This is a genomic window from Paenibacillus sp. G34, from assembly GCF_056856875.1.
The window spans coordinates 2,191,514-2,306,856 of sequence record NZ_CM166469.1 but is presented as its reverse complement, the minus strand read 5'-3'; the positions used below and the strand labels follow the sequence as shown (position 1 = coordinate 2,306,856).

Annotated in this window: 109 protein-coding genes, 2 tRNA genes, 1 other RNA gene, 1 pseudogene and 1 riboswitch (1 of these 114 cut by a window edge); of the genes and pseudogenes, 39 read left to right on the top strand and 74 right to left on the bottom strand. The window is 45.5% G+C overall.

Annotated elements, in window-relative coordinates; all coding sequences use genetic code 11:
- On the bottom strand, positions 1–263 hold the 5' portion of the coding sequence (locus AC1VYS_RS10565) for a MarR family winged helix-turn-helix transcriptional regulator (RefSeq protein WP_482914197.1). 220 nt of this gene lie to the left of the window's left edge; the window shows 263 of its 483 coding nt (coding positions 1–263); the start codon lies at positions 261–263; its stop codon lies beyond the left edge, outside the window.
- Positions 264–552: 289 nt separating this feature from the next.
- On the opposite strand from AC1VYS_RS10565, the gene AC1VYS_RS10560 reads away from it, so the two are divergent.
- Positions 553–1,683, top strand: coding sequence for an FAD-dependent monooxygenase (locus AC1VYS_RS10560; protein ID WP_482914196.1), 1,131 nt, complete (start codon positions 553–555; stop codon positions 1,681–1,683).
- 86 nt (positions 1,684–1,769) lie between these two features.
- On the opposite strand, the gene AC1VYS_RS10555 is transcribed toward AC1VYS_RS10560, so the two are convergent.
- The 12 genes from AC1VYS_RS10555 to AC1VYS_RS10500 form a co-directional block, all read right to left on the bottom strand.
- The gene (locus tag AC1VYS_RS10555; RefSeq protein ID WP_482914195.1) at positions 1,770–2,000 is read right to left on the bottom strand and encodes a hypothetical protein; all 231 of its coding nucleotides are present in this window, start codon (positions 1,998–2,000) and stop codon (positions 1,770–1,772) included.
- Positions 2,001–2,090: 90 nt separating this feature from the next.
- Positions 2,091–4,670, bottom strand: coding sequence for a beta-mannosidase (locus AC1VYS_RS10550; RefSeq protein WP_482914194.1), 2,580 nt, complete (start codon positions 4,668–4,670; stop codon positions 2,091–2,093).
- Positions 4,671–4,690: 20 nt separating this feature from the next.
- Positions 4,691–6,292, bottom strand: a complete 1,602-nt coding sequence (locus AC1VYS_RS10545; protein ID WP_482914193.1) for a helix-turn-helix domain-containing protein — start codon at positions 6,290–6,292, stop codon at positions 4,691–4,693.
- Positions 6,289–8,124, bottom strand: coding sequence for a sensor histidine kinase (locus AC1VYS_RS10540; RefSeq protein WP_482914192.1), 1,836 nt, complete (start codon positions 8,122–8,124; stop codon positions 6,289–6,291). Before AC1VYS_RS10540 ends, AC1VYS_RS10545 begins: the two co-directional genes overlap by 4 nt.
- Positions 8,125–8,153: 29 nt before the next feature.
- Positions 8,154–9,008 (bottom strand): carbohydrate ABC transporter permease, encoded by an 855-nt coding sequence (locus AC1VYS_RS10535; protein WP_482914960.1) that lies wholly within the window; start codon positions 9,006–9,008, stop codon positions 8,154–8,156.
- Between the two features lie 36 nt (positions 9,009–9,044).
- Positions 9,045–9,926, bottom strand: a complete 882-nt coding sequence (locus tag AC1VYS_RS10530) for a carbohydrate ABC transporter permease (RefSeq protein ID WP_482914191.1) — start codon at positions 9,924–9,926, stop codon at positions 9,045–9,047.
- A gap of 142 nt (positions 9,927–10,068) precedes the next feature.
- Complete coding sequence (locus tag AC1VYS_RS10525; RefSeq protein WP_482914190.1) at positions 10,069–11,382, bottom strand: extracellular solute-binding protein; 1,314 nt, start codon at positions 11,380–11,382, stop codon at positions 10,069–10,071.
- A 288-nt stretch (positions 11,383–11,670) separates the two neighbouring features.
- On the bottom strand, positions 11,671–13,758 hold the full coding sequence (locus tag AC1VYS_RS10520) for an acyltransferase family protein (RefSeq protein WP_482914189.1): 2,088 nt from the start codon (positions 13,756–13,758) through the stop codon (positions 11,671–11,673).
- 497 nt (positions 13,759–14,255) lie between these two features.
- On the bottom strand, positions 14,256–14,972 hold the full coding sequence (locus AC1VYS_RS10515; RefSeq protein ID WP_482914188.1) for a hypothetical protein: 717 nt from the start codon (positions 14,970–14,972) through the stop codon (positions 14,256–14,258).
- A complete protein-coding gene (locus AC1VYS_RS10510) occupies positions 14,969–15,820 on the bottom strand; it encodes an ATP-binding cassette domain-containing protein (RefSeq protein WP_482914187.1) in 852 nt (283 codons plus the stop codon). The genes AC1VYS_RS10515 and AC1VYS_RS10510 overlap by 4 nt, the downstream gene beginning before the upstream one ends.
- A gap of 23 nt (positions 15,821–15,843) precedes the next feature.
- Complete coding sequence (locus tag AC1VYS_RS10505) at positions 15,844–16,020, bottom strand: hypothetical protein (protein ID WP_482914186.1); 177 nt, start codon at positions 16,018–16,020, stop codon at positions 15,844–15,846.
- A 286-nt stretch (positions 16,021–16,306) separates the two neighbouring features.
- Positions 16,307–19,060, bottom strand: coding sequence for an adenosylcobalamin-dependent ribonucleoside-diphosphate reductase (locus AC1VYS_RS10500; RefSeq protein WP_482914185.1), 2,754 nt, complete (start codon positions 19,058–19,060; stop codon positions 16,307–16,309).
- Positions 19,061–19,319: 259 nt separating this feature from the next.
- On the opposite strand from AC1VYS_RS10500, the gene AC1VYS_RS10495 reads away from it, so the two are divergent.
- From AC1VYS_RS10495 to AC1VYS_RS10485, 3 genes are all read left to right on the top strand, one after another.
- The gene (locus tag AC1VYS_RS10495) at positions 19,320–21,080 is read left to right on the top strand and encodes a DEAD/DEAH box helicase (RefSeq protein ID WP_482914184.1); all 1,761 of its coding nucleotides are present in this window, start codon (positions 19,320–19,322) and stop codon (positions 21,078–21,080) included.
- Between the two features lie 3 nt (positions 21,081–21,083).
- Entirely contained in the window at positions 21,084–22,280 is a 1,197-nt protein-coding gene (locus tag AC1VYS_RS10490) for a YqhG family protein (RefSeq protein WP_482914183.1), read from the top strand.
- A gap of 192 nt (positions 22,281–22,472) precedes the next feature.
- Positions 22,473–23,396 carry a hypothetical protein gene (locus tag AC1VYS_RS10485; protein WP_482914182.1) on the top strand — a complete coding sequence of 308 codons (924 nt, stop codon included), beginning with the start codon at positions 22,473–22,475 and terminating at the stop codon, positions 23,394–23,396.
- A 177-nt stretch (positions 23,397–23,573) separates the two neighbouring features.
- Here the strand turns inward: AC1VYS_RS10485 and AC1VYS_RS10480 are convergent, their stop codons facing one another.
- On the bottom strand, positions 23,574–23,765 hold the full coding sequence (locus tag AC1VYS_RS10480) for a YqzE family protein (RefSeq protein WP_441929723.1): 192 nt from the start codon (positions 23,763–23,765) through the stop codon (positions 23,574–23,576).
- Between the two features lie 193 nt (positions 23,766–23,958).
- Between AC1VYS_RS10480 and AC1VYS_RS10475 the strand changes: the two genes are divergently transcribed.
- Entirely contained in the window at positions 23,959–24,708 is a 750-nt protein-coding gene (locus AC1VYS_RS10475) for an N-acetylmuramoyl-L-alanine amidase family protein (RefSeq protein ID WP_482914181.1), read from the top strand.
- Here AC1VYS_RS10475 and AC1VYS_RS10470 read toward each other — a convergent pair.
- Positions 24,683–25,540 carry a divergent polysaccharide deacetylase family protein gene (locus AC1VYS_RS10470; RefSeq protein WP_482914180.1) on the bottom strand — a complete coding sequence of 286 codons (858 nt, stop codon included), beginning with the start codon at positions 25,538–25,540 and terminating at the stop codon, positions 24,683–24,685. The genes AC1VYS_RS10475 and AC1VYS_RS10470 overlap by 26 nt on opposite strands.
- A 692-nt stretch (positions 25,541–26,232) precedes the next feature.
- Here AC1VYS_RS10470 and xynC point away from each other — a divergent pair.
- Positions 26,233–27,855 (top strand): glucuronoarabinoxylan endo-1,4-beta-xylanase XynC, encoded by a 1,623-nt coding sequence (gene xynC, locus AC1VYS_RS10465; protein ID WP_482914179.1) that lies wholly within the window; start codon positions 26,233–26,235, stop codon positions 27,853–27,855.
- Between the two features lie 139 nt (positions 27,856–27,994).
- Here xynC and AC1VYS_RS10460 read toward each other — a convergent pair.
- Positions 27,995–28,079 (bottom strand) — tRNA-Leu (locus AC1VYS_RS10460).
- A 204-nt stretch (positions 28,080–28,283) separates the two neighbouring features.
- Positions 28,284–29,237, bottom strand: coding sequence for a pectate lyase (pelA, locus tag AC1VYS_RS10455; RefSeq protein ID WP_482914178.1), 954 nt, complete (start codon positions 29,235–29,237; stop codon positions 28,284–28,286).
- A gap of 384 nt (positions 29,238–29,621) precedes the next feature.
- A riboswitch (cyclic di-AMP (ydaO/yuaA leader) is annotated at positions 29,622–29,753 on the top strand.
- A gap of 5 nt (positions 29,754–29,758) precedes the next feature.
- Between pelA and AC1VYS_RS10450 the strand changes: the two genes are divergently transcribed.
- Positions 29,759–30,223, top strand: coding sequence for a C40 family peptidase (locus AC1VYS_RS10450; RefSeq protein ID WP_482914177.1), 465 nt, complete (start codon positions 29,759–29,761; stop codon positions 30,221–30,223).
- 103 nt (positions 30,224–30,326) lie between these two features.
- Here AC1VYS_RS10450 and AC1VYS_RS10445 read toward each other — a convergent pair whose 3' ends face one another.
- The 4 genes from AC1VYS_RS10445 to AC1VYS_RS10430 all read right to left on the bottom strand — a co-directional run bounded on the left by AC1VYS_RS10445 (position 30,327) and on the right by AC1VYS_RS10430 (position 32,186).
- Positions 30,327–30,656 carry a carboxymuconolactone decarboxylase family protein gene (locus AC1VYS_RS10445; RefSeq protein ID WP_090924755.1) on the bottom strand — a complete coding sequence of 110 codons (330 nt, stop codon included), beginning with the start codon at positions 30,654–30,656 and terminating at the stop codon, positions 30,327–30,329.
- A 184-nt stretch (positions 30,657–30,840) separates the two neighbouring features.
- Positions 30,841–31,059 (bottom strand): hypothetical protein, encoded by a 219-nt coding sequence (locus AC1VYS_RS10440; RefSeq protein ID WP_441929728.1) that lies wholly within the window; start codon positions 31,057–31,059, stop codon positions 30,841–30,843.
- Positions 31,060–31,176: 117 nt separating this feature from the next.
- Positions 31,177–31,506, bottom strand: a complete 330-nt coding sequence (locus tag AC1VYS_RS10435; protein ID WP_110893402.1) for a hypothetical protein — start codon at positions 31,504–31,506, stop codon at positions 31,177–31,179.
- A 98-nt stretch (positions 31,507–31,604) separates the two neighbouring features.
- Positions 31,605–32,186, bottom strand: coding sequence for a xanthine phosphoribosyltransferase (locus AC1VYS_RS10430; RefSeq protein WP_482914176.1), 582 nt, complete (start codon positions 32,184–32,186; stop codon positions 31,605–31,607).
- 204 nt (positions 32,187–32,390) lie between these two features.
- Here AC1VYS_RS10430 and AC1VYS_RS10425 point away from each other — a divergent pair, with 204 nt between their 5' ends.
- Both AC1VYS_RS10425 and catA read left to right on the top strand, forming a co-directional pair.
- A complete protein-coding gene (locus tag AC1VYS_RS10425; RefSeq protein ID WP_482914175.1) occupies positions 32,391–33,446 on the top strand; it encodes a YkvI family membrane protein in 1,056 nt (351 codons plus the stop codon).
- A 236-nt stretch (positions 33,447–33,682) separates the two neighbouring features.
- Complete coding sequence (gene catA / locus AC1VYS_RS10420) at positions 33,683–34,333, top strand: type A chloramphenicol O-acetyltransferase (RefSeq protein ID WP_482914174.1); 651 nt, start codon at positions 33,683–33,685, stop codon at positions 34,331–34,333.
- A 69-nt stretch (positions 34,334–34,402) separates the two neighbouring features.
- Here catA and AC1VYS_RS10415 read toward each other — a convergent pair whose 3' ends face one another.
- The 6 genes from AC1VYS_RS10415 to AC1VYS_RS10390 form a co-directional block, all read right to left on the bottom strand.
- Complete coding sequence (locus AC1VYS_RS10415) at positions 34,403–35,527, bottom strand: glycosyltransferase family 4 protein (protein WP_482914173.1); 1,125 nt, start codon at positions 35,525–35,527, stop codon at positions 34,403–34,405.
- Between the two features lie 369 nt (positions 35,528–35,896).
- On the bottom strand, positions 35,897–36,442 hold the full coding sequence (locus AC1VYS_RS10410) for a GNAT family N-acetyltransferase (RefSeq protein ID WP_482914172.1): 546 nt from the start codon (positions 36,440–36,442) through the stop codon (positions 35,897–35,899).
- 197 nt (positions 36,443–36,639) lie between these two features.
- Positions 36,640–37,740 (bottom strand): hypothetical protein, encoded by a 1,101-nt coding sequence (locus tag AC1VYS_RS10405; RefSeq protein ID WP_482914171.1) that lies wholly within the window; start codon positions 37,738–37,740, stop codon positions 36,640–36,642.
- Between the two features lie 129 nt (positions 37,741–37,869).
- A complete protein-coding gene (locus tag AC1VYS_RS10400; protein ID WP_482914170.1) occupies positions 37,870–38,673 on the bottom strand; it encodes a Cof-type HAD-IIB family hydrolase in 804 nt (267 codons plus the stop codon).
- A gap of 22 nt (positions 38,674–38,695) precedes the next feature.
- Positions 38,696–39,457 carry a pseudouridine synthase gene (locus AC1VYS_RS10395; protein ID WP_482914169.1) on the bottom strand — a complete coding sequence of 254 codons (762 nt, stop codon included), beginning with the start codon at positions 39,455–39,457 and terminating at the stop codon, positions 38,696–38,698.
- The gene (locus AC1VYS_RS10390; RefSeq protein WP_482914168.1) at positions 39,454–41,181 is read right to left on the bottom strand and encodes an RsmB/NOP family class I SAM-dependent RNA methyltransferase; all 1,728 of its coding nucleotides are present in this window, start codon (positions 41,179–41,181) and stop codon (positions 39,454–39,456) included. Before AC1VYS_RS10390 ends, AC1VYS_RS10395 begins: the two co-directional genes overlap by 4 nt.
- 219 nt (positions 41,182–41,400) lie before the next feature.
- Between AC1VYS_RS10390 and AC1VYS_RS10385 the strand changes: the two genes are divergently transcribed.
- Positions 41,401–41,949 (top strand): thioredoxin family protein, encoded by a 549-nt coding sequence (locus AC1VYS_RS10385; RefSeq protein WP_482914167.1) that lies wholly within the window; start codon positions 41,401–41,403, stop codon positions 41,947–41,949.
- A gap of 109 nt (positions 41,950–42,058) precedes the next feature.
- Here AC1VYS_RS10385 and AC1VYS_RS10380 read toward each other — a convergent pair whose 3' ends face one another.
- The 3 genes from AC1VYS_RS10380 to AC1VYS_RS10370 all read right to left on the bottom strand — a co-directional run bounded on the left by AC1VYS_RS10380 (position 42,059) and on the right by AC1VYS_RS10370 (position 44,614).
- Positions 42,059–42,580 (bottom strand): DUF309 domain-containing protein, encoded by a 522-nt coding sequence (locus AC1VYS_RS10380; RefSeq protein ID WP_482914166.1) that lies wholly within the window; start codon positions 42,578–42,580, stop codon positions 42,059–42,061.
- The gene (gene yjbM / locus AC1VYS_RS10375) at positions 42,567–43,382 is read right to left on the bottom strand and encodes a GTP diphosphokinase (protein ID WP_482914165.1); all 816 of its coding nucleotides are present in this window, start codon (positions 43,380–43,382) and stop codon (positions 42,567–42,569) included. Before yjbM ends, AC1VYS_RS10380 begins: the two co-directional genes overlap by 14 nt.
- A gap of 134 nt (positions 43,383–43,516) precedes the next feature.
- Positions 43,517–44,614 carry a quinone-dependent dihydroorotate dehydrogenase gene (locus tag AC1VYS_RS10370; RefSeq protein ID WP_482914959.1) on the bottom strand — a complete coding sequence of 366 codons (1,098 nt, stop codon included), beginning with the start codon at positions 44,612–44,614 and terminating at the stop codon, positions 43,517–43,519.
- Positions 44,615–44,867: 253 nt separating this feature from the next.
- Here AC1VYS_RS10370 and AC1VYS_RS10365 point away from each other — a divergent pair, with 253 nt between their 5' ends.
- Positions 44,868–45,005 carry a hypothetical protein gene (locus AC1VYS_RS10365; protein ID WP_192895092.1) on the top strand — a complete coding sequence of 46 codons (138 nt, stop codon included), beginning with the start codon at positions 44,868–44,870 and terminating at the stop codon, positions 45,003–45,005.
- A gap of 94 nt (positions 45,006–45,099) precedes the next feature.
- Here AC1VYS_RS10365 and AC1VYS_RS10360 read toward each other — a convergent pair whose 3' ends face one another.
- From AC1VYS_RS10360 to AC1VYS_RS10350, 3 genes are all read right to left on the bottom strand, one after another.
- Complete coding sequence (locus AC1VYS_RS10360) at positions 45,100–46,545, bottom strand: L,D-transpeptidase (RefSeq protein ID WP_482914164.1); 1,446 nt, start codon at positions 46,543–46,545, stop codon at positions 45,100–45,102.
- A 168-nt stretch (positions 46,546–46,713) separates the two neighbouring features.
- Complete coding sequence (locus tag AC1VYS_RS10355) at positions 46,714–46,956, bottom strand: ferredoxin (RefSeq protein ID WP_090924741.1); 243 nt, start codon at positions 46,954–46,956, stop codon at positions 46,714–46,716.
- 120 nt (positions 46,957–47,076) lie between these two features.
- Positions 47,077–48,390: a DNA polymerase IV gene (locus AC1VYS_RS10350; protein ID WP_482914163.1), complete on the bottom strand. Its 1,314-nt coding sequence runs from the start codon at positions 48,388–48,390 to the stop codon at positions 47,077–47,079.
- Between the two features lie 447 nt (positions 48,391–48,837).
- On the opposite strand from AC1VYS_RS10350, the gene cimA reads away from it, so the two are divergent.
- Positions 48,838–50,457, top strand: coding sequence for a citramalate synthase (cimA, locus tag AC1VYS_RS10345; protein WP_482914162.1), 1,620 nt, complete (start codon positions 48,838–48,840; stop codon positions 50,455–50,457).
- A 125-nt stretch (positions 50,458–50,582) separates the two neighbouring features.
- On the opposite strand, the gene AC1VYS_RS10340 is transcribed toward cimA, so the two are convergent.
- A complete protein-coding gene (locus tag AC1VYS_RS10340; protein ID WP_482914161.1) occupies positions 50,583–51,137 on the bottom strand; it encodes a TlpA disulfide reductase family protein in 555 nt (184 codons plus the stop codon).
- Between the two features lie 161 nt (positions 51,138–51,298).
- Here AC1VYS_RS10340 and AC1VYS_RS10335 point away from each other — a divergent pair, with 161 nt between their 5' ends.
- The gene (locus tag AC1VYS_RS10335) at positions 51,299–51,811 is read left to right on the top strand and encodes a M67 family metallopeptidase (protein ID WP_482914160.1); all 513 of its coding nucleotides are present in this window, start codon (positions 51,299–51,301) and stop codon (positions 51,809–51,811) included.
- Here AC1VYS_RS10335 and AC1VYS_RS10330 read toward each other — a convergent pair.
- The 3 genes from AC1VYS_RS10330 to AC1VYS_RS10320 are packed head-to-tail and all read right to left on the bottom strand — an operon-like array spanning position 51,797 to position 55,058.
- A complete protein-coding gene (locus tag AC1VYS_RS10330) occupies positions 51,797–52,534 on the bottom strand; it encodes an exonuclease domain-containing protein (RefSeq protein ID WP_482914159.1) in 738 nt (245 codons plus the stop codon). The genes AC1VYS_RS10335 and AC1VYS_RS10330 overlap by 15 nt on opposite strands.
- Positions 52,531–53,616 carry a DUF294 nucleotidyltransferase-like domain-containing protein gene (locus tag AC1VYS_RS10325; protein ID WP_482914958.1) on the bottom strand — a complete coding sequence of 362 codons (1,086 nt, stop codon included), beginning with the start codon at positions 53,614–53,616 and terminating at the stop codon, positions 52,531–52,533. Before AC1VYS_RS10325 ends, AC1VYS_RS10330 begins: the two co-directional genes overlap by 4 nt.
- Positions 53,617–53,657: 41 nt before the next feature.
- Positions 53,658–55,058: an ammonium transporter gene (locus tag AC1VYS_RS10320; protein WP_482914158.1), complete on the bottom strand. Its 1,401-nt coding sequence runs from the start codon at positions 55,056–55,058 to the stop codon at positions 53,658–53,660.
- Between the two features lie 353 nt (positions 55,059–55,411).
- Here AC1VYS_RS10320 and AC1VYS_RS10315 point away from each other — a divergent pair, with 353 nt between their 5' ends.
- On the top strand, positions 55,412–55,840 hold the full coding sequence (locus AC1VYS_RS10315) for a MerR family transcriptional regulator (protein WP_090924759.1): 429 nt from the start codon (positions 55,412–55,414) through the stop codon (positions 55,838–55,840).
- A 26-nt stretch (positions 55,841–55,866) separates the two neighbouring features.
- The gene (locus tag AC1VYS_RS10310; protein WP_090924734.1) at positions 55,867–56,547 is read left to right on the top strand and encodes a zinc metallopeptidase; all 681 of its coding nucleotides are present in this window, start codon (positions 55,867–55,869) and stop codon (positions 56,545–56,547) included.
- A gap of 51 nt (positions 56,548–56,598) precedes the next feature.
- On the opposite strand, the gene gltC is transcribed toward AC1VYS_RS10310, so the two are convergent.
- The gene (gene gltC, locus AC1VYS_RS10305) at positions 56,599–57,510 is read right to left on the bottom strand and encodes a glutamate biosynthesis transcriptional regulator GltC (RefSeq protein ID WP_482914157.1); all 912 of its coding nucleotides are present in this window, start codon (positions 57,508–57,510) and stop codon (positions 56,599–56,601) included.
- 70 nt (positions 57,511–57,580) lie between these two features.
- Positions 57,581–58,207, bottom strand: coding sequence for a rhomboid family intramembrane serine protease (locus tag AC1VYS_RS10300; protein WP_482914156.1), 627 nt, complete (start codon positions 58,205–58,207; stop codon positions 57,581–57,583).
- A 148-nt stretch (positions 58,208–58,355) separates the two neighbouring features.
- Here AC1VYS_RS10300 and tpx point away from each other — a divergent pair, with 148 nt between their 5' ends.
- On the top strand, positions 58,356–58,874 hold the full coding sequence (gene tpx / locus AC1VYS_RS10295) for a thiol peroxidase (protein WP_441925421.1): 519 nt from the start codon (positions 58,356–58,358) through the stop codon (positions 58,872–58,874).
- Between the two features lie 75 nt (positions 58,875–58,949).
- Here tpx and AC1VYS_RS10290 read toward each other — a convergent pair whose 3' ends face one another.
- The 4 genes from AC1VYS_RS10290 to cshA all read right to left on the bottom strand — a co-directional run bounded on the left by AC1VYS_RS10290 (position 58,950) and on the right by cshA (position 62,399).
- Complete coding sequence (locus AC1VYS_RS10290; RefSeq protein ID WP_434751844.1) at positions 58,950–59,342, bottom strand: DUF1499 domain-containing protein; 393 nt, start codon at positions 59,340–59,342, stop codon at positions 58,950–58,952.
- A gap of 213 nt (positions 59,343–59,555) precedes the next feature.
- Positions 59,556–59,746, bottom strand: a non-coding RNA gene (ssrS, locus tag AC1VYS_RS10285) — 6S RNA.
- A 51-nt stretch (positions 59,747–59,797) separates the two neighbouring features.
- Positions 59,798–60,616: a YesL family protein gene (locus tag AC1VYS_RS10280; RefSeq protein WP_482914155.1), complete on the bottom strand. Its 819-nt coding sequence runs from the start codon at positions 60,614–60,616 to the stop codon at positions 59,798–59,800.
- A gap of 202 nt (positions 60,617–60,818) precedes the next feature.
- Positions 60,819–62,399, bottom strand: a complete 1,581-nt coding sequence (gene cshA, locus AC1VYS_RS10275) for a degradosome RNA helicase CshA (RefSeq protein ID WP_154886576.1) — start codon at positions 62,397–62,399, stop codon at positions 60,819–60,821.
- 304 nt (positions 62,400–62,703) lie between these two features.
- Between cshA and AC1VYS_RS10270 the strand changes: the two genes are divergently transcribed.
- From AC1VYS_RS10270 to AC1VYS_RS10255, 4 genes are all read left to right on the top strand, one after another.
- The gene (locus AC1VYS_RS10270; protein ID WP_482914154.1) at positions 62,704–63,525 is read left to right on the top strand and encodes a YitT family protein; all 822 of its coding nucleotides are present in this window, start codon (positions 62,704–62,706) and stop codon (positions 63,523–63,525) included.
- A gap of 167 nt (positions 63,526–63,692) precedes the next feature.
- Complete coding sequence (locus AC1VYS_RS10265) at positions 63,693–63,887, top strand: hypothetical protein (RefSeq protein WP_090924726.1); 195 nt, start codon at positions 63,693–63,695, stop codon at positions 63,885–63,887.
- Positions 63,888–64,048: 161 nt separating this feature from the next.
- Positions 64,049–65,239, top strand: coding sequence for a putative glycoside hydrolase (locus AC1VYS_RS10260; protein ID WP_482914153.1), 1,191 nt, complete (start codon positions 64,049–64,051; stop codon positions 65,237–65,239).
- Between the two features lie 275 nt (positions 65,240–65,514).
- Positions 65,515–66,864 (top strand): MATE family efflux transporter, encoded by a 1,350-nt coding sequence (locus AC1VYS_RS10255; protein WP_482914152.1) that lies wholly within the window; start codon positions 65,515–65,517, stop codon positions 66,862–66,864.
- 165 nt (positions 66,865–67,029) lie between these two features.
- Here AC1VYS_RS10255 and pfkA read toward each other — a convergent pair whose 3' ends face one another.
- Entirely contained in the window at positions 67,030–68,001 is a 972-nt protein-coding gene (pfkA, locus tag AC1VYS_RS10250) for a 6-phosphofructokinase (protein WP_123064288.1), read from the bottom strand.
- Between the two features lie 53 nt (positions 68,002–68,054).
- A complete protein-coding gene (locus tag AC1VYS_RS10245) occupies positions 68,055–69,134 on the bottom strand; it encodes a tetraprenyl-beta-curcumene synthase family protein (protein WP_482914151.1) in 1,080 nt (359 codons plus the stop codon).
- Positions 69,135–69,314: 180 nt separating this feature from the next.
- Between AC1VYS_RS10245 and AC1VYS_RS10240 the strand changes: the two genes are divergently transcribed.
- On the top strand, positions 69,315–70,649 hold the full coding sequence (locus AC1VYS_RS10240) for a multi antimicrobial extrusion protein MatE (protein ID WP_482914150.1): 1,335 nt from the start codon (positions 69,315–69,317) through the stop codon (positions 70,647–70,649).
- Between the two features lie 77 nt (positions 70,650–70,726).
- A complete protein-coding gene (locus AC1VYS_RS10235; protein WP_482914149.1) occupies positions 70,727–71,899 on the top strand; it encodes an MFS transporter in 1,173 nt (390 codons plus the stop codon).
- A 110-nt stretch (positions 71,900–72,009) separates the two neighbouring features.
- Here AC1VYS_RS10235 and AC1VYS_RS10230 read toward each other — a convergent pair whose 3' ends face one another.
- Positions 72,010–72,207 carry a cold shock domain-containing protein gene (locus tag AC1VYS_RS10230; RefSeq protein ID WP_056700251.1) on the bottom strand — a complete coding sequence of 66 codons (198 nt, stop codon included), beginning with the start codon at positions 72,205–72,207 and terminating at the stop codon, positions 72,010–72,012.
- A gap of 163 nt (positions 72,208–72,370) precedes the next feature.
- Between AC1VYS_RS10230 and AC1VYS_RS10225 the strand changes: the two genes are divergently transcribed.
- The 5 genes from AC1VYS_RS10225 (at position 72,371) to AC1VYS_RS10205 (ending at position 76,515) form a co-directional block, all read left to right on the top strand.
- On the top strand, positions 72,371–72,604 hold the full coding sequence (locus tag AC1VYS_RS10225) for a hypothetical protein (RefSeq protein ID WP_434751855.1): 234 nt from the start codon (positions 72,371–72,373) through the stop codon (positions 72,602–72,604).
- Between the two features lie 3 nt (positions 72,605–72,607).
- On the top strand, positions 72,608–72,793 hold the full coding sequence (locus tag AC1VYS_RS10220; protein WP_090924720.1) for a hypothetical protein: 186 nt from the start codon (positions 72,608–72,610) through the stop codon (positions 72,791–72,793).
- A 267-nt stretch (positions 72,794–73,060) separates the two neighbouring features.
- Positions 73,061–74,851 (top strand): oligoendopeptidase F, encoded by a 1,791-nt coding sequence (gene pepF, locus AC1VYS_RS10215; RefSeq protein WP_482914148.1) that lies wholly within the window; start codon positions 73,061–73,063, stop codon positions 74,849–74,851.
- Positions 74,852–74,984: 133 nt separating this feature from the next.
- Positions 74,985–75,371: a LapA family protein gene (locus AC1VYS_RS10210; RefSeq protein WP_482914147.1), complete on the top strand. Its 387-nt coding sequence runs from the start codon at positions 74,985–74,987 to the stop codon at positions 75,369–75,371.
- Between the two features lie 103 nt (positions 75,372–75,474).
- Entirely contained in the window at positions 75,475–76,515 is a 1,041-nt protein-coding gene (locus tag AC1VYS_RS10205) for a M42 family metallopeptidase (RefSeq protein WP_482914146.1), read from the top strand.
- A gap of 194 nt (positions 76,516–76,709) precedes the next feature.
- Here AC1VYS_RS10205 and AC1VYS_RS10200 read toward each other — a convergent pair whose 3' ends face one another.
- The 4 genes from AC1VYS_RS10200 to AC1VYS_RS10185 all read right to left on the bottom strand — a co-directional run bounded on the left by AC1VYS_RS10200 (position 76,710) and on the right by AC1VYS_RS10185 (position 81,257).
- Positions 76,710–77,648, bottom strand: a complete 939-nt coding sequence (locus AC1VYS_RS10200) for a hypothetical protein (RefSeq protein ID WP_482914145.1) — start codon at positions 77,646–77,648, stop codon at positions 76,710–76,712.
- A 187-nt stretch (positions 77,649–77,835) separates the two neighbouring features.
- Positions 77,836–79,773: an ABC-F family ATP-binding cassette domain-containing protein gene (locus AC1VYS_RS10195; protein ID WP_482914144.1), complete on the bottom strand. Its 1,938-nt coding sequence runs from the start codon at positions 79,771–79,773 to the stop codon at positions 77,836–77,838.
- 81 nt (positions 79,774–79,854) lie between these two features.
- Positions 79,855–80,433: a TetR/AcrR family transcriptional regulator gene (locus tag AC1VYS_RS10190; RefSeq protein WP_482914143.1), complete on the bottom strand. Its 579-nt coding sequence runs from the start codon at positions 80,431–80,433 to the stop codon at positions 79,855–79,857.
- 14 nt (positions 80,434–80,447) lie between these two features.
- Positions 80,448–81,257 (bottom strand): DUF92 domain-containing protein, encoded by an 810-nt coding sequence (locus AC1VYS_RS10185; RefSeq protein ID WP_482914142.1) that lies wholly within the window; start codon positions 81,255–81,257, stop codon positions 80,448–80,450.
- A gap of 227 nt (positions 81,258–81,484) precedes the next feature.
- On the opposite strand from AC1VYS_RS10185, the gene AC1VYS_RS10180 reads away from it, so the two are divergent.
- Complete coding sequence (locus AC1VYS_RS10180) at positions 81,485–81,889, top strand: hypothetical protein (protein WP_482914141.1); 405 nt, start codon at positions 81,485–81,487, stop codon at positions 81,887–81,889.
- Positions 81,890–82,032: 143 nt separating this feature from the next.
- Here the strand turns inward: AC1VYS_RS10180 and AC1VYS_RS10175 are convergent, their stop codons facing one another.
- From AC1VYS_RS10175 to hemE, 6 genes are all read right to left on the bottom strand, one after another.
- Complete coding sequence (locus AC1VYS_RS10175; RefSeq protein ID WP_482914140.1) at positions 82,033–82,665, bottom strand: fumarylacetoacetate hydrolase family protein; 633 nt, start codon at positions 82,663–82,665, stop codon at positions 82,033–82,035.
- 73 nt (positions 82,666–82,738) lie between these two features.
- The gene (locus tag AC1VYS_RS10170) at positions 82,739–83,491 is read right to left on the bottom strand and encodes a glycerophosphodiester phosphodiesterase (RefSeq protein WP_482914139.1); all 753 of its coding nucleotides are present in this window, start codon (positions 83,489–83,491) and stop codon (positions 82,739–82,741) included.
- A 27-nt stretch (positions 83,492–83,518) separates the two neighbouring features.
- Positions 83,519–84,919 (bottom strand): CapA family protein, encoded by a 1,401-nt coding sequence (locus tag AC1VYS_RS10165; protein ID WP_482914138.1) that lies wholly within the window; start codon positions 84,917–84,919, stop codon positions 83,519–83,521.
- Between the two features lie 137 nt (positions 84,920–85,056).
- Positions 85,057–86,484 carry a protoporphyrinogen oxidase gene (gene hemY, locus AC1VYS_RS10160; RefSeq protein ID WP_482914137.1) on the bottom strand — a complete coding sequence of 476 codons (1,428 nt, stop codon included), beginning with the start codon at positions 86,482–86,484 and terminating at the stop codon, positions 85,057–85,059.
- On the bottom strand, positions 86,484–87,434 hold the full coding sequence (gene hemH / locus AC1VYS_RS10155) for a ferrochelatase (protein WP_482914136.1): 951 nt from the start codon (positions 87,432–87,434) through the stop codon (positions 86,484–86,486). Before hemH ends, hemY begins: the two co-directional genes overlap by 1 nt.
- Positions 87,427–88,491 carry a uroporphyrinogen decarboxylase gene (gene hemE, locus AC1VYS_RS10150; protein WP_482914135.1) on the bottom strand — a complete coding sequence of 355 codons (1,065 nt, stop codon included), beginning with the start codon at positions 88,489–88,491 and terminating at the stop codon, positions 87,427–87,429. The genes hemH and hemE overlap by 8 nt, the downstream gene beginning before the upstream one ends.
- A gap of 232 nt (positions 88,492–88,723) precedes the next feature.
- Between hemE and AC1VYS_RS10145 the strand changes: the two genes are divergently transcribed.
- The 3 genes from AC1VYS_RS10145 to AC1VYS_RS10135 all read left to right on the top strand — a co-directional run bounded on the left by AC1VYS_RS10145 (position 88,724) and on the right by AC1VYS_RS10135 (position 90,921).
- A complete protein-coding gene (locus AC1VYS_RS10145; RefSeq protein WP_482914957.1) occupies positions 88,724–89,938 on the top strand; it encodes an MFS transporter in 1,215 nt (404 codons plus the stop codon).
- Positions 89,939–90,041: 103 nt separating this feature from the next.
- On the top strand, positions 90,042–90,524 hold the full coding sequence (locus AC1VYS_RS10140; protein ID WP_482914134.1) for a transposase: 483 nt from the start codon (positions 90,042–90,044) through the stop codon (positions 90,522–90,524).
- The gene (locus AC1VYS_RS10135) at positions 90,505–90,921 is read left to right on the top strand and encodes a transposase (RefSeq protein WP_482914133.1); all 417 of its coding nucleotides are present in this window, start codon (positions 90,505–90,507) and stop codon (positions 90,919–90,921) included. The genes AC1VYS_RS10140 and AC1VYS_RS10135 overlap by 20 nt, the downstream gene beginning before the upstream one ends.
- Before the next feature lie 113 nt (positions 90,922–91,034).
- On the opposite strand, the gene AC1VYS_RS10130 is transcribed toward AC1VYS_RS10135, so the two are convergent.
- Entirely contained in the window at positions 91,035–92,237 is a 1,203-nt protein-coding gene (locus AC1VYS_RS10130; protein ID WP_482914132.1) for a cytochrome P450, read from the bottom strand.
- Positions 92,238–92,656: 419 nt separating this feature from the next.
- Between AC1VYS_RS10130 and AC1VYS_RS10125 the strand changes: the two genes are divergently transcribed.
- Positions 92,657–93,868, top strand: coding sequence for an asparaginase (locus AC1VYS_RS10125; RefSeq protein WP_482914131.1), 1,212 nt, complete (start codon positions 92,657–92,659; stop codon positions 93,866–93,868).
- 365 nt (positions 93,869–94,233) lie between these two features.
- Here the strand turns inward: AC1VYS_RS10125 and AC1VYS_RS10120 are convergent, their stop codons facing one another.
- Positions 94,234–94,866, bottom strand: coding sequence for an O-methyltransferase (locus AC1VYS_RS10120; protein ID WP_482914956.1), 633 nt, complete (start codon positions 94,864–94,866; stop codon positions 94,234–94,236).
- A 291-nt stretch (positions 94,867–95,157) separates the two neighbouring features.
- On the opposite strand from AC1VYS_RS10120, the gene AC1VYS_RS10115 reads away from it, so the two are divergent.
- From AC1VYS_RS10115 to AC1VYS_RS10100, 4 genes are all read left to right on the top strand, one after another.
- Positions 95,158–96,309, top strand: coding sequence for a THUMP domain-containing class I SAM-dependent RNA methyltransferase (locus AC1VYS_RS10115; protein WP_482914130.1), 1,152 nt, complete (start codon positions 95,158–95,160; stop codon positions 96,307–96,309).
- A 310-nt stretch (positions 96,310–96,619) separates the two neighbouring features.
- The gene (locus AC1VYS_RS10110) at positions 96,620–98,665 is read left to right on the top strand and encodes an LTA synthase family protein (RefSeq protein WP_482914129.1); all 2,046 of its coding nucleotides are present in this window, start codon (positions 96,620–96,622) and stop codon (positions 98,663–98,665) included.
- Positions 98,666–98,742: 77 nt separating this feature from the next.
- A complete protein-coding gene (locus AC1VYS_RS10105) occupies positions 98,743–99,174 on the top strand; it encodes a cytidine deaminase (RefSeq protein WP_482914128.1) in 432 nt (143 codons plus the stop codon).
- Positions 99,175–99,252: 78 nt separating this feature from the next.
- The gene (locus tag AC1VYS_RS10100; RefSeq protein WP_482914127.1) at positions 99,253–99,987 is read left to right on the top strand and encodes a DsbA family oxidoreductase; all 735 of its coding nucleotides are present in this window, start codon (positions 99,253–99,255) and stop codon (positions 99,985–99,987) included.
- A gap of 289 nt (positions 99,988–100,276) precedes the next feature.
- Here AC1VYS_RS10100 and AC1VYS_RS10095 read toward each other — a convergent pair whose 3' ends face one another.
- The 11 genes and pseudogenes from AC1VYS_RS10095 to AC1VYS_RS10045 all read right to left on the bottom strand — a co-directional run.
- Complete coding sequence (locus AC1VYS_RS10095; RefSeq protein ID WP_482914126.1) at positions 100,277–101,107, bottom strand: aldo/keto reductase; 831 nt, start codon at positions 101,105–101,107, stop codon at positions 100,277–100,279.
- Positions 101,108–101,239: 132 nt separating this feature from the next.
- A complete protein-coding gene (locus tag AC1VYS_RS10090; RefSeq protein WP_482914125.1) occupies positions 101,240–101,521 on the bottom strand; it encodes a hypothetical protein in 282 nt (93 codons plus the stop codon).
- Positions 101,522–101,603: 82 nt separating this feature from the next.
- Positions 101,604–101,825 carry a YuzB family protein gene (locus AC1VYS_RS10085; RefSeq protein ID WP_090920463.1) on the bottom strand — a complete coding sequence of 74 codons (222 nt, stop codon included), beginning with the start codon at positions 101,823–101,825 and terminating at the stop codon, positions 101,604–101,606.
- Between the two features lie 21 nt (positions 101,826–101,846).
- Complete coding sequence (locus AC1VYS_RS10080; RefSeq protein WP_090920458.1) at positions 101,847–102,149, bottom strand: heme biosynthesis protein HemY; 303 nt, start codon at positions 102,147–102,149, stop codon at positions 101,847–101,849.
- A gap of 307 nt (positions 102,150–102,456) precedes the next feature.
- Positions 102,457–103,698 (bottom strand): M14 family metallopeptidase, encoded by a 1,242-nt coding sequence (locus AC1VYS_RS10075; RefSeq protein ID WP_482914124.1) that lies wholly within the window; start codon positions 103,696–103,698, stop codon positions 102,457–102,459.
- Positions 103,699–103,992: 294 nt separating this feature from the next.
- Complete coding sequence (gene racE, locus AC1VYS_RS10070) at positions 103,993–104,802, bottom strand: glutamate racemase (RefSeq protein WP_482914123.1); 810 nt, start codon at positions 104,800–104,802, stop codon at positions 103,993–103,995.
- A 223-nt stretch (positions 104,803–105,025) separates the two neighbouring features.
- Positions 105,026–105,484: a YtxH domain-containing protein gene (locus tag AC1VYS_RS10065; protein WP_482914122.1), complete on the bottom strand. Its 459-nt coding sequence runs from the start codon at positions 105,482–105,484 to the stop codon at positions 105,026–105,028.
- 185 nt (positions 105,485–105,669) lie between these two features.
- Positions 105,670–106,572 carry a DUF4261 domain-containing protein gene (locus AC1VYS_RS10060; RefSeq protein WP_482914121.1) on the bottom strand — a complete coding sequence of 301 codons (903 nt, stop codon included), beginning with the start codon at positions 106,570–106,572 and terminating at the stop codon, positions 105,670–105,672.
- A 17-nt stretch (positions 106,573–106,589) separates the two neighbouring features.
- The gene (locus tag AC1VYS_RS10055) at positions 106,590–107,045 is read right to left on the bottom strand and encodes a DUF86 domain-containing protein (protein ID WP_482914120.1); all 456 of its coding nucleotides are present in this window, start codon (positions 107,043–107,045) and stop codon (positions 106,590–106,592) included.
- 174 nt (positions 107,046–107,219) lie between these two features.
- Positions 107,220–107,507 carry a Dabb family protein gene (locus AC1VYS_RS10050; protein WP_342555265.1) on the bottom strand — a complete coding sequence of 96 codons (288 nt, stop codon included), beginning with the start codon at positions 107,505–107,507 and terminating at the stop codon, positions 107,220–107,222.
- Positions 107,508–107,828: 321 nt separating this feature from the next.
- A pseudogene (locus AC1VYS_RS10045) lies at positions 107,829–108,212 on the bottom strand (phage holin family protein); the annotation flags it as partial.
- Positions 108,213–108,668: 456 nt separating this feature from the next.
- On the opposite strand from AC1VYS_RS10045, the gene AC1VYS_RS10040 reads away from it, so the two are divergent.
- Together AC1VYS_RS10040 and AC1VYS_RS10035 are read left to right on the top strand one after the other, a co-directional pair.
- Positions 108,669–109,265 (top strand): helix-turn-helix domain-containing protein, encoded by a 597-nt coding sequence (locus AC1VYS_RS10040; RefSeq protein ID WP_145329283.1) that lies wholly within the window; start codon positions 108,669–108,671, stop codon positions 109,263–109,265.
- A gap of 225 nt (positions 109,266–109,490) precedes the next feature.
- A complete protein-coding gene (locus AC1VYS_RS10035; protein WP_482914119.1) occupies positions 109,491–109,673 on the top strand; it encodes a hypothetical protein in 183 nt (60 codons plus the stop codon).
- A gap of 149 nt (positions 109,674–109,822) precedes the next feature.
- Here AC1VYS_RS10035 and AC1VYS_RS10030 read toward each other — a convergent pair.
- Positions 109,823–109,907 (bottom strand) — tRNA-Leu (locus AC1VYS_RS10030).
- Between the two features lie 232 nt (positions 109,908–110,139).
- Between AC1VYS_RS10030 and AC1VYS_RS10025 the strand changes: the two genes are divergently transcribed.
- The gene (locus AC1VYS_RS10025; protein WP_482914118.1) at positions 110,140–111,132 is read left to right on the top strand and encodes a Gfo/Idh/MocA family protein; all 993 of its coding nucleotides are present in this window, start codon (positions 110,140–110,142) and stop codon (positions 111,130–111,132) included.
- Between the two features lie 64 nt (positions 111,133–111,196).
- Here AC1VYS_RS10025 and AC1VYS_RS10020 read toward each other — a convergent pair whose 3' ends face one another.
- The 4 genes from AC1VYS_RS10020 to AC1VYS_RS10005 form a co-directional block, all read right to left on the bottom strand.
- Complete coding sequence (locus tag AC1VYS_RS10020; protein WP_482914117.1) at positions 111,197–112,822, bottom strand: sensor domain-containing diguanylate cyclase; 1,626 nt, start codon at positions 112,820–112,822, stop codon at positions 111,197–111,199.
- Between the two features lie 164 nt (positions 112,823–112,986).
- Complete coding sequence (locus tag AC1VYS_RS10015) at positions 112,987–113,721, bottom strand: spermidine synthase (RefSeq protein ID WP_482914116.1); 735 nt, start codon at positions 113,719–113,721, stop codon at positions 112,987–112,989.
- 40 nt (positions 113,722–113,761) lie between these two features.
- Positions 113,762–114,670, bottom strand: coding sequence for a LysR family transcriptional regulator (locus tag AC1VYS_RS10010; RefSeq protein WP_482914115.1), 909 nt, complete (start codon positions 114,668–114,670; stop codon positions 113,762–113,764).
- A gap of 54 nt (positions 114,671–114,724) precedes the next feature.
- A complete protein-coding gene (locus AC1VYS_RS10005; protein WP_482914114.1) occupies positions 114,725–115,159 on the bottom strand; it encodes a MerR family transcriptional regulator in 435 nt (144 codons plus the stop codon).
- Positions 115,160–115,343: the final 184 nt, after the last annotated feature.

Below are 115,343 nucleotides of genomic sequence, written 5' to 3'. Positions count from 1 at the left end.
TGAATGAGATTCTCACTTTCCAGTTGATTAAGCACAATGGTTGTTGCTCCGGATGACAGACTGAGCTGACGAGCTACATCAACGGCCATGCAGCGTTTTTCACGTAAAATCATGCCTAATATATGGATTTTCGTTGGATTCAGTTTGCAGTTCGTTTCCGACTTTTGCTTCTGATCCAATACTTTATTTTTATATCTGAAGAAGGCCTCCATCAATTGATCAACGTTTGCCAATTGCGAGTTTCGCTCCGTATTCGGGCTCATATCCGTTCCTCCTGCCTTTCATCATAACCTGCCTTATATTGTAACATATTTACACACATTTGGTTGTGAAAAAAAACGAGGTACCCTGGTGAGCAACTGGATTCATTTCTTTGTAATAATAAAAAAATTTGAATTTGGCCTATTGTATATAAGGAACACTTTGTTTATAATAACGTATATCCTTTTAAGTTACTTTTAGTTACTTAATGATTTAAATAAATCTGTTATCATAAAGTAAACAATTGTCATCCACATATCTTTACCATTATATAGCAAGGGAACCATGCACATGAAATCGATGAAACCTCAAACAAGCGATATCAGTCATACAGATGTATGTATCGTTGGGGCAGGGCCGGGAGGCGCCTTGCTTTCCTATCTACTGAACCGGAAAGGCATCTCTACATTACTCATTGAGCGACAGCCTCATCTGCATAAATCGTTCCGTGGAGAACTGCTGAATGCAGACGGAGAAGCTATTTTGAAGAAACACGGATTATATTCCCACATTCAAGAGCAGGGCTTATTGCATCTGGAGCAGATTCAATATTGGGAAGAAGGAAACATTATCCATACCATTAACCCCGATCCAAGCAAAGGGGAGTATCATGTTGGCGTGCACGTACCACAAGACCATCTTCTCGAAGCGATTACGGCCCAGACTGAAGCACTAAGCCCGTTACATCAGGTTCGCTTTAATACAGTCATGACCGGTTTGCTTCGGGACAAGAGTGGTCGTATTGCTGGCATTAACGTGCGGCAAAATGGTGTTCCTGCCTCCATCCGAGCATCCGTAGTAATTGGTGCTGACGGCAGATATTCAGCGGTACGCAAACATGCTGGCCTTGTACCCGAGATTCGCAAGCACGGCTACGATCTGTTATGGGCACGTATTCCTGCCCCATCAGGATGGGAACCTGCCGTTCGCATGGCAAGCATGGATGGTCAGCAGCTCGCGTTATTTTCACAATACGGCGGTTATGTACAGATTGGATGGAACATTCCCGAAGGAGGGTATGCCAAGCTGCGTGAACAGCCCTTTGCTCCTTTTGTAGGTAAGCTGGTAGCCGCCTTCCCTTGTCTTGCCGATTCTGTCGCTGCACATATTAAGGACTGGAGTGACTTCGTATTGCTGTCCGTTGAGAGCAGTTATAGCTCCAAGTGGACAGATGACAATGTCGTGCTTATTGGGGATGCTGCTCACACGATGACGCCAACAGGAGCGTTTGGTCTGAACGCTGCGTTAGAGGATGCCGATATTCTCTCTGAACTGCTCTTGCAGTTGGCAGAGGACGAGTTCAAATCTACCGAGGTGTTGCAGCAGTTGCAAGCCATTCGTGGCTCCAAAGTACAGCAACAGTTGTCACGCCAAGTGGAGATGGAATCCTCTTTTCAGCAGCGTTATGAATCCTTCCGGTAATTAGAGATCAGGCTGCCAGTATAGATTTAAACCAAAAGTAAAGAAGCCATGTTAGTCCCTTACGGGCTATCATGGCTTCTAACTTATCAACGAGGTTTATCTTGCTCTGCCGGCTTATCAGGAACAGCATGATCGGGATGTCGCTCACCATACTTCGTGTTGGGCGACAGGTTGCTCTGATCATATACGGCTTTTTCCAGACTATCGATTCGACGAAACAACTTTTTACCCTTACGGATAACATAAACGATGAAAATAACCATCAGAATCATAATCAATAGAAATATGAAGATTCCGGGAAAAAACACAAAAGACATTCTGTGTACATCCTCCTCTCATGTTACATATTTCAATGTTGTCGGAATGTACAATCGTATACTACTCTACGTAGAATGCTTACACCGGTTTCAAATCTCAATACCATTCATCGCACTTACCGTCAGCTCGGTGAGTGGCAAACTTTTAATCTCTGGATGCCGAAGGGTTACGGTTCGACTCTCCCCTGGAAGCAGATCAAAATAGTTATCACTGAATCGAATTCGTCCTAGAGGCAGTTCCAGCTTCACCATACGTGCAATCGCACCACTCGCAGTAACGGTAACCGATTGTTCCTCTTCGTTCACATGAACGCTGAGCTGGCACTGTGGCAGCGCGATATCCTTAGGGTCACGCAAAAAGTAACGATTCATGGGCGCATTAAATCCTTCGGCCTGCAGCTCTACCATCACTTCTTCCGCCTGTTTTATGCCGAGTACTTCGGCCTCCTCCAATGTTTCGATCTGCATCGAAGATTGAGCAGGCGCATTCACTTCATATGTGGTGGAATGCAGCCGCTCTCCATGAAGGTCATAAACATGCAGCCGAAGTTGTCCCGCCACTTCATCCTGTGTATCGTTAACGATCCATAAGGCTAGCGGTTGTCCAGGCTCATGCTCCAGCGACAGTAGCACAGGGTAAAAGAACGTTTTTGCATAATAAAAGGAGGCCTTAGGCAGCAGTTCATAATCAATCATCGACCAGCTTGTACCTGGCCAACTGTCATTTAGTTGCCATACCAGAGCACCGCTGTTACGATCATTGATTCGTCTAAAATGTTCAATACCATAGCGCAGTCCCTCTGCCTGCGTCAACATGGAAAAATTCATGTATTCCTCTATATTCTGAGGAATGCCCGTGTACCCTTCCATCAATAGAATGCCTTTCTGATGATTGGTATCCTTGTTGCGATAGGCCATTTCGGGACTACCCCAGTAAAACTGACCAGCAGGCATATTTTTCTCCAGCGTGTACCGATTAGCCGAAGCATGCATGCCAAATTCACTGCTGAACAACGCATGGTCCTTTTTATAATTTCTAAACGTGACTCCTTCAATGCTGTAATCCAGCACCGGTACTTCTCCTTGTTTCCTCGGATATACAGAACCGTGCCACACCTGCCAGTTATGTCGATCTCCGGTATCCGGATCATTCGCGTCCTGTCCATGGTTTCCGCCATAAGGTGAAGAAGGCCAATATGGACGAGACGGGTCAAGCCGCTCCAAAACCTCAGGGATTAACTCATGGTAGATATGTTCCCCATAGAATGGACTTGTGATATCACCGCTCGCCGTCTTCATGTCGAACAACCAATCGATTTCGTTGTTACCACACCAGATCGCTAGCGAAGCACGGTTACGTAAACGAAGGACGTTATTCTCAACCTCCTGCTGTACATTGTGCATGAAATCACGATTGAAATCCGGGAATAGCGCATTGGCAAATGCAAAATCCTGCCATACGAGCACCCCTTGCCGATCACACTCATCATAAAAGACATCTTTTTCATAGATGCCCCCTGCCCACACCCGTAACATATTCATATGTGCTTCTACAGACAACTCTACAAGTTCATGGTATCGCGAGCTCGGAATTGTTCCAATCAGCTGATCTGCAGGTATCCAATTTGCTCCCTTGGCGTATATTTTGACTCCGTTCAGTATAAAAGCAAAGCGCCCCTCTCCCTGCTCATTATGCAGCGCCAGTTCAATCGTCCTTATGCCATAAGGTTGGTCATAACGATCCACAGCTATGCCATCCGCATACAACGTAACTTCCAGGTTGTACAGATAGGGTTCACCCAGATCATGAGTCCACCATAAACGGGGGTGAAGCACGTCTAACTCCGTCTCTGCTTTACCCTCAGTCACAGACAATGAGGCAGAACTTGCCACAACATCTCCATTGTTGTTCAGAAGGCGAATATCACAAGTGGTAACAATAGGCTCTGTCCGTTTATGCCTGCTGCGGAAAGAAAGAACCGATTGTACATTTGCCGTGACTTGGACTCGGGCCTGTTTCTCACTCACAGACTTCGTTCGGGCGTACACATTCTGCAGCTTGGCAACCGTGTAGCGCTCCAAGCGTACAGCTCCCCAAATGCCCACTGTTACGATGCGCGGCCCCCAGTCCCAGCCAAAATTCATTGCTGCTTTACGCAGCCAAGGGCGTTCTTTCGTATACGAAGACCAGTCAAACATCTCCTTATCACGATGATGAAGATGAAGTGGATCAAATCGCACCGCAATGGCATTCCAGCCGCTTCGCACCAGACGGGTCACGTCCAATGTGTGAATCATTAGCATATTAGCTGTTTCTCCAACCTCATGTCCATTGACATACACCGTAGCAAACGTGTCCAAACCCTCAAACACTAATTCAATACGCTCCTCGGGTGATGCATCTGAATCCAGATTAAAGGTAGTGCGATACCACCATTCTTTCTGCTCAATCCAGCGACTCTTGGCATCGTTATGTCCAAAATAAGGCGCATCAATGATACCACGTTCTGCAAGTGCTCCATGCACATCCCCAGGCACCGTTGCCCCGATCCAGAATCGGTCATCCAGCGCTGCAGCAGCGACATCCATTGCTCGCTTTTCTCCAACTTCGTAATGTTGTATCTTCCACTGTCCTGATAGATCCTGACTTGAACGATAAACGTTTACCATTGTACCCTTGCTCCTCCCGTCTAGCTGCCTGAAGATTTGATTATAAGTGCCTGCTCCCGGTATTCACTCGGTGTTTTGCCTGTATGCTTTTTGAACAGCCTGCTAAAATATTTCACGTCCTCATAACCGCTAATTGCTGCGATTTCACTGACTTTCGCCGGCGACACAACAAGCATATCCATGGCCCGTCTGATCCGCATGTCCGTCACAAAGTCGCCAAAGGTCACGCCCATTTCTTTTTTAAACAATTCACTGAGATGTCCGGGATGCAAATGTACTTGCCCCGCTACCTGCTGCAAACTGACATCCTGTGTAAGTGAAGTTTCAATATAACCGATCGCTTTTTGCACATGGGCAGCCTGACCTTGTCCCATACGGCTGTGATATGCTTGCATCAGATCATACAGATGATGAAACAGTTCATCCCCTATCTCTGTATATGTCTTATCCGGTTCAGGGGTCCAAGGTTCAAGTCGGGCTGGTTGTTCTCTTCCAATCGCCTGTAGTGTCCGCGCAAGCCAGCGGTGTCCCGCGATAACTGCCGAGTTCAGACAGGCTGCATAGGATGCTGGAGTGACGTCAGGCTCAGCAATCAGTGTCGTCATCAGATCACGTATCCATGTGGTGAGAGTGACCGGATCATTGTCCAGTAGCAACGTACCGAGAGTTGTCTCCTCTTCGTGTGTCAGAACCGTTTTGCCGCCTTTCCTGCCGCTGATTTCTTCATAGCGCCATACTTTGGCATCTACCAGACCACGGTGGCGAAAAGCTGTCAGCGCCGTTTGATAGCTATGGTTCAGTCCGGTGGCGTGATCAACAGGCTCACCCATCGCTGCCCGAAGCGAACATTTTAACCATTGTTCCACCCGTCTTAACCCATCCTCCAGTCTGTATCCGCTTACGCCCATGTCGGAAGCATAAGGCAGGATGCAGACAATATGTTGCTTCTCAATCTGAGCAATCGCTCCGGCTAGAACGTCTTCCAACATATTTTGAACAGCGAACCGGAGCAACGCATCCGAAGAGCGCCCCCAGCCCTCGGCATCAATCAAAACAACTTGTCTGCTCATAGACAAATCGCTATCCCTACCTTGATGCATGGGTTGATTGGGCAACTCTGTTTCCTCACCAAACATCAGAAAGGCTGGACAATTCACCGAATCGGTATTGCCTTCAATTACCCACCCGGCAAACTGTCTTTCCCGGTTCTCACGCAACCATTGTCCTTCGCGCGACTTTTCTGCCCACCGCTCGGTAATTCTTGACTTGGCTTGCAACACCGTTTTGATGATCTCTTCCGGTTTACTCGTTTTCAGCAAATAGTCCGTGACCCCATTGCGAATAGCCTGCTGAGCGTAAGAGAAGTCATCGTAACCCGATAAAATAATGACCTCAAGCTCTGGGAGCAAGTGTAATGCCTCTTCCGCTAGCTCTAGTCCCGACTTACCATTCATCCGGATATCGGTCATCAGAATATGCGGGCGCCCCTCGGCTAGGCGTGTCAAAGCCTCTTCTGCAGAAGCAGCAGGATGAAGGAGTTCAATACCAAGTTCATGCCAGGCAATCACACTTGCGAGCCCGGTGCGAATAATAACTTCGTCGTCAACGATTAATAATCTCATGGCGATTCCTCCAGGATTGGAATGGAGAACGAAATCCGGGTACCCCCGCCCTCTCTGCTGTCCACTTCAAGCAACGCATCCGTTCCATAATGGAGCAGCAGTCTTTCGTTCACATTACGGAGACCATACCCTCCATCGGACAACGTATGCTGCAATTGCAGTTTCTCCCCTTTTTGATTCTCTTGTGGATGATTGCCGGATAAAGGCATGTTTCCCTCATCCGTGGGAATAAGATTTGCCCTCAATCGCTCCAGCTGATCCGGAGCCATTCCTGCACCATCGTCCAGCACCAGAATATTCATTCGCTGAGCCACCGCATCCTTCTGAATCATAATCGTGATGGTCCCTTGTCTTCCTGCCTGCTGAATCCCGTGAATCATTGCATTCTCCACTAATGGTTGTAACAGAAGCTTCAGCATCATTTGCCTCTCCAATGCAGGGTCAACAATATAATGCAACACGAACTGATCTGGAAAACGAATCGACTGTACCCTCACATAATGACGGATATGTGCAATTTCTTGAGAAACCGGGCAGTAATCCTCTCCTTTATTCAAACTGATTCGTAAAAAATCACTTAGTCCCTCTACCATATCTGCGATCCGGTTTTCTTTGGACATCAGTGCAATCCAGTGAATGGAGGAAAGCGTGTTATAGAGAAAATGAGGATTAATCTGTGCCTGAAGCACACGCAGATCGGCTTCTTTTTTTCGAGCTTCACCGCGGATAGTCTCTTTCTTCAGCATCTCGATATGCGCACCAAGCAGATTGTAACTTTCGCCCAACTTGCCAATCTCATCATCACTCTCTGACCGAAATAAGGGCAGTGGACGCTTCGGGTCAATTCGAGAAAGATGTCTGGTTAATAAGAGCAACGGCCTCGTAACCCTACGAATCGTAAACCAGATCAGGCCGCCACTGATTAATGCTGACAACGCAACTGCAATCGCTGTCAAAATTAAAATATAACTATTCTCCGACTGGTATTGTTCATAAGGAACCGTTCCAACAAGCGTCCAGCCCGTCAATTCCTCAGGGTAATAGAGAACTGTACGTTTTAATTCATTTTCGCCATACGTAGTCGTTCCGCTATACCCCTTCTGAATGCGTGTAATGAGTCCTGGTTCGAGATCAGACACATGAAGCCCGAGCCGGGATTTATCCATGGAGGATAGTACCTCTCCTGTGCTGCCGATCAATTCCAGTCTGCCTTCTCCTCTGCCCAGTCCAAGTGCCGGCCATCCTTTAGAGATCATCTTTTCATTTAAGCTGATGGTGAGCCAGCCGATCGGACGATAATCGTGAATACTACGGATGGGCCGAATCAAAGTAATAACATTCTGAATCCCTGCATAATTGCGGACAGGGTACACCCCCGTCCACCTTTTATCTGCATTTCCACTGGGAAGCGTAGGGTAAAACAGATTCGTCCCTTGCACCTCATACCAAGTGGCTGTTGATAACGCAGCGTCAAAACGTCCAGGATAAATGGCAATGTTCGCAATGTATTTTTTGGATGCAGCCAGATTCGTCATTCTACCCAAAATGTCCAAGCGATCCCGTTCATGGTCCTCATCACCGCTTAAATACTGCTGAATATCCCGTTCTCCAATGAGGAAAATGGATAAATTCTCAGCATCCTGGAGCATGTAACGAAGATTCGCCTCCACTTGTTTCAACGTATCCATCCCCGACAGTTTCGTTTTTTCCTCTGTAATGCGTGAAGAGAACAGGAAAGCAAATAGGCCGAGCGCCAGTAGCGGCACAATCATTGAAGCTGTAACAACCACGGACAGCTTACGCTGTAGTGAAGATGTAAGCCAGCGAACCAACTTTGTTCCTCCTTTGGATACGCTTTCGCTTACCCTTTGACTGCACCTGCTGTCATGCCCTTCATGACCTGTTCCTGAAAAATCAGATATACAATAATTGTAGGAATCACAGATAGAGTCATGGCAGCAAGCGTTAGACCATAATCGGTCTGATATCCATCTGCAAAGTTCGCAATGGCAAGCGGTAACGTTTTCAATCCGGTTTTATTAATAAATACAAGGGCAAAAGAAAAATCATTCCACGCATGCAGGAAACTCAAAATGGTCACGGTGGAGAGTGCAGGCAGCGACATTGGAAGCATAATTCGGGTGAAAAGCCCCCACAGCCCCGTTCCATCCATAAACGCCGCTTCCTCAATATCACGCGGAATGCTGACCAGATACGCTGTAAGTACAAAGATCGCTGTAGGTAATGCAAACGCAGTATACGGCAGAATCAATGCCCAGTACGTATTCAGTAATGACATCTGTTTCATCAAAATAAATAATGGAACAAGTGTACTATGGATCGGAATGAGCATACCTACAACGAAAAACGTCATGATGAGCCCTTTCCAACGAAACTGAAATCGTGCCAGAATGAATGAAGCCAGCGCAGCTATAAACAGCGTTAGGATCAGCGAGCCAATCGATACCGTCAGTGAATTACCGAAGGCTGTTCCGAGCTTCGAACTTTCCCATGCATTGGTAAAATTGGCCACATTCCAGTGTGCCGGTAGGCCAAAAGGTCTGCTGTAGAAATCCTCATTTGTTTTGAACGCACTAATCACAAGCCAATAAAACGGATACAATGTTAAAATACCATAGACCGTCAGCAGCGTCCAAACGATTCCGCTGCGTATCCGGCGAACAGGATGTCCTGAGCGGCCTCGCCTTGTTGTCATAGACACAGGTGTAACTTGCATGAACATGCCTCCTTTCTATCGGTTTTCTTTGCGTTTCCGGCTAGTCACCCACTGGCTTGTTCCAATGAGCAGCAAGGAAATCAAAACAATCGTTGTAGAGATCGCACTACCGAAACCGTAGCGGTACGTTGTAAACGTCGAGTTATACATGTACGTAGCAAGCAGTTCCGTTGCGTGGGCCGGTCCGCCCTTGGTCATAATGTAGACGAGATCAAAGGACTTCAGACTGCCTGAAATACATAAGATAATTGCAACTTGTACCGTGCCCCAAATCATCGGCAGAGAGATCGACACCAGTTTGCGGACCCCCGAAGCTCCATCGATTTTGGCCGCGTCATGGATTTCACCCGGGATGTTCTGCAAAGCGGAGATGAAAATAATCAGATACAATCCAACAAAGCTCCAGAGCAAGGGTGGCACAAGAGAAAATATCGCAATCTTGGCATCGGACAGCCATTGCAGTTTCCAGCTCTCCAGCCCTAGTGCATCCAGCAGGAAATTCAAGATACCGATCTGCGGATGATAAATGTACTGCCAGATCATCCCGATAACCACAGTTGACAGTACCATCGGCAGAAATACGGCCGAGCGCAGAAAGCGCTGAAGCGGATTGCTTTTGTGCAGCATAACTGCCAGCATAAGTGCTAATGGAATCTGACCAAACACCGAAGCCAGCACAAAAATGACATTATTTTTTAAAGCACGCCAAAAGATCGCGTCATTCCAGATTTCCACATAGTTGCTCAGGCCAATATACGTCGATGCCCCAATGCCAGACCAGTTGAAAAAGCCGTAATATGCTGACCACACAACCGGTACAAACACAAACAATGCATAAATGATGACAGCCGGAGCAAGCCCCAGCATAATGAAACGCCGACTTTGCAATGCGTTCAATCGGTTCACTTCCCCTCGTTATTGCCATTCTCTTCTGTCCGTCATCGGACTTTAACCACAATCTAAAAACCCCTCCCCTGCCGGGAAGGGGAATGAACTGTGCTTTCGTTAATCAAATCAGTAGTCAAAAGCAGAAAGCAACCTATTGATTCATTGCATTCGCTTGCGCTGCTTGAATTCTGCCTGCAATATCCTCCGCTTTGCCGCCCATAAGCAGCTCCTGCAATCCGTTATTAATGACCTCAACCGTAGCCGATCCCAGCTTGGAATCATATACCGGTGTGATTTTCACTTCCTGCATCAGGTCATACAATTCCACGAATAACGGATGTGCTTTGGATTTATCCAGATCAATTTTGTAGCTCACCAGTGTGCTGCTATCCAGCGTAGCTTTCTGACCGTCCGGACCAGCCAGTGCATAGAAAAGTTCCATTGCGGCTTCTTTTTGTGCACCATTCAACTTTTTACTGACACCAAGACCCGTACCAACGACGCCTGATGTTGTTCTTGGTTCACCCTTGCCGCCTTCCACAGGGGGCAGAATCGTAATATGTGTATTGTTTAGCACCTCTTCCGGTGCATTGTTAACGAGGTTTGCGAGCGCCCACCCGCCGTTCATGACCATCGCTGTTTTCCCTTGAAAATAAAGCTGCATCATCTGGGTTTCATCAATACTGTTGAATCCGTCCTGGAAAGCCTTGATGTTGCCAAGCTCCTGCATCTTCTTCAACGCTTCAATAAATTGCGGATCCGTGAAGCTTGCCCCATCCTGGGATACCGCTTTCAAAAACCAGTCTGTACCCGTCACCCGATCAGCCAGCGTACTGAAAATAGTGGACTGGGCAACCCAGCTCGTTTTATTACCAAGAGCCATCGGAATAATTCCTTTTTCGTTAAACGAAGCAACCGCCTGCTCCAATTCAGCCCACGTTTCAGGAATCTTTACGTTATGTTCTTTGAAGAGCGCCTCGTTGTAATAAATAAAAGAGCTTGGTGCCAGATTCATCGGAACGGAATAAATATTTCCATCTACTGTGTATCCATCCAGCGCATTCGGAATAAAATGTTCTTTCCATTCCGGCTTCGCATCAAGTTCGGCATTGATTGGTTGCAGCAAATCTCCTTTTACGAACTCCTTCGTCATCGCATCTGGCCACATAACGAATAGATCCGGCATCTCGTTGGCTGCCGCCACCGTGCGCAGTCTTGTTTTGAGACCGTCCGTTGGCAAACCTTCATCCACCACTTCAATCTCTGGATGTGCCGTACGGAAATCCTCGATAATCTTCCGCATCGCCACCGCTTTGGCGTCCTGTCCGGTCCAGTTATGCCAGATGGTCACGGAGACTTTGTCTTTTCCACTGCCTGATTCGGATGAATCACCGCTTGTGCACCCTGCCAGAATAACTGCAAATAAACTTAATGCCAGCATGCCTGAAAACCACTTTTTCCACATCGTTATACTCCCCCTTGAGCATTGGATACCTGTATTGTAAATGGTAACGCTACCATAGCGTAAGGTGACGATCCACGGATGCAGGGGTGAATAATATCGGTTCCCGCCCGGATATCAAAAAAATCTCTCCCAAAACAACGTCATGAAGTCAACATAACTTCAATCGCATTGCTGTCAGGGAGAGACTTTAAAGATGGATTCATACTCTATTGGATAAACCCATAACGTCACATTAAAAATTAAAATACAAAGATAAGTTCAAATTATAGATTCAGTTTATCAACTTGTTTATCGAAGACTGTTTTTCACCAGAGCTGCAAAAGCTTCAGAACCTTCAGCGGTCAGATGCACTCCGTCTTTTTCAAAATATTCGTCATGGCCTTCACTCGCCTGATTCCAGTCAATCAGAGAAACATTACTGTAACTGGAGGCTGCCTCCGTCAGAGCCTTATTGACCGTTCGTTCCCAAGGACGCGGCACACGTACTGTGACAAGGTATACCCGGTTTTTATCCTTCAGGCCATCCAGCACAGCTTTTAAATTTTTGGAGTTAAATGCACCATTCGTTCCAAGCTCTAGCACCACCTGGCTGCCCATTTGCTTGTTACGCTTCAGATCCTTCAGCACATCCCCGGCTTGCCACATCTGACGACCAACATGGCCATCGACATACACACCGGATATACTCTGCTCCAGATAAGGCTTGGCATCCAAAATAACCGAGTCTCCAATAACCGTGTATTGGATTTTTCCGTTCTTTACGACGGGTGCTGGTGAAGTGTTTTCTTCACCTGAATCGGTTGCATCCTTGGTGCCATCATCAGATTTTGAACCCGATGGATCTTTTTCTTCGTTGCCAGAAGTGGACGAAATGGAATCAGGTTGATTCTCGGACGCCTTGTCCTGATCCCCGTCTACATGGGAGGATTCTCCCGGTTTAGTTGGTTTCGACCCTTCTGCTGATCCGGCTTTAGCTTCGTTATTTCCATTCGTTTTTGCATCAGACCCTGATTCAGGACCAGACTGAGATGCTTGATTCTTTTTCCCGGAATCCGAAGGTTTTGTTGTAGTCGGTACAACATCCTGCCCCTTTTCTTCAGCAGACTTCTCTCCGTTCAACACGGTAGACATCGATACCGAATGAGAATCTGAATTGGCCGCTGCGGGCATCACCATCTGTGACACGGTATAACATAATAACAGCAACGTCATCAGAAGACCTGTCCGTTTCCACCAGACATGCCGGGGAACGAGGGATATGCGCCCTTTTCCCCACAATTTAGACAAGGATGCGCGAAATCCATTATACCGAATCGGGTTTTCAATATATTTTAGTGACATGGACGCAAATACAACGGTTGCCGCTACCTGTAGTAGCATACGCACAGGATGTGAACCGCCCGTATCTACAGCAGGACTGGTCAGAACTATGATGGGATAATGCCATAGATACATTCCATACGAACGCTCACCAATCCAGCGCAATGGTTTTGCCCCAATGAGGCGTGCCAAGAAAGACGAAGGATGCGCGAGGACAGCCACCAATATTGTCGCGGCAGCCGCTTGCAGCACCATCCCGCCCTGATACAGGAACGCGTCGTATTCACTGGTATTCAGCATCATATAGATCAACACCGCTAGGGCAGCAACTCCTACTGCATCCAATACAAGCTTGTTTACCCCAGGCAGTGTTCCAGACAACTTGCGACTCGGCCAGACTACAGCTAGCGCTGCTCCCGCAAGCAATGCAAATGCCCGGGTATCTGTCCCATAATATACACGGCTTGGATCCAAATCCGGGTTATACATGATAGCCATTGCACCAGCTGACAGTTCAGCTGCGACAATGATGAACACGACGAGCCATCCTTTTCTTTTGAACAACACAATCGTTGCGATCAACAGAAGAGGCCAGATCAGATAGAACTGTTCCTCGACAGCCAGTGACCAGAAATGTCCAAAAGGGGATGGAGGGCCGAAACTTTCAAAATACGAAACATGGTGAAAAATATACCACCAATTACTTATGTACGTAACACCGGATAAAATATCCCCTCGCAGTGAAGCAAGCCGGGACGAGTCTGTGCACAACAGCCAGAGCATCACAACCGCCGTCATCGTTAGCATGCCAGGCAATAGGCGCCTAAATCGCCTTAACCAGAAATCTCCTAAAGCAATTCGACCATGTTCCCGCCACTGAGATAACAAAATATCTGTAATCAGGTAGCCCGACAGAACAAAAAATATACCTACACCGAGCAACCCGCCCGGAATAAAATCTAAATTTAAATGATAAGCAATGACGCCAAGTACCGCGATGGCTCGCAAGCCATCCAGTCCGTTCATATGCCTCTTTCGTTTCACTGATTGTGACATGTGCGCCCCTCCTTGTTACTTCGAGTCCACATCCATCGAGATCGGGGCATCCTGAAACGTTCGGTCATTCTGGTTGTTATTAACATACGTATTGCACCTTCCATCTTTCATTTACAACATAAAGAAGACGAATTGCCTATAGATTTAGTTGTATCAAATGTGAATATAAACTATATTTTTTCGTGAGTTCACGATTACGATTAGCATTATACGCCTGAAACCAGCTTTATAATTTTCAAGAATAATTACAAACTCATTAAGCTGGTGTAACCTTTCCTACCAGCACAACCAGCTGTAAAATCATACTCTATAATTAATGTTTAATATAGTGCTTTTCATCGACTGGACATAATTACCTGAGTCTTTCAAATAGAAAAAAGCTGCCGACTTGCTCAGCAGCCACTATCCATTATAAACCTATCTCCGAGCGGATTGAAAGTTTTGCTCATAATTGCTTCTTCCTTCCTAGGACTCTAGAGGTAGGATGGATGGAAATATCAATGCATTGAATCCAGCTTGCGTCTATGAATCATGGAAAGAAATATAACGGTTGTAATCGCACCATATACGATCGGTGCAATGGTCACCAGTAGCTTCTTGAGTAGCGTTTGTGCGTCATAATTAACTAACACATTTATTGTACTATTTAGAGGAGGCAACAGCACAATCATTGATTTGAATCCGTCTGGCAACACATTTTCTATACCTTGTACAGAAAGTGTAATAACAATAAGCACACTCAACATCAAGAAGGACATTACGCGGGAACGAATAAACTTAGAACTAAACCAACAGGCTAAAGTAACTCCCAGCCAAGATGAAACCAAATGATAGATCAGGGCCATGCCTAACTCTTCAACACTTGGATTTCGATCAAACTTTTGAAAAATGGCTGGAAAAGAAACGGCATACAGAGCTAGTGGAATGGTAAAAAGCCAGCAATACAACAATTTCGCAAGATAAAGTTTTATTAAACTGCCACTATGCGATACCGTCACCGATTCCTGATTTGTCGTTTCCATATCAATCAACGTATAACAAAGGCCAGCAGAAATAATAAAAAGAAATGTTGTTGAAAAGGCATAACTAGCCATTACTGGATTAGGAACGACACTATATACGAAAATAATCCCCATAAAAAATACAAAAGCAGCTGGACCATAACGATAAGAACGCATGAAACAGGTATGTAAATATGACAGTAATGGGATCATGAGCCAAGCTCCTTTCTTGTTAAGCTTACAATCTCTCCGCCTTTATTTATAAATTTTGGTAAAAAGCTGCTATAATCTTTATACATAAAAGTCATGACCATATAACCATTCTCGCTTCTTTTATATGTAATATCGGGGAAAAGTTCAAGAAGATGATTAACAACACTCACCTCTATGCTGCCTTCAAGTTCAAAATATACGAGCTTCAGTTCGGAAGACGTATTTATACTCTCCTTGCTTAGTCTTCCTTGATGAATCCAGTATGTGTTGCTTTCCAATTGACTTGCTAATAATGGATCGTGCACGGCTGCCAAAATCGCTGTACCTTCATCCTTAATTTTTTTCAGAGAATGTAGCAAATGCCCTGTTGATTCTTCATCCAATCCTGAGAAAGGCTCATCTAATACTAGGAGGTCTGGCCTTTTCATCATAGCTTGCATTACATTTGTTTTTTGCAGCATACCTTTCGAGAAATGACTCATCTTCAAATGATCACTTTGTTCAAGACGAAAAAAATCATGCAACTCCCTGATGCGGTCTTTCAGTTCTTTACCAGTCATACCCGATATTCTCCCCATGTGTGTCAAATACTCCGTTGAAGTCATCCTTAGTTTAGATAATCGATCAGGCGTATATCCAATCACTAGATTTGTATGATTAAGTAACCTTTGTCCCGAACTTAAGGGGATTAATCCACTCACCATTCGGAGCAATGTACTTTTCCCGGATCCATTATTTCCTCTTAAAATAATACAATCTCCTTGACTAATCGTAAGCGAAATATCTGTTAAAATGTCTCGCCTACCATATTTCTTGGAAGCTTCTTTTAATGTTAACAGTGCCTTCATTGTTACTTTCTCACCATCCCTCACTAACGATCTCGTTTTCTTTCTAATGTAATCCATGAATAGTAGAGCACCCAGAATAGAGGTGGAAATATAGCTACTGCAATATATCGATGGTGATATGGGAGCGTAAAAATGGTAACTACGGAGATTGGTACGATTATAGCAAACAAAAACAAGTACTTTTTCCAATGTTGATTCATGATAGATGCTACCTCCTTCATTCGTCCAGAACCTGTTGACGAACATGAACTTGAACGGAACGTATTCCTCATTTGTCTAGATTTGTAAGCATGACGTCCTTATTTTAACATATTTAAGAGTAAAGGGATTTCTAATGATTAAATATTTCAGAAAAATGTAGATTTGATGCACAGAAAAAACGAAGTGCCAGTAAGTCAGCACTTCGTCTGTAAAACTTTTAAAGTTGCAGGTCCCTGTTCAGGTGCATTAGCGCAATACTTTGTTTCGGATTTGTTCTGGAACGGTTTAATTACACTTACTGTATCCGCAGTTGCTGCATGTTTTGCAGCCTTCCACATTGATCAGCGACGCCGAGCCGCATGAAGGACATAAGTCGATAGATTGCATGAAAGTCTTATGTCCCTCACCTCCCGCGTTGTTGATATTAGGGGTAGGTTTCTGCATGTTAAGCAGATCTCCCTTTATATTGTTGGTATTGTTAGTGCTGTTCGGACTATTAGCACTGTTCGACTTCTTCACTGGAATGTCCTCGGTTTTCTTTTCACTCTGCGCTTCGATCGCTTCATCCTTATATTCGTGCTCATTCATCTGAACATGGCTTTCCAGCGCTTTCGCGACGGCATCAGCTATGGATTCCACACGGTTAGCTCCAAACCCAATGGCACCTGAACCTCCGATGCCTTTCAAATGTTTGATAAGCAGCTCCACCTTATGACCATGATCGCCATAACGAAGGAATAGTGAGCATACTCTTCCCAGTGCTTCAGCCATGGCAAAAACATCCGAACCTGCCTTGCCTACGTTGAGGAAAATTTCGCCAGGCGTTCCATCCAAATCATTAATCGTAATATAGGCCATGCCGAACGGCGTATGCATCTTATACGTTGCACCACGCAATACTTGTGGGCGGCGTTTATACTGCTTATCCACTACATCTGTGATCTGTTTTAGGGCTGGCAAGCTGGTCTCCCGCTCTGTATACGCCGAACTTGCTACCGAAACGGACTCAGCTGCCAGGCTGTTGAATTCCTCTTTATCCGCATTCTGCTCCTCAATAGCTGAGGTGTCTTCTTTCTTCGAAGTAGAAAGTACTTGAACATCTCTACTGCCGTCCCGATAGATCGTTATCCCTTTACAACCCAGATCAAAGGCTAGCTCATACAGCTCTGCCGTATCCTGCACCGTAAAATCAGCCGGACAGTTTGCCGTTTTCGAGATCGAACTGTCCACCCACTTCTGAATGGCAGCTTGCACGCGAATATGATTTTCGGCCGAAAGATCCATCGCCGTCACAAAATATTCCGGGAGAGATTCACCAGGATGTTGCTCCAGCCACTCCTCGGCAATCGGCACAAACTGTTCATCATACCCCAAACGGCTCTGGCGAAAATACTTAAAAGCAAAATACGGCTCAATGCCAGTCGATGTGCCCACCATCGTTCCGGTACTTCCCGTAGGCGCCTGAGTAATCAGCGTCACGTTACGAATTCCTTTTTCACGAATCGCTTCTCCAACCTCCGGGTACGCCTCCGTCATCTGTCTCATAAATCCGCTCTGCAAGTAAGGTTCTGCCTCAAACGCCGGGAACGCACCTTTCTCTGCGGCAATCTCCGCTGAAGCCAGATAGGCTTCCTTTGCCATAAATCCATACAGTTTATCGAGAAAATCTAGCGATTCAAGACTGCCATAACGGATACGAAGTTTGATCATCAGCTCCGCAAGTCCCATGGTGCCTAGCCCCACCCGGCGTTCACGCTGCTGATTTAATCGATTTTCTTCAAAATGATACGGCGTTGCGTCAATCACATTATCCAGGAATCTGGCCGAAATGCGCGTCGTTTCCGCCAGCTCTTCCCACGCCACATCGTGGTTTGTTTCATCATAAAATTTGGACAAATTGATCGCCGACAAATTACATACTCCCCAGCCTGGAAGGCCCTGTTCCCCACAAGGATTAGTACAAATGATCGGATTAAAATACCAGCTGTTCGACATCTGGTTGTAATACTCCATAAATACAACACCGGGTTCGGCTGATTTCCAGGCGGATTCAATAATCGTATGCCATATTTCCCGTGCCTTCACTGTCCGGTATGGAATAACGTTATGGCCTGCATCTTTCCATTTGGTCAGATCCCCATCCCACTGCGAATCATAGTCCGGGTCACTCGTATCGGGAAAAACAAGCTCCCAATCACCGTCCTGCTTCACAGCCTCCATGAACGCATTGCTTACGCAGACAGACAGATTGGCATTGGTCACTTGCCCCATCGTTTGTTTAACCGTAATAAAATCCAGCACGTCCGGGTGCCAATCGTTCATCATTAGCATCAGCGCGCCACGTCGGCTACCGCCTTGTTCAATAAGCCCCGTCGTATAACTGAACAAACCGCCCCAGGATACCGATCCGCTGGACGAGCCGTTCACACCTTTCACCACAGCCCGCCGCGGACGAAGGGAAGACAGATTAATACCTACGCCACCGCCACGAGCCATAATTTCGGTCATTTCAGTCAGCGTCTTCATAATGCCGCCTCGGCTGTCTTGCGGAGAAGGAATGACATAACAGTTAAACAGCGTCAACTCATCACTGGCCCCTGCGCCAGCGGCAATACGTCCCCCGGGAACCAGTTTCCAGTCATCCAGCACCAAGCGAAATTTCTTCTCCCAAACCGCCTGTTGTTCAGCTGTCGATTCAACAGATGCCATCGCTCGGGCAAGACGATCCCACATCTCTTCCGGTGTTTTCTCTATCGTAAGTGTCAACTTCTCCACATCAGTCTCTATGATGATATCGCTACGTGTCCGCACTTTAATCTGTCGTCCCTGCCGCTCTATAATCTCTCCAACTTCCTTCACTGGAAACTTGGGATCATCTTTCGTTAATACAAGTACAACATCTCCGATTTTTGCATGTTTTGAATCGGCGTCCTTCCATGCGTAGCGGTCCAGAAATATTTTCTCGCTGAGCCCTTCCAGCTTCTGTTTGTTCTCATGATGCTTCACTTCTTGGTTCGTTTCTGTATTGTTGGATGCCATCTCTGCAATCAACCTCCCCGAATAAACCGTTCATTTCAATATAAAATGCTGTTCTTAAGAATAAATTATGCCCAAATACTACATGTAGTGATTTATAACCAAATTATTACACTATATATTGATTTTATATGTGATTTAGTTCATAGATTCTTTGAAACAGGTTATGAACTTGCCTTCCTTCGTCCATACTATTACCTACGAATAACACGTCGTCTTTATTTTGAATGATTTATTTACACAAGAACGGAGAGGTCGCATCATGAACCGGAAACATCCGCATCATCTGAATCAATCTGTATCTGAATTACCTGTACCGCTTGAGTTTGATCACAGCTGGTTGGATCAGCTTGAATCTCGTTTGGACAAAGGCGGGCCTTGGGGAGATTACCGACTCTTTCAACTGGGTATTCAGGCGGAAGAAACCAATCTCATTCCAAATTTTGACGAAATCCAGTGTCTGAAACATTTACAGGATCTGACCCCGCTTCCTCACCAGATGGATACGGCGCGCAAAGTATTATTCGAAATGTCAGGCCGAGCCATTCTCGCCGACGAAGTAGGTCTGGGCAAAACGATTGAAGCCGGCCTGATTTTGAAAGAATATATGGTTCGTGGTCTGGTATCGAAAGTGTTAATTCTTGTCCCCGCTTCTCTGGTATTGCAATGGGTACGTGAACTCAATTCCAAATTTGGCATCCCAGCAGTTGCACAGAAAAAGGTTTATTCCTGGCAAAATGACGTTGTTGTTGCTTCTATGGACACTGCCAAGAGAGACCCGCACAAAGATATGTTACTAAGTATGGACTATGACATGATCATCATTGATGAAGCACATAAACTCAAAAATAAAAAAACAACCAATTATCAATTCATGCTGCAATTACGCAAAAAATACTGCCTGCTACTCACTGCTACACCTGTGCAGAACGACATGAGTGAGCTCTTCAATCTCATTAACCTGCTGAAGCCCGGTCAACTGGGTCGTCAAGGTGATTTCGCAGCCAACTTTGTTGTGGATAAACGTGTTCCCAAAAATCAGGCACAACTCAAAGACGAGCTATCCAAAGTCATGATCCGTAACAGGCGTGGCGAAGGCCCCGTGCAATTTACGAAGCGCAACGTCTCTAACGTGGATCTGCAACTTTCCCCTGAAGAGCAAGCGCTATATGACGGGGTAACCTCGTTTGTCAAAGATCAATACCAGGAAGCAGGCGGTAACCTTAGCAGCATGCTTTCGCTCGTCACGTTGCAACGGGAAGTCTGTAGCAGTCGGGACGCCGTGTTTGTGACACTCGTGAATCTGTCGAAAAAGTTGCCACTGGATTCCCCACTGCGGGATAAAATCTGGGAACTGGTGGCTCATATCAAGGCAATTAAAGAAAATACAAAAGCCGAAAAAACGATGGAATTGATACGAGATATGAATGAAAAAGTCATTATTTTCACGGAATACCGAGCGACGCAGGAATATCTGCTGAATTATTTTCGTAACAACGGCCTGACGGCTGTCCCCTATCGTGGCGGGATGAACCGCGGCAAAAAAGACTGGATGATGGATCTCTTCCGCGGGCGTGTACAAGCAATGATTGCAACGGAAGCTGGCGGTGAGGGCATCAACCTGCAATTCTGTCACCACATGATCAACTTTGATTTGCCATGGAACCCGATGCGGGTAGAACAGAGGATTGGTAGGGTACACCGACTCGGTCAGCAGAATGACGTTAACATTTTCAACTTGTCTACCAAAGGTACGATTGAGGAACATATCCTGAATCTGTTGCATGAAAAAATTAATATGTTCGAGATGGTCATCGGTGGACTGGATGTCATTCTTGAACGGCTGGAAAAAAAGGAATCGATCGAAAAGAGTCTGTACAAAATTATGCTGGAATCGCAGAACGAAGAAGATATTCGCCGTAAAATGGACACCCTCGGACAGTCGCTGAACACAATTCAGCGCGAAGTTGCTGACGAGGTGCCTTTAATCACCAAACTTGATCTTCACAAAGGAGGCCACTGATCCATGACGATGTCACCGCATGAGATTCAGGCTTACGTCCTGACCTATCTGGAAGCTCTGGATTGTCAGATCATGGAACGATCACCTGTCCATGTAACCGTTAAACTGTCACCTGAAGCTGACAAGGCACTAACGAATCGTCCATATTACTGGGGATTTGTCGAACGTGTCGGCGTGGAGCCAGAGACAATGTCATTTACATTTGTTTTTGACCCGGAGGCTTATCAGCAAATGTTGGAAGCCGCAGAAGCAAGGACTAAAGCTGCCCAGCCTGCTGAAGTGTCTCCTGAAGCAACCCCTGACACGCCCAAAGATACGATTCTCGGACGTTACTTTGGCATTACACCTTCGATGCCGCAGCTGGGCCCTGGGCGCATCCTTCGGGAAGATATCGTATATGGAAGTCGCAGACTGCAACAGATTTTTGAGGCAGCTCGTGAAGGTGGTGCCTTTGTTAACTTGTTTGAACAGGCCGCAAAACGCCAGATAAGAGCCGCAGTTCCGGCCGTGTATGAACCTTGGCTCGGGGTTTGTTTTAAAGTAGAGTTTGCCTGTGATCTGAAACGGGAGGAATTACACTTCCTTGGTATTTCATTACGTTCGGGTGAAATTATCGAGAAGTTTGGCAGTAAGTTGAGTCGGCGGGACCTTAGTCCAAGACTGGCGGAAAATATGCACGCCCAAGCACCCAAAATTTCGCTCGCTGATGCAGGAGCCGCACTCGAATCACATCTCACCCAACACTTAAGCAGACTTGATTATAGCTGGGCGGAAAAAGCCAAGGAACGTCTGCAACTCGAACTTGATGTGGTAGATGCTTACTATGAAGCTGTGCTACGTGAAGATATGCCTGAGGTGGCTGAAGTAGACACCGTTCGTGTTAAATCAAAGCTTTCATCAAAGGATTCAAATGTCCAGACGTCAGCTGAGGTTCTGGCCGTCCCCGCTCCATCAGTCCATAATCGGGTTCGCGGCCTATTATTGGAGCCAACAACGGATGACATAGAACTGGCTGCCGAACCAGCTTTTATAGAGGCGCCAGATCAGGACGAACCCGAACAAGAAAAAGCCAAACAGGCAGTCATGGATCGTGAAGCGATGAAATTGCAATATGAGACAAGGCGAACCGAGATGATCTGGCAGTATGATCCCAAGGTGAAAGTCACCGCCATCAGCAGCGGCATGTTTCATTTAAGATAGACGAAGACACTACTTTTCCTGCAAATGCTGGCAAAAGTAGTGTTTATTCATGACTGGCAAACCGACAGGTTGCAGCACCCTTTGCATCGTCTCTCCTCTATAATTAAAGTCAGGAAGAAGGTGTTTATGTTGAAAAAATGTTCCACGACAGAACGAGAAAGCTATGGGAAGCCTATATATGTCTTCCTATGTATGATCATTGGCTTCGCCCTTTTCCCGTTCTGGCCGACAACTCATGCAGCTGTACCCAACAGCAGTTTGGCACCGGCCGCTGTAGAGCAATATGCACAACAACAGGCCAATGCACTTGGCACATCTGATCCGGAATGGCTCGCAGCCAAGTTTGATTATTATCCGTTAGGGCCAGGTACCCATGGCTGGTTTGTGCACGCCAGTCTTCAGGATAAACCTATTGGATATATGATTATATCCATAACCTCACAAGGAGAACTCATCCTTAGCGAGTATGGCCAGGGTGAACAAGATCTGTATAATAACGAGCTACTGGGACAAGCTCTAGAGCGACATGATTTGAGTTTGAGCACAATACAAGCCTCAGGCGGGAAGCTCACACGTCGTTATGCTTCTCCCCTTTTGGCATATTGGAAAGTGGAACGTATACATGATTCGGCCTTATACATCGATGCATCCAACGGAGATTTATTGCCTGATGCTGTCTTAAAGCGGATCGAAGCCAACTTTGAAAGGCAAACGCAATCTTTCAACCTGACGGAACTGGAAAAGAAACAGGTTATACCTGCCGTCACAACATGGATAACTAGTCCACTTCAAGTACAGCCGGCTTTTGATCCTTCACAACAACTGACCTGGCTGACATCAGAACCGCTGCAGCTCTCTCAGGTCCAGCAACAGATTCAGCGCATTCCTACAACAGGTCATACCGATTCTCTCATCTTCTCAGCAGGAGAACGCAATCTATTCTACGGGGGCCCATTGCCGGTAAGCGGGTACCAAATGTGGCATACGGAAGAAACAGCAAAAGTTGTTCTTTACGTAGGACTTGGGGGTTTTAACTCTACACAACGGTTTGTTCCCATAAATAAACTGTTGAATGACGGACATTTTTACGCTCTCAACATTCGCAGCTCCTTTTAAACCTCAGATACATCATAAAAAGACGCATTCCTTTTTAAGGACTGCGTCTTTTGAGTTGGTTATGGCGAATGTCAAATACTACAGTTGAAAAACTAAATCTTTTTTCGGCAGGTATTGTGTCATTCTCGTTAGGTATGCTAGCACTTCTTAGTGAATTAAAGGTGTTAAAACAACCGTTCACTCCGAATCTTTTTTTCTTTTTGCCACCCACAGAGATACTGCAAACGGTATCATGCCAAACCATTTCATCGACCACGGCTCTTTTCTTCTGCTCTGTGCTCTCCGTTCTTTCCGCTCATCCTTCGGAGTGTCGATATAATGCACCACACGCTGTGTAATATATTTAACAAGCTCATCACTTTTAGCCATGATACAGCCTCCCTTTTCTTCCGCACATTCGTGAATTAATGTTATTTCTATTGTGCGCAGGATGTGATTGAACTAAACATTTTTTGTGCAAGCAACGTATGAAATGATGTGAATTGCACAGTCTAATGCCAAAGGTATCCATCATGTCTCACTTTTAACTCGGATACCTATTTTGTTAAGGAGTGTGTTTTCCATGTATAAGCTGCTGTTGACTGTTTCTGCTGCCCTGCTGATCAGTGTTTATTCTCTTCCCGGCCTCTCCTTCGCTTCCACGCTGATTCGCCATGATCCAGTTGCCAATCAGCCATCCAGCATGCCAATTACCGATGGGGATGCTTATCGCTCAAGCCATCATGCTTTTGCAGCACCCATTATTCTGCTGGATGTTGGGCATGGCGGTATTGACGGCGGCACAACCGAAGCAGGTATCTTAGAGAAAGATATCAATTTAGCGATTAGTCAAAAGATCTATCTGCTGCTTCGCAGCAAAGGTTACGCGGTCATCATTAACCGTCTTGGGGACTACGCGCTCAGTGATGAGAACCGCTGGTTGAATACCCGTTCACGTCATATTAGAGATCTCGCACAGCGCAAAAGTCTTAGTGAAGAAGTAAGCACGGATATTGTCGTTAGTATTCATGCCAACTGGAGCCCGCGTTCGGCTACTCATGGCCCTGTAGTGCTTCATCAGAAAGAGGGTCGTAGCTATTTGCTGGCACAATCGATTCAAGATGCCATGAACCGCTTATGCGGAACGCATCGTGACGTCGTATGGGGCAAGACATTTTACATCTTGAACTACGTGAAACAGCCGGCAGTGATTGTGGAGACCGGTTTTTTGAGCAATGCAGCCGACCGGGCCAGAATTAGTAATCCCGCAGAACAAAAACGGATAGCCCAGTCGATTGCCGAAGGTATTATTTATTATCTGTCGGTAGCGTAGGTGCGGCCTGCCAGTGCCATACATCTCGTACCATCTCTCCGATGCCTACGAATTGAACCTGGTTTTGCAAGCGGGAGACTGAATCCCGAATCACGGCAGAGGTGTTCATGCCTGTATGCCCCACGTGTCCAATGACGACGCAGCTTTTCTTGTCAACCGCATGCTTCGCAGCCAGATCAAGCTGTTTGCGAATGTGAGCCTTCGTATTTTGGTCATCCAGAAAAATGTCATTTCCCACCGGGGGCAAATGTTTGGCTACGGCAAGCTCACCAACGACGGAGCGAAAGTTCGTACGGCTGTCAACGAAGAATAAACCCCGCTCAAGACATACATCCAGCACAATAGACATGATACGTTTATCAGAAGTGATCTTGGAACCCATATGATTGTTCATGCCAATGGCATAGGGAACATCATCAATAGCCTTTTCCACTCGTTCACGAACCTGCTCATCCGTCAGATTGGATGTGATTGCCCCTGGTCCGAGCCACTCAGGCTTTCCCTTCTTGGGTTCCATCGGCATGTGCACAATCACATCCATCCCTTTTTCATGCGCAGCAATTGCATCTTGTTTCGTTGTTTGCAAAAAGGGCATCACGGCCACAGTCAGCTTCACAGGCATATCCAGAATCTCCTTCGTACCCTTCATGTCATTACCGACATCATCAATGATAATGGCCAATCGATTGAGCTGAGAAGCAGATGATGAAGTTGTCTCCGGTGATTTGGCAGAGACTTCAGTTCCGCCTGATCCAATGACTACACTTAAGACATACAAACAGATCCAAAATTGAAACCTCCGTGCACCCTGTTTCCTTTTATTTCGCATCATCCCCTGCAACCCCCTCTAACGTATTGTTCTCATTGTTTGATATCATGGGCACTTATATGTAATCCCCCTTTCCCAATTCATTCTAGGACAATCGGAACACAAAAAAAGCCTGCATTAAAGCAAGCTTTGCATTCTGTATTGGAACCATTAACGTTTCAGTAAAATGATCCATTTTCCTGTGATTGGAGGTTTCAATCTCTTATTCACGATGAAATGCCTGAGCTAAACGCTCCATACAGTCGATTCGAATCAACTGACTGCTCTCTGCCTCGGGAGCAATTATGCAAATCCGATGATCCAGCATCAGATGCATCAGCAGTTGAAAACCCTGCTCAGACCCTTTTCGATCTCTTGTAAAAGGGCATCTGCTACTGCCATTTCCCTATGAAAATAGCAATGATGTCATAAAAATATAAAAAAATACAAAGAACTGCAATATATCAGGTATTTTTTAAAGGAATAATATAGTAGAATTTACAAAACAAAGATTTTTGTCCAAGTTCTCCGTTAAACATCTCTATATTGAGAGGAAGTGATGCCCACCCTTTTCGAAGCTATACCGAGGAATTTATATTTCTTGTCCAAGCTTACGCTAGTCAATTATATCGAGGAGAGTGAGCACATTGAAGTTAAATCTCAAATTTAAAAAATCAGTCAACATTATGTTAGCCTGCTTAACAGCACTACCATTGATGTTAACCCCAACGAACGTATCCGCAGCAAGTGACGCTAACATTAACTTAGCATCAGAGAAACAAGTCATCCGTGGCTTTGGCGGCATCAACCATCCAGCTTGGATCGGTGACTTAACTGCAGCACAACGTGAAACCGCTTTCGGGAATGATCAGAACCAACTGGGATTCTCCGTGCTCCGCATCTGGGTTGACCCGGATCGGAATAACTGGTCTCGGGAATTGGCTACAGCCAAACGTGCAATTGAAAAGGGAGCTATCGTGTTTGCATCCCCTTGGAATCCTCCAAGCAGCATGGTTGAAACGTTTAATCGAAACGGTGATCCCAATGCAAAACGATTACGGTATGACAAATACGCTGCTTACGCGCAACATCTGAATGATTTTGTAACTTATATGAAAAATAACGGCGTGAACTTATATGCCATTTCCGTTCAAAACGAGCCGGATTATGCTCATGAATGGACTTGGTGGACACCGCAAGAGATTCTGCGTTTCATGAAAGAAAATGCAGGCAGCATTCAAGGAACCAAAGTCATGGCTCCAGAATCCTTCCAATACCTGAAAAACATATCTGACCCTATTCTGAATGATCCGCAAGCTCTTGCTAACATGGACATTCTGGGAGCACATTTGTACGGAACACAGTTCAGCAATTTTGCCTATCCTCTGTTCAAACAAAAAGGAGCCGGCAAAGAGCTCTGGATGACTGAGGTATATTATCCGAACAGTGATAACAATTCCGCTGACCGCTGGCCAGAATCGCTCGATATCTCCTACCACATGCACAATGCAATGGTGGAAGGCGATTTCCAAGCCTATGTATGGTGGTATATCCGTAGATCTTATGGACCAATGAAAGAAGACGGTACGATCAGTAAGCGTGGTTACAATATGGCTCATTTCTCCAAATTTGTTCGCCCAGGCTATGTCAGAGTTGATGCTTCCAAAAACCCGGATACAAACACTTTCGTGTCTGCTTACAAAGGAGATAACAAGGTCGTCGTCGTAGCGATTAACCGCAGTACTTCGGCAAAAAGCCAACGCTTTGTGTTGCAAAATGGCAATGCATCCACTGTATCTTCATATGTAACAGACAGCAGTCGTAATCTCGCAAGTCTTGCACCAATTAACGTTACCAATGGCGCATTCACAGCTCAACTTCCAGCACAGAGTGTAACCACATTTGTTGCTAATATTACTGGTGGCAACGGTGGCGGCAATGTAGGCACTGGCACCACATATGAGGCCGAAACAGGAACAACACTTACGGATGCAGTCATTGAAACAGCTTATCCGGGCTTCACCGGTTCTGGTTATGTTAACTTCAACGCTTATACAGGCTCCGCAATTCAATGGAATGATATTAATAACGCAATCACAGGCACCAAAAATGTAAAGTTTCGTTACGCTTTGGAAAGTGGTACGCGGACTCTAGATATTTATGTTAATGGCACAAAAGTACTCAGTAATGAACCCTTTACTCAAACAGGAAGCTGGTCAACTTGGGGTGAAAAAACAATTCAAGTGCCTATGAATTCAGGTACGAATACACTCCGGATCGTAACAACAGGCACAGAGGGACCGAACATTGATAACATTACAGTAACTGCAGCATCATAAGTTATTTGGTTGTTGCAGAAAACCTAATTTTCTTTGTTCGTCTGAGCCCAGTACTGTAATTAAAGATTGTTGATTGTCCTTGTAGCATAAGATAGAAAAGACCCCTTAGGCAGAAGCCTAAGGGGTCTTTTCTATCTTATGCGGTCGAGAGGACTCGAACCTCCACGGGGGGTTAGCCCACACGGACCTGAACCGTGCGCGTCTGCCAATTCCGCCACGACCGCATATATTGTGTCTTTCCAATTATTATCGGCGACAAGAAATAATATACCACGCGCAGTTTAACATGTCAACATACACATCTATTCATCACCGAATAAGTGCGAATCCGATATGTATCCGATTCGCACTTATCAGGCTTGCTTCAGATTAAGCTTATATTTCAGTTAGCAGTGGGCTTACTTAGAAGGTCCAGTTAAATGAATGTTCTACAGCTTGGACGGCCAGTTGCCGTACCATGCATAACCGCCTCTTCTTTCCTTTTCAATGTCGCTTAGCTTATATTTCACAACGCCATCACGTCCCACAAAGATCGGTTTGTCCGTACCGAGTTCATAGAAACGGGCCCAGATCGGTGATGCACTGGAATCAGCAATGATTCGGCTATCCCCATTCGCTCTCTCATACCGATATCCTGTAATTTTTACTTTGTTAAACCAGGCTTCGGCACCTTTGATGGATGCAGTGATTCTTGAATTAGCTGGTCTCGTTTTCAGAAACTTCACAATGTTTACGCTCTCACCTGCCGTTAATGAAGGCACTTCATAGATTCTGCCCCCGGCTGGTCTTAATGAACTGGAATCATGCTGTTGTCCCCAAGCCGTTAACTTCCCACCCGATACCACCTGGGTATTTAGGATGGCATCCACTCCTTTGGAAACGGCATTTTTACTGCGATTTGCTAGAGAACTGTCGATAAAGGAAAAGTTCCCCTTACGTCCTGCGACTTCATCGAGCAAGTACAATACATTAATCATTGCATCATCATTATAGGTTATATGTTTATGATAGCCGGAGCTTTGATAGACTTGCGGCCAACCACCATTAGAGTACTGCATATTAAGCAAAAAGTTGATGCCTTTGATCGCTGCAGCCGAATATCGCGGGTCATTTGTTTTTTTGAACTCACTTGCTAGTCTTCTGATTTCCGAGTATGTAGCTTTGTTATCGATCGTCGATTTGGCCCATTCACCTGACGTCTGACTGTAATCTTTTCTCCAGCCTCCATCCGGTCGCTGATTTTTTAAAATATCGGATAGACTCGCTGTTGTACCGGAAGCATCAGCTGCCGATACAGTTGGTACAGGAAGGACAGCCATTCCTGCTACGGAGAATACCATAGAACACGCCAGTACAAATGTTACTAATCTTTTTGCCTTCACAAGACAACACACTCCCCAATTCACAAATTTGATTACTCAACCAAACAAATCCCAATGAAAACAATTTAAATACAAATTTTGTATGTATTAAATGTATGATATGCAATAAATAAACTTTTGTCAATATATGCAACAACACGCAAAAATTCTCTTTAATTTAACATATAGGAATAACTCTTTTAGCTCTTGACAAACTTGTTTATTATCCAGTTCTCTCTCTGATGAAACATTAATGACTTTTTTGTAATCTTTAGACCCCTCTTTTAAACATTATTATGACGAAAAATGATAATTCCGCTAACATTGAGGCTAAATGAAGTGTTTTAAACCGGTTTGACAATTACGCATTTATGCAATATAGTTTCAAATAGTTACAAAAACTTAATTATTCATTTGCCGAGTTTCAGGATTGAAAACGGGGGAACCATTTTGGGTGAATTATTCTTATACATAGGAAATATAGGGAACCTTCTACCGAACCCTTAGCTAACTCCGTAGGCATCGAAGGGAGAACATTGATTTTGAAAAAACTGATTATTTCCATTTTTGGAGCTGCAGTACTATTTACATCCGGGGCAACAAGCACAGAGGCAAGCACAATTAATACGGTGGTTAACAATATGACAGGCATCCCGTATAAATGGGGCGGCACAACCATGGCTGGCTTCGATTGTTCCGGGTTTATGAGATATCTTTTTAACAAATACAGCATTGAATTGCCACGAACGTCGCAGCAACAAGCAAAAGCCGGCACACCTGTCTCCAAAGCAAGCATTCGTACAGGAGATTTGGTCTTCTTCAACACAACCGGCAAAGGCATCTCCCATACAGGAGTATACATTGGTGGAGGTCAATTCGCGCATGCTTCAAGCAGTAAAGGTGTCAGCATCACCAAGTTGTCCAACCCTTATTTCAATGATCGTTATGTAACAGCAAGACGGGTGACAGGACAATTTATGTATAATAAAATGTTAGGTAAAATCTAAGCAGACATCTAAGTAGTCCATTCCCCTTCGACATATGCATTAACCATAAAAAGGAGGTCCCTCTCTAATCGGGGACCTCCTTTTCGATGTGAAAATTCAGATTCTAATGCAACGCCTTCTGAACACGCATGGCTCCCTGTGACAAGGCATGTCCGCCTCCTACTGCTCCAGCGACAGCCACGGTCTCCATAATCTCCTGATCAGTTGCACCTTTGGACCGAGCTTCCTCAACATGATAAAACGTGCAAACTTCGTTATTAGCGAACAATCCAATACCTAATGCAATTAACTGCTTCGTTTTGGCATCAAGCACACCAGGCTGGAAGCATTCTCCTGTAAACTCATGATATGATTTCACCACATCCGGGAGAACATCGCTCAATGCGCCAATCTGATCCTTATAAGCATGAACTTTATCATTCATCAATGTCATAGCTTTAAGCACACCCTCTCGGCTGTAAATACAGCGATTTTTTCCACTCACTGTATTTATCTTCTCTCGCATGAGTCACAAATATGCCAAGTCTCGATGGTAAATCCAAACATTTGGTTTGAAGAATACGCTTTGGTGAATCCTTTGAAAAATGAATACGCCTTTGAATAAGCACTCATGCTATTTATTCACTGAGGGCACTTTGACGCGGCTCACTGAACAGCTGATAACGGTATGACCGATCCAGCTTCACCACACGGCGATTCTGCCTGCGAATCAGCACTTGTTCGTCATCCCAAGCTACCACGATGCCCGTTACATCGTTAGACTCAAGCTCATCGCGCACTACTCTTACCTTTTCCCCTGATAATCGCAGGGCATCCAACTCTGTATCACTAATCATATTTAGACTCCTATATTCAAATTTCTTACAAAAAGAGACCTAAATGAAAGATCATTTAGGTCTCACGTGACTGTATTGGACTGTCATGTCATTCGAAAAAAATGTCCCGACTGAGAGTTACCGCTGCGCGTGCTCTTTGCTGTCGTTCTTCTCGAACCAAAAATCAAGCACTTTGGCGGACATCACACGTTCTTCAAGGTACTCCACTTGGTGCGGTGTAAATTGTTCTTTCCAAGAGAAGGACAACTCTTCACACAAGCCTACTATCGTCAGTAATTCTGACCAGGCAACATAGCGTTTGTACCAGAAAAATTGAGGATGTTCAATCATATAGGGATAAAGGTCATCGAATTCCGTATGTTTACAATCCAGGGCACGTTCAAAATGAACTTTCGATTCCGCCAGCTTATCAATAAAAAATTGGTCTGTTGCCGGTTGGTTCCCCATGGTGTTGCCTCCTCTCCCTAACATAACCCCATTATAAAGGAAATCGGCGTCCATGCAAAGTCATAGTTCAAAATTTAGGCCCTATTTCCTTCAAAATGTCATATTTCATTATCGTCGAATTGCACGGTGCCATGGTTCAGTGAACGAATGCGGACAAGAGCCTCCACTGGAATCCCTTGCTCCCGGATCGTGCGGGCACCAGCCTGGAAGCACTTCTCGACCACCACGCCAAATCCCACAAGTTCTGCGCCGGAACGCTCAATAATTTTGATGACACCGCGCGCAGCGTCTCCGTTCGCAATAATATCATCAATGAACAAAATGCGGTCATTCTCATGAATGAATTCGCGAGATACCATGATATCCGTTACGATCCCTTTCGTAAAGGATGGTACACGTTCGCAGTAGGCATCAGGATCGGCCAGAAGCGTTTTTTTGCGGCGGGCAAATACCAGAGGCACCCCGAGTTCGTGTGCTGCGGCAAAAGCAACCGGAATCCCTGAGGATTCAACCGTAATCACCCGCGTCACTCCACTCTCGCGAAAACGTGAAGCAAATTCCCGTCCCATCTCCATCGTTAATGCAGGATCAATCTGATGGTTCAGTAGACCATCCAGCTTCAATACCTGATCGGAAATGACGACACCTTCTTGTAAAATTCGTTGTTTTAATACGTCCATGATTTGACCTCCCAAGCCTATCCTATGAGGTTTAAAGTATCATATATCCAGCTACAAGTTCAAGCGAAATCAACCACAAGTCCATAGAACCCGAAAATTCAGACTCGTTAGCCGATCCTGCAGTCATGACTTTCATCGGTCAAGCATAACTTGTACTATGGTACCCGCATGTCCAACAATCCCGGGACCTGAAAGGGGAAACACATGAAACAGGTATTCCGGGTGCTGCAGATTGCTTTCACATACATCGGAACTGTTGTCGGGGCCGGCTTTGCTACAGGACAGGAAATATTGCAGTTTTTTACCCAGTATGGCAAGTGGGCCACAATCACCATTGCTTTGTCCACCATGCTCTTTGTCTGGCTCGGAACCAAAATGATGCTTATTGCTCATGATACCCGTTCGCGTTCCTATGAGGATCTTAACAAACATCTGTTTGGCCATAAAGCTGGCAAATGGATCACATGGGTCACTCTTATTGTTCTGATCGGTGTAAACAGCGTCATGCTCGCCGGAGCAGGTTCTGTTTTTATGGAACATCTGGGTTTACATTACCAAACAGGTTTGATCATCACTTTGATCGGTACCTATCTTCTTCTGGGACGCGGAATGCAGGCCATTCTGCAAATGAACAGTATTGTGGTGCCCATGATGCTTCTGTTGTCCCTGCTTATGATTTTCAGTACACTCCATCATCCCGGTGTTTTTCGTTTTGTCACACTGACAACAGACAGCAATCCGTTTCAGGTATGGATTTCCCCATTACTTTACACCGCATTTAACCTTGCGCTCGCTCAAGCGGTACTTGTACCTGTAGGCAATCAGATTCGTCATCGTAATACATTAAAATGGGGCGGAATTCTAGGCGGGATTGGCGTAGGTTTTATGCTGATGGCAGCCCATTTTGCCATGTCGGCCCAGATGCCAGGCATCATACAGTTTGAAATCCCGATGGGAAGTATCGCTTTTCAACTAGGATGGATAGTACAGTCTGTATATGTCACACTCATTTTCATGGAAATATTCACAACGTTCGTTGCCGACATCTACGGCATGACTTTGCAGCTTCGACAACATGTCGATGTTCATCCCCGGTTAATTACACTGATTATCATGATGTTGTGTTACTCGTTCAGCCAGTTTGGCTTCAGCTCCCTTCTTTCCGTTCTTTATCCCATTTTCGGATGTATGGCACTCTTTTGGGCGGTTAAACTCTTAATCAATCGCTGGGGCACATTTCGGGGGCGGAATAACATATAATAGACTCCTCATAACTAGGGGTAACGCATATTAGGCCATGCCTGAAATGCGCTGCTCTTAGTCATTCAATTAACGTTTCGTTTTAGGACGCGTCTTGAAACCTATTAAGTGGGGTTGTTGTGTTACAATATCATATGAATATTAATTTAATGAAGGACTGGTCCTTATGAAAAAAGCAGACAAGTTAGCCTCCTAAATTCAATTGGTTTTATACAACAATTTAGGAGGCACATCTAATGAATTTTAATAAGATTGATTTTAACCATTGGAACAGAACAGAGATTTTCCATCACTATATGAATCAAAATACGTCTTTTAGTCTAACGAGCGAAATCGATGTCAGCATCTTATATCAGCTCACTAAACAAAAAGAATACAGATTCTATCCTGCGTTTATCTTCTTAGTCACGACTGTGATCCATTCTCACCGTGCGTTTAGAACGGGTTACAATGATGATGGAGATTTAGGTTATTGGGATACGTTGGAACCACTTTATACCATTTTTGATCAAGGGACTGAATCTTTCTCTGCCATTTGGACTAGCGTCACCAAAGATTTCAACGCGTTCCATCATGCTTATATTTCCGATGTCGAAACGTATAAAAGTTTAGGGAAGTTGTTTCCCAAAGTACCTATACCTGAAAATATATTTTCTCTTTCTATGATCCCATGGACATCATTTACTGGATTTAATTTAAATATAAATAACAATAGTCACTACCTTCTGCCCATTATTACAGCAGGGGGATTCATCCATAAAGACAACTCCATTTATTTGCCATTAACTCTACAAGTTCATCACTCTGTTTGTGATGGTTACCATGCAGCATTGTTTATGAACTCTGTGCAAGAATTAGCAAGTAATCCGGAGGATTGGCTGTTGTAAAAATTCATTAAATACACAAAAGCCGCTGTATCATTACAGCGGCTTGTTCATACGTTCGCTTTCCCAGTTTTATGGCTGGAATTGCAAATACATTTTTTTCAAATCATTCACCGATCTTCCCAGCGAGTACATGGTTTTGGCTTTTTCACAAGCAGAACGGGCCAGCTCGTAGCGATATGCCGGGTCCAGCATGACCTTTTCCAACGCATCGGCCAAGGCAGGTGGATCTTCAGGCGGCACAAGCAGTCCGTTCACTCCATCCTCGATCTGTTCAGGTATCCCCCCCACATCCGTACCTACAAGAGCCAGGCAGCTTAGCGCCGCTTCAGCGAATACTGAACCAAAGGCTTCTGCACGTGATGGCAGTACAAACACATCAAAGAACGGCATAAACTCTTCAGGATGCAGTGTATATCCATAAAAAATCGTCTCATTATAGATTCCCAGGCGCTGCGCTAGCTCTTCAAGATCAGGACGAATCGGACCATCTCCAATAATGTGGAGCACGTAATCATGTCCTCTATCCTTCAGTTCGGCACAGGCTTTAAACAAAATATCCAGTCCTTTGGCCGGGACAAGACGGCAAACCGTAACCAATTGGGGTACCGCATTATCATGAGGGATCGGCTTGAAGCGTTTCTCATCAAAACCATTCGGTATAATTCCAATGCGGCTTGGATGTTTCACATATGGGCTCAAATATTGGCGAAATGAATCTGATACCGTTAACAGACGTTCTGCACGATGCTCAAGCTCTCCATAGATGGCCTGCAGGAATTGATGCTCCAGCCCATTCGGCTCGATACGACCATTCAGGATAAGCTCTCTTTCGTAACTGGAGTGAATCGTCTGAATAAGGGGAATCTCAGGAAACACAGATTTCATGGCAAGCCCTGCAATAGGATGATGAGCATGAATCAGATCATAGGACTTCTGAATACGAAGCCTGGTCCACCATAGATAGTCACGATACGTTTGAATGTACTTTTGCACTACAGGACTATCCTGATAGATGGTCCAGTCAAATGTTTCAAATTGCACTTCCTCTCGCCCTTTGTTACGAATCCGCTTAGGCAATGAGAACAGATCCATTTCCCACCTCGGACTTGCGAACCTCTCCTGCATATAAGGAATCATAGAGGATACACCTCCGGGCTGCTCCGGAGGAAAGAATAGAGCCTGTAGTAATTTCAACGTTATTATCCCCCTTTCCACTTCATTTCTCTTTTCCATATTCGTTTATGATATATTAGAACATACGTTCAGTAAACCGGCTCTTAAGCCTCCAACTCCGTTCTTCGCACGAAAAGTGTATTTTCATGCATTTTATTGCATAACATTAATGTTTATTATGACATAGAAAAGCATGAACATCCACCGTTTTAACTACTAAAATGTTGATTCGTATATACAACATATTCTGTCTTCTTTCCGTACAGAAGCTTATATTTACAGTTTTGTTCTCGACTACGGAATAAGTCGTTCAGACAAATACAGCCGGATAAGCTTGATAGCTTCCGGCTTTTTTTATCATTTTCTCAACAGTTTGTCACGGAACCCCTCTTACAACTCAATCATTTTCTCATAAATGCTGAATCCATCATGCCCCCCTGCATAACGGAATCCATTTCCTGCATAAAAAGAATTTAACGTTACGTTGTCAGCGCCGCAATCAAGTCGTATGAGCGATTTTTCTTTAAATTGTATGCCGCTGGTCGACCATTGTAATATGGACTTTCCCAGACCCGTTCGTGCATATTTTCTCCGAATCGCGAGCCGATGCAGATAGAGTGCTTCATCTTCCGCATGGGCCTGATCTCCCCATAACTTGATATCCCACGGACTTGGCTTCTGCATGAGAATGACCATTCCTGCGATCTCTGCCTCTTTTTTGAACACAAAAACATCGCCTCGCTGTATTGCAGAAGGTGTATCATGGGAATCTTGCCCTTGAAGCAATGCATTCCATTGGGAAGAATTTTGACTTTTCAGCCAAGATGCTGTCTCCACAAGCACTGAGAGTACCTCTTCCGTGTCCTCTGGCTGTGCTTGAACAGCTTGAAACCCATCATTAATATATTGGTTGCGAATTGTAAATGAGTGCGTCATTATGCCCCTCCTATATGCTCCAGTTTCGACCGCTCGCTTCCCTTGGTTTGGACTACGTCCAAATCCAAAAGTCCTCCCATTCGATACCATCGCAATTGCATTAATTAAAAGAACTAGTCGTAATAATAACGGGAAAATTTTTTTTCGTCAAAATCAATTAAAAAATGTTCAAAAAAAGGATAAAAGGCTTTCGCCTCTTACCCTTCCAATCTGGCTTCATCTATAATCTGATTACGGTACAGCATGGTGAGATGCAAGGAGTCAAATTCGATCTCTTTGTTCAGCTCCCGCATCAGCACTTCCACCAATGTTTTCCGCTGTGCACTGGTACCAGGCACATCATAATCCATATAACCTGTCAGATCTGAATGTGACGTATCAATGGTTGCCGTACCGACCGGGAGACCTCCGCGTTCCTGCACGAATAGATCATAAATTCTGAACTCCCGATCTCTGTTCTTAAGCATGACATAACCTGCTTCTTCCACTTCTTCCGGCTCGATCAAATCGTCGATGGACTCGAGGGGTTGCTCAGCCTCTTCATCTTCGTCCTCTTCTTCATCAAACTCCTCGGAAAAATCACGGTGCACCCACTCGAGCGTCTGCAATTCGTTCCCCTGATGCCACATCCGGATCGTGATCGTATCGATGACCTCCTCATCCAGTTCCCGTACAAGCAGCTCTGCCGCAGCTTCCTGCACAGTTTCATCAGGTTCGTCATACCAGTGAATCTCTCCTTGTGCATCAGCTCCATACTGTTTCAGCGTAGCTTCTGCCATCTCTTCTCCTTCGACATCATTGAACACATAGCTCGATAGGTTACGCCCGGCACTGACCATCTCCATTTCCAGAAGATGTTCCCGGTCTTCGTATGTAAAAGAATCATCCCGAGATGTAGGAATCATATTCACCTCGTCAGGTAATACATCGTCATAACGGCTCTCGTCATACGCTAGAACTTCTTCTGATGCTGTTGTTCCGCCAGAAGACCATATCACTTCCTCATTAATGTCCGCTGGCTGCAGGACGGAATGCAACGTGCCACAGCTCACCAACACTTCATAGTAGGATGCCGCCACCGCATCCCCAAGTGCGCGGATATAAGCATGGACCTTATCTATAATGAGCTGTTCCAAAACCTCTTCTATAAATTCCTGTTCCAGTTGCAAGCTGCCTAACAGACGCTCACCTTCCCTGTATATCAGTAAAAGTGAGCCCACATATCGGCCATCCACCATAATATCCTGCACTTCGCCACTGGTTGTTCGCAGGTCTCTCATTAAATCGATCTGTATCATTGCCAGTCCTCCTCATTACTAACGTATTCTCCTAGGATGTCCCCAGAGACAGTAGTTTATGAGGCACTGTGCAATTTTCGCAGGCCCAGTGAGCCCTTTTTTATAGATCAGCTAACAGTCCAGAAGAAGTTATACCGACAGAATATACTTATGGATGGCGTGCGCAACGCCTTCATCATTGTTGGACAAGGTCACTTCATCAGAGGCTGCTTTCACCTCTTCAGGAGAATTATCCATCGCAATCCCTTTACCGGCAAAAGTGAGCATCGTAATATCATTGAAATAATTACCGATGGCCATAATCTCAGAAGACGCAATGCCTTTGGAATCAGCCAGCCTTTTGAGCGCCGTTCCTTTTGAAGCTTCGGGATGCATCAAATCAATGAAAAAGTCACCGCTGCGTGTCATGTAATAAGGCAAATTCCAGGACGTCCATTCGCGCTGGACAGCGTCCATCTGCTCGATCGGGCCAAACGCTGTAAATTTAGCGAGAGGTTCAGTCATATCTGCCCAACGGGGGAGCTTAAGCGGCTCAGCCAGGAAATTATAATACATCTGCCTTACCTGTAATTCCAAACCTTCGGGTTGATCCACATATAGACCAAAGGCGGTATTGATGTCAAAATGTACATCATTTTCACGGCAGTACGTCATAATAGGTTCCAGTCCCTGGGTGTCCAAAGCAAATTGATGAATGACTTCCCGGTTATCTACCTGTGCAGTAACAGCACCGTTATGCGTAATGACATACCCATCCAGTCCCATCTGTTTCATAAAAGGAATCGTGTTAGCCGGACCGCGGCCTGAACAGAGCACAATCTCCGCCCCTTGGCGTGAGGCCTGAATCAACGTTTCTTGTGTCCATTCGGTCAGCTCATGATGATCATTCAATAAAGTTCCGTCAACATCCAGTGCAATCAATTTGTACGTCATATGCTCCTCATCCCATCTGTGTTTAATTGGTTGCTTTGTTATTTCGCAAACAAGTCAGCTCTTCTTCAGTTAATTCGCGGTAACTCCCGATCGCCAGATCGGAAGCCAGCTTCAATTCTCCCATGGCCACACGTTTCAGGTAGATGACACGTTTGTCCACTGCCTGGAACATACGTTTAACCTGATGAAACTTCCCTTCATGGATAATTAGCGAAATAAGCGATACGATGCCTTCATCTGTTTCTTCATATCCCAGCACAGTCAGCTCCGCCGGCATGGTCTCATACCCGTCATCAAGTTGAACGCCAGCTGCAAAACGCTGCACATCCTCTTCATCCACTTTCCCGAGCACCCGTGCCTCGTATGTTTTGGGTACATGTTTTCGAGGGGATAACAGATCATGGGCAAGAGGGCCATCATTTGTCAAAATAAGAAGTCCCTCCGTATCTTTGTCCAGCCTCCCTACCGGGAATGGTTGAAAAACACGATCTTCTTTGCGTAACAGATCCAGCACCGTTTTATCCCGAGCATCTTCCGTCGCAGATACAACACCCGGCGGTTTGTGAAGCATCAGATAGATCATTTCCCGGTATACAATCCGCTCGCCATCCGCTTCAATGATGTTTATTGCCGGATCAACCTGAATGCCGCTGTCCTTTACCACTTTGCCATCCACATGAATACGTCCCTGCTTCACCAATTTTTTAAGCTCGCTGCGTGTACCTATACCCATATGACTCAATATTTTGTCTAAGCGCTGCGTTTGTTTACCTTTTCCACTCATACCGATGTCCACCTCCAGCCTGCAGGGTATTCATTCTTCAATACACCGTCTAACCATTTGCCCCAACCCGCAGCATATCCATCCACACATACAAGCACGTAACCCTTGGTTACTGTTGCTTCCTGAACATTGACCCTTTCCTGCTCGATGTTCAGCGTTTCCCCTTTCAAGTACCTCACTGCTTCTCCATCAACAGAAGAAAGATTTACACTTCGACGCGCCTCCGATGCACGCAAAGCGCATGCAAGCGGATGGGAAGGCACGAATCGTCCATTTTTAACCGTTCCCATAAACCATCCGGGGCGAATCACTTTCAGTCCCTGCAAACGAGCGGCACCTACCGCCGACTGATATACACGATCCCCGTAACATACCGTTTCACCTTCAAGCGGCAGCTCCAAATTTTCATGTACAAACTGAGTGTAGACCGCTAATGGATCAACGGAGCTGGAATCCGCACCTCGTCCTTGCCCTCGCTCAGACTTGCGACCACCAGCCTCTTTCCCTTTCTTGCCTGGTTTCGCAGTGTGTTTACCGCCTCGTGTACTTTTGTCGTTGCTTTCTCTGGATTCAACCCGTAACAAACGTTCCTTTTTACGATCGGCTTTGGTCATAGGAAGCGAAGCCGATCGTAAAAAGGAACGATCCTCACTTGGGTCATGCAACAATTCGGACTCATGTACACGTTGTCCGACATCCTGTCTTTCTTCATACAGCTCTTTACCTGACTTTCCATTGAACTCATCAATAAGTTCTTCTGAACGTCTCCTGCCACTCTCAATGTGTTTTAACACAGCAACATAATGTCCTTCTCCTTCTAACATGTGAGGCCATAATCGGGCGGTGCCGCGCGTCTGATCCAGTACTTCTTCTGTCTCAGCTGCCTGCTCTGGTAGCATCTCGCGCACCCAATCCGGGCGTCCTGGTCCAAATCCAGCGCTGTCAGGAATATCAACAACTGAGAAGTCATGATTCATTTTCAGAAACTCGGCAATCATCGCTTCGTTTTCTTCCGGTGCAAAAGTACAAGTCGAATAAACAATCGTACCTCCCGGTGCAAGTAACCGCGCTGCCGTATCCAGAATATCACGTTGCATCAGCACACATCTCTCCACTGAATGATGTTCCCAGGATTTCACCATGTCTTCATCCTTGCGAAACATACCTTCCCCTGAGCAGGGCGCATCAATCAATACTTTATCAAAATAATGAGGAAACGCAGCCGCGATGTGTTCGGGTGACTCATTCAGTACAACGGCATTCCTTATGCCGTATAATTCTACGTTTTTTGCCAATGCTTTCGTTCGCTCCGCATGAATATCATTCGTGACCAGTACTCCATTACCTTGCAGCTTGGCAGCAATCTGCGTGGATTTACCTCCAGGAGCAGCACACAAATCAAGGACGTGATCTCCAGGCTTTACATTCAACAGCTCCACGGGAGCCATTGCACTCGGTTCCTGAATATAATAGAGACCCGCGTGGTAATAAGGATGCAGGCCAGGCTTCACCCCATGAGGCACGTAAAAACCCGTTTCGCACCATGGAATAGGTCTTAAGTCAAACGGAGCAATCTCTTTAAATTGGTCCATTGATATTTTAAGCGTGTTTACGCGGAGCCCGGCATGCGGGGATTGTTCATACGATTTCATAAAAGATTCAAATTCATCGCCAAGCAAACGTTGCATTCGCTCTGCAAAGCCCAAAGGCAGCTGTACGGCCATAGTTCCACTCATCCTATCCTGTTAAAATGACATATTGCTCTATGTTATCATATCCTGATTTTGCTTGCCTATCCTATCATGTGTATTCCACTACAGCGTGTAATGTAGTATAATGCTAATAGATTGTTTTATCAGCAAAAATCCGGTTGTTTATGCATATTATCCCAGCCTGCATTTTTGTTGCAATTTTATCTCGATATGAATAATGGGGGATGAACAATGAATTCCAAGAAGAAAAAGAAAAGCGCCACAATCCTTATCTTCCTCGGCATACTAGTCGTCATGATTGCTGCGCTGGTCCTCGTGAACCAACAATCCAAGAAACAGATGGATACTGTAGAGAACGCTTATGGCATTGCAGCTTCCAAGCTTAATCCCGCAACAAGAGAGTTGCTCAAAGATCCCAACTATCAACAAATCATTCTGCCGGCTGATCTGAAAGCTAGAATCGATAACAAGGATAGCTTTTTTGTTTATTTCTTTGCTTCAGACTGCTCACACTGCCGTGCAACGACACCGCAATTAATGCCGCTCGTGGACAGTGAAGGAATCAAGCTTCCACAATTTAATCTACGTGAGTTTGAAGAGGGTTGGACCGATTACAATATTGAATTCACACCTACACTCGTCTATTATCAAGATGGCGTTGAGAAAGACCGCATGGTCGGTGGCCTGAAAGAGAACGGAAGCGACAACGGTTATTCGCTGGATGACTACAAGCAATTTTTCGAAAAGTATAAAGGAAATGCTGCCCCAAGTAAAAGCTAACTTGAATGAACTCTAGGGAAAACTAAATTCAATAAATAAAAACACCCCGACAATTCCTTCACCGGAATTGTCGGGGTGTCTTGTTATACAAGACATAGGATATATAATCCTAATTATTTGCATGATGATTAGCGTTCTCGTTGTGCTCGTTTAACTCCGCTTGCTGTAGCGCCTTCATTTTCTCTTCGTAAATTCGTCCTCGGGTTGGACTTCGCCGCTGCGGAACATTAGGTTTCAGCTCTAGCGACCTGGTCTGTATCTGCTTCACAAGCGCCTTATCCTCAATAAGGATAGACAGATCACGATACTCAAGTGTTTCAGGTTTGTTTTCCTGTAACTCTCTCACAAGGTTACGAACGTCTGCCTTCAGAGCTCCAAGCTGGATACCGAGACTAATGTCTGGATATGCTTCCAGCAACTCTAGTGAACTCTGCAGCATCATTCGTCCACCGCGAAGATTACCGTTTCTGTAATGATACAGCCCTACCGCGATTTGCAAAAGACCTTTGTATAGTGGATCGTGATTACGTTCCAGCCACAGCTCCTCAAGCACTTCATGACATTCGAAATAGTCCTGATCCCGATTGAAATAAATCAGATAATCAATGTAGAGCGGTTCATAACTGCTCATCTGGATTTTCGCCCTTTCTGGCGTTGTTCAGAAGTTCCTTCACATCATCCAGCAGCACTTTGAGCCCATCCATATCATTCCGTTCCCAGCAGTCATTAAATCTTCTTTGTGCTTCAATCGCTTCATGAACCAGATGATAGAAATACAATTGTTGAATGATGCTCAGCGTTCTTGATACGATATTGGAGTCATCCTCGAATGCCTTCTGCGCTTCAAGAATTTGTAAACGAATCGCTGACATCTCGTTATCCAGAACAAAAGCAGCTTCTGCCGTTTTCTTCAGTCTTGCTCGCATATCTTCTGGCAGACTTTCCCGGTATTTATAGCTCAAAGAGTGTTCAATCGTTGCCCAAAAATTCATGGCAAGCGTCCGAATCTGAATTTCGGCAAGTACTTTTTTCTGCCCCAAGGCTGTTTGTACAGGATACTCAATGATCATATGAAAACTGCGATAACCGCTTTCTTTGAAGTTGGTTATATAATCTTTTTCAATCAATACCGTTAAGTCTTTCCGAGCCCTGATGTATTCAGCCACCCGCCGAATATCATCCACGAACTGGCACATAATTCGAATCCCAGCTATATCCTCTATCCCTGTCTCCACATCATCCAGTGCTACATTCAGACGTCTTGATTTTTCCAGAATGCTGGAGATTTTCTTGACACGGCCAGTAACGAATTCAATCGGGGCATATTCTTCCCGCTTTTTCAATTCTGCCCGCATCGTCTTGAATTTGACCTTCAATTCCTCTACCGCTTGTTCATAAGGAAGTAAAAATGTACCCCAGTCTCTACCGTCCATGGTTAAGCCTCCTGTCTCTATAGCATCCCCTGTTCTTATCCATTATACATGATGTTTGCCGGGGGGAAGAGTCCCGATCCATGTTCTACTCTTCCTCGCTTCTATAATTCGTGTTCTGGGGTTTCCATAGCTTCTTAACGGTGGTCTGCACCAACCGCCTCTGATATATGATGATAACCGTCCTTACGGAGCAATTCGCGTAATCCGGCGTGAATCCGGCGATTCACTTCTGGCCCTTCATAGATCAACGCAGTATAGATTTCCACCAGACTTGCCCCGGCTTTAATTTTTTCATAAGCATCCTCACTTGTAAAAATACCACCTGAGCCGATGATCGGAAGCTTGCCTTCGGTCTGTCTGTACACCTGACGAATGATTTCCGTTGAACGTTCACGGAGCGGCTTGCCACTGAGCCCGCCCGTTTCCTTCGCATGCTGATGCGAGAGACCTTCACGGCTAATCGTTGTATTTGTAGCAATAATACCCGACACCCCACTCGCTGCAATAGTACTGACCATATATTCAAGTTCCTGATCATTCACGTCAGGCGCTATTTTGACAAGCACAGATTTGGCTGTTCCGCCAGCTTTGGCCTGTTGACGATTCATCTCTTCCATGACCGCAGCGAGCAATTCTTTCAATTCATTCCCATGTTGCAGATTACGCAAATCCGGTGTATTTGGTGAACTAATATTAACCACAAACAGATCTGCATAAGTATATAACGCCTGTATGCATTTTGCATAATCCAGATGAGCTTCCTCATTCGGAGTAACTTTGTTTTTACCGATATTCACCGCTACAGGGATACGCCGTTCCTGAAGACGTGCAAGCTCGCCTGCCATCGCTTCTGCACCCAGATTGTTGAAACCCATCCGGTTCACCAGCGCCTCATCTGGCGGCAAACGGAACAGACGCGGCTGATCATTGCCAGACTGAGCGAGCGGCGTCACCGTTCCCACTTCCATAAAACCGAACCCGATCGAGGAAAATCCAGTTACGGCCTGTCCGTTTTTATCCAAACCTGCTGCTAGACCAACCGGTGTAGGAAAATGACAACCAAACATGTCCACAGCCAGATCCGGGGTTTCACGCACGCCGTACATGACACGCAGTCCAGACGGAACTGGACGAACGCTGCCTACACCACTAAGGCCACCAATAATCAGATGATGGGCCTGTTCAGGGTCCATTTTGAACAATAAAGGTTTAGCAAGACTTTTGTATAACAAATCATTCACTCCGTTCTGGTTCGGTACGCCATATGGCCAATCCCCGTCTCTTATATGTAAAAAACTCTACTCACAAGTCTAGCCTTTTCTTCCTCAAAAAGAAAGTCATTTGCGCATAGACAAACAAAATTCAAATCAGATGATCTATACATAAGAAATCAACCCACCTACTGGAAATAGCGGGCTGAATTCTTTACAATGAAAGCATGGTTACTCAATACCAGTTCGATACCTAATAAGGAGGAAAAAAGTCATGGCTCAGAAACGTAAACCACCTGCATTGCAGCAAAAAAAAGAAGAGGTTAATCGCAAAGCCATCATATGGACAGCAGCCAGCGTTGGAGGTTTGATCGTTATCATTGGTGCTCTGATTATTATTGCCAATATGTAGATGATTCAGAAGGCTGTGACCGAACCTACATATGGAGATCGCTGAACAAAGCGGATGCTTACGGATAAAACGAACATACGAAATATAAGCAAGATCAGTTTAACCAGTGATACGTTTTGTTTGGATTGTTCTGCTGTGGAACAAGTTTGTACTTATACCGCTGTTCGGTCTTTGGCACAGACGTAAGCTCTGGCAGCAAATTTTTACCAATCTGCACCGGGGTTCCCTGCGGAGCAAGAGCAAACAGCTCCTCCACATCCGCTTTGCTCATTCTTACACATCCAAGGGACTCGTCAAGTCCGATGCTATCTGGCTCATTAGTCCCGTGGATGGCATAATTCGTATTTGAAAGTTGCATGCCTCGACTTCCAAACTCTCCATTCGAGTGACCATTCGGATTAACAACTTTATCCGTAATGACATATGAACCCTCAGGTGTTCGCTCCCCGCCAAGCCCTACTTCATACATCCGAACAATCGTGCTCCCGCTTATGAGTGCCAGCCTGTGGTTACTCTTATCAATAACAATCTCGAGCGGTTTCTCTAAGAAGGGCTGTCCACCCAATGTATCAGCAAACGGAGCCTTTTTCCCGTTGGATAGTTCAGCAGCCTGTGATTTCCCGATTGCGGTAGCCGCCCCCTCTCCAGCTTGAGCCTTGGCTTGAGACATCGCTAACAGTTCAGGAAACATCTCGCTCATTTCATTTGAAGTTTCTCCCAAAATATTGTTTGGAAACGGCTGGGCCAGGGCGGTGACACTCTTTGGCCATGCTTTGTGTTGCTTATGATATGAGATAATTGCACTGGATAACGCCGCAGCTGTCTCCTGTTTGGTTGTCCAAGAGAGCGCCATTCGTTTGATCTTGGAGGATACTTCGGGAGGTTTGCAGTTACATTGTTTTGCATCATAACTCTGGGCCGTAAGCTTGCCTTTTTGATTCGTTTGCATAATATATTTTACAGGCATATCCCGTTTCCAGATGGACCACGTCTTAGTTCTCTGCATGCCGAGTACAGCCGTTGTTTTAACCCCGGCTCCTGATCCGGACCAGGCAGCAGCAAGTGCTGTTCCTCCATCATTTCCATTGCCAAATCCAGCAGCAGTGAACACATTATTCTGTTCCACAGATGCCTGACTTGCTCCTTGCTGCTCTTTAGCAGGCATTGCAGCCGGCATGTCATCCTCTGATTCCAGAGCCGCAGACAGAGCGTCCGCTGCCCCACGATGGGCACCAGGAGCATCCGCAGGTGGCAAACCCGCTAACAAGAGAAACATTAGCAGCGTCAGCCACATTTTACGTCTGCGTCTTTTTTTCTCTTTTTGTTCAGACATCTCTACCAATTTATCCTGGTAATCCATCCATATATCAGCAGGAGCTTTACTACGTTCAAAAGCTTCATACACTTCGCCCGCTTGCTGGAAACAATAATTCGCCTTCGCTTCCTGTCCTTCGCCCAGATATTCTTTGCCTAGCAAATACCAGGCCATTTTATTATCTGGATGTTTCTTGACATATGACCTTAGATCCGTGTTTTGCATCTAATCCTCCACTATTCCGCCTTGTGCTTATAGAGTATATATCGGCAGCCAGAGGCAAAATATGCATAGGACTTCAGTACTTGGTACTAATCATATAAACATATAAAAAAGCACACCTTCTGTCACTGGGACAAAACATGTGCCTTAATGTACAATATGAAGAAAAAATTAACCTTCTTTATTAAAAGGCTCGTCCGCTACTTTAATGGAATCTGTAGGGCAACCATCGCATGCATCCTGCATATCATCGAACAAATCATCAGGGATGGCCTTGATTCCTTTGTTAGCATCACCATCAAAAATGACTTCTGCCAGACCTTCATCATCATAATCATAGATATCTGGAGCTGTTGCTCCGCAAGCGCCACATGCGATGCATGTATCTTTTTCAACCCAAGTATACTTACTCATTATACAATCTCTCCTCCTAGGATTCTCCACGAACCGTGTTTTTATCTAAAAACATATTAAACCAAAGTTAGAATAATTACAAATCAAATTGCAACAACCACAACTTTATATTATCCCTGTTTAGTCGAAACTTTGCAAGTTATCTTTTTGCAATGAAGTCCCTCTTACTTTGTGGTTGCGAAGCAATGCGGAAGGGTCATCCCCCAGCATACCTGCGGTCACCACCGCATTCTCACCAAATTTGTCACGAAGCTGATCCATAATTCGAATTAAACTTTCCTTTTTTGGCTTTTCTTCATATTCAAACAAGTCCATCTGCACAGCCGACTCTTCTCGCGGAATCAATGTCTGCAACGTGATACCAAGCATTCGTACTGGCTTTCCATTTCCCCAGTGTTTTGCAAAAAGCTTACAGGCCTCACGATAGATGACCGCCGCATCCTCTGTAGGTATATCCATCATGCGCGACCTCGTGATCGTTTTCATGTCAGGGGTACGAATTGTGATCTGGATGCCTTGACTGAGCATTTCGTGTTTGCGTAATCTTCGGGCGACCTGATCACTGATGTTGAGAAACACTCGGTGGATATCCCCTATTTCAGAAACGTCGGCTGGCAGTGTCGTTGTATGCCCAATCGATTTATTCGCTTCGCGCTCCGCAAGGACAGGCGAGTGATGAATGCCATTAGCCGAATTTTTGAGCCATGTACCATTCACACCAAACAGGTCTATCAGCATTTTTTCATCCGATCTAGCCAATTGACCGATCGTATCAATCCCCAGCTTTTTAAGCTTCTCGGCCGTCTTCTTCCCAATGCCAAACATCTCGTTGCACGGCCTGTGCCATAAAATACGCGGAACGTCCCTCATCCGCAAAATCGAGATGCCGTTCGGTTTTTTCAGATCCGAAGCCATCTTCGCAAGCAGTTTGTTCGGCGCAATCCCAATGGAACAGGGCAGGCCAAGTTCCTCCATGATTCTCTGCTGAATCTGTTCAGCGATTTCAATAGGTGTACCGAATTGTTTGGAACCCGTAATATCCAGATAACACTCATCAATTGAGGTTGCTTCCAGCAGCGGCGTATAACTATAGGCAATTTGCATAAAAGCTCTGGAGTATTGACGATACAGATGAAAGTCAGGACGAATCACAATAAGGTCTGGACATTTTTTCATCGCCTGATGTACAACCATCCCCGTTGAAATCCCCCTGCTTCGGGCTGTGTAAGAACAAGTGACGATAACACCTTTGCGGAGTTCACTACTGCCAGCGACGGCAGTTGCTTTTCCTCTATATAACTCCGGTTCCTCTGCTTCGTGTACAGAACAATAGAAGGCGTTCATGTCCACATGCAGAATCACTCTGCCAGCTGATGGATAATAATTACTTACATCAATTGGAGGATTGTTGTCTGAAGACTTCACGCCCCCCACCCTTTCTAACCCTCCCGGCTGGGGAGTTCACTTTATTTTCGTTCAGACCTATTGTTGTTCTTGATTACGGCCCGGACAACCAGACCAATAATGATGAGCGGCACAACCGCAATTATTACATTCTCCCATACTATAGTCACCGTTATCCCCTCTCTTCCATTAAACCAAATTATAACATAGATGCCTGTTTCGTATCCCCGAACGCTTTTTCACATTTAAATGGGCAAATGTTTACGTTAACCTGCGAATTCAATGTAGCATTTGGCTATAATGATGCTATAATAATTAATTATACAAATTCACGCGTTTGGGACAAATCCATCAAACCAGTTTAACACAGTGTAGCGTTGCTACACCGAAGGATTTATCCATTAACATTTTTATCTGCTTTTCAACCCTATGATCAAAACTTATAAAAAAAGCGCTTTACCTTAAAGGAGGATCTTCATGTCAAAGGCCATTTCCATCTTCGATACGACTTTACGTGACGGCACACAAGGAGAGGGTGTCAGCTTGTCGGCAGATGACAAACTCAAAATTGCCAAAAAGCTGGACGACCTAGGTGCTCATTATATTGAAGGCGGAATTCCCGGCAGCAACACCAAGGACATTGAGTTTTTCAAAAGAGTCAAGGAGCTGAAGCTGAACGCCAAGGTCGTTGCATTCGGAAGCACACGCCGCAAGGGCAGCATTGCCAGCGAAGATGCTAACCTGAAGCGTATGATTGAATCCGGGGCACAAGCCGCAACACTGGTCGGAAAATCATGGGACTTTCATGTGCATACCGCTTTGCAAACAACGCTCGAAGAAAATCTATCCATGATCTATGATTCCATCGCATTCTTGAAGCAAAGCGGAATGGAAGTGATTTTTGATGCCGAGCACTTTTTCGACGGGTTCAAAAATAACCCCGAGTACGCACAAGCCGTCTTGACCAAAGCTCACGAAGCCGGAGCGGACTGGCTGGTGATGTGCGATACCAACGGCGGAACGATGCCGCACGAAGTTCACGAGATCGTGTCCAGTCTGCACCGGACGCTGCCTCATGCTCATCTTGGTATTCACACTCATAATGACTGTGAGCTGGCTGTTGCAAATACCCTCAGCGCTGTACAAGCTGGAGCTCGTCAGGTTCAGGGCACAATGAACGGTTATGGCGAGCGCTGTGGTAACGCTAATCTTGCTTCTATCATCCCTAATTTGCAGTTGAAGCTTGGTTACGAGTGTGTGTCAGATGACTCCATGAAACAACTCACGAATGTCGCCCGCTACATCAGTGAGATTGCTAACGTGAATATGCCCATCAACCAACCTTATGTGGGTAATGCCGCCTTTGCTCACAAAGGCGGGATCCACGTATCAGCCATTTTGCGTGATTCACGGACATATGAACATATCGTGCCAGAACTGGTCGGCAACAAGCAACGTGTGCTTGTCTCTGAACTGGCCGGACAGAGCAATATCGTATCTAAAGCACAGGAACTCGGTTTAGAATTTGATCCAAGCAGTGCGAATTCACGGCAAATCATTGAAAAAATCAAAGATTTGGAGCATCAAGGTTACCAATTCGAAGGTGCTGATGCCTCACTGGAATTATTGATTCGTGAAGCGAATGGCGATATGAAAGAACTGTTCACATTCGAATCTTTCAAAATGCTCGTGGAGAAAACGGCTGGTAAATCCGTTGTATCCGAAGCTTTTGTCAAACTCAATGTCGCTGGAACAAGTGTGTACACCGCTGCAGAAGGCAACGGTCCAGTCAACGCGCTCGATAACGCGCTTCGGAAAGCACTTGTGCAGTACTTTCCTTCTCTTGCTCATATGCACTTGTCTGACTACAAAGTTCGTGTATTGGATGAGAAGGATGCCACCGCCGCCAAAGTTCGTGTATTGATCGAATCCAAAAATACAGAGAACACCTGGAATACGGTTGGTGTATCCGAGAACGTCATCGAAGCGAGCTGGGAAGCGCTTGTACACAGTTTCAGGTATGCACTGCTTCAGGAAAATATCCTGAACGAGCCGGACCCAATCTCGATTCCGACTCCGGGGCTAATCAATCATTAAGATTTTAAATCCAGCCTAAACACAAACCAACTTCTTATTTCCCGGAAAATAAAGAAAGCTTCTGCAGCCATTACTGATGGCAGCAGAAGCTTTTTTAATTGCTGAACACGTGAGCACATAGGCTTTTAGTTTTCAATCAACTTTTTAATTTTTTTCTCCAGCTCTTTTTCTGGCAATATGCCAAGAACGATCTCTTGAATGACTCCACGAGAATCAATCAGAACATTCGTTGGAAATGCAACGCCATTATATTGAGCATACACTGTCCCTTTTTCATCAAGTGGAATCGGGAATGTAAGCTTGTACTCGTCTACAAAAGCTTTGGCATCCTTCAGTTTATCATATGAAGTAACATTTACACCGTACAGATCCAGCTTGTCCTTGTATTTTTCCGCGAAATGGTTTAGTTCTGGCGCTTCTTGTTTACATGGGTCACACCATGATGCCCAAAAACTTACAAAAGTCGCTTTTTCTTTCGCCCCACCCACGCTATAAGTTTTACCATCCAGCCCCGTCAGAGAGAACGGCGGTGCCAGCAAACCTGCCTTCGGCCCTGTTTCCGTCGGCAGAGGTTGCTCCTGTTTAAAAACAGCTGCTATGCCACTATCCTTATTCTGAGCTAACGCTATACCAACAAGCAGAACAACTCCAAGCAGTATGTATATGTTACGTTTCATCATCCGCCACCCTCTTGTCCAGTCAAAGTATCCAAATAGTGTCACAACGATCCTTTATGATATTGTACCCTTTTCCCTTAAAATTTTACAATCCAGATGGAACAAAATAAAATAAAAAGGACTCCTGCATAAGCAGGAGCCAAAAGAGAGAGGGGTGAATACAAATGGCAGCACTTCACGGGCAGCAAAATACCTTAATCCTTCCCCGCTCGGTGGAACAGGAAATGTCCAGGCACATGCATCTTTCGCTGCCGCAGGAAGCCTGCGGGGTTGTGCTGGGTGAATCCGCAGCGGGCGGCATACGAATCAGTCGGTTTCAGCCCATTCGTAACGTAGCGCCTGACCCGCTGCATCACTTCTCGCTGGATCAAACGGAATGGATTCAAAGTTTTTACTCGGAAGGTACCATCGTTGGCATCTTTCACTCCCACCCGCGTACAATACCGATTCCTTCGCAAGAGGATCTGCAAGCCCTTCCGAACTTCGCAGGTGTGGTTCAGACTTATCTGATTGGCGCACCTGATCTTTCGGCCTCAACTTCAGTCTCAAGCGTGGCGACGTCAAGCATGCTCCTGAATGCTTACCAGATTATATCGAATGAAGAACAGCGACGACGAGGAGCATCGTCTCCTATACCCTCTTATAGCCTGGTACCAATAATGTTACGCATGACTTAATTGGGTGTAGAGGTCTCCCAATGTCTCAATGTTTTTTCGTTGCATGTCCTCGAGATAACAAGACCATAACCGCGCCGTCATTTTAGCATCTTCAAGCGCATGGTGTCGCCCGAAGATGGGAATACCTCTGGATTCCAGTAATTCATCCAGCCCGTATCCGGGTCTTGTGGGTTCAAGCCAACGGGCGAGCATCATCGTGTCAATCAAACGATGGGTCAGCCTGACTTTGGAGGTTCGCCATAACGCTGCATTAAGGAAAGCACGGTCATGCGCACTCGCATGAGCAACAAGTACATTCCCACCAACAAAGGACATGAAATCATGCAGTCCCTTCAGCAGTGTTGGCGCCTCTTCTGTCATCTGCTGCGTAATCCCCGTAAGCTCAGTAATATGCTTCGGTACCGCCGTCTTTGACTGTACCACAGTGTAAAACTGCTCCTCCTCCAGTACAACACCGCCGCGAATGCGCACGGCACCAAAGGAGAGAATCTCATCTCCATGCTGGGGTGAGAAGCCCGTTGTTTCCAGATCAAACACCACTGCATCCAGTTCTTTTAAAGGTGTATGCAACACTTCTGGTCTACGCTGCTCCCTCATCATGGAACGGATGAACGCCATATGTTGCGCCGTAGGGGCTCCCATAATGGAAGCGATGGCGGAAGGAACCCCTCCCTGACGCAGCGAATTCCAAAATCCTGTACTGCCCCTTGCCGGCTCTCTCATGGACGTCTCCTTTCTGCAAAACGCAACTGTCTTTGCAAAGCACGATGCACTCGCTTAACGAGTCCCAGTGTCTCTCTCAGATCATAATGAATCTGCTTTTGTTTCATTTGTCTTTCATCCAAAAAACCACTGCTCTGCTGCAAATCCTCCCGGATAACAACGGGTGTGTTTCGGCGCAGTTTCAGAGCAGACGTAAATGCACGCTGGCACGTATCCGTTAACTGAAAAGGAAGCGCCTCAAGCGAAGTCAGTCTCTCCATACGTTTTAACGTCGATGATTCCTGTATCCCATGCTGTAAAGCCAAAAACCTGGCACTGTTGACCAGCGGAATATACACACCGTATTTAACATCAAAACCGCCTGCGTGTTCACCAAATCGCTCTGTAACCACGCGGCCCAGTATATTTAGTGTCGCCTTATGTTTCACTGTATTACGCAGCACGGCATCCGAGAGTTCAGGCACTCGGCGAAACTGTTCATAAAAACTCGCAAGCCAAGCATCTGCCAGACTTACCTCACCCGCAATAAAACGCATATCGGAAGCAATAATCAGGTTACGTACAGGCTCCCAGTTCAGGTCAGAACTCCATTCCAAGAGTTGCTCCTTCCAGGATGCCAGTGTTTTACGCCAGAGCGGCTCCGAGCACATCACCTTGCCCTCACATTTGGCATAACCCAACTGTGCCAATAGATCGGCAATACGTATTCCCAGTTCCATAAAATATTCTTCTTTTCCTGCATGCGGAGTATCGCTGATAATCATGCCATTATCCTGATCACTCCATAATGTCGCTTCTTCCCTGCCGGAGCTTCCAAATACGATAAAGGCATAGGGGACGGGAGGCTGGCCGAAGCCCTCCTCTACCATCCCCTGAATGCATAACTCTACCGCTTTCCGTGCAATGCGGTCATGCAGTTCATTTACCGTCTCGTACCATTCGACCAGCGACAAGGAAGTGGACAATGATTCCTGGAGCTCTCTCTGTAAAATGACGCGAGCCTGGCGCAGTTCATGTGCAGAAGCGGCACCATCGATCCCTTGATAAGACCAGGAAAGATTCGTTGTTGAGATAGGTTCCATCATATCCAGCCTCCTTGAAGCAATTTCAATTATCATTTACCTCAGGAGCTGAACGTACCGCCCGATTTGGAATCAGCATGTTTCATTTGCTCAGGATAGCCGTACGTACCATGTTCGCTGAGATCCAGACCCATGGTTTCTTCTTCTTCAGTAACGCGAATACCCATTACAGCTTTCATACCGCCGAGAATAATGAAGGACATCACGAGTACGAAGGCAAATGCGCCAGCAAGACCTAACAATTGAACACCTAGTTGGTGGAATCCACCTCCATAGAACAGACCCGCTTGACCTACACCTACTTTTTCAGCAAGTTCAGGTGTTGCGAACAAACCGGTGGAGATGGCTCCCCACATACCAGCAATACCATGTACAGAGAACGCATAGATCGGATCGTCAATACCTTTGCGGTCAAAAAATTGAGCCGTGAAGAAGGTAATGATACCTGCGATTGCACCAATGACCAGTGCAGCCCAAGGTTCTACGAAAGCACAAGCACCAGTAATCGCTACGAGTGCAGCAAGCACCCCGTTCAACATGCTAGGAATATCTGATTTCCCAAGGACTGCCCAGGAGATCAACAGTGCAGCAACACCACCGGCAGCCGCAGCTACGTTTGTAGTGAGTGCCACATAACCGAAGAATCCTTCACCCATTGCAGACAATGTGCTACCTGGGTTGAAACCGAACCAACCGATCCAGAGGATAATAACCCCGAGTACGGAATACACTTGGTTGTGACCTGGAATGATGTTAGGTTTTCCATCTTTGTTGTATTTTCCGATACGTGGTTTTAGCAAAATAGTAGCTACCAGAGCCGCAGTTGCACCGGTCAAGTGAACGACTGTTGAACCCGCGAAATCCTGCATGCCCAGCTCTGCAAGCCAGCCGCCGCCCCATACCCAGTGAGCAACAACCGGATACATAATAATGGTATACAGTGTACCAAACACGATATATACGCTCATCTTTGCACGTTCTGCCATACCCCCGCAGGCAATAGCCAGCGAGACAGCCGCAAATGCAAGGTGGAATACAAATTTAATCGTTAGTGGAACATCGGAGAAAGCAAGTGATTCAAAGGAAGCTGCCATGTTATCTCCACTCATAAAGAAACCGGTTGTTCCGAAGAATCCGTTACCGTTACCAAAGCCTAGGCCAAAACCAAGTCCCCAGAACGCAATAACTGAAATACCCAATGTCAGGATCGTCTTACCCGCAATATGTCCTGCATTTTTCATTCGTGTCGAACCTGCTTCAAGGAGCGCAAACCCACCTTGCATAAAGAACACCAACACTACAGCCAGAAACGTAAAGGCCGAGTTCAGACCGCTTTGAAGTTCAAGATTACTCGGGCCCTCCGCTGCCGCTGCAAATGCACTCATTGGGAAAGCCAGTAAAGTAAGCATTGCTAACATTGAAACCAACCATTTCTTTCTCATGTACCCCACTCCCTCTTATGTTATGTTTATTAACATATCGTGAAACTCTTAATGTCATTATAAGCAGAAGTAAGGAAAGTTGACAAGAGTATTTTCATCATTTTCAAAAATATTTTATGGGAATAAAGTCTTACGTCTTTTTCTTGCACTTAAGTACATAATCACTTGCTTTAAGCACATAGATATAGAAATAAAGCAAGCTATTGATCAAAGCATAACGTTTGACTGTATGGTTCATGATCATGTATCATACTTATTAGTAAGAAAAATTAGGCGTGTTCCATGTGAAGCGCATGAGGAAACCACATTTCCCTACATTTGAACTTGCAAGCGAGGTGAATATCATTGGGGATATGAAACTTTTTCGAATTGGCGAACTCGCCAAAACGGCTGGTGTAAGCGAACGGACAATTGACTATTACACGAAGCTCGGGTTAATCGCTCCCGAAGAACGAACACAGAAAAATTATCGTCTCTATAGTCATGAAACCTTAACCAGACTTGAACGTATTGTACAGATGAAACAAGAGAAGTATAGTCTCGAAGAGATTAAACAATCTCTTGAAAAGTGGCGTCTGGTCAGCACAGAAGAACAAGTAGCCAGCAAACTGACAACACTTGAACTCCATGTGCAGCAACTTGAGCGAGAAGTCAATGAACTTAAACCACTGCTTGGAGAGATGAAACCTGTACAAGCTCGTAAGATGATGGCAGGCCTACTTACCAAAAGCGCCGGTACGATGGAAGCATTGAAAATCTTGCTTGAAAACACCATGATGTAGCTTATTATGAAAGCGGAGGAATGGATATGAGTTTTAATAACGGTATGTTCGTATTGATCATCATCGCATTTTTGCTCTCGTTATGGGCGCAATTTCGCGTTAAAGGCACCTTTAGACGCTGGTCAGAAGTACCCAATCAGAACGGAATGACCGGTTATGATGCAGCCCGTCATATGCTTGATGCCAATGGCCTGCACGATGTACCGATCGAACCGGTTCGCGGTTCACTTTCTGACCACTACGATCCGATCAACCGGGTTGTACGTTTGTCAGAACCTGTATATTATGAAAAGTCCATCTCGGCCTTATCTGTTGCTTGTCACGAAGTAGGTCACGCCATTCAACATAAGGAAAGTTACCCTATGCTAGCATTGCGTCACCGCATCTTTCCAATTGTAAACTTTGCATCTGGACTTGCACCATTCCTGTTGATCGCAGGTTTCCTCTTTAACGCGATGAACCTGGTGGGAATCGGGATTATCTTCTTCTCCGTTACTGTAGCATTTCAATTGATTACATTGCCGGTCGAGTTTAACGCCAGCAATCGAGCTCGTGAGATTATGGTATCTGAAGGTTATATCCGTAACGAAGAAGAAAAAGGCGTAGCCAAAGTGTTGAATGCCGCAGCTTTGACTTATGTTGCCGCTGCATTGATCTCTTTACTTGAACTGATTCGTTACATCGGGATCTTTAACAGCCGGGATTAATGGTTTCAGCCACTCATGAAAAGTTAAATAAACAAAAACAATACCCCACCGTTATCCGGATGGGGTATTGTTTTGTTGTAAACCGAAGTATTGAAGTAAAAACGAACGGAAAGACTGCGCAACAAGTGGCAATTTGTCGTCTGCACGGTGAATCAATCCAATCGTTCGGGTTACTTTCGGATGGGAAATCGCCACATGTGCAGGTTGTAGGGGATTCGTCTGGAACAAAGCCATTTCCGGCAGCAGACTAACACCCATACCTGCAGCTACCAAACCACGAATCGTATCCGTTTCCTCGCCCTCAAAAGCAATTTTCGGTGTAAATCCAGCTTCTAGGCAGGCATGCCATACTATTGGCCGCAAAGAATATCCTTTGCTAAACAAGACAAACTTTTCATCCTTCAACTGCTCCAATGCAATCGTCTCTTCTCCCGCTAGCGGATGATTAGGTGGCAAGATGGCATGCAATTCCTCAGTCAGTACAATATCACCTGCAACCTGATCATGCTTTTCCGGAAATGGTGAAATGAAAGCAAGGTCCACTTCCGCTGACAACACATCCCGGATCAATGTCGGGTACATCCCCTGCTTGAATCTGAATTTCACATTCGGATACTTCTGACGAAAAGCCGCCACTACAGATGGAATAAGATGAATCCCCAGACTATGCGGGAAGCCAATCCGAATCTCCCCGTGCTCCGGGTCAAGAAACTCATGCACTTCACCCACAGCCTTGTCGAGATCCTTCAAAATACCTTCAACTCGTTTGCAAAAAAGCTGCCCTACCGCAGTTAACTGCAGATTACGCCCTTTTTGCATAAAAAGATCTACACCAAGCTCTTCTTCTAGCTGATGAATCTGTCTACTGACCGCAGATTGTGCCACGTGCAACTCCTCTGCTGCCTGTGTAACATGTTCCTTCTGTGCTACTTTTAGAAAATAATGTAACTGTCTTAATTCCACTTGCCTGATCGCTCCAATCTGTTATACCCTGCAATATCGTTGACCGCATTCCATCTTGAGAACGTTCCGACTATTTCTTGAAGATACGAGGTTTCCACAAGCGAATGATCAAACCATAAATAAAGAACCCTCCGAGTAAACCACCCAAATGCGCCATCCAGCTGACGTTTGCAACCGCAAAGGAAAAAATGATACCGAATAGCAACAACGTATACAACGTTTTGCGCGATGTCTCATCCATGATGTTCCGTTGGAACAGAGCTATGTAGAGAAACGCACCATAGACGGCATAGATTGCACCAGACGCCCCTAACAAAATGGTAAGCTGACCAATCGATTTGTACCATGCAATGGCTAGAATATTCCCTACTACACCTCCGCCCAGATACAATACACCATATCTCACAGACCCAAGCAATCGCTCTAAAGGAGGAGCAAATACAATGAGCGCAAAACTGTTGAACAACAGATGATCAAAACCTCCATGAAGGAACATGGCTGTTACATAACGCCACCACTCATTCAAGTACGCACCGTCATTAATCAATGCTCCAAAATGAAATAAAGTCGGAACACTTCTCGCCCCGCCGTTAACCGTTAACACGATGAACATAACAACATTTGCAATTAAAAGAATCGACGTCAAAGGGAAATACTTCAAATAATCTTTCCAATTTTCATAACGGATAAATATCATAGATTTTCACTTTCACTCCACCCTGTTAAAATCAGACCATCTCTTGAATCCATCACAATAATATATGCCCAGATTGGACAATGTCTTTCATAAAAGATTATAATGGATTTTGGCACGGATCACCAATTTATAAGGAGGAACATTATTTATGACACAAGAACGTAAAGGCGCAGCCACATTCAAAGGCAACCCTATCACATTGATCGGACCCGAATTGAAAGTGGGCGATCAAGCACCTGACTTCACTGTGAGCAAAAACTTGATTGAAGATGCATCACTGAAAGACTTCGCAGGCAAGATCAAATTAATCAGCGTTGTTCCTTCCCTGGACACTGGCGTATGTGATGCACAGACTCGCCGCTTCAACGTTGAAGCTGCCGATCTTGGAGAGAACGTTGTTGTTCTTACCGTTAGCGTAGACCTTCCATTCGCACAAGAACGTTGGTGCGGTGCGGCGGGCGTTGATCGTGTAGTTACCCTTTCCGATTACAAAACACGCTCTTTCGGCGAGAACTATGGTGTTCTAATCAAAGAATTCCAACTCGACATGCGTTCTATTTTTGTTGTGGATGCCGAAGACAAAATTACATATGTGGAGTATCTGCCTGAAATGACGGACTCCCCTAACTTCGAGCAAGCCATCGCCGCTGTAAAAGCTTTGCTGTAAAACAACTTTCATATGTGCAGAATAAAAGCGAGGAAGGTCAGCCTTCTCTCGCTTTTTATTATTTCATCATTTATTTCACTCATTCGCCTTATACTTGCTAAGCTTTTTATCCAGTACAGAGAACAAGTGCATAATCGTACGATAGTTTGAACCCAGATCCCCCATTGAACCGCGGGAAGCAGAGTACATATCCACCGCACTCCGAACAGGACTTACGGAAATAATGGATACCGTAATATCCATCGTGCGCCCAAATGTTGTGCGTTTCTCCAGTATAATTTCACCTACCGAGTGCACTTCATGGAGCACTTTATATCCCGGAATTTTTTTGAGTGTCGAAGAAACTTCTTCCCAAGCTTTCTCTTTAGATAAATTGTAATACCTTGTTTTTAATTTGGGATCCTTGGCTCGATCGCTGGTCCCCTCCATACTTCGGATGATACCGACGAGCGTTCTCTTTAAGGTCAAGACCCTTCCTCCTTTGAGTGTAACCGTTCCATTATGTATTCTAGTGTAACATTGTTCAAGTAGTAACAAAAGGGTAAGCATCATATTTAACAAAAATACAGAGATAAACAATAACCCGAATCCGATTTTTTATCAGATCCATCCATAAACCAACATAAAAACACCCCGGCTTCCTCGTAACAAGGAAAGTCAGGGTGCTGTACATGGTAAAATTAGAAACCCGCCTATGCCGTCCGGCTACATTGTCTTATGAACCTGCTTGGCAGGTGGGTGACTGCAAAAATGCGTTTGAAGTCCCCATGTCGTATAGACAGGGCTTTTCAGCAACACTTTGTATTAATCTCCCGAAGACATCATCATTGGTTCAAAACAACGAATAACCGAAACGTACATCGCAGGATGTACAATTATTATATCCCTAACTGTGTAAAAAGTAAATGCCATACAGACATGTTTTATTTTTGCTGTGTTAAATCTTTATTATCAGAAGGCTCAGAAGTTTGCGGTTCGCTCTCTTCAGCTGATTTCTCAGCCAGCGCAGCAGCCTCTTCTTCTTCTTTCTGTAATTGAATCTTTTGCATTTGCTCCTGCATTTTGTTATAGGTAGCATAGAAGTTAAAGAACGCAAACCAAGCCACGATGCTCATAATGAAAAAGATAAATAACACCGGATAACGCAATCCGAAATAGAACAACAACCCGCTTCCCAGTAATGTGGAGAACACACGGAAAGGTCTAATCAGCGTTAACAGAACTGCATTTTTGATAATAAGGCCGATCGACATATGGTAATGTACAACCATAGAAAAGAAGTTAAACAGGGATACAAACAACAACAGCAACAACACGAGCATAATTATGCCAACCAGTTGCATATTACGGAACTGCGTCATATAAACCGTATAGTCCAGATACATGATCGCGAACAGTAGTGTGTAAAAAATACCCCCGATTAAACTTTGTTTGTAGTTTTCCTTGTAACCTGTAAAGAATGTACGAAAGATCGGCACATCCGTATCTCCCATATTCCATTTACGAACAACCGTGAACAAAGCCGAGGTTGCCGGAAACAGTGTAAGCGGTGCCACAATGGCTATAGCCCAGTTCATTTGTAATGATTCGTTCGCGAGATTCTGCTGCATGACGAGCAGTTTCATAACCATGAAAAACAAGAACGGTGACGAACAGATCGCCCACAAGAGATTGCTTGCGGCCAGTCTTGTGATCCATTCTGTCAGCCGGTAAAGCCCGCCCATAGCTCCTTTAAATTCCAAACATTTCTCCTCCTCCACACCTTGCGTCTAACCTAAATTCTAATATTAATATACCTTATTATATATAGGAAAAGCCAGCACTTCCCGAAAGAAGATGCTTGCTGACATCCTTGAACGCTCTAATAAATGGAAAGTTTATGAACTTTTGCAAAGTAAAAAAAGATGGAGCAGCTTCCTGCCCCATCCTCATTAAATGTTACACTTATTCGAAAGAGTTGTCTCTAGCCGGACGACGTCCTTCATTGTTGCTTGGACGCGGTTTGCGATCACGGTTGTAGCCGCCTTCTCTGCTTCCACTTCCACCACTGCTGTTGCGGTCACGATTGTAACCGCCACGTCCGCCACCACTGCTGTTGCGATCACGGTTGTAACCACCACCGCCGCCACTGCTACGGTTACCGCTGTAACCTGATGGCTTGCGTCCGCCAGAACGAACATCTGGTCTGCGACGTTTAGCACGGATTGGATCTTCAGGAGTCAGATCAACCTGAGCATCTTTTTTGTCGCCTGTCAGGAGTTTCAAAGCTGCGGACAACAATTGTACGGAATCATATTGCTCCAGCATTTGAATGGCAATACCTTTGTATTCGTTCAGCTCACCGGATTGTACAATCTCCAGGAGACGTTCAGCCGTTACACGTTGTTTTCCTTCAACCGCTTCTGCCATCGTAGGCAACGGTTTACGCGGAATGCGGTGACGTGTTACACGCTCGATGAAGTGCAAGTGATCAATCTCACGCGGAGTTACGAAAGACCATGCTGCACCCTCTTTACCCGCACGACCTGTACGGCCGATACGGTGAACATAACTTTCCGGATCTTGCGGAAGGTCAAAGTTCACAACGTGTGTTACGCCGGATACATCGAGACCACGAGCAGCTACGTCTGTTGCAACGAGTACATCAATGCTACCGTCACGGAACTTACGCATTACAGTATCACGTTGATTTTGAGACAAGTCGCCATGCAAACCATCAGCGGAATATCCACGTTTTTGCAAAGCTTCAGCCAATTCGTCTACACGACGTTTAGTACGTCCGAATACAATTGCCAATTCTGGTGATTCCATATCCAGCAAACGGCTAAGAGCTTCGAATTTTTGACGCTCAGGAACTTCGATATAAGCCTGATCAATCAATGGAGCACTAACTTGTTTAGGAATAACAGAAACGTGTTCTGGATTAGTCAAGAATTGTTGAGCCAATTTTTGAATGTTAGGAGGCATTGTTGCAGAGAACAGCATCGTTTGACGGTCATCTGGAACTTGTTTCAGGATCGATTGAATATCCTCCATGAAACCCATGTCGAGCATTTCATCTGCTTCGTCCAACACGACAGTTTGTACATCATCAAGTTTGATTGTTTTGCGGTTGATATGGTCAAGGAGACGTCCTGGTGTACCGATGATAATTTGTGGTTTTCTTTTCAATGCACGAATCTGGCGTACGATATCTTGTCCGCCGTAGATTGGCAGGGAGCGCAGACCTTTGAAGCGAGTAAGTTTTTCGATCTCTTCAGCGACTTGAATAGCAAGTTCACGTGTAGGTGCCATAATGAGGGCGCGGATTTTATCATCCGTTTTGGAGATTTTGCTGATCAACGGAATACCGAATGCTGCGGTTTTACCCGTACCAGTTTGAGCTTGACCGATCAAATCTCTTCCTTCAAGTGCAAAAGGGATTGATTTGGATTGAATCGGCGTTGCTTCTTCAAACCCGAGCTCAGTGATGGCTTGCAGCACCAGTGGTTCAAGATTGAAATCAGTGAAATTTAAATTTGTCAAAATTATTCATACTCCTTTTATATGGTGGACATGGTGGACAATCCACTTTGTTGTCTGTATTCTTAAGTAGCGTTAATATTTATAGGGTATCCCAACGGGACGAATTATTTTCATGAACGAACATAATTCCATGAATGGGTCCCCAAGATAAGACTAAAACTACAATCATGTGTTTGAAACATTTCAAATTTTAGCTTTCGATTTGGGAAAAGTTTCCTACTCAAGAATATCCACAAATCATTATATCATAAAACTATTCAAGATTACCAGCAATCTGGTTTTAAATAAAAATGAGGTGATTAAATTGCCCAAAATAATTTGGCACTCTTTGGTGATCATTTTGGGTGCTGCAGCGATTGCTTGCGGCTTTAACTGGTTTTTGCTTCCCCATCAGCTTCTGAGCGGTGGAGTATCCGGTATTTCCATGCTTTTAGGTTATTTTACCAATCTGAATCTTAGTATAATGTATTTTGTTCTTAACATCCCCCTGCTCGTTGCAGGTTGGTTTATTCTTGGACGACGTTTCATTATATTGAGCATTGTATCGGTAGCAGCCACTTCTTGGTTTATTGGACTGCTGCCTGTTTCTGCTGTGGCAACCGATCCTTTGTTAAGTTGTGTGTTTGGCGGTGTGCTGGTTGGAATCGGCACAGGGGTGTCTTTTAGAGTCGGTGGCTCTACTGGAGGCCTCGATATTGTCGGTTCCATTTTCACTAGAAATCGTGATTTCCCTATCGGCACTGTCATGGCTGGCATGAACGGAGCGATCATTTTGTTAGCCGGTTATTTGAATAACAACTGGAATATTGCTCTTGCCTCCATGGTATCGATCTATGTTACAGGTAAAGTGCTGGATCTCATTCATATCAGTCACGTGAAGGTTACCTTGTACATCATCACAAACGAAACCGAAGCCATGTTGAAAAAACTGCTGAGCAGACCCCGTGGAGTTACAAAAATCAAAACCCAAGGGGCATACACGGACATCGAAAAGGATATGTTAATGACTGTGACAACCCGTTACGAATTAGTTGAGATCAAACGGATTATCAAAGAAACTGATCCAAAGGCTTTTGTTAACATCGTGGAAACGGTAGGCGTTATGGGCTCATTCCGCCGAAGCTAGACATCCGCCCGTTAACAATTCATAAGTTTGTGGTATAATAATGGTGCACCGCTCTTAAATATGTTGTAAGCAGGTTCTAACCTTTACTTTTCACAAAGCCATATGCTTTCCCGATTCGCGCCGAATGACTTACCATTTTGGAATTCGAGTAGGAAAGGGTGATTATTGTGGATACGGAAACGGTAAAACTGTTTGAAATTGTCAACAAATGGTGCCCGGAAATGCTCCCTTTCTTGAAACCGAATGAACTCGACTCTTTGATTGTTCTCCGGGATGGGCTGGGCATCCTGGAACAGGGAGATGCAATGGAAATCATTCAGTACAGTATTTGTGAGCATCAGAATGATGTATATATCCAATAATTTTTTAGTCCGTTTACGCCGCTTCTTGACGAGGAATTTCCTCAGTCAGGGAGCGGTTTTCACTTTCCCACTTGTTTCATAAAAGGATTAATATGGTTAAAAGCACGGAGGCTTTGCTGTATAATTCAATTATGGAATGTACATAAAGGGAGTGGAAAAGGATGAATATACTATGGGCCTTGTTCGCAATGGCCTTGGGAAATTTCGGAGGAACGTCGGTAACTACGGATCTGGGTCATAGCAGTAATAGTCAACTACCCTCGTTAAGCAGTAGTTTTAACACTGCCATTATTCAATCACAAAAAGAACAAGTCGTCATCGACGCTAACAACCCTCCTGCGAAGGTAGACCCTCAACCCGATGCCCCTATTGTTAAAGGCATATATGTCACCGCATACAGTGCAGGTGGTGCTCGGATGGCACAATTGCTCGAACTGACAGATCAAACTGAACTGAATGCTATGGTTATTGATGTCAAAGATGATCTCGGATACATTACCTACCCCACGAAGAACACAGCAGTGAACAAAATGGGCGAAGCCAAGTCCTTCATTCGGGATATCGATGCCTTGATGAAACGATTAGAAAAACACAAGATCTATCCCATTGCGCGTATCGTTGTATTCAAAGACACCATTCTGGCTAAAAAGAACCCCGAGCTTTCCTTCCGCAATCAAGACGGCTCTGTATGGGCCAACGGGAAAGGAGACAGTTTCGTGAATCCCTACAGCAAGGAAGTCTGGGATTACAACATTGAAATTGCCAAAGAAGCTGCCAAGCTTGGTTTCAAGGAAATTCAATTTGATTACGTTCGATTTCCTGAGGGATTCGAGACACGTGCAGATAAACTGAAGTACTCGCAAACCGATCAATCACGCGTTGACGTTGTCGCAGAGTTCGTGCAATACGCACGGAAAGAGCTCGCACCACTTGGTGTCCGAGTTTCGGTAGATATTTTTGGTTATGCTGCCTCTGTGCCGGCAGCCGCAGGTATTGGTCAGGATTTTGTGAAAATATCGGAAAACGTGGATGTCATCTCGCCTATGGTCTATCCAAGTCATTATTCTACTGGCTGGTATGGCGTGAAAGATCCTGATAAAGACCCCTACACGACGATTAAAGGTTCCATGAAGGATACACACAAGAAGCTTGACCCTACGAAAGAACTCAAACCAGTTATTCGTCCATGGATTCAAGACTTCACGGCAAGCTGGCTGGGTAGCGGACATTATATCAAATATGGCAAAAAACAGGTAGAAGATCAGATCAGGGCGATGAAGGAAATGAATGTGGATGAATATCTGCTGTGGAATGCCTCCAATCGTTACACACCTGGTGTACAATACAAATAAATTGAACTTATAAATTCAAATATTCATTTGACCTCATTGATCATCCTCAGATCGCAAACGCTCTTTGTCTCAACCTCGTTCCATTTGTAGTGGGAACGGGGTTTTAATGTTTTATTGTCATCGTTTTACTGTCATCGGTATCATCATAAGATCCATTTCGAACCCCAACCCACCTGCTACACTATCCAAATTCGTAAAAATCCTCTACAATTAATAGCTGTCTGATGTGACATCAGCATGATAACTATATAGATCGCGAGGCATTTTTAGTGAATATGAATACATCGAGTTTCCCACAAAAAATCAGACAGTTCCTGATTATATTTTTGCCCATCTTTACTACTCAGATCGCACTTTCGGCCATGTCATTTTTCGATACCAACATGTCCGGCAAATTCTCGCCCGCCGATCTCGCAGGAGTGGCAATAGGCACAAGTCTGTGGATGCCTGTGCAGACCGGGCTTAGCGGGATTCTAATGGGCATAACTCCTGTTGTTTCTCATCTGCTTGGCTCAAGGCGGAATGATCAGATCGGTCATAGCGTGATTCAGGCACTCTACCTCGGAATAGCCGTAGGTCTCATTGTGCTAGGAGCAGGTTCTCTTCTGCTGAGTCCTATTTTAAGTGGGATGCCTCTGGAGCCGCATGTTGCAAATGTAGCGTTTTATTTCCTATGCGCGCTTGCCTTTGGTATCATGCCACTGTTCGGGTACACTGTGCTACGTAGTTTCATGGACGCACTTGGACAGACACGTGTCACCATGCTTATCACGCTGGTGTCCCTACCCGTTAATATTTTGCTGAACTATCTGCTCATCTTTGGGCGGGGGGGTTTTCCTCAATTAGGCGGAGTTGGTGCAGGTGTAGCCACAGCTTGTACATATTGGCTTATTTTTCTGATCAGCCTGTTTTTCGCCCATCGCATGGAGCCGTTTGCTCAATATGGTGTTTTCCGGCAATGGTCACGCATCTCTCTGAGCAAATGGAAAGAGCTCCTGGTCATCGGAGTTCCCATTGGATTCGCCACCTTTTTTGAAACGTCCATCTTTGCCGCAGTCACGCTGCTAATGAGCCGATTCGATACGGTCACCATAGCTGCTCATCAGGCAGCATTAAACTTTGCCTCCACGCTCTATATGTTGCCTGTGAGCATCTGTATGGCCCTTACCATTCTGGTTGGCTTTGAAAATGGTGCAGGCCGACTGAAAGACGCCAAACAGTATAGTCTGCTTGGCATTGGAGGAGCAATCGGGCTATCTTTGGTTACAGCGATCATTTTGGTGGTTTTTGGAGAGTCGATCGCAAGAATCTACTCGAATGAACAGGAAGTAATTACACTAACCCAACATTTCCTGATCTATGCGATCTTCTTCCAAATCTCGGATGCCATCGCAACTCCGACACAGGGAGCACTACGGGGGTATAAAGATGTCAATCCGGCGTTAATCATTACCTTTGTCGCTTATTGGATTATCGGTCTGCCCGTTGGTTATTTCACCGCAACTTACACTTCACTTGGGGCATTTGGATACTGGATTGGTCTTATTGCAGGACTCGCAGTGGGGGCAACTGCGCTGTTGTGGAGACTGTTCCGGGTGCAAAAACAAGCTTCCCTTCGCGCATAAGCAAGAAGCGTACTCCCCGCAAGCTTCTCTTCGCGTAAATGAAGGAGAATACTCCATTAACAAGGATTAGAAAAAAGGCTAAAAAGTAATTACCGGCTAACCTGATAATACAAAAAAGAGCACGGCTCCGAATCATACGGACTGTGCTCTTTTTTTTGGAAGAATTTATTGAGACAAGCGTTGTGCAAGCTCATACGTTTCCATATCGAAAGCTTTTTTGGTGTTCACCACTTTATCAATATCGGTCAGAACGAGCTCACCTTTGACAAGTCCGCAGCCTTTATCCGTTTCACCCGCAATCAAACTACGCACTGCGAAATCACCAAGACGGCTTGCAAGGTTACGGTCAAACGGTGTTGGCGTACCACCGCGCTGAATGTGTCCGAGAACGGTAACACGCGGCTCATACGTCGGGCAGCGCTCCATCAGTTCTTTGGCCACGTCTTCGCCTTTACCTACGCCTTCAGCTACGATGATAATACTGTGGCGTTTGCCGTGTGCGAAGTTTGCTTTCATACGTTCAGCCACCTCGTCCATGTCGAAGGGTACTTCTGGTACCAGAATGGTTTCTGCTCCCGAAGCAAGTCCGGCATGCAGCGCAATGTCTCCACAGTGGCGGCCCATAACCTCAACGATGGAAGAACGTTCATGGGAAGACATCGTGTCACGCAATTTGTTTACCGCGTCAACCACGACGCTAACGGATGTATCAAATCCGATCGTGTAATCCGTGAACGAGATGTCATTATCAATTGTACCTGGCAAGCCCATTGTGTTAATACCAAGCTTGCTCAGTTTGTTTGCACCATGATATGAACCATCTCCGCCGATAACAATAAGTCCATCAATACCGCGTGCGCGTAAAATGTCTGCCCCTTTTTGCTGGCCTTCAGCGGTATAAAACTCTTTACAACGTGCAGATTGCAGAACGGTTCCCCCACGCTGGATAATATCCCCTACACTGCGCAAATCCATCGGGAAGATGTCGTTGTTCAAGAGTCCTTGGTATCCACGTTGAATACCGAACACTTCCAACCCGTGAAATAGTCCGCTGCGAACAACCGCACGAACAGCCGCGTTCATCCCCTGTGAATCACCACCGCTCGTTAGCACTGCGATTTTTTTTACTGCTGTCATGATGTTTCTTCCTCCTCTAGTTTCACTTCAGGCTCCGCAATAATACACCTGACTTACATATGCTTTCGTATCCAGCGACTGAAAATGAAGAAAAACACACGTGTAATCGGGCTTTTCTTCATCAGACGTTTGGACACAACACGAACTTCCTGTTGTTCGCTGACTTTGGGATCAGACAGGTAAATGGCTATCAGTCCTTCAATAATCATCCGGTGAAAAGCACTTCCCGGAATCCTCTGCACATCACTACGAGCCATCTCCACAATAAAAGCAATTCGGTCAAGCATCATCTCAACGTTCTCATAGTAGTTACAGAAGTTGAGATCCCCTTCAACACGATCCTCATCCTGATCAATTAAATAATCGAGCATGATGTGTAGTGCACATACGTGCGGAAAATAGGCCGTGTGGATTGAAACCGCCTGCTCTTCGGTCAACTGATCGTCACTCGCAGCGAGGAACAGCATAAATACACCCAGAGTAGAGCCAGTAGCAGCGGCAAATTCGTTCCAGCGAAACTGAGGCGTGCGGTGGCGATGCTCCGACCACCATTCGAGCAAGGCCGTTTCTCTCAGTTCCGGTTTGATGTGCTTATATACCTGCAGGTCCGTGTATAGGCCTGCCAGATCCTGTATTTGTGGCTTGGCTGACGCATATCCCGGTAGCTGACGAGTCAGCTTCTGACATGTTGTCACCAGATTCCGCAAGTATCCACCGTCATCTTGCTCCTCACGGAGCGCATAATAATTGACAGGTGTCGCCTCGGGATCTACCGCATCAAGCATGGATTGATGGAGCAGACGAAAGTCATCCGGGTCCATCGAGGTGCTGCGGTCACACAGATTGTCCAAATAATCACTTATGGTTTGGTATGAAACGATTAACGGAATGAGAATGTGTCTGTTCGGCATATCGGCCAAAGCATAGACGGTTCCACCTTCACAGTGAAATTGTTTATCCTTCAGACTGGCAAGTGCTTGTGTACGCAATTCCTCATTTGGAATTGTCTCCGCCTGAGCACGCCATCCATCTAATGCCTTGCGCGTTTCCGGAATGGTGTATTTGTACACCCCTCTCATCAATGCCAGCGGTCCTCGCGGGTACTGATGACGTTTTCGATTTGATTGGCTCAAAATAAATGTGCCTCCACTTTGGTTGAATACGTATTAGAGCGATTTTAACCATTCCTATTATAATATGATCCCCTTAATTGTACAAATGATCTGCCGCATAAACCGCGTAAAAAATCGCATCCCCGTCCAAAACTTTATGATATACTATGCATATTTCTATCCATCAAAGGAGTCGTTGACATGTCGTCAGGTGAACCACTTTCGTGGAGACGGTTATTTTCTTTTTTTGTGCCACTTGGCATCTCCGCCTCTCTAGTTACGATATCACACGTAATCATTAACAGCACACTCGCACGTTCTGCTCATCCGGAGACTGTTATTGCAAGTTATGCCATTGCCGGAAGTTTGCTGACCCTCACGGAGCGCCCCTCCACTTTACTGCGCCAAACCTGTTCTGCGTTGGTGCGTGATCGCCTCTCTTTTCAGGCCCTTACGTTTGTAACGAAAATATTTCTGGCCTGCGTGTTACTGATTGGGTTTCTAATCGTTTACTCCCCCGTCGGTACCGGGGTGTTCAAATATTTATTTGGTGTAAGCCCAGAGTTGCTAGGCAAAGTGATTGATGTTTACGAGATTCTGATGTATGTCAGTATTTTTTCTGTCATCCGTAATATCTACCAAGGCATTATCATCACGAACAACCGAACCAAATGGCTCACGATCGGCATGATATTTCGATTAGCAGGTATGTACGGATTATCTCTGTATTTCATCTACACAGACTCCGTTAACAGTGGACGTGTAGGCGCTATCATATTTGCTGCAGGTATGATGATTGAAGCTCTTGTCAGCTACTTGGAGGGCAGAAGCATTATGCGGAAAATGCCTGCTAAGCTTGAGGATCATCCCGTTGAGAGCAAAGGAGATGTGTATCGTTTTTACAAACCCTTGCTTTTATCCAGTTTTGTAGCACTTTTTATAGGTCCTGTGATCAACATTGTGCTTGGTAAAACAACTGGAATTGCGCTGGCTATCTCTTCGTTTGCTGTAGCGAGCAGTCTGATGCAGCTCATGTTGAGTTTTTTCACCTATATTCATCAGATCGTGCTGAATTTCTATCTGATCGATGCGAAGCTCGTCAAGAAATTCGCGCTTGTTACTGGTTTTATTCCGTTTGCTTTGACGGTCTCCATTGCGTATACGCCACTAGGACCATGGGTTTTCGAAAATATTATGAGCGTTCAGGGCCAGTTGTTGGAGCAAAGTCTCTGGACACTTCGCGCTTTTGTGCTCTTCCCGCTAATCTCTCCTTTTCTGGACTTCAGCAATGGTTTGATTCTGCTGCGCGGACAGACCAAAACGATGTTTCGTTCACAAAGCGCCAATGCCATCTGCACCATCATAGTGTTGCTCATTCTCGTCAGCATTTTCCCAGCATGGAACGGCATGATCGGGGCTGCTGCCCAATCCCTTGGTTTACTTGCAGAACTGGTTATTGTCTGGCTGGTCATCCGGCGCACGCAAAAAGAACCAACGATGTCTGTCCCACCATCTGGGAGGTCTTCATCCATGTAAGACTAATGGCATTTAGAAAATTAACGAACAAAAACAATTAAATATTGAATTGTAATTCAAGATTGGAGCTTCTCATCATGAAATCAAGCCTTACGTCCCGACCAGATCAGAACTGGCTTCGGGCACTGATGTTTACCATCTTTGGGTCCACCGCACTTGTGGTATCCTACTTTCAGCTCTACTTCAGCCATCTCGGCTTCAGCCCGGCCGAGATTGGTTATTTGTATGGCATTGGTCCACTCATTTCTGTATTCTCTAACATGTTCTGGAGCATGGCGAGCGACAAGTACAAGACCGTACGGAAAGTAATGATTCTATTGCTTGGCGGTCAATTAATCACTGGTGTACTCTTGGCCAATGCATCAAGTTTTGGCGAAGTGTTTGTGCTGGTAACCTTATTTTACTTTTTCTATTATCCGGTCTACCCGCTTTCGGATACGATGGCGATCACTACAGCAAGCAAATATGGTCGTAATTTCACGTCCATTCGGGTCTTTGGCTCAATCGGATACGCCTTTTTCGCACTTAGCATCGGATATGTGCTTGGATCTTTTGGTGCCGAATGGACGATGTGGATCTGTATCAGCCTAGCAACTGTAACCTTACTGATTAGCTTTCAATTACGTGATCAACCCTCCGGCGGCGGCAGCAAAATGGAGTTATCCGGTTTGTGGGCTATCTTGAAACGCAGAGATGTTCTTGCTTTTTTCGGTTGTGTGTTCCTGCTCGCTATGGGACATCGGATGAACGAAGCCTTTTTGACAATAACGCTCAAAGACTTGGGTGCAAGTGAGGGATTGATCGGCTGGGCCTTACTCATCTCCTCTGTCAGTGAGATTCCGATATTTTTGTTATTGAGCAAGTACGGCAACAAATATAAAGAGCTTCCACTCCTCACCTTGGCTGCCTTAATGTATACGGTTCGATTACTGCTCATGTCCGTTTCACACACACCTGCTGCCGTGGTTCTTATTCAGACCATGCACAGCGTTACCTTCGGTATCTTCTATGTCACTGCCGTTCGTTATGTCACCCGGCTTGTCCCTGATGACTATCGGGCAACGGGCATGGCTCTCTTTACCATTGTATGGTCGAGTGCTTCCGGACTGTTAAGCGGAACCTTGGGGGGCTTGCTTCTGGAGCTTACCGGACGTCACACGTTTTATCTCACGGCGATGGCCTTTGCCTTGGCTGCCTTGATTGGTTTTGGCACTCAATTTATTCGTACTTTCACCAGCCGTTCATCGTGAGTTTTGTAAAATCAAAAAAAGCACAGCCTCCGAATGGGGACTGTGCTTGTGTTTGTTATGTTCAGCTATAATCGATCATTTATAAGAAGTCCGAATGTAACGGAAAAATCTTACAATTTAGTTACGTTAGCTGCTTGAGGACCACGGTTTCCATCAGTGATTTCGAATTCTACCGCTTGACCTTCTTCCAAAGTTTTGAAGCCGTCGCCTTGGATTGCGGAGAAATGTACGAATACGTCCTCGCCGCCTTCAACTGAAATAAAGCCATAGCCTTTTTCTGCGTTAAACCATTTAACTGTACCTTTCAAATGAACAACCTCCTAAAAATATCGCCATCTATGGCGAATACCTTCATTATACTGTATGGGCTTCCATTTTGCAATTTATCTTTTCCAAAAACGATGAAAAAATTTGCTTTGCATCGTAGGGTACGGTATCATTTTACCAAAACCGTTAGTTTGGAGACTACCTATGATAAAAAAACACGAAATATACAAAACAGACAAGTGGAATATGATGACTGTAGAAGTCCAAGGCAAATATCTAGTTCTGCGGGAAATTTCCGAAGAGTGGGGCGAAGAATGCCATACCTTCCTCAGCCGTCCGGCATTGATGCATTGGGCTGAGCGTCGTTTTCCAAAGGAGGATTTCGAAAATCGCGAAGATGAATGGCGTGCGCTAATGGCAGCCTTCAAGGGAGTTTAATCGATGCAGCTGGATTCAGGCAATGTCGTTATCTTCATCATTCTTGCCTTTGCACTCGGGTTCGCTCTGATCCTGGGACGTAATTCCGTGCCGGATCGTCTAAGAAGAGGAATGGCACTAATCGCTACGCTGCTCGTTTGCTTTGCCTTTTTCCTCATCGTATATTACCTCGTTAACATGGGAGCCTGATTCAAGATACTGAATGTGATCACACGCAGTTCAAGGCGCTCAAATATTTCAGCTGTGCCCAGGTCATACTATACGAAGTTATTTGGATTTAATTTTTCCAAGTTATTCGTGTGGTAAGGAGGAAGGCTGTTGAAATATCAGAAATCGTTATCTGTTCTTCTGGTTCTTAGTCTGATTCCTTCATCTCCTGATGCATATGCACAGGAGACGAAGGCGGCTATGCCGGTATTTTCAGCACATGAAGCACATAATCAAAGGAGGATTCCCATGAGTAAACTATTAAAACGTTCCGAAGTACCAGCCGAGCATACTTGGAAACTAGAAGATTTATTTGCCGATCAGAAGGCTTGGGATCAGGAATATGAAGAAGTATCTTCTATGATGAAAAAAGCCTCCGAATTCCAAGGCAAATTAAATCAGCCGGACGTCCTTAAAGCCAGCTTCGAATTCGAAGACGAAATCGGGCTCAAGCTTGAACGGCTTTTCGTATATGCTCGCATGCATCAAGATGAAGACACAGCTAACCCTACATATCAAAGTCTCTCCCAAAAAGCTCAGAAGCTCGGTGTACGGGTAGGCGAAGCTCTTTCCTTTGTTACACCCGAGATTCTTTCTTTACCGGATTCAGAGCTTGACGCTCTCATTAAAAATGAGAAATTATCCGCATACACCTTTACCCTAGAAGAGATGAAACGGGAAAAGGCTCATGTGTTAAGTCAGACTGAAGAAGCACTGCTTGCACAGGTCGGTAACCTGTCTCAGGCTCCCCAAACCATTTTCAGCATGTTGAACAATGCAGATCTTAAGTTTCCACGTATTAAGGATGAGAACGGCAATGAAGTTGAATTGACTCATGGAAGCTACATCCAGTTTCTGGAGAATCCAAACCGTGAAGTGCGGGAACGTGCTTTCAAAGCAGTATATGAAACTTATGCAAAACAGAAAAATACGATTGCCGCAGCACTGAATGCCAACGTAACCAAAAATATGTTTTATGCCAACGTGCGGAAATACCCTTCAGTAATGGAAATGAACCTGTATGGTGATAACATCCCAACGGATGTTTATAACAACTTGGTAGACACGATCCATGAAAGCCTTCCCCTCTTGCACCGTTATATGGATCTACGTAAAAAGTTGCTTGGTGTAGACCAGCTTCACATGTACGATCTGTTCGCTCCACTTGTGGATGAATACAAGATGGACATTACCTATGAGGAAGCCAAAAAGACTGTGAAGGAAGGTCTGGCACCGCTCGGCAAAGAATATGCAGACGCTCTTCAAACTGGATATGATAACCGCTGGATTGATGTATACGAAAATGAGAACAAACGCTCAGGCGCTTATGCTTGGGGTGCTTATGGCACTCACCCATATGTACTGCTCAACCATAAGGACAATCTGAACAGCATGTTCACATTGGCACATGAGATGGGTCATGCGTTACATTCGCATTATTCAGATACCACCCTTCCGTATCGTGATGCACAGTATACGATCTTCCTTGCAGAAGTCGCTTCCACGACAAACGAAGCTCTGCTCATGGATTATATGTTGAATAAATCCACTGATCCGAAGGAAAAACTGTATTTACTTACGTATTATGCAGATCAGTTCCGGACTACGGTATTCCGTCAAACCATGTTCGCTGAGTTCGAGAAAATTATTCATGAACGTGCAGAACAGGGTGAAGCACTCACACCACAGCTTCTATCCGAAATATACTATGATCTGAATGTAAAGTATCATGGTAACGATATGGTCGTTGACAAAGATATCGAGATGGAATGGGCACGTATCCCCCACTTCTATAACAGCTTCTATGTTTATAAATATGCTACCGGATTCTCGGCAGCGACCAGCTTCTCCAAACAAATCCTGGAAGAAGGTCAACCTGCAGTGGATCGTTATCTCGGTTTCCTGAAGAGTGGCGGCAGTGACTACTCCATCAATATTTTGAAAAAAGCAGGTGTCGATATGTCGACACCGCAGCCTATCCATGAAGCGATGAGTGTTTTCAAGGAATTGATCGAACAAATGGAACAGTTAACCAAATAAGGTTGCAATCCCCTGTAATCTATATCCCTTGCCCAGACGGGCAAGGGATTTTATAATCAAACAAGATACAGTTCGGTTGAAAAAGGGTAATGCATTCTAGTTCGCAATTGGTCCACAACAAGGAGGCAACATCATGAAAATGCAATGGGCGCTAATAGCAGGTCTTGTTTTTGCACTGCTGACAGGTATTTTCGCAGTCATCAATGTAGATTCTGTTCAGGTTAACCTTTTGTTCAATACGGTTCGAGTTCCATTGATTTTGCTGATTCTAGGCTGTACGTTAATTGGGGGTATTATTGTAGGTTCTTACGGAATTTACCGTCAATATCGATTGCAACGGGAGAACAAGCGGCTGCACCTTCGTGTAGCTGAACTGGAAGCTTCTGCAGCCAGCGCTCCTGCATCTGTTTCGTACGATAATCTGGATTCCATAAGTCCAAACGATTCTGAATATGATCAACAGCTACACAACGATGCAATCCAAGCTCAGCACAAAGGAAACAATACAGGTACGTTGTAGCATCAGAGACAGCCTGCTGGCGGATCGGAATGGACATACATTCTCCCCAGACAGGCTGTATTCTGTTGGACCAGCGCCTGCATGATTAAGGAGGATTATAATAATGAGTTTTACCATTGATGAATCTTACGTTCTTTCTTTTTTAAAAAAATTGCTTGATACACCCAGTCCCAGCGGATACACCTATCACATTATGGAGATGATTCGCAATGAAGCTCAATCCCTAAACATCTCCTGTGAACTGAACAACAAAGGTGGAGCTATGCTCACGTTGCCTGGTAAAGATTCTTCCAAAACCGTTGCTCTAAGTGCGCATGTAGACACCCTTGGTGCCATGGTGCGATCTATCACTTCTTACGGCACTCTAAAACTGACCTCTGTAGGCGGTTTTACGATGCATAGTATCGAGAACGAGTATTGCTCCATTCACACAAGAGACGGCAAAGTGTACACGGGAACCATCCTCTCTTTACATCCATCTGTGCACGTATATCCGGATGCACGTACGTTCGAGCGCTCAGAAAATCATATGGAAGTCCGGATTGATGAAGTTGTATCTTCCAAAGAGGATGTTTTAAATCTGGGCATTAACGTAGGTGACTTCATCTCCTTTGATGCACGGGCTGTCATCACACCAAGCGGTTACATCAAATCTCGCCATCTGGATGATAAAGCCAGTGTGGCTGCCCTGTTTGGTATCCTTGAATCTGCACATCGTGAAGGCTGGAAACCGGTACATAATGTTTCTCTGCTGATATCCAACTATGAAGAGGTTGGGCACGGAGCTGCCTATATCCCAGCTGAAATCAGTGAAATGATCGCTGTAGATATGGGCGCTATGGGTGATGACCTGAGCTGCAAAGAGACCGATGTGTCTATTTGTGCTAAAGACTCTTCAGGTCCTTATGACTACAATATGACAAGCCGTCTTGTCGAGCTAGCCAAACAGGACGGCATGGATTACGTGGTGGACATTTACCCTCAATACGGGTCAGATGGCAGTGCTGCTCTGCGTGGCGGCAACAACATTCGAGCTGCTCTAATCGGCCCCGGAGTTCACGCTTCGCACTCCATGGAACGCACGCACAAAAACGCGGTGATGAATACAGCCCGGTTACTCGCCGCATACATTACCACGAAGTAAATAAAAAATAACGTCGCTTCGTTTTTCAATTCACTTTAATTTAATCAATCTACTAAATGGATGTAACGAAAAAAGGACACGCCCTCTCTGCACATGATCAATACGTGTGAGAGAGGAATGTGTCCTTTATTATCCCAACTGGCAACAATGCGAAATACGGCACATAAAAATACGTTCATTAGTTGAGAGTTCAGTCACGCATGTTCAACATAATCGCGATACTTACGCCCCTGAACGTCAAGTCGGGATTCGTGATCCTTAATTTCACTCCGTAATACCTGTAATGTCTGACTCACCATGCTTAGCCCGTGTTTAACCTGTTTTTCGGCGCTGCGAATTTTGTCCTGAATCATCCAATCCACAAAGAAATTATCAAAGAAATAGTCTGCAAAAGACAGCAAACCACCCAGATTCAAATCCGCATTAACCGCCATCTCCACATCTTCCAACTCTTTCTGAAAACGTCGAAGACGCTTGCCTGCATCCATAATAGCTACTTGCGCATCATCCATACGGCTACGCTTGATATGCGTAGAGAGTACACCTCCACCCATCATGTCATAGATGCCCCAATTCCCCGCTGATTCCAAGGCTTTCTCAGCACGTTCAAGCGCATATACCAGATACTCACCTTCTCTGAGAGCTTCATTAAGCTCCTGTAGCTCACTCGCCAGATGCTCCTGTTCTTCTGCTAATTGTTGCAATTCTTCGTCCTGTTTAAGCAAACTTTGTTCTTTCTTTCCCCATAAAACCTGGTAGTCACTCTCCCAGAACTGATATTGAGATTGTCTGCGAAGTTCCTGCTCGACTTGTATCCGCTGCTCTTGTATATCCTGCAACATTCGGCATGCTGTATCATATGCTGCCTTGCTCTCCAGCAATTCCAGTTCCTCTTTCTCCAGACGTTCCGTCTTCTTACCGATCAGATCATAGAAAAATGAGGCTAAACTCGTACTGTTCAGCCGATCAACATCTCTTTGTTCCTTCTGAAGAGCTATGGTACACTGCTCCACTTTCATCCCCCACTGTTTCTCCTCATCTTGAAGCTTGTGAAGACGATTCGTCCATTTTTCATAGATTCTTCCTTTTTCCTTCAGCACAGCAAGTTGTTCATTGATTTCCTTATTAATCAACTCAATACTCCTCCCTTCTATGGAATTCTTTACTAAATAAAACGTAATGAACAGAGATAACGTTTCATATTTATCCGCCTTACCTGAATCATTATTTATATTTCAACAAAAAATGCCTTTCTCCCAAGCGACATTCGGCCGCTTTATGAGAGAAAGGCAATCATATGTTTTGCACGCAAAATACAGGTCAGGATTTGTTCTGCTCAATCTGTTCTGCCAGCTCATTCAGTACAGTCCAACGTTCCATCAACTCATCCAGTTGGCGCTCTGCCTCGGCTTGCTCCGCCATTAATTCCTGTAGACGGGCTGAATCACTGAATGCTTCTTCCATCTCCTTATTAATCCGAGCAAGATTTGCTTCAGCTTTCTCGATGTTTTCGTCGATCTGATCATATTCACGCTGTTCTTTGAAACTGAATTTCAGTTTAGGTTTTGCCTGCGCTGATGCGGGAGCCGATGCTTCTGGACTTTTTTCGATGACCTGTTTCTTGGCTAATCCAGCACCACTTTCTTGACTTCCAGGGGCATTTTTTAGCATCCATTCTGCATATTCACTATAGTCACCAACGTGTACTCGGATCGCTCCGTTCCCTTCAAACGCCAGCACTTTGTCCACTGTGCGGTCAAGGAAGTAGCGATCATGGGATACAACGAATACAACGCCCGGAAACTCATCCAGATAATCTTCAAGCACAGCAAGCGTTTGAATATCCAAGTCATTGGTCGGCTCATCCAGCAACAGAACATTCGGTGCTGCCATCAAAATTCGAAGCAAATACAATCGGCGCTTCTCTCCGCCAGATAGCCGGGCGATCGGTGTCCATTGCGCTGCAGGACTGAACAAAAAGCGTTCGAGCATCTGGGAAGCAGTAATCAGTGAACCATCCGCTGTTTTCACATTCTCGGCCACTTCCTTGATATATTCGATCACTCGCAGCGTTTCATCCATTTCCTGATGCTCTTGAGTGAAGTAACCCAGGTTCACGGTTGGGCCCAGCACAACTTCTCCAGCATCCGGCTGCAGTCGGCCTGAAATCATCTGTAGCAAAGTTGACTTACCACTACCGTTCGGACCTACAATGCCCACCCGGTCGCCAGGGACTGCAATATAACTGAGATCATTGATCAGCATGCGATCATCAACAGATTTGGAGAGATGTTCAATCTCCAATATCTTTTTCCCTAAACGTGTAGAGCCAACAGACACTTCCAGTGAACCAGAACGTTGAATCCCCTGCTGATCTTTAAGTTGTTCAAAGCGATCAATTCTCGCCTTTTGTTTGGTCGTCCGCGCTTTGGCTCCCCGGCGAATCCATGCAAGCTCGGTACGCAACAGATTTTTCCGCTTTTGCTCCGATGCAGACTCCCGTTCTTCCCGTTCAGCCTTCAGCTCCAGAAACCGTGTATAATTCGCTTCATAACGGAATAAACGCCCATGATCAAGCTCGAGCATGACATTGGCCACACGATCGAGGAAGTAGCGATCATGCGTAATCATCAGCAGCGCGCCGCGACGCTTCTGCAAATACTGCTCCAGCCAAACAACGGAATCATTGTCGATATGGTTCGTCGGCTCATCAAGAATAAGCAGTTCACAAGGATGAATTAACGCGGAAGCAAGCGCAACCCTTTTTCGCTGTCCACCCGACAAAGTGCCCATATGCGCATCAAATTGCTGTATGCCCAGCTTGGACAGAATGCTCTTCGCTTCGCTTTCCATCTGCCAGAGCTGTAACTGCTCCATCTGTTGATTCAGACGCATCAAACGATCATTCAGAGCGCTATCCGACGGGTTCAATTCAAGCAACTCCATCGTTTCCGTGTACTCACGCACCGTTTTCATCTCGGCACTATCACCTTCAAACACCTGCTGCAATACCGTATTGTTCGGGTTGAAATCCGGATTCTGTGCCAGAAACTGCACGCGTACGTCATTACCGATGGAGATCTGTCCCTCGTCAGCAGGCTCCAGACCTGCGATAACTCGCAAAAACGTGGATTTCCCCGTACCGTTCACACCAACGACACCGATTTTATCCTGATCTGCCATACCAAATGAAGCATCTTTGAACAGTATTTTTTCACCATAACTTTTTGCAACTTGTTCTACCGTCATTATATTCATTGCCCGTTACCCACACTTCTCTATAATTTGAAATGCTCTATCCTGAACTCATTTTTAAACTACTATACGATTCCTATCTCCTTATACCCGCAAAAAGGAACGGCATCCGTCCAAAAACAACGCCGCTGCAAAAGCGATTCGTTTGTTCAGATCTTGCTCATTAAATTCCGGATTCAACATGATATCCATCTTCAGTCGGTCCAGAATCCCGATATAGGCTTCAGCCAGCAACACAGGCTCAGGTACGCCTGCACTCTCAAGAACATTGCATACCATGCTCATATACTCGTTCATAAAAGCCTTCATAAATTTCATTAGATCCGGGTCATTATTCGGTGCCATAAAAAATAATTTTGTATGATTGCGCCGTTCATAATAATACGTCAGATGTGTTTTGGCGATAGCGCCCAGCTTGTCACCTGTGTTCTCATGTGCTTGTAATGCATATTCCAGACGGCTGATAAAACTGTTACAATCCCGTTTGGATACAGCGACAAACAATTGTTCCTTGCTTTTAAAATATAAATAAATCGTGCCTTTGGCAATACCAGCCTCATCGGCAATATCGGACATCTTGGTTTCGTAGAATCCTTTCGACCCGAAAATGCCGTAGGCAGCATCCAAGATAGCCTCCGATTTGTCTCCCTGCACCGTATTCAACCTACATTCCCTCCCTATGAAGCCAAAATACTGCCTAACCCGATGGCTATGCATGCACCAATCACAGAACTCAGCACATTGACCAGATCATTACTCATCCACGACCAGCCGCGAGCGTTTATCGTTGGCTGACCACAATGCTCATGAACTTCAACCTCACGTCCGCATACCGTACAGCGATACATCTTTTGTACGGTTGCACCCAGATACGAATCCGCGAACGCTCCAGCCAAACCTCCAATCAGCCCAACCAACACCCAGCCAAACCACCCTGTATGATCTATACCACTTATTGATGCAAAAATAAAAGCTCCTGCACCAATGACAACACCGCCCACAGCAGCAGCGAAACTACCCAATAATGAAACCCCGCCCGATGCTCCAGATGTTAACGTCTTCCAAGTAAGTACAGAACGAGGCGGCTTGCGGCTAAGACTTCCGATCTCTGTTGCCCATGTGTCTGAAGTGACCGTCGCCATGACCCCGATAAAAGCATACATCCACGCCGGATGAGGAATGAACCAATTCGCCAGACATAACAGCATGCCTATGCCGCCATTTGCCATCACTTGTCCGGCGTCCCGATTACCTGTCTTGGCATAAGACTTCTCCATCTCCTGCTTTCGGTCTTTGCGAAATCTGGAAAGCAGTGTTGACGTGATGAAAAACAACAGCAGTGTTCCGAACCAGAACAGATTGCCTGCCCCGTAATATATGGTACCCATCAGAATTGCTGCAAGGCATCCAGACAGGGTTAGCGATTTTTTAGCATAAGCAGCCCCTACTACCAGTGAAGCGCAAACAGCTCCAATAATCCAATCCATAAGTTCTCCTGCATGTGATACTTGTACCGTCCACATGACGTTTATTTTTTTGAAAGTTAATTATACCACGGTTTGAGGCCAATGCCGAAACCGAACTTAGCCCCGAACAAAACCTTATTTATTTTTAAGTTTCGCTTCAGGTTCCCGAGTTACAATAAGTTTAGCTCAAGCAACGAGAACAACTGCGATTTATTTCGTATACAACGATAGAAACGAGGAGCATAACGATGAATATGAAAAGAGTTTTTATACTAGGTACAATGATTGTTACGATGTCTTTCGCCGGATCTGCATGGAGCAAATCAACCATCTACCCGATTCCCGAACCCAAATGGTCTATTGTTGACCTGGATAACAGCAGTGAGAATGAAGACGATGAACTTCTTAATGCTCTGAACCAGGCTTCCGAAGAGGAACTGGCGGAGAAACTGTATCAGGGACATTCGCTGCGAACGATTGCAGAGAGTAGCGGCGGTAATTACGCCAAAGCTATTGCCATTCAGATCAAACAGTTACAGACTCAGCTGGATGAACGTCTTGCTAACGGAAGCATCAGCTCTGAGCAACATGCACTTCAGTCCATGGAAATTGCAGAGTTGATCACAGAGAGTGCTGACAGAGCATATATCTAGTCCATCTTTCGCTTCAATCTAATATTATACAAGGCAGCGAAACGCAAAAAAGAGCGCAATTACGCACGCCCCCCTTGCTAACATGAATCTATGTTGATTTGTGCTGTATTGCCATTCATCTTGCGGATCACTTTGCTGATCGTTTACTCCGCTGCCTTGATTGTACACGCTCCCAGAGCTTCGCCATCCCATGCCAGTTCAAGCACATCTCCTGCCATAGCAGCCCCTACACCTTCTGGTGTACCCGTGAAAATAATATCTCCTGGTCCCAGCCCATAATGATGCCCTACATAATCCACAATATCCTGTAGACTAAAGATCATGTTGATGATATTTCCACGCTGAACCTGAACACCGTTCTTCGTCAGAGTGAAATCTTTCTCTTGCAGTGCCGCCGCTCCCGGGAATGTCTGAAAGGCTGTAATTGGTGCGGAGTTTTTAAACCCTTTTGCTGCCGTCCACGGGTGCCCTTTTTTCTTAATCACCGTCTGCACATCACGCAACGTAAAATCAATACCGAACGCATAGGCATCCACCAGTTCATCGACACGTACTCCCGGCTTGTAATCCTGACCTATACGAATCACCAGTTCGGCCTCATAATGAACTTCACCCTTCGAGGCTGGCAGTTCAAGCCATTCTCCATTCAGAGCCACAACAGCATGAGAAGGTTTCATAAAAATCATCGGCTCATCTGGAACAGCATTACCAAGCTCTTCGGCATGAAGTTTATAGTTTCGTCCTACACAATACACATTACGAATATTAGTTAACATAGAGCTGTAACCACCTTTGCTGGATTGAATGCTACATTTGTTAGTTCAACTACAGTTTAGATTATGGCTTAGATTAAGGCCTGAAAAAACGGCTGCTCGTTTCCTGAAACGCGTCTTCCCAGACATCAGGCCGATTGGTACATATCATCACATCTGGATCGATGGCTGCTAATTTTTTCATACTTGCCTTGTCATCTACCGTCCACGCCATCACTCGAATACCTGCAGCTTTCATTTCGGTCATCAGCGCTTTGTCTACATTGGTGTATCCCAGTGAGAGGAAAGTACAATGCATTTGTTTCAGCACTACAAGCAGATCCCCTGGTTTCGCATCGATAATGAGACCGGTTTGCAATTCAGGTGCAAGCTTTTTAACTTCAACCAATGCAGCTGGTTCAAAAGATGTGATAACGACATCATGCTGCATATGCCTTTTTCTAATTTCGTATATCACTGCTGCAGGCAAACCTGGGTACATGTCTCCTTGTGTCTTCAATTCGATGTTTAATCGAACTTTGCCGACAGAACGATCCAAGACTTCGCTCAGCGAGGGGATACGCTCACCAGTGTAGTTCTTGCCCTTCCATGATCCTGCATCCAGTTGTTTCAACGCAGACCAATCCATATCCTTCACGGGGCCCTTGCCATTTGTCGTACGCTCCAATGTGAAATCATGGATCACTACAGGTATGCCGTCACGGGATAACTGTACATCCAGTTCCATCCATTGAACTTCCGGTCTTTCCATCGCCATATTAAAAGCCGCCATCGTATTCTCCGGCGCTATGGAAGAAAACCCACGATGTGCCACGCACAGATTATTCATCATCATCTCTCCTCAGCAGTACGCTTCTTAGTTAGGTATAGCAACTCCATCCGCGTTAACCCTAATTCCTGGTGACATCTTAGCCATCTGCTGGAGCAGAAGCCTATTGGCATCGTCAAGCATCGGCACAGCCTGCCCCAGAGCGGCCTCATACGGTATTACTTTCATACTGCATGCAGCTTCTCGGCTACAGCGTGCTTGAAAGACAGCTGTTTTCCACGTTTCTTCGTTCGTCGACTTAGTGAAAATAAAATTCCCGGTACTATATGCGATCCATTTGCCTTTGTAGTACTCAAGCCCCTGCAGAACATGAGGATGACCACCGATAATCAAATCGGCACCAGCATCGACAAACTCATGTGCAAGCCTCGTCTGATCCGCATTCGGGGTACCCACACGCTCTTCTCCCCAATGGGCTACAACAATAACCAGATCCGCTTTCTTCCGGGCCGTCTTGATGGCTTCAACCGCTCTTGTAGAGTCATACGCCTCTGCAACTCCAGCCCGATTCCCATCCGCTTTCCAGCTTGTAACGGGAACAACCCGGCTGAAACCAAGCAAGGCAATCTTCATGCCTTTGCGCTCGAAATAGGCAGGCTCATAGGCATCTGCCTCATTCATGCCCGCGCCAGCATGCGCGATTCCATAATCATTGAGATATGTCAACGTATCAACCAAACCCTCCACGCCCTGATCCAGAATATGATTGTTAGCCAAATTAACGGCATCAAATCCTGCTGCAGCCATCGCTTGTAGAGATTTGGGCGAAGATTTATACACATACGTTTTATCCGTAGCACCCGTACCTCCATGGGTGACCGGGGTCTCCAGATTACCGATGGTTAAATCGTCTCTCTTAAACATGGAGCCAAGCTTTGCAAATGGATAGTCGTATCCGTTCTTTTCCAGCAATTCCGCAACTTTTCCGGAAAATTGAATATCTCCGACAAAATGAATGGTGACACCCTTGGACGAATCAGATGTTGAAGGTTTCCCCTTGTCATTACCCGTCTCACCCGAGGTCCCTTTATCCGTGGTTGCAGGATTTGTTCCCGTTGCAGGCTTCTCACCACCAGCTCCAGATGTTTCACTTGTACCCGATCCAGAACTATCTCCAGTATTGTCCGGATCTGCCTCAGGCTTCTCATCAACCGCGGAAGAATCTTCATCAGGGGTATTAACAGATTCAGTATCTGACTGATTCAGTGCGCCCCCACCCTCGTCTTTCGATCCGGAAGGCGGCTCCTGCTGCGCTATCTCTGAATTCGCAGGCTGAGATGGTTGCTCTTCACGTGTGTTCAGCATGTAATATAAGCCGACAAGAGCAATTGCTGCAATTAATATTACATTTACGATCCTGATTTTTGTATTACGGGTTCGTCTTGCTTTTTTCTTTTCTGAGCTTCGCTGTGATCTTGGGGGATACATAAGCAACTCCTCTTCTTAACAAAAGATCCATATGAATACCATTATATCAAGCATATTCTGGATGTACATCCTATAAAAAAAGCCGCCCCTTCTGTAGATACTGCTACATCGGGACGGCGGATATAAAGTTCACGCGCTCACTTCGCTGAAGTAAGCTGTGTAGCTGCCTGTACAGACATTTCTTTGGCTTGTCGGATACAGTCCGGCAAGCCCACGCCCTCATAACCGGCCCCGGCAATGAAAACACCTGGAAGTTTGTCTCCAAGCTCCTTACGAAGGTTAGCCAGATGCTCAAGATGGCCCACAGGGTACTGCGGCATCGATTTACGTAATCTTGTGATCTCCGAAAAAATCGGAGTGGCCTCAATGCCCATCGTTTCTCTAAGATCTTTCATTACAAGCTCGGTAAGTGCTTCGTCAGGAAGCTCCACATTCTGTTCATCTCCGGAACGGCCAACATAACAACGAAGCAGGACTTTGTCATCGGGACTGGTATGCAGCCATTTGGTCGATGTCCATGTGCAGGCCGTAATATTACGTCCCTCTTTTCGCGGTACAAGGAATCCTGATCCATCGAAGACATGCTCCACTTCTTTTTTCTCAAAGGCAAGAACAACGTTAGCGACAGATACATAATTGATCGCATCCAGGGCTGATGTATCCACATGGGGCTTGAGCAACTCAGAAGCCACATAGGTTGGCACGGTGATGATCACGTCATCTGCCTCTAAAAATTGTCCGTTATCAAGTTCAACGCGATATCCGGCGTCCTCGCCATCCAGACGTTGCAAAGATTGGGCAGCTGTATTCAGACGCTGATCGACATCATGCAATTCGTGAACAAGCGCATGCACCAGACTTTGCAATCCTTGACGGAAGTTCAGAAACGCACTCCGTTTGGTGCCTGTATGGGTCTCGGTCGGTTTGCGTCCTGTCATCATGCCTCGAATTAAGCTGCCATAATCTCGCTCCACCTCTCCGAACTGCGGGAAGGTCGCTTGTAGGCTAAGCTTTCGCATATCTCCTGCATATATACCCGCCAGAAGTGGCTCAGTCAGGTTTTCCAGCACTTCCGGGCCAAGCCTGCGCTCAATCATGTAACCGAGAGATTCATCCTCTGTTGTGCGTTTGGGTGGAATAATAAAGTCCATTAGCGCCCGCAATTTTCCTGCAGGAGACACAAGTCCGCTTCTAAGGAACGGTCTCAGTTCTGTTGGAATACCAAGCACCAGACCCGCTGGCATCGGATGAAGCTTTCCACGCTGCATAATATATGTTTTCTTGGACTCCGGATTCTGGCTGACGAGTTCATGATCCATCTCCAGTTCCTTCGCCAGATCAATCATTGCTGTTTTGCGAGCCAGGAAAGAGTCAGGACCTTTCTCGATTACAAATCCGTCCCGATGCAACGTTTCGATCATACCACCCATAGACGAACTCTTCTCAAGCAAGGTAATCGCAGGTTCAAAACCAGCTTCCCTGTAATGCTTGCGGATATAAAATGCCGCGCTGAGGCCCGTTAGGCCCCCGCCGACAATAACAATACGTCTTTTCTTGTCATCCATTAGTTATCAGACCCTTGCTGCCATTGGCTAATAATAGAGTCACTCAATGTCTCCATATACAGAGGATCACTGTTAAGCGAGTCAATGCGCATCAAACGCATGTCCATTTCTTTCGCAATCGCTTTAGCTTCAATGTCGAGATCATACAACACTTCCAGATGATCCGAGACGAAGCCGATTGGAGCCACAAGCACATCCTCTACTTGTTCACGCGATAGTTCTTGCAGTGTGTCGAGGATGTCCGGGCCGAGCCACGGCTCGGCAGTTCTTCCGGCACTTTGCCAAGTAAACTGCCAGTTTGTAATCCCAACACGAGAAGCGATGGCTTCGGAAGTTTCCAGTAATTGATTCGGATATGGGTCACCCATATCAACAATTCGTGCCGGAAGACTGTGGGCACTGAACAGCACCTTCACATCTCCGCGTTTCGCTCCTGCTTCCTCGAATGCATCAAGCTTAGCACTTACCCGCGTAGAAAGAGCCTGAATGAGCTTCGGATGCAAATGATAACTTTCGATAAAGGACATCTGGATACCAAGCTCTTCAGCTTTTTCCCGTGCACGTTTGATGTAACTGCCCACACTCATCGTGGAGAAATGCGGCGCAAGGACAATACCAATGGCATTCTTAATACCATCTTTCGCCATCTGTTCCACACCATCCTCAATAAAAGGATAAGCATGTTTTAGTCCTTGATAACAGCGGAATTCAACCTCGCCGCGACGCTCATCCTTTTGCAACGTCTCCTGAAGGTTTTTCACCTGGTTATCCGTGTTCTCACGTAGCGGGAAAACACCGCCAACAATCGCCTCATACCGATCTGTCAGCTCTTTCAATTGTTCCGGCTCAGGCGAACGTCCTCTGCGAATATGCGTATAATACGCTTCAACACTTTCCATATTTTCAGGTGTGCCATAAGACATCACCAGTACGCCTACTGTATTAGTCATTGCTTACCGTCACTCCCGTCTTCAAAGCTGCTGCTGAATATTCATGAATATATGCCGTTAGTTCTTTTAATTTATCAAGAGAGGCTTCAGGGAACAAGCCATGTCCCAGATTGAAAATATAACCCGGATCTTTAATCCCTTCATCAATGATGACTTTCGCCTGTTCTTTGATTAATTCCATTGGCGCAGTCAGGATATACGGATCGAGGTTGCCCTGCACAGCGAATTTGCCACCCAGGCGTCTGCGTCCTTCTGAAATGGAAACTCTCCAGTCCAGCCCGATGACATTCGCCTGCAAATCCTGCAGGGTTGGCAACAACTCACCAGAGGCCACACCAGGGAAATAGATTTTCGGTACATTCAAATCGGATAATTCGGTAAAGATACGAGTAATCGTTGGTAGCACATACGTTTTGAAATCTTTGGGAGAGAGTGCCCCTACCCAGCTATCAAACAACTGAAATGCCTTACCGCCATTCGCGATATGAGCACGAATATATGTAATGACCATATCACCAAGCTTCTGCATCAGTTTGTGCCACACTTCAGGCTCACTGTACATCATTGTTTTCGTTCTGATATACCCTTTCGAAGGCTGACCTTCGATCAGATAACTTGCGATAGTAAACGGAGCCCCTGCGAATGTAATCAGCGGAACGTCCAGTTCCTTGTCCAGAATACGGATTGTTTCCAGAATGTGAGACAGGTCACCTTCCACATCAATGGGACGCAATCGATCAACATCGGCAGCAGAACGAATAGGATTATCGATCACCGGACCAATATTTTTTACAATGTCAAAATCAATCCCGAGTGAAGCAACCGGATTCATAATATCGGAATACAAAATAGCCGCATCCACACCCAGTTTACGTACAGGCATGAGTGTAACTTCAGCCGCCAGCTCAGGTTGCTGACATATTTCAAGCAAGGAGTACTTTTCTTTAATTTTGCGATATTCGGGATCGTAACGTCCAGCCTGACGCATGTACCACACTGGCACACGGTCTACCTGCTGTTTGAAACTGGCCCGAATCAGACGATCGTTATAGCTCATGTAAGAAGCCTCCAATTGTTTTTGGACTCATAACTACCATTATGCCCTTTTTAAACAGCCGTAACAACCATATGCGGATGTGTTCCAAGTGACAATACTATGACATTCGTTACACCCTAAACTATTCCATTCGTTAAGCCCCTCCCTATATGCCATTTGTGATATAATGAAAGAATCGGTTTTTTTGAGAGTTACAGAAAAATCTTTGAAAGGAAGTGAAAGCACATTGAAAATGTGGAAAGTCAATCTCATTGTGCTTTGGTTTGGACAATTCCTGGTCAATGCAGGCATGACCATGATTACACCTTTTTTATCGCTATTTCTTGCCAGAGATCTTGGCGTTGTAGGCGAGCATGAAATTGGTATTTGGGCCGGGTTTATTTTTGCAGCCAATTTCCTCACCTCTTTTTTGTTTCAACCGCTCTGGGGCAAGTTGTCAGATAAATACGGACGAAAAATCATGTTGCTTCGCTCCGGATTCGGGATGGCGGTTGTCATTGCTTTGATGGGTTTCGTACAGAATCCTTGGCAACTTCTTCTCTTGCGTTTGCTTAACGGAACGATCTCCGGATTCAATCCGGCGGCTGTTGCCCTGATCTCAAGCACAACACCGAAGGATCGCATGGGGTTTGCCATGGGCATTAGTCAGTCTGGTCAGGTTGCAGGTACCATTCTGGGTCCACTTATTGGCGGATTGCTTGCAGATGCTGTGGGCTTCCGTCCTATATTCTATATTACAGGCGGATTAATCTTCGCAGCGTCCATGCTGGCCATGTTCCTGGTATGGGAGAAATTCGACCGCCAAGAAGCCGCAAAGTTACCTGATCAATCCGTATTATCCGGTTTGAAAGAGCTCACTAAATCGCCACAGCTACCGGCACTATTCGCTGTGACATTCCTGCTTCAATTTGCGATGATCAGTCCGATGTCGCTGTTGCCTATTTATGTGGAGAAACTGCATGGAACTCAAGTGAATGTCGCATTCTGGGCTGGCATGGTCGGTGCTGTCACGGGTCTATCCAACATGGCAATGTCACCGGTGCTTGGAAAACTCAGTGATCGGATCGGTTCGCACCGGGTGCTCACCTTTTCGCTGATCGGGACCGGAATTATGCTTATCCCTCAAGCTTTTGTTCAAACGGTATGGCAACTCATCCTTGTCCGTTTTGTGATGGGTATATTTATGGGCGGGCTGCTCCCGAGCGTAAATGCACTGATTCGCGGGTACTCACCTGACAACATGATCAGCAGGGCATTCAGCTTTAACACAAGTACACTGGCGCTAGGCAACATGCTTGGTGCAATTATCGGTGGATTTATGGCCGGATTCATCGGCATCGAGGGACTGTTTATCGTATCTGGTGGCCTATTATTGCTCAATATGGTATGGGTTCGATTCAAATTGTACAAAAGACCTGTCCGTATCGAAGAATCGAAAACGACTTAAATTTTCTATCAGAAATAAGAAGCAAAAGCTGATATGCTCCCATCATAGTAGACAGTAGAAAAAAACAAAACTTTCTACGTCTACTATGATGGGAGTTTTTTTAATGTCTAAACGAAGCCAGGTGTCCCTTGAAGCGAAACTACGTGCAGTGAAGCAGTGCCTTGGGTTGGGGTCTAGTCCAAACCAGGAAACCAAGCAATTAGGATGTAGTGCGTATACGATCAGGCAATGGATATGGAAATATAAAGAAGAGGGCTTGTCCGGATTAGTGGAATCAAGAACAAAGCATGCGTACTCCAACGAGCTTAAACAAGCTGCCGTGCAGGATGTATTATCTGGACGTTCCTCCATAGAAAAGGCAATCCAAACCTATCATATTTCAAGCCGAAGCGTTTTATCGAGATGGATTTCCAAGTATACTGGGGAGATCGTATGGAAAAACACCCTTCAAGGTAAAGGACGATCTCACATGAAAAAAGGACGTAAAACCACATTCGAGGAACGAATTGAAATTGTAAAATATATCCTCTCACATGAACTGGACTATCAGAAAGCGACTGAGAAGTATGTTAAGTGCCATTATTGATCTATACGATAACTCCATTGTTTCATGGGTACTGGGTTATTCCAACAACAATAAACTCGTGATGGATACGCTGGAAAAAGCATACGTCAAGCATCCAGGTGTGTCCCCAATGATCCAAAGCGACAGAGGCTTTCAGTACACGTCTCATGAGTATAAAAGGCTCCAGTTGAAGTACGGATTTACAAAGAGCATGTCTCGTGTAAGTCGCTGTTTGGATAACCAGCCCATTGAACGATTTTGGGGCACTTACAAGTCAGAAAGTTATTATCTTACGAAGGCTGACACCTATGAAGCTTTGTACTGCGCAGTTCGTCGTTATATGCGTTACTACAACAACTACCGTTACACAGAGTGTCTGGACGGTCTATCTCCGAACGAATACCGAAGAGCAGCATAACAAAGATACCTCAGCACGTCATCCGAGCTAAGGTATCAAACGAATCATTTTTGTTTTTTTAAGTGTCTACTTGACGGGGAGCAGTTCAGACTGGCCTGAGAGCGGCTTTTCTATTACACTCGTCGTTCGTTGAATTGAATCGGATATTCTTTCACACCAAATACAAAAGCGCTTTGAATCGGCTCCAAGGCCGTTTCAGGGACTAACTGGATCTGCTCCATACGCTGGAGCAGCGTATGCAAAGCAACTCTCGCTTCCAAACGTGCCAGCGGCGCACCCAAGCAGAAATGAATTCCGAATCCAAATCCCATATGTCGGTTCGGCTTACGATCGGATACGAATTGATCTGCCTGTTCAAACTGGGCACCGTCACGATTGGCAGCCCCCACCCAGGATATAACCTGTTGACCTGCCTTGATCGCCTTGCCTCCTAGTTCTGTATCTTCCCTCGCAACACGTCCAATGGCTACAATCGGCGGATAATAACGCAGTGTCTCTTCTACGGCACTGGCCACCTTGTCCGGTTGCTCACGCAACTCCTCCTGCAGTTCGGGTTGTTCAGAGAGAATGCGCACAGCATTTGCAATCAAATTGGTAGTTGTCTCATTCCCTGCAGCCAGCAGGAGAATGCAAAAATTGACCACTTCTTCCTCCGTCAACTTCTCTCCCTCAATCTCCGCATCTAGTAGCAAAGAGATAAGATCGTCCTGAGGCTTTAGACGACGCTGTTCCATAATGTCTGTGAAATAGGCGTACAATTCCTGGATATTCTTCAGCTTTTCTTTCTCCAACTCTTGAAAAGCCTCTTCACTATCATCACGCGCACCTTTTACAAGCACATCAGACCACTCTTTGAATTCACGCCGATCCGAAGCCGGAACACCAATCAGTTCAGCGATAACGATGACAGGTAGTGGCGTTGCAAGATCATCAATCAGGTTCATCCTTCCACTAGGCAAGTGCGGAGCTAGCAAATCATCCGTGATTTCCTGAATACGTGGTGCAAGAGCCTCTATCGCCTTTGGCGTAAACGCCTGATTGACCAAATCGCGAAGTTGCTTGTGCTTTGGTGGATCTGTCGTTAACATGCTGGTACCGGCACGGTTACGTTCAGAAGAGAACAGCTTCGGATTTTTTAACACATACTGCACATCTTCGTACCGAAACACATCCCAGCATTCACGATGCTCATCATATCGGACTGGAGTGTTCTCACGAAGTTCTGCATACACCTGAAAGGGAGATAGTTGTCGCTCCTTGTTGTGCAGTTCCCGAATAGGAATGTAATTGGCATATTTTCGGGGTGCTTGTTTCATCGTGTTTCCTCCAATCAATAATATATATTTATTTACATATAAGGTTCATATCCATTATAACCACAACTGGATAACGATTCCAACTATTTCAGCATAAATAAGCCTCTCGTCCCAACGTATGCTACCAACTACCCTTGTTGTGTCGAAAGATAGTTATGTTAATTAAAGTAACATTAAAACCCCTTCCCTCTTCCACTTTCCTCTTCACCCTATCTTTCGATTAAGAATTTATAAAATTTAAATTCAGCTATTTTCTCTATTAAATATCTATTTATCTATCAAAAACATTGATTGTAAGCGTTATTCCTATGCAATATAACATTTGTTATATTACCTAACATTAAATAATATTATATCAATCTACTTACATAAAAAAAGAGAATACCTCACACAAAAATCACTTGAAGGAGTGTGTCAGCATGAAAAAATCATCTAACCTTCGCCCTTGGGCCGTATGGAGTACCGCCGCATTTACCGCATTAACTCTATCCCTGTCCCCGATCGGAACTTATGCCGCTCAAGCTGCTACGGTAGAGGTAAAAGGCACTGTCGGCACGGTTCAGAGCATCCCAGCCACGCCTACACGCAATACCACCATCCCCGCAGTGCCTGATGCTTCCAAACAATCCCCACTTCCTAATGTGCTTGTGATCGGAACAGGCGGAACGATTGCAGGACAATCCGAGGACGCAACCAGCTTCCAAAATTACAAGGCAGGCACATTGCTCATTGCTGACATGGTCAAAGATTTGCCAGACAAACAGAAAATTGCGGATGTGAGCACACTGCAATTCGGCAATTCCGGTTCCGGCTCCTATTCGATGGCTGATTTGTACGACTTGTCACAAACGGTAGATAAAGCATTAGCTCAATATGACAGCGTAGTGGTTACTACAGGCACAGACACGATGGAGGAAATAGCCTACTTCCTTGATATGACGGTTCAAAGCGATAAACCCGTTGTCATCACAGGTTCGATGCGACCTTGGACGGTAATTGGCTCTGATGCCCAAGCGAATCTGTACAATGCAATTAAGCTGGCCGGCAGCGGCCGAACCAAATCATTTGGCACCGTATTGATGCTCAACGATACTATTCAGCTTGCACGCGGGGTAACCAAAACTAATGATTATCGGACAGACACTTTTGAAACACCAATGCTTGGTGCTGTTGGTTATATTGATGAAGCGAACATCCGAATTTACCGCGCTCCGGCACGTGCTATGAAACCCGAAGGCACCACAAAACCCGCATTCGACCTTAGCAAAATTACCAAAGCCGATCTAGCCAAAGTGGAGATCGCTCTCTCTTATCAAGAAGCAGGCGGGGGAGCGATTGAAGGCTTTGTGAAAAGTGGAGTGAAAGGCATTGTCACCTCGGGTACAGGGGCAGGTGGAATCTCAAGAGCAATGGGTCAAGCCCGTACGAAAGCTATTGAAGATGGCGTTATTTTCGTCACGACAACCCGAACAGGTTCAGGTAGCGTGTATGGAGGCGGTAAAGGTATTATCGCAGGAGATAATCTCAGTCCACAACAAGCACGAATTCTGTTGATGCTCGGACTTTCCTTCAGTGACGATTTTGATACGATTAAAAAGTGGTTTGAAACATACGGTACACCAGAGGTATAAGTGATCGGACAATTATTGCCAGATGTTCGCCAAAAGGCCAAAGCAGAGATTCATCCTGCTTTGGCCTTTTTTCCCATCCTACCAGACTTTATAATGAATAATAGACAACAGTGGGAAAGGAACGTTAACACACATGGACTACTATTTTCTCGAATCTCAGTATACCCGCAGCCGTTTTCTTAGTGGTGGCATCACGTTTACTCCTACATTTTAGTTAAATAATGCTTAAAAAGATAAAAAACTAAAAAAACGAGTACCGCAATGAGTAGAATATATATTGGCAGTATTAAAAGTGGAACACGCCCTATCAAATACATAAGGGCATAAAATCGTGTCCCACCGAAGTTCTATTAATATGGTGATCTTTATTTCACCCAAGCCAGTGCCAAGCCGTCATAGTCGGGCAGCATGGTTGTGACAAGACGTGGGTCATTTGCCATCTGCTCGTTGAAACGACGCACAGCAAGCACGGCCGGGCCTTGTTTGTCCGGATTAAGCGTGCGACCGCGTAGGAAACAGTTGTCCCCTACAATGACTGCACCCGGACGCGCAAGGCGAATCGCATAATCGAGATAGACCGGATAGTTTTCCTTATCTGCGTCAATAAAGAAGAAATCAAAGGTACGTCCTTCCTGTGCCAATTGGTCCAGACTGTCTGCTGCAGGTCCGATCCGGTATTCGACTTTCTCTCCGAATCCACCTTCTTCCAAATGTCCACGAGCCATAGCCGCATATTCTTCTTTCAACTCAAGTGAAGTCAGACTCCCCCCTTCGCTCAGCCCACGAGCCAGACAGATGCCGCTGTACCCGCCCAGCACACCGATTTCGAGCACAGCTTCAGCTTTCGAGGTTTTCGCCAGAAAGGTCAGCAGGCGCCCATACGCTGCAGCCACCGAAACCTCTGGCATACCATTCGCTCGAATGGCCTCTTTTACTTTTAACAAAAGATCATCTTCTTGAAATAATTGATTTACATATTCGTCAGGGGTCAGAATCACCACGAAGTTCCTCCTTGCAAACTTGGACTATTTTCCATACAGATGCCCTTGAAAAGCTTTCCGCTAAATGCCTTGGATAGCTTTTCATATGGATGCCAATGTTTTATAATGAATGTTTGTTATCCAACACAGACTATTTGAACGTTGTATCACCTGCATTGAAGTTTTTGCGGTTAAGCCGCATTACTCATTGTAAGTTTTTTCACGGAAAGCGGCAAGGCCGCACCGTTACTATATTTGCCGCGAGAGGGTACACCCTCTGCGGCTCGAAATGGAGTTGAATGAATTCATATGGCTCGATTGCAATTAATTGCAACCTCTGCAATGGGACTTGAGGCTGTTGTTGCCCGGGAACTGAAACTACTGGGATATGAGGATGCCAGAGTCGATAATGGCCGCGTATTTTTCACAGGAGATTATATTGATATTTGCCGCTGTAACCTGTGGCTCAGAAGTTCGGATCGTGTACTGGTCAACATGGGAGAATTCCCTGCGACTACATTTGATGAATTGTTTGAGGGCACCAAAGCCCTACCATGGGAAGAATGGATTCCGGCAGACGGCGAATTCCCGGTGGAAGGACGATCACAGAAATCACAGCTAAGCAGTGTGCCCGCTTCACAAGGTATTGTCAAAAAAGCGATTGTTGAAAAGCTGAAGCTGACGCATCAAACGGAATGGTTCCCGGAAAATGGGGCACGTTACGTGGTTGAAGTTATTCTGCTGAATGACCGCGCCCTTATTACGCTGGACACAACAGGACCTGGACTCCACAAACGTGGATACCGCAAACTTGTAACAGAAGCGCCACTGAAGGAAACCCTGGCAGCCGCTCTGATTCAGCTGAGTCGCTGGAATGTCACTCGTCCATTTTACGATCCTTGCTGCGGTTCTGGCACCATGCTGATCGAAGCTGCAATGATCGGATGGAACATTGCACCAGGGCTTCGCCGCACGTTTAACTCTGAGAATTGGGATGTGATTCCTGCTGAACTGTGGGAACAAGCGCGTGAGGAAGCGTTCGATGCTGTGCGTGACGATGTGCCTCTGCAGATTTCAGGCAGTGACATTGATCCCGAGGCAATTGAAGTTGCGCAAGCGGCGATCAAAAGTGCGGGTTTTGCCAAAGATATCGAAGTCAGCGTACTGCCAGCTCACCGGGCCAGACCTCAAGGGGAGTATGGAGTTATAATTACCAACCCGCCTTATGGCGAACGTCTGAGTGAAGAAAAAGAAGTACAGAAGTTGCTTCGTTCTCTCGGCCGTAGTTATCTGGAGATGCCGACCTGGTCGTTTTTTGCAATCACCTCCACCAAAACATTCGAAGAATATTTCGGGCACAAAGCGGACAAGCGCCGCAAGCTGTTCAACGGGCGGATTGAAACCCAGTATTATCAGTACTTAGGGCCATTGCCACCGCGTAACAAGACACCACAAGTTTAAAGATATTTTTTGGATAGCAACGCTCTTACCTTATGGTAGAGCGTTGCTTTTGCGTTTTTTTGCGTTTTTTGTATTTTCACATTTTTTTGTTTGCTTGATACCACTAATGTAACCAACGTCTATTTGTCTCTTGGCACGCTCAGACGTATACGACAGACCGATATGACAAGCATGGTTGAAATGCCAAGCGGTCACGCTATAATATATGAAGCCCTGTTTTACATTCCGTTAACAAAAAAAACAAATAAAGATATGTAATGTAATCAAATCTCTGGCATGGATTGCTACTCAATAACAAGGGGGAAACACCATGATTGTTACACCGCCTATGCGAAGTTCTAAAACGCGCGGGCTCTTACTTCATCCACTGACGCTATATGTTATTTTCACCATACTCATCCTGCTTAAACTGATGCTGTTGCATCATAACCTGCACGCGTATAACATTACCATGGGACTGCTCGACAAAGTAATCGCCGTCGGCTCGTTGCTGCTTCTCTCCTTCTGGGTCTGGTGGTTACCACGCAAAGGCATGATTGCAGCACTTTCTATTCTTCACCTGCTTCTTACTGCGCTCATCTACGCCGATATGGTCTATTACCGTTACTTTCAGGACTTCCTGACTGTCCCGGTATTGTTACAGGCACGACAAGTCGATGCACTTGGTGATAGCATTGCCACTTTAATCTATGCTCGCGATTTTTGGTTTTTTGCCGATTTGCTCATCGTGCTTCCATTTGCAGTCTTAATGTTGTTCGGCAGGCGTTATCGCTCAGGTGAAAAAACCGGCATGTACACGAGCAGTTATAACGAAAGTTACGGAGGGTATTCCTCCACTTCCTTTACTTCCTTGACTACTCGTAAAAAAGGTCTTCGCCGGCGCTTGTTAGCAGGCTTTACAGCTCTCGTGCTTGGACTCGGACTTGGCGCTGGCCCGATCTATTATTACAGCAAAACCTGGGCTAAAGGGCTGTTTGATAATAACTGGTGGAATGTGTCCATGTACAATGTAACCGGGTTGCTTGCTTTTCACGGCTATGATGTGTATTCCTACGTCAAAGATAATATCGGTTCGGGCCCCGAAGCCGATCCAGCTGATATCAAGCAAGTCAAGACGTTTTTTGAAGAACGAAAACAATTAAACGCAGGACAGCACGATCAGGCCTTGTATGGAAAATATAAAGACAGCAACGTCATAATTGTGCAAGGCGAAGCCTTTATGAATTTTATGATCGGACAAAGCATTGGCGGACAGGAAATTACACCCCATTTTAATGAACTGATGAATGAAAGCCAGTATTACAGTCACTTTTATCACCAGACCGGGCAAGGCAGAACATCCGATGCTGATTTTGGCGCGAACATTTCTTTACATCCTCTTCCTGTAGGATCGGCGTTTGTGCGTTATGCGGATCATGCTTATGACTCACTGCCTTCCATTCTGAAGGATCAAGGTTATAGCACCAACGTATTTCACGCCTACGAGAGCGGCTTCTGGAACCGGTATACGATGTATCAGAATATGAAGTATGACAAGTTCTACAGCAAAAATGATTTTGTGGAAGATGACCCCTTGGGCTGGTCTTTGTCTGATGTTTCTTTTTTTCGGCAATCCGTAGAGAAAATGAGCAGTGAGGTCAAGGAGCCATTTTATTCATTCCTCATCACACTTAGCAGCCACCACCCATATTCCTCCATTCCTAAAGATAAACAGCAGCTGGATGTGGGTGAATTCCAGGGCACAATGTTCGGAAACTACCTGCAATCGGTTCATTATGTGGATGCCGCACTCGGCGGTATGGTGGAGGATCTCAAAAATCGGGGTTTATGGGAAAATACGATTTTTATGTTCTACGGGGACCATGACAGCTCCATTAAGGATAAAGATCAATATGAGAAGTTTGTGAAACGTACCCTGAACGACCTCGATATGGCACAGATTATGAACGAAGTACCACTACTGGTTCATTTGCCAGACGGTGCTGAAGCAGGTACATTGGAAAAACCTTCGGGGCAACTGGACATCACACCATCCGTGCTGCATTTGCTCGGGATATCGGATGAATCCTATTATCACATGGGAAACAATGTGTATGATGGCTCAGAACGTTTAGTGGCGCTGCGTAACGGCACTTTCACGAATGGCAAGGTGTTCTATATCCCGTCGGATGATTACATCTACGCAAATGGAACTTGTTATGATCTGTCTACTCATGAAAAGACCGACATCAATGCCTGCAAATCCGGTTTTGAGACAGCATCCAAGCGTCTGCACGTTTCCGATACGCTAATTACCTATGATTTGATTCGTCAATTCCGCGAGGAGAATGTAGCCAATGTGGCCAAGAAACCATAGACGCCTTAGTTAAAACAAACCATCTCAATTTCAATTAAGTCAGACTATAATTTCTTACAAAAGGGGAACAACATCTCATGTCATCTAGCACCCATTCACACGATATAGAACAAAAACTTTTTGATGCAGCCGTCAAGTTTGTTAAACAGCGTTATCCTCAAGGATGGGGCGGGGCAGGCGCCGTATACACGGACGCCGGCTCTCTCCTCATTAGCGTGGCTCCTGAGGTGATTAATGATGCTGTACATCTATGCATGGAAACCGGAGCTTATCTGGAAGCTCATAAATTAAATGAACGTGTAACCCACTCTCTCTGCATTGCGCGGAATGATGAGCACTCGGCATTCCAAGTGCTAACGCCATGCGGGATCTGCCAGGAACGTCTCTTTTACTGGGGAGAAAACGTTAAAGCGGCTGTATACGATCCGTCTGGACAGCTTATTTTCAAAACATTAAATGAGATTCAACCCAACCATTGGTCAAAGGCTTATCAAAATAAAGTCGATTAACTTGCGAATTTTAGAAAGTGTCTTTATAATTGTAACTATAAAAGTTTCAATTGTGAATTTAATGGAGGTTTTAAAACAATGAATATTGAAATATGGTCAGATTTCATGTGCCCTTTCTGTTATATTGGTAAACGCCGTCTTGAAAATGTACTCGAGAAATTCCCTCATCGAGATGAAGTGAAATTGCAGTTCAAAAGCTTTGAGCTTGATCCTAACGCAGAAGTGAACAGCGGAAAAACGAATGTAGACTATCTGACATCCAAGTACAACATCAGTGAGGAACAAGCTCGCGGGATGAATGCACAAATGAATGCCAATGCTCGTACAGCAGGGCTCGAATATAATATTGATGCCATGATTCCAACTAACTCCTTTGCCGCTCACCGTCTGACCCACTGGGCAGATACTCAAGGTAAAGCACTTGATTTGAGCGAGCGGTTGTTCCAAGCTATTTTCATCGAAGGAAAACATACCGGTGACCATCAAGTGCTGGCCGATCTCGCTCAGGAAGTCGGCCTGGATCGTGAAGCTGCGATTTCTGTTCTGTCGAGCGACCAATTTACGGAGGATGTACGCGCCGATCAGGCAGAAGGTGCACAGCTCGGCATTCGTGGTGTCCCATTCTTCGTGCTGGATCGTAAATTTGCCGTTTCGGGTGCACAACCTGACGATGTATTCCTGGATGCGCTGCAGAAAGCATGGGATGAACGCTCCCCGTTCACCATTGTGGAATCTGATGATTCCGCAGCAGACGGTAACGGTGTATGCACAGAGGAAGGCTGCGAGGTTCCGCAAAACAAACCTTCTAACTAACACAAAAAAGCAGCAGATCGTGGCTAAGCTCGTGATCTTGCTGCTTTTTTATGTTTACAGCTCTCGCACTCCGAAGATCATTCTCCTAGTATCTCTTCAATGAAACGTTTCTGCGGAAGGATGAAATCGATTCTGTAGAAGCGCAGCGTTCGCCTTTGTTTTCAAATTTCAAACCGTTAAAAACTTCAATCAAGGAAATTTGAAAACAACAGCGATCGAAAGAACGATTCATCCTTGGAGCCCACAACAAACGTTCAATCAACTAGTTACTATGAAATCAGCTTCGCCCTTAATCCCAGAATAGCTGATCCGGATGTGGTCCTGTCCGTTTATCCGCATCCAATGCATCAATCTGTCTGAGCTCGTCCGGTGTCAGTTCAAAATCAAAAATATCCGCATTCTCTCGAATTCGTTCAGGCGTAACCGATTTGGGAATCGTTACAATCTGATTCTGGATATCCCACCGCAGAATGATCTGAGCCGGCGTTTTGCCGTACTTCTGAGCCAGTCCCTTAAGAGTTGAATCCTGATTCAGCTTACCCTTCATAATTGGACTCCATGCCTCAAGCTGAATGCCCTGAGCTCCGCAGAAATCCTGCAGTTCCTGCTGGATCAATCCCGGATGTAGTTCCACCTGATTCACCGCAGGCACTGTACCACCTTCATCTATAAGATCACGCAGATGATGCACCTGAAAATTACTTACACCAATCGCGCGTACACTTCCTTCGCTATAGAGACGCTCAAACGCTCTCCACGTCTCTTTATACTGATCACGGCCTGGCCAGTGAATCAAATATAAATCAATAACATTTAGACCAAGCTTCTTCTGGCTGGCTTCAAAAGCTCGAAGTGTCGAATCATAACCTTGATCATCGTTCCAGAGCTTGGTTGTTACAAACAACTCGTTACGGGCTACGCCGCTGCTCGCAATGGCTTGTCCTACTTCTTCCTCATTGCCATAGATCGATGCGGTATCAATGCTCCGATACCCTACTTCCAGAGCGGTCTCTACCGCCTGTTGCACTTCTTTCCCCTTCGCCTTATAAGTCCCGATTCCAAGCCATGGCATTGTCACTCCGTTGTTCAGAATTGTGCAATCTGTAATATGTTTAGTCATCCTGTACCTCCCGTATTGATTTTTGCCTGCTCTCGGTCTATTAACCTTCTGACAGAATTTTAAGCGCTGGAAAAAAAACCAAAAAACCTGCAGACCATCATGGCCTGCAGGTTACGGCGTAACAGGAACAGTTTACTTCTTCCCTTGCCTGTGCTGATTCTGGAGCGATTGCAACCTTTCCTTCTCCTCAATGAACATTTCCTGTGCTAACTCGAAGCCCTGTCCACCCAGAGACAACTCAGCTTGCTTCATCGCCTGCTCGGTATGAGCCAGCCGCTGCTCTGCCTGCACAATGGTCTGTACATTCGGATGGGACATAGCCTGGGAAACAGCATAATGAAGCTTGTTCACCGCATTTTGCGCCTGAGATACGGTAGTACCCGCTTGCAAACTGGAATCATAACGCTTCGGCATGAGTTGTTGCCTCCTCGGAATCATATTCCTGTTACCCCATTAGCATGGATTGAACGAGCCGAGCTTATTCTTATTATGAAATTTACTTGATGAACTTGGAAACCTTCGTCAGCACTTCCTCTTCTGTAGGAGCACTGATGTATCGGCCGTTGATAAAAACAAAAGCACGCTTCGCACATGGGCCGCAATAAGATTTACAACCGATCTTGATTTCTGTGCCAGGAGCCATCTTCTCGAGCTTAGGCACAATGGATTTCAATCGGATATGGTTACATTTTTCACATACGCGGATATCGTTAGCCATGAGTTCCCCTTCTTCGCTCCCTTAGTGGTCGCCGTGGTTGCCTTTGGATGGATTCGTGATCACAAATCCTTCTTGTGGCAAGTAGAGGTAATCAATTTTTACGCCATCGAGCATGGGTTGTCCATTTTCCAAAATAACGTCAATGCCCTTGTCTGTAGACACTACAGTGTCATTATCTCCTGGCGTATCCAAGTCAAGGCCGTAATGCGCATGGTCTCCGTGTGCATGTGTAATCACAACACGCAATAGTTTACCTTCGTTCTCCGGCTTGTCCAGTTCAAGCTTCAACACTTTCGCTGCGTTACGAGTAATTTTGCAGTTCATTCAATTCATCTCCTATATTATCATTGCTGGTTGTTTCAACAATTTCAGCATTCATTTTTAAACTCCAGCATCTATTGTAAAGAAAGTTACAGCTAATCGCAATAACATTGATGCGAAAACGACATGAAGTCATATTTTCGACACGACCTCAGTGCAACCTCAGGATGTTAGCTTCTCCATCAGCACAGGATATTTACGTTCAGCTCGGCTGAAAAACCAATTTATTATTAAGCTTCGATTAAAAAGATAAAAAACGAGCGCAGCTTCAGCGCCCGTTCCAATTATAGGTCTGAACAATGGTTTCGTCTCATGCCTGCTGACCCGTGGGACCTGCTTCACGCTCTCCATGGGATAACAATTCTGCAAGTAGCATGCCCACTTCCACGCAAATGTCATCGAATTGCTCCACAGGAAGTGGATTCACTCCCAAGCCCACCTCTACAGTAAAGCCCGGCCTGCCAAACGTTTGAATAAACCAGTCCTTATAACCAGCATCGCTTCCACCAAGCTTTACCGCTTTATACCCGGATGCTTTGGCAAGCTTGCGCGACAGCGGTGCACTCTCTCTGGGTTCCAGATCCCGGTAATTCCAATAGATTTCTTGACCTTGGCTGTGCAGGGATACAACTGCGGCAAAAGCATGTTCCTGCGTCCAATGTGCAAGCGCCTGAGCCTCAGGTTCCGTCAGTGGAGCCTTTCCCGCATAATCCCGCGGTCCGGGCGAAAGAACGCTTCTGCGCGCAACCTCTTCGTCCCAGTGCGCCGGAAACTGGTCGTTGAGATCCACACCTCTAATGTTCGCCTTCCAATGTGTAAAGTGTGGACGTCCGCCATTCCATGCAAGTAATTCAGAAGCATGCACATGATGATTCACTACACCTTCCTGAACTAGTTCTACTCCGTCCGGGTTCACCATAGGCACCGCCCATAAGGTTGTCTCCTGCATCCAGCGCTGTGGATCGTAGGCATGCCAAAGCGAGTCCGAGGAATACGCCTCAGCGTACTCTTCGATAAACCTCATTAGAACTGGCGTGGTTAACCATTCGTTGGCGTGAACCGATGCGTTAACATGGATATGGCGGGGGCCTTGACCGATTCGTACATAGGGCAGTTTTTTCCCCATCACACTTGAACCGATCTCTCCCGTCTCCACGCAGGAATAACGCGCTTCCATTCGCTTTATATCTCTGATCAATTCACGATATCCATATTCACCCTCAATGTTCACGATGGTTTTCCCACCAGCCTGAGGAATATTTATACAGCAGCCACCCCAATCCTTCACCTTGGCGAGTTCGGGATTCCTCTCACGAAGCTGATTTTCTGATACTCCAAAACGCTCTGCCGTTTCCGGCACCGTTTCTCCCGGCGGCACCGCATATCTGCGTCCAGTCCCGGGCATCACGCGCAGCATCTGACCCGAAAGCAGATACGGCTGTGCTGCAGCTTCGGGATTTAGCGCACACAACAACGCCTGGGTCATTCGAAATGCCGAAGCAATCCTTGGCAGCGTATCTCCTGTTTTCACGATAATCCATTGCAGTTCCATGTTGTTCTCCCTTCTACAGGATCTGATTCACCCAGCCTGGTTCTCGCCTAGATGTGTCTGTCTTATCGTATGCGAGCCCGGTTGTCCGTCATGTGACATCATTCGCAGCAGAATTTTTTGTTTAGCTGCATGAGCAGAACACAGTTGCACTTTCCACGGGAAAATATAAAAACCCGAACCTGTACAGGTTCGGGCATCAAAGCATATTAGCACATATGAATGCAGCTTACTCTCTTTTTAACATTCCGAAATCCGATGATTACAAAAGCATTCCCAAAGTTATAACGAACGCTATTACGACAACTGCGTTACTTGCCAAACGACCGGAGTCTTCGAGATTTGTTCTCCCAGCCACTGCTTCGTAATATTCTGGAACATCCGAGGATCACCCGTACAGAAAAACTGATGCACAGGCGTTTCATCCCCGCTTGCAAGCTTGCGTTTATCGTATAAAATGGTACTGATTTCCCTCGCCGTTTCATCGGCTGAACTGATCAACTTGACTTCCTGCCCCATGACGTCCTGGATGGTATCCATCAGAAACGGATAATGAGTACAACCCAGTATCAGGCAGTCTATGGGCTGTTCTTTAATGCCCCCGAGTGCTTGATCCACCGTATCTGTTGTATGTTCGGAGCGGAATTCCGCCTTCTCCACCAGTGGTACCAGTGCAGGACAAGCCAGGCTGACCACATCCACGTATGGAGACAACTGCTTGAGCGCTGACGTATAAGCCCCACTTCCAATCGTGCCCACAGTCCCGATCACACCGATTCGCCCCGTGCGTGTCGCCATGATAGCTGCCCGTGCTCCAGGATGGATAACCCCAATAACAGGAACATTCACCTTGGCCCGTATATATTCCAGTGCGGCTGCTGTCGCCGTGTTGCAGGCGATAACGATCACTTTCGGATTAAACTGGATCAAAAAATCAACGATTTGCTCCGTAAATTGTTTCACTTGTTCGGACGAACGGGGTCCGTACGGTGTCCGGGCAGTGTCCCCAAAATAAATGATCTTTTCCCGCGGGAGCTGACGCATCACTTCCTTCGCAACGGTCAATCCCCCCACACCGGAGTCTAATATAGCAATAGCTTGCTGCACGAACACACCGCTTCCTTCTTCATTAAATTCTTCTGATAACCATATATCAAAAAGCTTTCTACCTACCCTATGAAATTTCCGGCAAAAAGGTACCTACATCTTACCCGATTTCATCATCGTGTTCAAATTTATAATCAAGAATTCTGTTCGCAGATAAGGTGTAGACACACAACAAAGCAGGCTTTCCACCGGATCGGGGAAAGCCTGCTGGCACCACAACTGCTTAGTTTTCGTCTTTGGACTCATCGGCAGAAAGCTTTGCAATGTTTTCCGTGCTTTGCTCTGTAGGAACCAATTTCAGGCCTTGATTTTGAGCGGAATCCTGCGTTTGATCCTGAATCTTGATCTCAGACTGAACTTGACCCTGTACCTCTTCAGCTGTATCTTTATCCGCAATCGCAGCAGAAATCCGGATTTCTTTGCCATCCGAAGAGCAGTGCCAGGACTGAATATCCTTAATGACCACATCCGCTGTTTCCTTCACTTTGGATACGATCTGTGAGCTTTGCTCTCCCACTTTCACAGCTAATTCCTGACCTTTGTCTGTGACTTGACGAGCACCTTCCGAGATATCTTGACGCAATTCACGTCCTGATTTTGGCGCAAGCAACAATGCCGTAACCGAACCAACAACTGAACCGATTAAAGCACCCCACAACAAGCTTTTGTTCGAATCTTTCATGATCCATCTCTCCCTCTCATTGGATTACACATCGGTTTATGAATCAGCGATAGAGCCTGCTCATCTGGGCCAATGCCTACTCTGTTGATGCATTATAAGCATGATGGGCTTGACCTGACACTCCAGATTAAAAAAAAACGGGGAATAACGTCGCTCTGGGTTAAGATGCCCATCGTAATCCTCTTTTACCGAACCGTCTGCGGTATGGGCACAGCGTGCTCTTCTCCCGGATTCAGATCTACGACATATCGCCCTGGTGCAATTAATGCAAACTGATGCTCACAGCGCCAGCGCTGTCCACCGGACGAGCCCAAGGTCTGACCATCCTGTAGCACATCCCCCTGATCAAATATGTAATACGCAGCTCCCAGCAGTGTCTGAGCCACCGTGTCAGGGTCAAGCCCAGTAAAGTGACATTGCACATCAGGCACGCCAAGCGCGGACAAACCTACGGTATCCATGACCAGTTCCCGGTTTTGCTCCGTTCCTCCCGCATGATACATTCGCACATTCATTGCTGCGTAGAGATGCTCTTCGCGTTCTTGGGATTGCATATAAGCTTCAGGTTCAACCACTTTGTCACTGCCGTACCAGTACATCGCATCACAATTCAGCGTCTCCAACACAGCCAGCACCGTTTTCTGGAACAGATCCAGACGTTGCTTACGAGGCATCGCCGCCGTAAACATATCATGAATCCGAATGGAATACCGAGCAGAATCTATAGCTTGTCCTGCTTCTGGCCAGTGCCAAGCTTGCTGCAAAGCACCTGCAAAACGTGTACGCTCTACAATCTCATGTACGGGTAGGAAACAAGTCTGAGCGGGAATACTGCCTTCCTGGAAGGCAACTTTATGTTCCATATGGTAGAACACCAGCATCTCCTGCGCTCCCTTTTCATTCTCCCCTTGCTTTACATCAAGTCTTCCTTGCCCTGTCCGTTTGATGAGCGCTTCCTGTAAAACATGGCGACTCACTTCTGGCTGTTCATTAAACAGGAACTCCACCATATACACCGGGTGAAAACCTGAAGACATCTCATCGCTTTCACGCTTTCCTTGATCTGTCTCTTTGGAATCATTCTCCATACCGCTTCCCTCATTCCTTACACTGTTCCCTGACCTTCATTTCCCTGAAAAGGGCCAAGTTCTTTTTCCACATAAGTGCTTACCTGGCCGGAGAACTGTTCCAGCATATCCGGCAAGGCTACACTTAGTGGATGCAACACCGTTCGCTGCCAGCTGTAATAATCTTGCACAAGCGGTTTACGCAACGTGACGAGTTGACGCAAAATCCCGTACGTAGATTCGTCAAATACGTTCTCTTCATAATTAATCTGAATAATATCATCGTAACTGCTTGCATCTCTCATAATGAAACCGTCAATGAGATAACTCCCTACATCAGTTACAATCTCAATTGCAAGATGCAGGCAGCGTTCCTGCACCATCCCCATCACCAGACCGCCATCCCAAGCCTGTACAACCTGCCTGAGCCCTTCAGCCACTTCAGGTATTGCGTCAAGCCGGCGAGCAATCTGCTCCCTGTTCACATAATACATTCATTCACTTCCCGTTCAGTGAGTTATCGATTTCGTTTTCCTCTGCGCTTAAGCCAGAAGATCATGACAGGGCAAGCGATCAGAAACACAACAAAAATATATAAAAATTCCATAACGTCTCTTAAATCGCTCATGAAGATTCCCCTTCAAATACAGAATAGAATCAGTAAAACCTTAGATCACATAGTCAACAGCAATGGATTGTTCTCTGACTTCGTTCATATACTTAATGACGTCCTGGTGGAGCGGGTGAACCTGATAGGCCTGGAGATCTTCCAACGAAGCAAACTCCGCCGTCAGCGAAATGTCGAACGATCTGTCCGAACGCAGTACATCGATGCCGACCTCAAGTGAGATGAGAACATCAATCTTCCCTTCCAGATTACGCAGAACTTGGGCAGCAGCCTCAATACTTTCTGCGGAACGGTCTTTCATTTTGAACAGGACAATATGCTTAATCATCTGGGTAAACACCTCGTTTGATTTAATGAATTGAGCTATTAGCTATGTTTCGTGTATCCAAAATATATCATATCACCGTCTATTACGAAAGGATGCTTGTATGCGTTTCCTGAACAGTGGTAATGAACGGGACTAACTCTTGGTTTCCTTCGTTGATTCCGACTGCCGTTCAGAAGACAGTGCCTCATGTCCTGCTCTCTCTTCCTCGCCTTTCGTAGTCTGGACATGTTCTTTCGGTTGAACATCCTCTTTCACGGGATCAGGGCTAGCGGAAGTCTGCTGGGGCATGTTCCATTCCCGGTCAGGCAAACTGCTCTGTTCCTCCTGTTTCTTGAGCACCGCGATAGCCTGTCTCAGCTTGCCCGGCAACGGCAGCCCTATTTTGGCATAATTCTCCGTTATGGAGATCAATTCATTCACCAAGTAAAAATAAATAGCCCCTCCCTTGATAATATCGGTTCCCATAATCAGATCAATGCGGTGAGCAAGCAGAACAACGGTCAACATTAGCCCTTTACGCGCAAGTCCCCAAAAGCCAATATTGCTGTTTAATCCCGTTCCTGTTCTCACAGCCGCTGCCAGACCTGTAACATAATCAATAGCCATAGCGATCGCAAGCAGACTGAGCAGTTGATCCCATCCGCCAAAAGCGAACGTCACAACCGCACCCGAAATAGCAGTAACCGAACTAACCGCTGGGCTCACGTTCCTCACCTCTCCCTGTAATTTCTTGATTGGAGTACTCTACAATATATGTGAGAATGAGAGATTGTGATCTTACATTTGCCTTGCTGAACTTGCGGATTTAATATTTCAGATTTGTGCACTTTTACGTTTAAACACGATGGGCAAACTCACAATTATTTTTGGAATTAAGGGAAAGAAACTGCATGAAATCAGCAAAAATCACACAAAAGTTCTTAAGACCTAATTATGGGCAATTAGAACCAATTAATTTGTAATCATGTACAATTCATTCCATCTTTTTTAGTGAATCATTGTAATCTAGGAATATACTAGGATGTGAACGTCGACAGGTCTAGTTCATAATTCCCTCTTTCGTGTAGAATGACGCACAAGCGGTTTTCAAACCAGTAAATGCGGCACTTGAAAGTACCCCTTTATTTATTGTAGTATTTGGTTAAAAAAATCGGAGGAAATATGCCTAATCAACCAGAACAACATTCCATCCAGGCGTGGTCTCTGATCAACCGTAAATATTTGGGAAAAGGTGTCCGTGTCAAACGGTTCCGTAAACCGACACGCTGTCAAATCCGCAATCGCGTTCTTCTTGCCGTGCTGATGGCCAACGATATTAAATTGTCTCAGCTCGCTGAAGACCTCTCGATATCCTCACGTAGTGTAAGCGCGTGGGTGTATGAAGGGCGAATACCCGGCAGTACCAATCTGGACAAGACTTGTCAGTTGCTTGGCTACCCGCGTCATATTCTTTTTAATGAAGAGGTCGTGCGTAACAGTCCTGTAATCTGTCAACCTGAGCCTTCCCGCTTCATGAAGCGGACGGTAACCCGCTCTCCGGTAAGTAACCGTATTTTGACCGGCTTGTGTATGGTCCATGATTTGTCGGTGACAGATGTCAGTCACTGGATCGGGGTTCACCCCGGCACTTTCCGCAAATGGCTGCATCAGGGAACGCTGCCTTCTGCCGCGTTTCAGGAACAAGCGGAACAATTTTTCCGCATCCCGAAGACTATTCTGTTCGCAGATGTCATTCTTAAAGATCGTCGTAATCACTAAAACAGCGAACAGCCAGAAGGCTCTGTGCTCCCGTTTGGGGGCCAGAGCCTCTTTTAGTTCAATACGCCGTAATGATGCATAATTTACCTGCAAATGCTACAAAATGAAACTGTGTAGGTACAGGTTACGGCTACTTGTATTGATCAATGATACATACGCCAATCTACCATTAGAATAAAAATGGAACTGTTTCATACTCCTCACTATGTAAAGAAGGTGAACGAAATGAAGTCATCCAAACATCTGGGGATCGCTCTCGGCTTTCTCGCAGGAACCACCTTTGGTAGCGGCATCGCTTTTCTGCTTCGCTTTGAACCCGTTCAGTTGATGTTTTGCGTTGCCATATGCGGTTTAATTGGCATAATATCCGGTTTGCTGACCATCACCATATGGCACAGTCGTGTTTAGGAGCGTTATTTGCTTTATAGCTCATGCTCTATACCGCAGGTAAATGAACCTAACCCTTCTTCCCTATCCTCTCGCTTAACAACAAAAGAGAATGAAAAAAGGCTTGTACATTGCCATATCGGACAACGTACAAGCCTTTTTTCATTAGATGCGGTCGAGAGGACTCGAACCTCCACGGGGGGTTAGCCCACACGGACCTGAACCGTGCGCGTCTGCCAATTCCGCCACGACCGCATAATATGTATCTTCTCATTATCAATGAAAAGCATATCCGGTGAAGCAATTCCTTGTTTTACCGTAATTCAGAGTATACATGCTCCAATTTTATAAAGCAACAACTTTTTTCAGTCTGCCTTAAACGGACATTTGTCCTTTTTTCACAGATCTAAACCATCTATGTTAATTAGTACAACTGTTCACAATGATAATGAATAACGATAAATAGTCTTATGAAGGGGATTTTCATGTGCAAAATTCGAAACTATGCTTTATTGGAGCTGGATTCCACGCCTCCACGAATATTTACCCTGCAGCGATCGAAGCAGGTGCAAGCATTCAGGCTGTAGCTACACGGAATCTGGAACGTTCTCAGGCGGCTCTGCTTCGCTTCGGCAGTTCAGGTCGAGGCTATGACCATGCCCGCCAGATGCTGGAGCAGGAAACCTGTGACGGAGTTGTAGTGGTTGCCCAGCCTGCGGATCAAACCAAACTTGTTCTGGATTGCATTGAGGCCGGTCACAACGTCTACGTGGACAAACCACTCGGCTGGAATACAGAAGAAGCCGCAGAGGTAGCCGAAGCTGCAGAGCAAGCTGGCGTTGTGGTCATGGTCGGTTTTATGAAACGTTATGCACCGATCTATCAGAAACTCAAGACACTCATTGATGAGAGAACGCTCGGTAAAGTGCGCTCGTTCCAGATCAAATTTGCCGTAGACAGTACGCCCTTCTGCGAAAATGAAGAACAGTTTATGAAGCTGGCTGCCATACATATGGTGGATCTCATGCGTTATTTGTTTGGCGAAGCCACGCAAGTAACAGGAACTACGGTAAGAAACGGAAAACACATTAACCAGAGTATTTCCTTGATTTTTGATGAAACTGTCATCGGCAATGCCTATTTTACAGGAATGAGCGCCTGGTCACGTGAAAGCGAAAGTGTGCTGGTTACTTTTGAGCACGGATTTGCACTAGCTGATGAGATCAGCACACTTACAATACATGAATCTCATCAAGGAGATCAACTTCCATGGAAGTCTCTAGAAGAACATGATTCGGTATACACGCCTTCTGGCACCCCGATGTCTGGTGCCTATAGGGATCTTTATCTACGAGGCTTTGTGGGTGAGATGAGACACTTTATGTCCTGTTGTCAGACGGGAGCTGTTCCACTCTCAAGCGCACGCGATAATGTTCGCACGATGGCTTTATGTGACCGAATTCTGTCATCTTTCATATAGAAACAGAAACAGACCCTGTTCATAAGGGTCTGTTCGTATTCTTCTGTTCACCTGTTTTTCTGCGCTACTCTTCTGCTTTTTCCACCGTCTGAATGACGACGGTTCGATTGCGCCCTTCTTCTTTGGCCAGATACAACGCATTGTCCGCGAGATGAAACAACTCAGACTCGGACCTAGCGTGCATTGGAAACTCTGCGATGCCTGCCGAGATCGTAACCGAACGGTCAACAGCCAGCACACTCTCTTCAACGGAAATCCGAATCCGTTCCGCTGTCTCATATGCCATTTTAGAATCGTAATCCCTCAGCAGTACAACAAACTCTTCCCCGCCAAACCGGAAACAAACGTCCTCAGGCCTTACAGACAGCTGAATCAGCCTCGCAATCTGTTTTAGAACCTCGTCTCCGGTCGAATGTCCATAGGTATCATTAATTAATTTAAAGCGGTCGATATCAAGAACAATGATCGCAAACGGAATTTCAGCATGAATCCATTCCCGGATCACTTCTTCAAAGGTTCTGCGGTTATTCAATCCCGTTAATACGTCGGTTCTCGCATCGTATACTAACTGATCCGTTTTGTTTCTGAAACTTGTCATTGCACCGATGACAGTCCGGGTAAGCAGGTCTGCTTCCCTGTTCCAATGTGGTTTCACAACAGGTAACTCCACTCGCCCTTTGTCCACTTGCTGTACGAGATCTGCCAAGAATACAAACGGTTGCACAAGCTTGCGAGCAACTCTTAGCACAATAAGAGTTAATACTATAAAAGGTACCGCTATGTATAGCAGCAACAGCCCGATCTGGCGATTTAACTGATCATATACGACTTGGGTTGGGGATACGATGACCACACCCCAGTTAGTTGCTGGTACTTTATGATATCCTGCAAGCGTATTAACCCCATCCAGATTCGTATATTGCTCTTGTCCTGTCTGGTTTTTCATCAGTTTCTGAACCACTGTGTTTTCACTTATATCTCTTCCGATCCGGTTGACATTGGGATGAAAAAGCAAAGTCCCCTTATGGTCAACAATAAAAAAGTACGTTCCATTGCTGGTCTTCAGTTGACTTCCAAACGACAAATCGAGTATATTATTTTCCTGCAAATATATACTTCCGCTAATCATGCCTTTGAATTTCCCCTCTGGATCAACAATCGGTTCACTGAGAAAAACAATTCTGCGCTTCGTTCGCGGAGTCAAATAGGCATCCGATATGTATGAGGTTCTTGATTTAATCGCAGCTTTGGCCGCTTCGGAGCTCACGTGTTTACCAACACTGACCTGAGAATAGGGGGACATCGACAGTACAAGCCCCGTCTGATCGGCCAGAACTACAGCGTTAAAATAATCGCTACTGTTGTGGATCAAATCCAGTGTAGTATTCAGTTTCTCCTTGTCATTGTAATCGACATCTTTAAAATGCGCTGCACCGTACTTTAAACTTTTTTGCATCGATTCAAATAGTGAGTTTAGCGTTTGGCTCATCTGTACCGCACTTTCATAGTTAACGGTAAGAGTATTGTTAATAAGAGTTTGTTTCTGGGTGGTATACGAAGTAATCACCATAATTGTAAGTGTCATCAGGACAGAGATCGTAACGAACCCACCAAGTAATGCAGTAAGACTGACCTTTTTGAATTTCTTGACTTTTCTGCGTAATCTGGAATATCTTTTATTTGCAATCATGTTTGCTTCCCCCGGATTTTCATAAAAAGGCATACCTCTACCATCATATCTTAAAGTTGTTAAGAAACAATGAAGAAATGATGTATCTTATCATTTATTTATTGGATTGACGAATTTATGACAAAATAATGCCTCCGGGAAACGCGAGAGTCCTTTTCACCTATTTATCCTTCAATGATATAACCCTCTTGCAGGTTTTGCTCTACAAAACCCGCCATATACCGTATCTGAACATCAATCGGGCGATGACTGCCCATCAATATACGATTCTGGATGACATTCGGCTCCGCCGGGAGCGCAAAGGCGCGTGTGTAAGGAAATTCTGTTCCTAAGGTTGTATAGAGCGCATTCACAAGTTGGTCGTTCCCTGAACGTCCAAACACATTAAGCAGTACAGCACCTTCTGCATCAAGCTTATCTTTTACCATGCTGAAAAAAGAACGGTTTGTGAACTGCTCTGGGGTGCCTGTAGCCGTAAATGCATCAACAACGATATAATCATATGTTCCAGTCTGTTCCCGTTCCAACAGTTCCCGACCCTCACCAATCAGTACCGGCGACCCTTTATATCCAAAAAAGTGCTGGCTGATTTCCACAACCTCAGCGTCCAACTCCGCTACCTTAACTTGTCGATCGAAGAGGTAGGAAGGAATGGTCCCTATGCCCTGACCCACCACGAATACACGATTGAAGTGCGGATCATTTCGTTCCATCAGATGTAACATAGCTTGCGGATACTCTAATACGATTCGGGAAGGTTGTTCGAGATCGATTGCACCTTGAACCGCATCATTCGAAAACTCTAAGACACGGAAGTGCCCTTTTTCCCCATAAAATCTCTTCGTCTCATATACAGTCAACTCATGCTGTTCACTTTTATTCCGGTATAGAACTCTCAAATTTGTGCCCCTTTCACGTAAATACGTTGAAACTGTGAAATCAGTGCTGTAAGCCAATGGCCTCGTGTAGTGCCTGTACATAAGCAACGCCAAGATTGGAAAGTGACGTGCTTTTATGACAGATCCATCCCACATTAATCGTTTCTTCACATTCAAGCGGAACCGGAATAATCTCGTTACCATTTAGATCTGCGCTGAGCACCCCAGTAGAAATCGTATATCCGTTTAGACCAATAAGCAGATTAAACAAAGTGGCTCGGTCATTCACCTGAATGCTTTTAGGATGTGATAATGTACTTAGAATTTCTTCGGAAAAATGAAAAGAATTATACTCTCCTTGATCAAAGGACAAGTATGGATAATCTTGAAGCTGCTCAATGGCCACAGACTCCTGTTTGGCGAGCGGATTGTTTACACTGATGAAGATATGCGGTTTCGCTGTAAACAGGCTTGTAAACACAAGACCCGCGTCCTTCAACAATTTGTTGATGACTTTGGCGTTGAACTCGTTCAGATAAAGAATGCCGATTTCACTGCGAAGACTTTTCACATCCTGAATGATCTCATACGTTTTGGTCTCGCGCAGGGCCAGTTCATATTCATCCTGACCATACTGCTGAACAAGCCGTACGAATGCATTCACTGCAAATGCGTAATGCTGAGTAGATAACGAAAAATGCTGCGGAGACGGCTTGGCATTCAGATAGCGATTCTCCAACAGTTCAGCCTGCTCCACGACCTGACGTGCATAACTTAGGAACTCTACTCCTTCTTTGGAGAGGGTAATACCTTTATTTGTCCGTTCAAAAATAGTAATGCGAAGCGTCTTCTCCAAATCACGAATCGCGTTGGACAAGCTGGGCTGAGAGATAAATAGACGTTTGGCAGCTTCGTTCATCGAACCGTGCGTGGCAACCTCTATTACGTATTTAAGCTGTTGTAATGTCATGACGTATCCCCTTTTTTCTCATCCATGGTAAACGGCAGCACAGGTCACGTTCCCTCATGAAAATGTATTCTTTTTGGTTAATCCCGTCAGCAAATGCTCCCCTGTAATCGGAAAATTCTCAGGAAACATGCTACGCTTTTCGAGCTTCTCCTGAATAAAATTCACAACCTGTTGCATGGAGGCAATCTGTTCCTCTACCTTTTTCTGATAATTAATCAGCATCTCCCGTTCCTCCGGGAAATCGTTCAAATCCGATTCCAGTGACATTCGCAGAAATGGCTTCATCTCCTCCAGTGACATACCTGTTTTCTTCATACATGTAATCAGACTCATTGTCTGAATATCCTGCTCGGAATAGACCCGATGGCTACTGGCTTTACGCTCCGCGCGGGGAAGCAAACCAATCTTCTCATAATAACGAATGGTATCTTTGGATAATCCCGACCGTTCTGAGGTCTCGTGAATGGAGAACATGGTTTGAACACTCATCCTTATCCCTCCCGTATACATAACTCTTTCTATCATATAACTTGGAGCTGGCTCCAAGTCAAGCCAAAATTCTCCCTCTTGACTTGGAGGCAGCTCCAAGTTGTAGAATGACCTCTCCTACAGATTAATCGGCGAATCTACTGATCTATTCAGGCATCACGATTAATTCTGACATAACATGAAA

Coding starts and splice junctions, on each gene's coding strand:
- AC1VYS_RS10005 (WP_482914114.1), bottom strand. CDS start 115,159: ATGAGTGTTCAAACCATGTTCTCCATTCACGAGACCTCAGAACGGTCG.
- AC1VYS_RS10165 (WP_482914138.1), bottom strand. CDS start 84,919: ATGTATCCCCCAAGATCACAGCGAAGCTCAGAAAAGAAAAAAGCAAGA.
- AC1VYS_RS10010 (WP_482914115.1), bottom strand. CDS start 114,670: ATGACATTACAACAGCTTAAATACGTAATAGAGGTTGCCACGCACGGT.
- AC1VYS_RS10100 (WP_482914127.1), top strand. CDS start 99,253: ATGAATATTGAAATATGGTCAGATTTCATGTGCCCTTTCTGTTATATT.
- AC1VYS_RS10365 (WP_192895092.1), top strand. CDS start 44,868: ATGGCTCAGAAACGTAAACCACCTGCATTGCAGCAAAAAAAAGAAGAG.
- AC1VYS_RS10260 (WP_482914153.1), top strand. CDS start 64,049: ATGAATATACTATGGGCCTTGTTCGCAATGGCCTTGGGAAATTTCGGA.
- AC1VYS_RS10525 (WP_482914190.1), bottom strand. CDS start 11,382: ATGTGGAAAAAGTGGTTTTCAGGCATGCTGGCATTAAGTTTATTTGCA.
- AC1VYS_RS10355 (WP_090924741.1), bottom strand. CDS start 46,956: ATGAGTAAGTATACTTGGGTTGAAAAAGATACATGCATCGCATGTGGC.
- AC1VYS_RS10145 (WP_482914957.1), top strand. CDS start 88,724: ATGTGGAAAGTCAATCTCATTGTGCTTTGGTTTGGACAATTCCTGGTC.
- AC1VYS_RS10170 (WP_482914139.1), bottom strand. CDS start 83,491: ATGAATAATCTGTGCGTGGCACATCGTGGGTTTTCTTCCATAGCGCCG.
- AC1VYS_RS10435 (WP_110893402.1), bottom strand. CDS start 31,506: ATGGGGAACCAACCGGCAACAGACCAATTTTTTATTGATAAGCTGGCG.
- AC1VYS_RS10380 (WP_482914166.1), bottom strand. CDS start 42,580: ATGAGCAGTTATGAACCGCTCTACATTGATTATCTGATTTATTTCAAT.
- AC1VYS_RS10075 (WP_482914124.1), bottom strand. CDS start 103,698: ATGGAACTGCAATGGATTATCGTGAAAACAGGAGATACGCTGCCAAGG.
- AC1VYS_RS10480 (WP_441929723.1), bottom strand. CDS start 23,765: ATGGCTAAAAGTGATGAGCTTGTTAAATATATTACACAGCGTGTGGTG.
- AC1VYS_RS10445 (WP_090924755.1), bottom strand. CDS start 30,656: ATGACATTGATGAATGATAAAGTTCATGCTTATAAGGATCAGATTGGC.
- cimA (WP_482914162.1), top strand. CDS start 48,838: ATGTCAAAGGCCATTTCCATCTTCGATACGACTTTACGTGACGGCACA.
- AC1VYS_RS10205 (WP_482914146.1), top strand. CDS start 75,475: ATGAGTTTTACCATTGATGAATCTTACGTTCTTTCTTTTTTAAAAAAA.
- catA (WP_482914174.1), top strand. CDS start 33,683: ATGAATTTTAATAAGATTGATTTTAACCATTGGAACAGAACAGAGATT.
- AC1VYS_RS10175 (WP_482914140.1), bottom strand. CDS start 82,665: ATGTTAACTAATATTCGTAATGTGTATTGTGTAGGACGAAACTATAAA.
- hemY (WP_482914137.1), bottom strand. CDS start 86,484: ATGGATGACAAGAAAAGACGTATTGTTATTGTCGGCGGGGGCCTAACG.
- AC1VYS_RS10440 (WP_441929728.1), bottom strand. CDS start 31,059: ATGATTAGTGATACAGAGTTGGATGCCCTGCGATTATCAGGGGAAAAG.
- AC1VYS_RS10085 (WP_090920463.1), bottom strand. CDS start 101,825: ATGGCTAACGATATCCGCGTATGTGAAAAATGTAACCATATCCGATTG.
- AC1VYS_RS10135 (WP_482914133.1), top strand. CDS start 90,505: ATGTTAAGTGCCATTATTGATCTATACGATAACTCCATTGTTTCATGG.
- AC1VYS_RS10115 (WP_482914130.1), top strand. CDS start 95,158: ATGGCTCGATTGCAATTAATTGCAACCTCTGCAATGGGACTTGAGGCT.
- AC1VYS_RS10220 (WP_090924720.1), top strand. CDS start 72,608: ATGCAGCTGGATTCAGGCAATGTCGTTATCTTCATCATTCTTGCCTTT.
- AC1VYS_RS10255 (WP_482914152.1), top strand. CDS start 65,515: ATGAATACATCGAGTTTCCCACAAAAAATCAGACAGTTCCTGATTATA.
- AC1VYS_RS10330 (WP_482914159.1), bottom strand. CDS start 52,534: ATGAGAGAGCCGGCAAGGGGCAGTACAGGATTTTGGAATTCGCTGCGT.
- AC1VYS_RS10545 (WP_482914193.1), bottom strand. CDS start 6,292: ATGAGATTATTAATCGTTGACGACGAAGTTATTATTCGCACCGGGCTC.
- AC1VYS_RS10500 (WP_482914185.1), bottom strand. CDS start 19,060: ATGGCATCCAACAATACAGAAACGAACCAAGAAGTGAAGCATCATGAG.
- AC1VYS_RS10410 (WP_482914172.1), bottom strand. CDS start 36,442: ATGACGCACTCATTTACAATTCGCAACCAATATATTAATGATGGGTTT.
- AC1VYS_RS10555 (WP_482914195.1), bottom strand. CDS start 2,000: ATGTCTTTTGTGTTTTTTCCCGGAATCTTCATATTTCTATTGATTATG.
- AC1VYS_RS10140 (WP_482914134.1), top strand. CDS start 90,042: ATGTCTAAACGAAGCCAGGTGTCCCTTGAAGCGAAACTACGTGCAGTG.
- AC1VYS_RS10105 (WP_482914128.1), top strand. CDS start 98,743: ATGTCATCTAGCACCCATTCACACGATATAGAACAAAAACTTTTTGAT.
- AC1VYS_RS10325 (WP_482914958.1), bottom strand. CDS start 53,616: ATGGAACCTATCTCAACAACGAATCTTTCCTGGTCTTATCAAGGGATC.
- AC1VYS_RS10195 (WP_482914144.1), bottom strand. CDS start 79,773: ATGAATATAATGACGGTAGAACAAGTTGCAAAAAGTTATGGTGAAAAA.
- AC1VYS_RS10050 (WP_342555265.1), bottom strand. CDS start 107,507: ATGATTAAGCATATTGTCCTGTTCAAAATGAAAGACCGTTCCGCAGAA.
- AC1VYS_RS10225 (WP_434751855.1), top strand. CDS start 72,371: ATGATAAAAAAACACGAAATATACAAAACAGACAAGTGGAATATGATG.
- AC1VYS_RS10520 (WP_482914189.1), bottom strand. CDS start 13,758: ATGTCACAATCAGTGAAACGAAAGAGGCATATGAACGGACTGGATGGC.
- AC1VYS_RS10515 (WP_482914188.1), bottom strand. CDS start 14,972: ATGATCCCATTACTGTCATATTTACATACCTGTTTCATGCGTTCTTAT.
- AC1VYS_RS10475 (WP_482914181.1), top strand. CDS start 23,959: ATGTATAAGCTGCTGTTGACTGTTTCTGCTGCCCTGCTGATCAGTGTT.
- AC1VYS_RS10425 (WP_482914175.1), top strand. CDS start 32,391: ATGAAACAGGTATTCCGGGTGCTGCAGATTGCTTTCACATACATCGGA.
- AC1VYS_RS10360 (WP_482914164.1), bottom strand. CDS start 46,545: ATGCAAAACACGGATCTAAGGTCATATGTCAAGAAACATCCAGATAAT.
- AC1VYS_RS10125 (WP_482914131.1), top strand. CDS start 92,657: ATGAAAAAATCATCTAACCTTCGCCCTTGGGCCGTATGGAGTACCGCC.
- AC1VYS_RS10080 (WP_090920458.1), bottom strand. CDS start 102,149: ATGAACTGCAAAATTACTCGTAACGCAGCGAAAGTGTTGAAGCTTGAA.
- AC1VYS_RS10185 (WP_482914142.1), bottom strand. CDS start 81,257: ATGGATTGGATTATTGGAGCTGTTTGCGCTTCACTGGTAGTAGGGGCT.
- AC1VYS_RS10335 (WP_482914160.1), top strand. CDS start 51,299: ATGGCAGCACTTCACGGGCAGCAAAATACCTTAATCCTTCCCCGCTCG.
- yjbM (WP_482914165.1), bottom strand. CDS start 43,382: ATGGACGGTAGAGACTGGGGTACATTTTTACTTCCTTATGAACAAGCG.
- AC1VYS_RS10040 (WP_145329283.1), top strand. CDS start 108,669: ATGCCTAATCAACCAGAACAACATTCCATCCAGGCGTGGTCTCTGATC.
- hemE (WP_482914135.1), bottom strand. CDS start 88,491: ATGAGCTATAACGATCGTCTGATTCGGGCCAGTTTCAAACAGCAGGTA.
- AC1VYS_RS10300 (WP_482914156.1), bottom strand. CDS start 58,207: ATGATATTTATCCGTTATGAAAATTGGAAAGATTATTTGAAGTATTTC.
- AC1VYS_RS10090 (WP_482914125.1), bottom strand. CDS start 101,521: ATGCCGAAGCGTTATGATTCCAGTTTGCAAGCGGGTACTACCGTATCT.
- AC1VYS_RS10490 (WP_482914183.1), top strand. CDS start 21,084: ATGACGATGTCACCGCATGAGATTCAGGCTTACGTCCTGACCTATCTG.
- AC1VYS_RS10210 (WP_482914147.1), top strand. CDS start 74,985: ATGAAAATGCAATGGGCGCTAATAGCAGGTCTTGTTTTTGCACTGCTG.
- AC1VYS_RS10390 (WP_482914168.1), bottom strand. CDS start 41,181: ATGGCCGTACAGCTGCCTTTGGGCTTTGCAGAGCGAATGCAACGTTTG.
- AC1VYS_RS10235 (WP_482914149.1), top strand. CDS start 70,727: ATGAAATCAAGCCTTACGTCCCGACCAGATCAGAACTGGCTTCGGGCA.
- AC1VYS_RS10060 (WP_482914121.1), bottom strand. CDS start 106,572: ATGGAGAATGATTCCAAAGAGACAGATCAAGGAAAGCGTGAAAGCGAT.
- AC1VYS_RS10065 (WP_482914122.1), bottom strand. CDS start 105,484: ATGAAAGATTCGAACAAAAGCTTGTTGTGGGGTGCTTTAATCGGTTCA.
- AC1VYS_RS10395 (WP_482914169.1), bottom strand. CDS start 39,457: ATGAGTGGAAAAGGTAAACAAACGCAGCGCTTAGACAAAATATTGAGT.
- AC1VYS_RS10535 (WP_482914960.1), bottom strand. CDS start 9,008: ATGACAACAAGGCGAGGCCGCTCAGGACATCCTGTTCGCCGGATACGC.
- AC1VYS_RS10400 (WP_482914170.1), bottom strand. CDS start 38,673: ATGACGTACAAATTGATTGCACTGGATGTTGACGGAACTTTATTGAAT.
- AC1VYS_RS10035 (WP_482914119.1), top strand. CDS start 109,491: ATGAAGTCATCCAAACATCTGGGGATCGCTCTCGGCTTTCTCGCAGGA.
- AC1VYS_RS10315 (WP_090924759.1), top strand. CDS start 55,412: ATGAAACTTTTTCGAATTGGCGAACTCGCCAAAACGGCTGGTGTAAGC.
- AC1VYS_RS10095 (WP_482914126.1), bottom strand. CDS start 101,107: ATGACTAAACATATTACAGATTGCACAATTCTGAACAACGGAGTGACA.
- AC1VYS_RS10510 (WP_482914187.1), bottom strand. CDS start 15,820: ATGAAGGCACTGTTAACATTAAAAGAAGCTTCCAAGAAATATGGTAGG.
- AC1VYS_RS10320 (WP_482914158.1), bottom strand. CDS start 55,058: ATGAGAAAGAAATGGTTGGTTTCAATGTTAGCAATGCTTACTTTACTG.
- AC1VYS_RS10405 (WP_482914171.1), bottom strand. CDS start 37,740: ATGATACAGATCGATTTAATGAGAGACCTGCGAACAACCAGTGGCGAA.
- AC1VYS_RS10340 (WP_482914161.1), bottom strand. CDS start 51,137: ATGATGAAACGTAACATATACATACTGCTTGGAGTTGTTCTGCTTGTT.
- AC1VYS_RS10180 (WP_482914141.1), top strand. CDS start 81,485: ATGAATATGAAAAGAGTTTTTATACTAGGTACAATGATTGTTACGATG.
- AC1VYS_RS10470 (WP_482914180.1), bottom strand. CDS start 25,540: ATGATGCGAAATAAAAGGAAACAGGGTGCACGGAGGTTTCAATTTTGG.
- AC1VYS_RS10495 (WP_482914184.1), top strand. CDS start 19,320: ATGAACCGGAAACATCCGCATCATCTGAATCAATCTGTATCTGAATTA.
- AC1VYS_RS10560 (WP_482914196.1), top strand. CDS start 553: ATGAAATCGATGAAACCTCAAACAAGCGATATCAGTCATACAGATGTA.
- AC1VYS_RS10020 (WP_482914117.1), bottom strand. CDS start 112,822: ATGATTGCAAATAAAAGATATTCCAGATTACGCAGAAAAGTCAAGAAA.
- AC1VYS_RS10240 (WP_482914150.1), top strand. CDS start 69,315: ATGTCGTCAGGTGAACCACTTTCGTGGAGACGGTTATTTTCTTTTTTT.
- AC1VYS_RS10505 (WP_482914186.1), bottom strand. CDS start 16,020: ATGAATCAACATTGGAAAAAGTACTTGTTTTTGTTTGCTATAATCGTA.
- xynC (WP_482914179.1), top strand. CDS start 26,233: ATGTTAACCCCAACGAACGTATCCGCAGCAAGTGACGCTAACATTAAC.
- AC1VYS_RS10110 (WP_482914129.1), top strand. CDS start 96,620: ATGATTGTTACACCGCCTATGCGAAGTTCTAAAACGCGCGGGCTCTTA.
- AC1VYS_RS10055 (WP_482914120.1), bottom strand. CDS start 107,045: ATGTATTATGTGAACAGGGAGCAGATTGCTCGCCGGCTTGACGCAATA.
- AC1VYS_RS10310 (WP_090924734.1), top strand. CDS start 55,867: ATGAGTTTTAATAACGGTATGTTCGTATTGATCATCATCGCATTTTTG.
- AC1VYS_RS10385 (WP_482914167.1), top strand. CDS start 41,401: ATGAATTCCAAGAAGAAAAAGAAAAGCGCCACAATCCTTATCTTCCTC.
- pfkA (WP_123064288.1), bottom strand. CDS start 68,001: ATGACAGCAGTAAAAAAAATCGCAGTGCTAACGAGCGGTGGTGATTCA.
- hemH (WP_482914136.1), bottom strand. CDS start 87,434: ATGACTAATACAGTAGGCGTACTGGTGATGTCTTATGGCACACCTGAA.
- tpx (WP_441925421.1), top strand. CDS start 58,356: ATGACACAAGAACGTAAAGGCGCAGCCACATTCAAAGGCAACCCTATC.
- pepF (WP_482914148.1), top strand. CDS start 73,061: ATGAGTAAACTATTAAAACGTTCCGAAGTACCAGCCGAGCATACTTGG.
- AC1VYS_RS10485 (WP_482914182.1), top strand. CDS start 22,473: ATGATCATTGGCTTCGCCCTTTTCCCGTTCTGGCCGACAACTCATGCA.
- AC1VYS_RS10550 (WP_482914194.1), bottom strand. CDS start 4,670: ATGGTAAACGTTTATCGTTCAAGTCAGGATCTATCAGGACAGTGGAAG.
- AC1VYS_RS10130 (WP_482914132.1), bottom strand. CDS start 92,237: ATGAAACAAGCACCCCGAAAATATGCCAATTACATTCCTATTCGGGAA.
- AC1VYS_RS10430 (WP_482914176.1), bottom strand. CDS start 32,186: ATGGACGTATTAAAACAACGAATTTTACAAGAAGGTGTCGTCATTTCC.